General features: G+C 71.5%; 85 protein-coding genes, 1 tRNA gene, 19 pseudogenes and 1 riboswitch (2 of these 106 cut by a window edge). Of the genes and pseudogenes, 41 read left to right on the plus strand and 64 right to left on the minus strand.

Annotation, left to right across the window (positions count from 1 at the left end; all coding sequences use genetic code 11):
* Nucleotides 1-384, minus strand: the 5' portion of a protein-coding gene (locus tag LNW71_RS00260; protein WP_250966357.1) for a xanthine dehydrogenase family protein subunit M. The gene continues 441 nt to the left of window position 1, outside the view; 384 of the gene's 825 nt are visible here — the first part of the coding sequence; the start codon lies at nt 382-384; the stop codon falls past the left edge of the window.
* Nucleotides 385-617: 233 nt separating this feature from the next.
* Here LNW71_RS00260 and LNW71_RS00265 point away from each other — a divergent pair, with 233 nt between their 5' ends.
* Complete coding sequence (locus LNW71_RS00265; RefSeq protein ID WP_250966358.1) at nt 618-2135, plus strand: PucR family transcriptional regulator; 1518 nt, start codon at nt 618-620, stop codon at nt 2133-2135.
* A gap of 100 nt (nt 2136-2235) precedes the next feature.
* Nucleotides 2236-2643, plus strand: coding sequence for a TOBE domain-containing protein (locus tag LNW71_RS00270; protein ID WP_250966359.1), 408 nt, complete (start codon nt 2236-2238; stop codon nt 2641-2643).
* A 105-nt stretch (nt 2644-2748) separates the two neighbouring features.
* On the opposite strand, the pseudogene LNW71_RS00275 reads toward LNW71_RS00270, so the two are convergent.
* Nucleotides 2749-3167 (minus strand): annotated as a pseudogene (locus LNW71_RS00275) (molybdopterin-binding protein).
* 283 nt (nt 3168-3450) lie between these two features.
* Here LNW71_RS00275 and LNW71_RS00280 point away from each other — a divergent pair.
* The 4 genes from LNW71_RS00280 to LNW71_RS00295 all read left to right on the plus strand — a co-directional run bounded on the left by LNW71_RS00280 (nt 3451) and on the right by LNW71_RS00295 (nt 7758).
* Nucleotides 3451-3846 carry a helix-turn-helix transcriptional regulator gene (locus tag LNW71_RS00280; RefSeq protein ID WP_250966360.1) on the plus strand — a complete coding sequence of 132 codons (396 nt, stop codon included), beginning with the start codon at nt 3451-3453 and terminating at the stop codon, nt 3844-3846.
* Nucleotides 3847-4006: 160 nt separating this feature from the next.
* Entirely contained in the window at nt 4007-4819 is an 813-nt protein-coding gene (gene modA / locus LNW71_RS00285) for a molybdate ABC transporter substrate-binding protein (RefSeq protein WP_250966361.1), read from the plus strand.
* A 79-nt stretch (nt 4820-4898) separates the two neighbouring features.
* Complete coding sequence (locus LNW71_RS00290) at nt 4899-6839, plus strand: ABC transporter permease (protein ID WP_250966362.1); 1941 nt, start codon at nt 4899-4901, stop codon at nt 6837-6839.
* Nucleotides 6840-7182: 343 nt separating this feature from the next.
* The gene (locus LNW71_RS00295) at nt 7183-7758 is read left to right on the plus strand and encodes a M23 family metallopeptidase (RefSeq protein ID WP_250966363.1); all 576 of its coding nucleotides are present in this window, start codon (nt 7183-7185) and stop codon (nt 7756-7758) included.
* Nucleotides 7759-7864: 106 nt separating this feature from the next.
* Here LNW71_RS00295 and LNW71_RS36340 read toward each other — a convergent pair whose 3' ends face one another.
* Both LNW71_RS36340 and LNW71_RS00305 read right to left on the minus strand, forming a co-directional pair.
* Complete coding sequence (locus tag LNW71_RS36340) at nt 7865-9355, minus strand: tetratricopeptide repeat protein (RefSeq protein WP_250966364.1); 1491 nt, start codon at nt 9353-9355, stop codon at nt 7865-7867.
* Nucleotides 9352-10755: an AfsR/SARP family transcriptional regulator gene (locus tag LNW71_RS00305; RefSeq protein WP_250966365.1), complete on the minus strand. Its 1404-nt coding sequence runs from the start codon at nt 10753-10755 to the stop codon at nt 9352-9354. Before LNW71_RS00305 ends, LNW71_RS36340 begins: the two co-directional genes overlap by 4 nt.
* Nucleotides 10756-11117: 362 nt before the next feature.
* Between LNW71_RS00305 and LNW71_RS00310 the strand changes: the two genes are divergently transcribed.
* Entirely contained in the window at nt 11118-11513 is a 396-nt protein-coding gene (locus tag LNW71_RS00310; RefSeq protein ID WP_250966366.1) for an N-terminal phage integrase SAM-like domain-containing protein, read from the plus strand.
* Between the two features lie 415 nt (nt 11514-11928).
* Here the strand turns inward: LNW71_RS00310 and LNW71_RS00315 are convergent.
* Nucleotides 11929-12005, minus strand: a tRNA-Pro gene (locus LNW71_RS00315).
* 128 nt (nt 12006-12133) lie between these two features.
* On the opposite strand from LNW71_RS00315, the gene LNW71_RS00320 reads away from it, so the two are divergent.
* The 3 genes and pseudogenes from LNW71_RS00320 to LNW71_RS36730 all read left to right on the plus strand — a co-directional run.
* Nucleotides 12134-12835, plus strand: coding sequence for a transketolase (locus LNW71_RS00320; RefSeq protein ID WP_250966367.1), 702 nt, complete (start codon nt 12134-12136; stop codon nt 12833-12835).
* 51 nt (nt 12836-12886) lie between these two features.
* Nucleotides 12887-13789, plus strand: a complete 903-nt coding sequence (locus LNW71_RS00325) for a transketolase (RefSeq protein WP_250966368.1) — start codon at nt 12887-12889, stop codon at nt 13787-13789.
* A 129-nt stretch (nt 13790-13918) separates the two neighbouring features.
* A pseudogene (locus LNW71_RS36730) lies at nt 13919-15274 on the plus strand (PKD domain-containing protein); the annotation flags it as partial.
* 144 nt (nt 15275-15418) lie between these two features.
* Here LNW71_RS36730 and LNW71_RS00335 read toward each other — a convergent pair.
* Entirely contained in the window at nt 15419-16366 is a 948-nt protein-coding gene (locus LNW71_RS00335; protein WP_250966370.1) for an NAD-dependent epimerase/dehydratase family protein, read from the minus strand.
* Between the two features lie 261 nt (nt 16367-16627).
* Between LNW71_RS00335 and LNW71_RS00340 the strand changes: the two are divergent.
* Nucleotides 16628-17352, plus strand: a pseudogene (locus tag LNW71_RS00340) (TetR/AcrR family transcriptional regulator).
* 90 nt (nt 17353-17442) lie between these two features.
* Here LNW71_RS00340 and LNW71_RS00345 read toward each other — a convergent pair.
* From LNW71_RS00345 to LNW71_RS00370, 6 genes are all read right to left on the minus strand, one after another.
* A complete protein-coding gene (locus LNW71_RS00345; protein ID WP_374119500.1) occupies nt 17443-19206 on the minus strand; it encodes a right-handed parallel beta-helix repeat-containing protein in 1764 nt (587 codons plus the stop codon).
* Complete coding sequence (locus LNW71_RS00350; protein ID WP_250966372.1) at nt 19146-19655, minus strand: hypothetical protein; 510 nt, start codon at nt 19653-19655, stop codon at nt 19146-19148. Before LNW71_RS00350 ends, LNW71_RS00345 begins: the two co-directional genes overlap by 61 nt.
* Nucleotides 19652-21127: a M1 family metallopeptidase gene (locus tag LNW71_RS00355; protein WP_250966373.1), complete on the minus strand. Its 1476-nt coding sequence runs from the start codon at nt 21125-21127 to the stop codon at nt 19652-19654. Before LNW71_RS00355 ends, LNW71_RS00350 begins: the two co-directional genes overlap by 4 nt.
* The gene (locus tag LNW71_RS00360) at nt 21127-22800 is read right to left on the minus strand and encodes an extracellular solute-binding protein (protein ID WP_250966374.1); all 1674 of its coding nucleotides are present in this window, start codon (nt 22798-22800) and stop codon (nt 21127-21129) included. The genes LNW71_RS00355 and LNW71_RS00360 overlap by 1 nt, the downstream gene beginning before the upstream one ends.
* Nucleotides 22801-22851: 51 nt before the next feature.
* Complete coding sequence (locus LNW71_RS00365) at nt 22852-23712, minus strand: carbohydrate ABC transporter permease (protein ID WP_250966375.1); 861 nt, start codon at nt 23710-23712, stop codon at nt 22852-22854.
* Nucleotides 23713-23794: 82 nt separating this feature from the next.
* Nucleotides 23795-24808 carry an ABC transporter permease subunit gene (locus LNW71_RS00370; RefSeq protein WP_250966376.1) on the minus strand — a complete coding sequence of 338 codons (1014 nt, stop codon included), beginning with the start codon at nt 24806-24808 and terminating at the stop codon, nt 23795-23797.
* A 339-nt stretch (nt 24809-25147) separates the two neighbouring features.
* Between LNW71_RS00370 and LNW71_RS00375 the strand changes: the two genes are divergently transcribed.
* The 5 genes and pseudogenes from LNW71_RS00375 (at nt 25148) to LNW71_RS00395 (ending at nt 33248) form a co-directional block, all read left to right on the plus strand.
* Entirely contained in the window at nt 25148-26134 is a 987-nt protein-coding gene (locus LNW71_RS00375; RefSeq protein ID WP_250966377.1) for a hydroxyacid dehydrogenase, read from the plus strand.
* Nucleotides 26135-26196: 62 nt separating this feature from the next.
* Nucleotides 26197-27291 carry a LacI family DNA-binding transcriptional regulator gene (locus LNW71_RS00380; RefSeq protein ID WP_250966378.1) on the plus strand — a complete coding sequence of 365 codons (1095 nt, stop codon included), beginning with the start codon at nt 26197-26199 and terminating at the stop codon, nt 27289-27291.
* A gap of 158 nt (nt 27292-27449) precedes the next feature.
* Nucleotides 27450-28813, plus strand: a pseudogene (locus tag LNW71_RS00385) (M60 family metallopeptidase).
* 58 nt (nt 28814-28871) lie between these two features.
* Nucleotides 28872-31272, plus strand: a pseudogene (locus tag LNW71_RS00390) (polysaccharide lyase 8 family protein).
* A gap of 38 nt (nt 31273-31310) precedes the next feature.
* A complete protein-coding gene (locus tag LNW71_RS00395) occupies nt 31311-33248 on the plus strand; it encodes a DUF2264 domain-containing protein (protein WP_250966379.1) in 1938 nt (645 codons plus the stop codon).
* 41 nt (nt 33249-33289) lie between these two features.
* Here LNW71_RS00395 and LNW71_RS00400 read toward each other — a convergent pair whose 3' ends face one another.
* The 9 genes and pseudogenes from LNW71_RS00400 to LNW71_RS00440 all read right to left on the minus strand — a co-directional run bounded on the left by LNW71_RS00400 (nt 33290) and on the right by LNW71_RS00440 (nt 41943).
* Nucleotides 33290-33853 (minus strand): GAF domain-containing protein, encoded by a 564-nt coding sequence (locus LNW71_RS00400; RefSeq protein ID WP_285337903.1) that lies wholly within the window; start codon nt 33851-33853, stop codon nt 33290-33292.
* A gap of 20 nt (nt 33854-33873) precedes the next feature.
* On the minus strand, nt 33874-34497 hold the full coding sequence (locus LNW71_RS00405; RefSeq protein WP_250971845.1) for an ATP/GTP-binding protein: 624 nt from the start codon (nt 34495-34497) through the stop codon (nt 33874-33876).
* A gap of 157 nt (nt 34498-34654) precedes the next feature.
* The gene (locus tag LNW71_RS00410; protein WP_250966381.1) at nt 34655-35026 is read right to left on the minus strand and encodes a DUF742 domain-containing protein; all 372 of its coding nucleotides are present in this window, start codon (nt 35024-35026) and stop codon (nt 34655-34657) included.
* Between the two features lie 2 nt (nt 35027-35028).
* Nucleotides 35029-35463 carry a roadblock/LC7 domain-containing protein gene (locus LNW71_RS00415; protein WP_250971846.1) on the minus strand — a complete coding sequence of 145 codons (435 nt, stop codon included), beginning with the start codon at nt 35461-35463 and terminating at the stop codon, nt 35029-35031.
* A gap of 580 nt (nt 35464-36043) precedes the next feature.
* Nucleotides 36044-37246 carry an ATP-binding protein gene (locus LNW71_RS00420; RefSeq protein ID WP_250966382.1) on the minus strand — a complete coding sequence of 401 codons (1203 nt, stop codon included), beginning with the start codon at nt 37244-37246 and terminating at the stop codon, nt 36044-36046.
* 437 nt (nt 37247-37683) lie between these two features.
* Nucleotides 37684-38673: an esterase family protein gene (locus LNW71_RS00425; RefSeq protein ID WP_250966383.1), complete on the minus strand. Its 990-nt coding sequence runs from the start codon at nt 38671-38673 to the stop codon at nt 37684-37686.
* Between the two features lie 28 nt (nt 38674-38701).
* Nucleotides 38702-39415 (minus strand): C39 family peptidase, encoded by a 714-nt coding sequence (locus LNW71_RS00430; RefSeq protein WP_250966384.1) that lies wholly within the window; start codon nt 39413-39415, stop codon nt 38702-38704.
* 356 nt (nt 39416-39771) lie between these two features.
* Nucleotides 39772-40763, minus strand: a pseudogene (locus LNW71_RS00435) (ArsR/SmtB family transcription factor).
* Nucleotides 40764-40908: 145 nt separating this feature from the next.
* Entirely contained in the window at nt 40909-41943 is a 1035-nt protein-coding gene (locus LNW71_RS00440) for a class I SAM-dependent methyltransferase (protein WP_250966385.1), read from the minus strand.
* A 47-nt stretch (nt 41944-41990) separates the two neighbouring features.
* Between LNW71_RS00440 and LNW71_RS00445 the strand changes: the two are divergent.
* Nucleotides 41991-42568: pseudogene (locus LNW71_RS00445) on the plus strand (helix-turn-helix domain-containing protein).
* Between the two features lie 79 nt (nt 42569-42647).
* Here LNW71_RS00445 and LNW71_RS00450 read toward each other — a convergent pair.
* Together LNW71_RS00450 and LNW71_RS00455 are read right to left on the minus strand one after the other, a co-directional pair.
* Nucleotides 42648-43919, minus strand: a complete 1272-nt coding sequence (locus LNW71_RS00450; RefSeq protein WP_250966386.1) for an MBL fold metallo-hydrolase — start codon at nt 43917-43919, stop codon at nt 42648-42650.
* A gap of 99 nt (nt 43920-44018) precedes the next feature.
* Nucleotides 44019-44458: pseudogene (locus LNW71_RS00455) on the minus strand (PPOX class F420-dependent oxidoreductase).
* A gap of 284 nt (nt 44459-44742) precedes the next feature.
* Between LNW71_RS00455 and LNW71_RS00460 the strand changes: the two are divergent.
* Nucleotides 44743-45981 carry a glutamate dehydrogenase gene (locus tag LNW71_RS00460; RefSeq protein WP_250966387.1) on the plus strand — a complete coding sequence of 413 codons (1239 nt, stop codon included), beginning with the start codon at nt 44743-44745 and terminating at the stop codon, nt 45979-45981.
* Between the two features lie 136 nt (nt 45982-46117).
* On the plus strand, nt 46118-46708 hold the full coding sequence (locus LNW71_RS00465) for a TetR/AcrR family transcriptional regulator (protein ID WP_250971847.1): 591 nt from the start codon (nt 46118-46120) through the stop codon (nt 46706-46708).
* 47 nt (nt 46709-46755) lie between these two features.
* Here the strand turns inward: LNW71_RS00465 and LNW71_RS00470 are convergent, their stop codons facing one another.
* Together LNW71_RS00470 and LNW71_RS00475 are read right to left on the minus strand one after the other, a co-directional pair.
* Nucleotides 46756-47757, minus strand: a complete 1002-nt coding sequence (locus LNW71_RS00470; protein WP_250966388.1) for a DUF6745 domain-containing protein — start codon at nt 47755-47757, stop codon at nt 46756-46758.
* A gap of 64 nt (nt 47758-47821) precedes the next feature.
* Complete coding sequence (locus LNW71_RS00475) at nt 47822-48148, minus strand: hypothetical protein (RefSeq protein WP_250966389.1); 327 nt, start codon at nt 48146-48148, stop codon at nt 47822-47824.
* A gap of 175 nt (nt 48149-48323) precedes the next feature.
* On the opposite strand from LNW71_RS00475, the gene LNW71_RS00480 reads away from it, so the two are divergent.
* The 5 genes and pseudogenes from LNW71_RS00480 to LNW71_RS00500 all read left to right on the plus strand — a co-directional run bounded on the left by LNW71_RS00480 (nt 48324) and on the right by LNW71_RS00500 (nt 53530).
* Nucleotides 48324-49277 (plus strand): STM4015 family protein, encoded by a 954-nt coding sequence (locus LNW71_RS00480; protein WP_250966390.1) that lies wholly within the window; start codon nt 48324-48326, stop codon nt 49275-49277.
* Between the two features lie 7 nt (nt 49278-49284).
* Nucleotides 49285-50418, plus strand: a complete 1134-nt coding sequence (locus tag LNW71_RS00485; protein WP_250966391.1) for an STM4014 family protein — start codon at nt 49285-49287, stop codon at nt 50416-50418.
* A 52-nt stretch (nt 50419-50470) separates the two neighbouring features.
* Nucleotides 50471-51285 (plus strand): annotated as a pseudogene (locus tag LNW71_RS00490) (STM4013/SEN3800 family hydrolase).
* Nucleotides 51282-52642 (plus strand): annotated as a pseudogene (locus LNW71_RS00495) (STM4012 family radical SAM protein). The pseudogenes LNW71_RS00490 and LNW71_RS00495 overlap by 4 nt, the downstream one beginning before the upstream one ends.
* A gap of 7 nt (nt 52643-52649) precedes the next feature.
* A pseudogene (locus LNW71_RS00500) lies at nt 52650-53530 on the plus strand (STM4011 family radical SAM protein).
* A 132-nt stretch (nt 53531-53662) separates the two neighbouring features.
* Here the strand turns inward: LNW71_RS00500 and LNW71_RS00505 are convergent.
* Nucleotides 53663-54487, minus strand: a complete 825-nt coding sequence (locus LNW71_RS00505) for an SGNH/GDSL hydrolase family protein (RefSeq protein ID WP_250966392.1) — start codon at nt 54485-54487, stop codon at nt 53663-53665.
* 181 nt (nt 54488-54668) lie between these two features.
* Nucleotides 54669-55591, minus strand: a pseudogene (locus LNW71_RS00510) (peptidoglycan DD-metalloendopeptidase family protein).
* 5 nt (nt 55592-55596) lie between these two features.
* Nucleotides 55597-55786, minus strand: a riboswitch (cyclic di-AMP (ydaO/yuaA leader).
* Between the two features lie 457 nt (nt 55787-56243).
* Here LNW71_RS00510 and LNW71_RS00515 point away from each other — a divergent pair.
* A pseudogene (locus LNW71_RS00515) lies at nt 56244-57054 on the plus strand (tyrosine-protein phosphatase).
* Between the two features lie 21 nt (nt 57055-57075).
* On the opposite strand, the gene LNW71_RS00520 reads toward LNW71_RS00515, so the two are convergent.
* The 20 genes and pseudogenes from LNW71_RS00520 to LNW71_RS00610 all read right to left on the minus strand — a co-directional run bounded on the left by LNW71_RS00520 (nt 57076) and on the right by LNW71_RS00610 (nt 77106).
* Nucleotides 57076-57252, minus strand: a complete 177-nt coding sequence (locus LNW71_RS00520; protein WP_250966393.1) for a DUF6126 family protein — start codon at nt 57250-57252, stop codon at nt 57076-57078.
* A gap of 47 nt (nt 57253-57299) precedes the next feature.
* Nucleotides 57300-57908: an XRE family transcriptional regulator gene (locus LNW71_RS00525; protein WP_250966394.1), complete on the minus strand. Its 609-nt coding sequence runs from the start codon at nt 57906-57908 to the stop codon at nt 57300-57302.
* Between the two features lie 68 nt (nt 57909-57976).
* Nucleotides 57977-59371, minus strand: coding sequence for an aspartate aminotransferase family protein (locus tag LNW71_RS00530; protein ID WP_250966395.1), 1395 nt, complete (start codon nt 59369-59371; stop codon nt 57977-57979).
* A pseudogene (gene dxs, locus LNW71_RS00535) lies at nt 59368-61304 on the minus strand (1-deoxy-D-xylulose-5-phosphate synthase). The gene LNW71_RS00530 and the pseudogene dxs overlap by 4 nt, the downstream one beginning before the upstream one ends.
* Before the next feature lie 46 nt (nt 61305-61350).
* Nucleotides 61351-61506: pseudogene (locus LNW71_RS00540) on the minus strand (4-hydroxy-3-methylbut-2-en-1-yl diphosphate synthase); the annotation flags it as partial.
* A gap of 4 nt (nt 61507-61510) precedes the next feature.
* A complete protein-coding gene (hpnH, locus tag LNW71_RS00545) occupies nt 61511-62530 on the minus strand; it encodes an adenosyl-hopene transferase HpnH (protein ID WP_250966396.1) in 1020 nt (339 codons plus the stop codon).
* 5 nt (nt 62531-62535) lie between these two features.
* On the minus strand, nt 62536-63195 hold the full coding sequence (locus LNW71_RS00550) for a 1-hydroxy-2-methyl-2-butenyl 4-diphosphate reductase (RefSeq protein WP_250966397.1): 660 nt from the start codon (nt 63193-63195) through the stop codon (nt 62536-62538).
* Nucleotides 63195-65198 (minus strand): squalene--hopene cyclase, encoded by a 2004-nt coding sequence (gene shc / locus LNW71_RS00555; RefSeq protein ID WP_250966398.1) that lies wholly within the window; start codon nt 65196-65198, stop codon nt 63195-63197. Before shc ends, LNW71_RS00550 begins: the two co-directional genes overlap by 1 nt.
* A 107-nt stretch (nt 65199-65305) precedes the next feature.
* Nucleotides 65306-66409, minus strand: coding sequence for a polyprenyl synthetase family protein (locus LNW71_RS00560; protein WP_250966399.1), 1104 nt, complete (start codon nt 66407-66409; stop codon nt 65306-65308).
* Nucleotides 66406-67596, minus strand: coding sequence for a hydroxysqualene dehydroxylase HpnE (gene hpnE, locus LNW71_RS00565; protein WP_374119501.1), 1191 nt, complete (start codon nt 67594-67596; stop codon nt 66406-66408). Before hpnE ends, LNW71_RS00560 begins: the two co-directional genes overlap by 4 nt.
* A 17-nt stretch (nt 67597-67613) precedes the next feature.
* Nucleotides 67614-67793: pseudogene (locus LNW71_RS36735) on the minus strand (FAD-dependent oxidoreductase); the annotation flags it as partial.
* Nucleotides 67794-67912: 119 nt separating this feature from the next.
* Nucleotides 67913-68833, minus strand: a complete 921-nt coding sequence (gene hpnD, locus LNW71_RS00570) for a presqualene diphosphate synthase HpnD (RefSeq protein WP_250966400.1) — start codon at nt 68831-68833, stop codon at nt 67913-67915.
* Between the two features lie 29 nt (nt 68834-68862).
* Nucleotides 68863-69782 (minus strand): annotated as a pseudogene (hpnC, locus tag LNW71_RS00575) (squalene synthase HpnC).
* Between the two features lie 444 nt (nt 69783-70226).
* The gene (locus LNW71_RS00580) at nt 70227-71012 is read right to left on the minus strand and encodes an ABC transporter ATP-binding protein (protein ID WP_250966401.1); all 786 of its coding nucleotides are present in this window, start codon (nt 71010-71012) and stop codon (nt 70227-70229) included.
* Nucleotides 71005-71932: pseudogene (locus LNW71_RS00585) on the minus strand (ABC transporter permease). Before LNW71_RS00585 ends, LNW71_RS00580 begins: the two are co-directional and overlap by 8 nt.
* 106 nt (nt 71933-72038) lie before the next feature.
* The gene (locus LNW71_RS00590) at nt 72039-72911 is read right to left on the minus strand and encodes a glycosyltransferase (protein ID WP_250971848.1); all 873 of its coding nucleotides are present in this window, start codon (nt 72909-72911) and stop codon (nt 72039-72041) included.
* 8 nt (nt 72912-72919) lie between these two features.
* Complete coding sequence (locus tag LNW71_RS00595) at nt 72920-73699, minus strand: CDP-alcohol phosphatidyltransferase family protein (protein ID WP_123466356.1); 780 nt, start codon at nt 73697-73699, stop codon at nt 72920-72922.
* A complete protein-coding gene (locus LNW71_RS00600; protein WP_250966402.1) occupies nt 73677-74738 on the minus strand; it encodes an iron-containing alcohol dehydrogenase family protein in 1062 nt (353 codons plus the stop codon). The genes LNW71_RS00595 and LNW71_RS00600 overlap by 23 nt, the downstream gene beginning before the upstream one ends.
* Nucleotides 74726-75463: a phosphocholine cytidylyltransferase family protein gene (locus LNW71_RS00605; protein ID WP_250966403.1), complete on the minus strand. Its 738-nt coding sequence runs from the start codon at nt 75461-75463 to the stop codon at nt 74726-74728. Before LNW71_RS00605 ends, LNW71_RS00600 begins: the two co-directional genes overlap by 13 nt.
* The gene (locus LNW71_RS00610) at nt 75460-77106 is read right to left on the minus strand and encodes a DUF5941 domain-containing protein (RefSeq protein ID WP_250971849.1); all 1647 of its coding nucleotides are present in this window, start codon (nt 77104-77106) and stop codon (nt 75460-75462) included. The genes LNW71_RS00605 and LNW71_RS00610 overlap by 4 nt, the downstream gene beginning before the upstream one ends.
* A gap of 414 nt (nt 77107-77520) precedes the next feature.
* Here LNW71_RS00610 and galE point away from each other — a divergent pair, with 414 nt between their 5' ends.
* From galE to idi, 4 genes are all read left to right on the plus strand, one after another.
* Nucleotides 77521-78504 (plus strand): UDP-glucose 4-epimerase GalE, encoded by a 984-nt coding sequence (gene galE / locus LNW71_RS00615; protein WP_250966404.1) that lies wholly within the window; start codon nt 77521-77523, stop codon nt 78502-78504.
* Nucleotides 78505-78671: 167 nt separating this feature from the next.
* Complete coding sequence (locus tag LNW71_RS00620; RefSeq protein ID WP_250966405.1) at nt 78672-79613, plus strand: cation diffusion facilitator family transporter; 942 nt, start codon at nt 78672-78674, stop codon at nt 79611-79613.
* Between the two features lie 247 nt (nt 79614-79860).
* A complete protein-coding gene (locus LNW71_RS00625; protein ID WP_250966406.1) occupies nt 79861-80430 on the plus strand; it encodes a GNAT family N-acetyltransferase in 570 nt (189 codons plus the stop codon).
* A gap of 148 nt (nt 80431-80578) precedes the next feature.
* Nucleotides 80579-81172, plus strand: coding sequence for an isopentenyl-diphosphate Delta-isomerase (gene idi, locus LNW71_RS00630; RefSeq protein ID WP_250966407.1), 594 nt, complete (start codon nt 80579-80581; stop codon nt 81170-81172).
* 22 nt (nt 81173-81194) lie between these two features.
* On the opposite strand, the gene LNW71_RS00635 is transcribed toward idi, so the two are convergent.
* The gene (locus LNW71_RS00635) at nt 81195-81650 is read right to left on the minus strand and encodes an ATP-binding protein (protein WP_250966408.1); all 456 of its coding nucleotides are present in this window, start codon (nt 81648-81650) and stop codon (nt 81195-81197) included.
* 134 nt (nt 81651-81784) lie between these two features.
* A complete protein-coding gene (locus LNW71_RS00640) occupies nt 81785-82408 on the minus strand; it encodes an HdeD family acid-resistance protein (RefSeq protein WP_250966409.1) in 624 nt (207 codons plus the stop codon).
* Nucleotides 82409-82488: 80 nt separating this feature from the next.
* Between LNW71_RS00640 and LNW71_RS00645 the strand changes: the two genes are divergently transcribed.
* Entirely contained in the window at nt 82489-83247 is a 759-nt protein-coding gene (locus LNW71_RS00645; protein WP_250966410.1) for an enoyl-CoA hydratase/isomerase family protein, read from the plus strand.
* A gap of 10 nt (nt 83248-83257) precedes the next feature.
* Here LNW71_RS00645 and LNW71_RS00650 read toward each other — a convergent pair whose 3' ends face one another.
* Nucleotides 83258-83893, minus strand: coding sequence for a DJ-1/PfpI family protein (locus LNW71_RS00650; RefSeq protein WP_250966411.1), 636 nt, complete (start codon nt 83891-83893; stop codon nt 83258-83260).
* 21 nt (nt 83894-83914) lie between these two features.
* Complete coding sequence (locus tag LNW71_RS00655; RefSeq protein WP_250966412.1) at nt 83915-84931, minus strand: GlxA family transcriptional regulator; 1017 nt, start codon at nt 84929-84931, stop codon at nt 83915-83917.
* A gap of 134 nt (nt 84932-85065) precedes the next feature.
* Here LNW71_RS00655 and LNW71_RS00660 point away from each other — a divergent pair, with 134 nt between their 5' ends.
* The 7 genes and pseudogenes from LNW71_RS00660 (at nt 85066) to LNW71_RS00690 (ending at nt 94607) form a co-directional block, all read left to right on the plus strand.
* Nucleotides 85066-85923: a hypothetical protein gene (locus LNW71_RS00660; RefSeq protein WP_250966413.1), complete on the plus strand. Its 858-nt coding sequence runs from the start codon at nt 85066-85068 to the stop codon at nt 85921-85923.
* Nucleotides 85924-86141: 218 nt separating this feature from the next.
* The gene (locus LNW71_RS00665; protein ID WP_250966414.1) at nt 86142-88601 is read left to right on the plus strand and encodes a Tex family protein; all 2460 of its coding nucleotides are present in this window, start codon (nt 86142-86144) and stop codon (nt 88599-88601) included.
* 392 nt (nt 88602-88993) lie between these two features.
* Entirely contained in the window at nt 88994-90604 is a 1611-nt protein-coding gene (locus tag LNW71_RS00670; protein WP_250966415.1) for an ABC transporter substrate-binding protein, read from the plus strand.
* A complete protein-coding gene (locus LNW71_RS00675; RefSeq protein ID WP_250966416.1) occupies nt 90601-91575 on the plus strand; it encodes an ABC transporter permease in 975 nt (324 codons plus the stop codon). Before LNW71_RS00670 ends, LNW71_RS00675 begins: the two co-directional genes overlap by 4 nt.
* Nucleotides 91572-92485 (plus strand): annotated as a pseudogene (locus LNW71_RS00680) (ABC transporter permease). Before LNW71_RS00675 ends, LNW71_RS00680 begins: the two are co-directional and overlap by 4 nt.
* The gene (locus tag LNW71_RS00685) at nt 92482-93558 is read left to right on the plus strand and encodes an ABC transporter ATP-binding protein (protein WP_250966417.1); all 1077 of its coding nucleotides are present in this window, start codon (nt 92482-92484) and stop codon (nt 93556-93558) included. Before LNW71_RS00680 ends, LNW71_RS00685 begins: the two are co-directional and overlap by 4 nt.
* Nucleotides 93555-94607: an ABC transporter ATP-binding protein gene (locus LNW71_RS00690; RefSeq protein ID WP_250966418.1), complete on the plus strand. Its 1053-nt coding sequence runs from the start codon at nt 93555-93557 to the stop codon at nt 94605-94607. The genes LNW71_RS00685 and LNW71_RS00690 overlap by 4 nt, the downstream gene beginning before the upstream one ends.
* Before the next feature lie 102 nt (nt 94608-94709).
* On the opposite strand, the gene LNW71_RS00695 is transcribed toward LNW71_RS00690, so the two are convergent.
* The 6 genes from LNW71_RS00695 to LNW71_RS00720 form a co-directional block, all read right to left on the minus strand.
* Nucleotides 94710-95831, minus strand: coding sequence for a hypothetical protein (locus LNW71_RS00695; RefSeq protein WP_250966419.1), 1122 nt, complete (start codon nt 95829-95831; stop codon nt 94710-94712).
* Nucleotides 95828-97063, minus strand: coding sequence for an ATP-binding protein (locus tag LNW71_RS00700; RefSeq protein WP_250966420.1), 1236 nt, complete (start codon nt 97061-97063; stop codon nt 95828-95830). The genes LNW71_RS00695 and LNW71_RS00700 overlap by 4 nt, the downstream gene beginning before the upstream one ends.
* Before the next feature lie 156 nt (nt 97064-97219).
* Entirely contained in the window at nt 97220-98431 is a 1212-nt protein-coding gene (locus tag LNW71_RS00705; protein WP_250966421.1) for an amidohydrolase, read from the minus strand.
* 65 nt (nt 98432-98496) lie between these two features.
* A complete protein-coding gene (locus LNW71_RS00710; RefSeq protein WP_250966422.1) occupies nt 98497-99180 on the minus strand; it encodes a GntR family transcriptional regulator in 684 nt (227 codons plus the stop codon).
* A complete protein-coding gene (locus tag LNW71_RS00715; RefSeq protein ID WP_250966423.1) occupies nt 99180-100652 on the minus strand; it encodes a chlorohydrolase family protein in 1473 nt (490 codons plus the stop codon). Before LNW71_RS00715 ends, LNW71_RS00710 begins: the two co-directional genes overlap by 1 nt.
* A gap of 207 nt (nt 100653-100859) precedes the next feature.
* A complete protein-coding gene (locus tag LNW71_RS00720; protein ID WP_250966424.1) occupies nt 100860-102497 on the minus strand; it encodes an ABC-F family ATP-binding cassette domain-containing protein in 1638 nt (545 codons plus the stop codon).
* A gap of 376 nt (nt 102498-102873) precedes the next feature.
* On the opposite strand from LNW71_RS00720, the gene LNW71_RS00725 reads away from it, so the two are divergent.
* Entirely contained in the window at nt 102874-103797 is a 924-nt protein-coding gene (locus tag LNW71_RS00725; RefSeq protein ID WP_250966425.1) for an FAD-dependent oxidoreductase, read from the plus strand.
* Between the two features lie 23 nt (nt 103798-103820).
* Here LNW71_RS00725 and LNW71_RS00730 read toward each other — a convergent pair whose 3' ends face one another.
* Both LNW71_RS00730 and LNW71_RS00735 read right to left on the minus strand, forming a co-directional pair.
* Nucleotides 103821-105566 carry a BCCT family transporter gene (locus LNW71_RS00730; protein WP_250966426.1) on the minus strand — a complete coding sequence of 582 codons (1746 nt, stop codon included), beginning with the start codon at nt 105564-105566 and terminating at the stop codon, nt 103821-103823.
* Nucleotides 105567-105640: 74 nt separating this feature from the next.
* On the minus strand, nt 105641-106948 hold the full coding sequence (locus LNW71_RS00735) for a M14 family metallocarboxypeptidase (protein ID WP_250971850.1): 1308 nt from the start codon (nt 106946-106948) through the stop codon (nt 105641-105643).
* A gap of 336 nt (nt 106949-107284) precedes the next feature.
* Here LNW71_RS00735 and LNW71_RS00740 point away from each other — a divergent pair, with 336 nt between their 5' ends.
* The gene (locus LNW71_RS00740; RefSeq protein ID WP_250966427.1) at nt 107285-108328 is read left to right on the plus strand and encodes a LacI family DNA-binding transcriptional regulator; all 1044 of its coding nucleotides are present in this window, start codon (nt 107285-107287) and stop codon (nt 108326-108328) included.
* Between the two features lie 15 nt (nt 108329-108343).
* On the opposite strand, the gene LNW71_RS00745 is transcribed toward LNW71_RS00740, so the two are convergent.
* Nucleotides 108344-109234, minus strand: coding sequence for an oxygenase MpaB family protein (locus LNW71_RS00745; RefSeq protein ID WP_250966428.1), 891 nt, complete (start codon nt 109232-109234; stop codon nt 108344-108346).
* A gap of 270 nt (nt 109235-109504) precedes the next feature.
* Between LNW71_RS00745 and LNW71_RS00750 the strand changes: the two genes are divergently transcribed.
* Nucleotides 109505-110479: an oxygenase MpaB family protein gene (locus LNW71_RS00750; RefSeq protein WP_250966429.1), complete on the plus strand. Its 975-nt coding sequence runs from the start codon at nt 109505-109507 to the stop codon at nt 110477-110479.
* On the opposite strand, the gene LNW71_RS00755 is transcribed toward LNW71_RS00750, so the two are convergent.
* The 3 genes from LNW71_RS00755 to LNW71_RS00765 form a co-directional block, all read right to left on the minus strand.
* Entirely contained in the window at nt 110397-111029 is a 633-nt protein-coding gene (locus LNW71_RS00755; protein WP_250966430.1) for a TetR/AcrR family transcriptional regulator, read from the minus strand. The two genes, LNW71_RS00750 and LNW71_RS00755, sit on opposite strands and share 83 nt — an antisense overlap.
* A gap of 128 nt (nt 111030-111157) precedes the next feature.
* Nucleotides 111158-111634, minus strand: a complete 477-nt coding sequence (locus LNW71_RS00760) for a macro domain-containing protein (RefSeq protein WP_250966431.1) — start codon at nt 111632-111634, stop codon at nt 111158-111160.
* A 37-nt stretch (nt 111635-111671) separates the two neighbouring features.
* The gene (locus tag LNW71_RS00765; RefSeq protein WP_250966432.1) at nt 111672-113501 is read right to left on the minus strand and encodes an AMP-dependent synthetase/ligase; all 1830 of its coding nucleotides are present in this window, start codon (nt 113499-113501) and stop codon (nt 111672-111674) included.
* A 169-nt stretch (nt 113502-113670) separates the two neighbouring features.
* Between LNW71_RS00765 and LNW71_RS00770 the strand changes: the two genes are divergently transcribed.
* Nucleotides 113671-114402: a MerR family transcriptional regulator gene (locus tag LNW71_RS00770; protein WP_250966433.1), complete on the plus strand. Its 732-nt coding sequence runs from the start codon at nt 113671-113673 to the stop codon at nt 114400-114402.
* 60 nt (nt 114403-114462) lie between these two features.
* Here LNW71_RS00770 and LNW71_RS00775 read toward each other — a convergent pair whose 3' ends face one another.
* A protein-coding gene (locus LNW71_RS00775; protein WP_250966434.1) for a 3-hydroxyacyl-CoA dehydrogenase NAD-binding domain-containing protein crosses the window boundary here: on the minus strand, nt 114463-115343 show its final stretch. The gene runs 1327 nt beyond the window's last position; 881 of the gene's 2208 nt are visible here — the last part of the coding sequence; the start codon falls outside the window, past its right edge — the gene reads right to left on this strand; it ends in the stop codon at nt 114463-114465.

Here is a 115343-nt window from a genome sequence, read left to right on the forward strand (position 1 = left end):
GCCGTCGAGGGCCGCGGTCAGCGAGATCATCGGGCCGGCCGGCAGGGCGTTGCAGAGGTTCCCGCCGACGGTCGCCATGTTCCAGATCTTGAACGAGGCGAGGAAGGCGCGGCAGCACTGCTCGAACAGCGGGGCGGCCGCCGCGTCGAGCGTCCGTCCGAACCGGGAGAGCTGCGCGACCGTGCAGGTGGCCGCGATCTCCACCGACCCCTCCGGCAGGGTGCGGATCGGCTCCCAGCCCATCCGGCTCAGATCCACCAGCCGCCGCAGATGCGGCTGCGGTTCGGAGAACAGGTACGTCCCGCCGCCGAGCCAGGCGTCGCCCGGACGCCAGGGCTCGTGACGGCGTGCGTCACGCACGTCGAGAACCGTGTTCAGATCCATGTCTGCCACCCACTTCAGCCGCTGCTTCCCTTGCCAGTGAAGCCGGGCAGGAGGCCGAAAACGACTGGTGCGCAGCACGGAAAACCTCCGACCGGACAGAGCATCTCCTGGTGAATCATCCAAGAGGGATACTGCCCCTGTTCCCTTGCATTTACGATGATGCGACTCGCACTCACCTTGTGGATGTGAGAAGCCGGGACAACGGGTCCGGTGGCCGCACGAGGAGTCAGCGCATGCATGTCGGAGACCTTCTCCAGAGCGAGGGGCTCGATCTCACCCTCATCTGGGGTGACGAGAATCTGCTCAGCCAGGAAATCAGCGGAGTGACCGCCACCGACCTGGAGGACCCCGCCCGCTTCCTCCAGTCCGGCGAGATCGTGCTCAGCGGCCTCGTGTGGTGGAACGAGACGGACTGCCGGGCCAGGACCGAGCGCTTCGTCCGCGCGCTGGCGGAGTCCGGGGCCACGGCGCTCCTGGCCGGGGAGGAGACCCACGGCACCGTCCCCGCCGACGTCTCCGACTCCTGCCGCGAACACCGCATCGCGCTGCTGGCCGTACCGGCGCACACCAGCTTCCGGACGATCACCGAAGCCGTGTACCGGCGCCAGTGGGGCGACTTCAGCCGCCGCCCTACGGACCACTTCGCCCTGCCCGAGAACGTGCGCATCGACCTCGGCCGCCTCATCGACCAGGGCGCCGATGCCGGCGCACTCCTGGCGCGGGCGCTCGCCCCGTTCGGTACGCCGCCCGGTTACGTGCTCACCAGCAGCGGGCGCACCATCGCCCGCACCCCGGCGGCCCCCGGGCTGCGCCCCGTGCAGGCCGCCGAGCACCTGCGCGGCCTCACCGGAGAGACGCTGCGGGTCCAGGGCGATACGACACCGTACGACGCCTGGTACCTCCATGTGCCGAAGCCCGGCGGGGCGCCTCCCCGGGCCCTGCACGAGATAGCCGAGGCCATCGGCCAGTACCGCCACCATCTCGACGTCAGGCAGGCGGCCCGGAGCCGTAACGGGCAGAACCTGATCACCCTCGTCGACCGGGGCAACGCCGACACCGGAGCCCTGACGAACGCCCTCGAGTCCTGCGGGCCGCTCGCCGAAGGGCCCTGGCAGGTCGTGGTCGCGACCGCCGGTGGACAGCTTCCGGCCGGCGCGGCCAGGGACGCGCTCAAAGAGGCCCTGCGACACCTCCCGTCCACGGTCTTCGCGGCCGGCACAACCCCTGACACGGAAGCCGTCGCCGTCGTACGCAGCGCCGCCGGCGACCTCTCCCCGCTCCGCGAGGTCTGGTCCCTGCTGGACGGCTGCCGGCCCGGCACGCCGCTGCACGCCGGCATGAGTGCGCTCACCTCGGAGCCCACCGGACTCCACGCCGCCCTCGCCCAGGCCCGCTACGCCCTCACGGCGGCGCGGCACAGCTCCCCGACGACCGGCCACGTGACCGTGGTCGAGGAACTCTCGTCACTGGAGTCACTCCTGGCCGGTGTCCCCGCCGACGTCCGGACAATCTTCAGCGCCACCACACTCGGCCCGCTCGCCCACGGCGAACCGGCCTCGCACCACAGGCTCCTGGAGACCCTGGAGACGTTTCTCGCCCACAACTGCTCCTGGGCCCGCACGGCCGAGGCCCTGCATCTGCACGTCAACACGGTCCATTACCGCATCGAGCGCGTTCAGGTCCTCACCGGACGGGATCTCTCCCGGCTCGACCACAAACTCGACCTGCGCGCCGCACTTCTGTGCCGCTGAGACGCCAGGTGCGGCGGCACCGGCCGGCCGGGGAGACGCCGACGTCCTCGGCGCGGAGGCGGTGGCCGGGTCGCCGCCGGCGTTGGCCTAGAGTGCCGGGGTGCCTTCGTACAGCATTGGCCAGGCCGCGGAGCTGCTGGCAGTAAGCCCGGAAACCGTGCGCCGTTGGGCGGACGGTGGTCATCTCGCGATGAACCGGGGCGGGTCCGGGAACCGGGTGATCGACGGCGTCAGCCTGGCGGCCTTCGCCACGGAGCGGGCGCAGGGCCTGCATCCGGTCCCCGGGGAGATCCTGACGTCGGTGCGGAACTCCTTCGCGGGGATCGTCACCGCCGTGAATGTCGACGAGATCGTGGCCCAGGTCGAGATCCAGTCGGGGTCGCACCGGCTGGTGTCACTGATCAGCCGCGAGTCGGTGGAGGAACTCGGCCTGGAGGTAGGGGTCCTGGCAACGGCACGGGTCAAGTCGACGAACGTGCACATCGACCGCCCAGGATCCCACGGCTGAGAGAGGGCCGCACAGCCCCTTCGCGAGTTCACCGATCACGGGGGGCGGTGCGATGCCGGTGGCGGGACGGCCCCGGCGGCGGGGCGGGCAGCAGCCGCTCGGGGGTCAGACCGCTGCCAGGGAGATCTCGGTCGACTTGATCAGGGCGACGACGGACTTCCCGGCGGCGAGGTCCAGGTCGGTCACCGCGTCCCTGGTGATCGCGGCCGTCAGCTCGCCGCCCTCGACGGACACCTTGACGCTCGCCATGGCGCCGCCGGTCGCGACGTCGGTGATGGTGCCGGGGATCTGGTTGCGGATGCTGAGCCCCTCGACGGGGCCCGTGGCCAGGGACACCTCGGTGGACTTGACCAGCGTGCGGACCGATGCCCCTTCGGCGAGGCCGAGTTCCTTGACGGCTTCGAGCGTGATCGCGGCCGTGATGTCCTGACCCCCGTCAGCCGGACCTTCACGGTGGCCATGACCTCGCCTGCGGTGACAGCGGTGACGGTGCCGGGAATCTGGTTACGGATGCTCAGGCTCATGACGTGGCGCCTCAAATGAGTAGCGAAATGCCAGGTATTTCCTGGTCTGCACTTGCACAGTAGCCACTCCCGGAACCGCCGTGCGGCCGTCCGTCGCAGGCGCGAGGGTGATTTGGTGCCCCACCTGGCAGAGCGGAGGCTGCGGCTGCCGGGCGGCCAACACCTCCCTCCGCGGCCTCCTGGCCCCGCGGATTCGGCACATCCTCCAATTGAACGCGCATTTGCCATAGAGCTTCGTATTACACATTGGAAATGCAAGCCGAATAGGCCTATGGTGGCGCACATGCAGTCCTACACCATCGGGCAGGCCGCTCGTCTGCTCGGCGTCAGTCCCGACACCGCGCGCCGCTGGGCGGACGCCGGGCGGGTCACGACCCACCGCGAGGAGAGCGGTCGCCGCCTCATCGACGGCGGGGACCTGGCCGCCTTCTCCGTCGAGGTGGCCCAGGGCGGCACGGGTGAGGACGGCACGGCATACACCTCCGCCCGCAACGCGTTCCCGGGCATCGTCACCGCGGTCAAGCTGGGTGACGTCGCGGCCCAGGTCGAGATCCAGGCCGGTCCGCACCGCCTCGTCTCGCTCCTGACCAGGGAAGCGGTCGAGGAACTCGGGCTGGAGGTCGGCATGCAGGCCACCGCCCGCGTCAAGTCGACCAGTGTGCACATCGACCGCACCTGACGAACGTTTCGACTGCTCAGCTCTCAACAGCGCCATCCGGCGGCGTCGCCCTTCCCCGAGCTCTCGAACACACGCGAGCGGGGGAGGCCCCATTCGGCGCGGCTCACCACATCCGCTCGGGCGGCACCAGCCGACCGCGTCCCCAAGGAGTCACACCCTCATGTCCTTCACCCTCACCAGACGACGCGCCGCGGCCGCCGTCATCATCGCCGGCCTGCTCGTCCCTCTCTCCGCGTGCGGCAGCGACGACGACACGAAGGACTCGGCGACCGAGCCCAGTGCCTCGGCGTCCACGACCGGCGCGCCGAAGGCCGACCTGACGGTGCTCGCCGCCGCCTCGCTGACCGACGTCTTCAAGACGGCCGGCGCCGCGTACGAGAAGGAGAACCCCGGCACGAAGCTCAAGTTCTCCTTCGCCGGCTCGCAGCAGCTCGCGGCCCAGGTCAAGCAGGGCGCCCCCGCCGACGCCCTGGTCACGGCGGACACCAAGACGATGGACGGCCTGCAGTCGGACACCGGATCGCCGACCGTCATCGCGAAGAACCGCCTGGTGATCGCCACGGGCAAGGGCAACCCGGAGAAGGTCGAGAACCTCAAGGACCTCTCCGACCCCAAGCTGAAGGTGGTGCTCGCCGCCCCCGAGGTGCCGGTGGGCCGTTACAGCAAGCAGATCCTGGACGCCCAGAAGATCGACGTGAAGCCGGTCTCCCAGGAACTCGACGTCCGCTCCGTCCTCAGCAAGGTCGAACTCGGTGAGGCCGACGCAGGTCTCGTCTACAAGACCGATGTCGCCACGGCCACCGACAAGGTGGACGCCGTCGACATCTCGGACGCGCAGAACGCCGTCGCCTCCTACCCGGCAGCGACTCTGAAGACCTCGAAGCACAGCGCGGCCGCGGCCGCGTTCGTAAAGTGGCTGTCCACCCCCGAGGCGCAGAAGATCCTCGCCGACGCGGGCTTCCAGCAGCCGTAACGGGCAACAGCCCCGTGCGGGCGGCCCGGTTCGGGGGACCGGGCCGTCCGCACGGCACTTCCAGCATCAGGGACCCTCGATGAGACGCCTTCGCCGCCGCGCCACCGGCCCCCGCGCACCGATCGCCCTGGCGATCCCCGCGCTGCTGGCCATCGCCTTCCTGCTGCTCCCGCTGCTCGGGATCCTCGCCCGCACCACATGGGGTGAACTGGGCGCGCATCTCACCAGCCCGGGGACGACCGAAGCGCTGAAGCTCTCGCTGGTCGTCTCCGCCTGGGCGCTGGGACTCTCGCTCGTCCTCGGCGTCCCGCTGGCCTGGCTGCTGGCCCGCGTCGACTTCCCGGGCAAGGCGTTCGTCCGCTCTCTCGTACTTCTGCCGATGGTGCTGCCGCCCACCGTCGGCGGTGTCGCCCTCCTGCTGGCCTTCGGCCGCCGTGGCCTGCTCGGCCCCTGGCTGGAGGACACGCTGGGCATCACCCTGCCCTTCCACACCTCCGGTGCCGTCGTCGCCGCGACCTTCGTCGCGATGCCGTTCCTCGTCATCAGCCTCGAGGGCGCGCTGGGCGGTCTGCGGCCCCGTTACGAGGAGACCGCCGCCTCCCTCGGGGCCTCGCCGCTGCGGGTGTTCTTCACCGTCACGATGCCCATGGTCGCCCCGGGCCTCATCGCGGGAGCCGCCCTCACCTGGGCCAGGGCTCTGGGCGAGTTCGGCGCCACCATCACCTTCGCCGGCAACCTCCCCGGCACCACCCAGACGCTGCCGCTCCAGGTGTATCTGCTGCTCCAGGACGAGCCGGAGGCGGCGACATCGGTCTCGCTGCTGCTGCTCGCCATCGCGATGGCCGTGCTGATCGTGCTGCGCGGCCGCTGGACGGGTACGCCCGCCGGCCGCTCGTCCGAATCAGGGCGCCGGATGGACGACGGCGAACCGGGGGCGATCCCGGCTCCCGCTCCCACGGACACCCGGCAGCCCGCAGCGCCGGAGAGCTGGTCCCTGCACGCCGACGTCACCGGCTTCAACCAGCTCACCCTGGACGCCCCACCCGGTACCACCATCGCCGTCGTCGGCCCCAACGGCGCCGGCAAGACCACACTGCTGCGCGCGCTCCTCGGCCTGACACCACGCGCCCATGCCGAACTCCGGCTCGGCGCCACCGATGTCACCGCGCTGCCACCCCACCGCAGGGGCGTGGCCTGGGTCCCGCAGGACGGTGCGCTCTTCCCGCACATGAACGCCCTCGCCAACACCGCGTACGGGCTTCGCTCCCACGGCGTGCCGCGCGCCGAGGCGCGGCGCAGCGCCCAGGAGTGGCTGGACCGGCTCGGCGTCGGCCACCTCGCCCGTCGCAGACCGGCTCAGGTCTCCGGCGGCCAGGCCCAACGGGTCGCGCTCGCCCGGGCGCTGGCCGCCCGGCCCCGGCTGCTGCTGCTCGACGAACCGCTCGCCGCCCTCGACCAGACCACCCGCGCCCAGGTCCGGCACACCCTGCGCCGTCACCTCGACGGCTTCGGCGGTGTGTGCCTCATCGTCACCCACGACCCCGTCGAGGCGGTCGCGCTCGCCGACCGGGTCCTCGTCCTTGACGAGGGCCGCACCCTCCAGGACGCCCCGCCCACCGACGTCACCCGCCACCCCCGCTCCCCCTGGGTGGCCCGCATGCTCGGCCGCAACGCCTGGCCCGGCACCGCCACCCCCGACGGCCTCCAACTCCCCGACGGAGGGCGCCTCGTGGTCGCCGACCCGCTGCCCGAAGGCACGCCGTGCCTCGCGGTCATCGCCCCGGAGGCCGTGTCCGTACACCGCGACAGGCCGACCGGCAGCCCCCGTAACGTCTGGTCCGGCACGGTCCGGGAGATCACCTCCAGCGGGAGCCGGCTGCGGATCCTGATCACGTCCGACCAGGTACCCGACCTGGTGGCCGAGATCACCCCGCAGGCAGCCGCGGAACTCGGCCTCACCGACGGCGTCCCGGTCTGGACCGGCATCAAGGCGACCGAGATCAACGTCGTGGGTCTCTGACCGGCTCGGGCCTGCACCGGTCCCCAGAAATGACCAAGGGCGGTTTCGGATACCTCCGAAACCGCCCTTACCTGCGACTGCCTCCAGTCGGGACGACAGGAGGTGAACCTGCGACCCCTTGACCCCCAGATCTCGAATGTCCGTCAAAGCGGATCAAGCCCACCTGCACCCTCGCTCCGGGACGCGGACGCCTGTGACGTGGAGGGATTCCGCCACAGCCCTGCGCACCTCTGGGCCGGCGAGGGAGCAGGTGTGCGGGGTCGGCTGCCGGAATGTATCCGCTGTGTATGCCCGCCTCCTTGAATCGCCGTGTCACCCGACGCAAGACGACAAGGGGAGCACCATGCACAAGAATTTCCGCCGGGCGCTGATCACCATGAGCGCGGTCGCGGCCACCGTGTTCACCGTTCCCACCGCTGTCGCGGCGCCGGTCGCGAACTCGCCGGAAGCCGCCATTGCCGCACGGCCCGCGTTCAAGATGCCCTTCGAGTGCAACCAGACCTGGCTCGGAAGCAACTGGTCGGGGCACAGTCCCGCGCACGCGATCGACTGGAACCACTACGACGCGAACGGCACCCCGGACGACGAGGGCCGCCGCGTGTTCGCCAGTGCCGGTGGCACGGTCGCGGAGTCGTACTACTCGACGGGCGCCGGGTACGGGAACACCATAGTCATCAGTCACGGGGGCGGCTGGCAGACACGGTACGCCCACCTGAAGACGCGTTCGGTGGCCGCGGGCGCCACGGTGAACGTCGGCCAGCAGATCGGCGAGGTCGGAAACACGTCCGCCCTCTACGACCTCACCCCGCACCTCCACTACGAGCAGAAGCTCAACGGCGCGGTCGTCGTCGCGGTCGTCCAGGGTGTCACGTGGAGCGACTACCTCAAGCGCAACCAGGTCAGCAACAACAGATGCTGACGCACCGTCGGGTGCCGGCGGGAGGACTGACCAGCACCCGATGACCCCCTGTACCAGGTGCGGGTGCGACGGCGGTCGCACCCGCACCTGTTTCCGTCGGCGCCGCTCAGCGCATCGAGCGGAGTCTGGCGTCCATCCGTCCGGCCTCGTCGGGCAGGCCCAGGCGGCGCCAGGTCGCGAGGGAGCGGTGGAAGTAGTGCCGCGCGGTCTGCTTACGGCCGGTCGCGTCGTGCAGCTCGCCCAGCAGGCCCGCAACCCGGGCCTCGGCGCGGCGGTCCCCCAGCTGCTGCTGCACAGCGAGTGCCCCGACCAACAGCGCCGACGCCTCACCGGCGTCGCCCTGCCGCAGACACAGTTCCGCGATGCTCTGCTGCACGTACGCGGCGCAGTGCAGGTCGGCCAGCTCGTCGAAGATACCGAGGGCGTGCTCCAGCTCGCCGCGCGCCGACTGCGGTTCGCCACGCAGTTCGTGGAGCACGGCGACTCTGCGGCGCACCTGTGCCTCGCGGTGCCGGTCCCCGTCGGCACGGGACAGCTCCAGAGCCCCGCGCAGCCAGCCGGCCGCGGTCTCCGGGTCCTTGCGTTCCAGCCAGACGGACGCGATCGCGTTGCGTGCCACGGCCTCGCCGTGCCGGTCGCCCGCCGCGGCGAACTCCTGGAGCGCGGCGGTGAACGTCGTGAGCGCGGTGCTGAGATCACCCACGATCCGGTGGACCGAGCCGGCCCCCACCGCGGCGACCGCCGCTCCCGTCGGGTGACCGAGCTCCGAGAAGAGCGCCCTGGCCCGGTCGAAGGAGGCGAGCGCGTCCGGGTACCGGTCCTGGTAGAGATGGACCTGGCCGAGGTTGCGCAGCAGGGCCGCTGCCCTGACGTCGTCGTGCTGCGGCATGGCGTCCAGCACGAGCCGGTGGGTCCGCAGCCAGTCCCCGTAGGCGCCGCGCATGTCGAAGAAGCCCGCCAGTTCGATCGCGAGGTCGGCGGCCCGGTCGGTGCGCCCGAGCCGGACGGCGGCGTCGACGGCGCCGACGAGGTTGCGGTGCTCGCTCTCGAACCAGTCGACGGGCCGGGCGCGCACCGTGGGGGCGACGGCGCGCGCCGGTCCCTCCGGCAGACCCCGCTCGCCGGGCTCGCCCAGCACACCGAGGAAACGGGTGGGCATGGCGGCGTTGGCGGAGCGGGCGAAGGCGGTGAGCGCGTCGATGACCCGGAGGCGCCGCCGCAGCCGGACCTCCTGATTGTCCGTCAGGGCGAGTTCCCGGGCGTAGGACCTCAGGAGGTCGTGCATGCGGTAACGGTTCAGGCCGAGATGGTCCCTGCCCACGACTTCGACGAGGTGTTCGTCGAGCAGGGTCTCCAGGCCCCCCGCCGTCTCCCTGTCGCACCCCGTCGCGACGGCGACGAGCCAGCCCGGGACGGCGTCGTCGGGCAGGTCGCCGAACGTGCGGAAGGCGTGGGCGGCGGGTTCGGGCAGATGGCGGTAGCTGAGTTCGGCCCCGGCCCGCACCTCCAGTTCGCCGGAGCGGACCACCCCGAGGCGGCCCCGCTCGTCGCGCAGCGAGTCGGCCAGCGTGCCGACGCTCCAGCCGGGCCGGTTCACGAGCCGGGCTGCCGCGATCCGTACCGCCAGCGGCAGTGACCCGCACTCGGCGAGGACACGGTCGGCATCGGCCCCTCCCGGCGCAGCCGGTCCGCGCCGACGATGGCCCCGAACAGGGCGCGGGCGTCGTCGTGCCGCATCAGCCCGAGCGGGCAGGCGTGCGCCGGCAGACCGGGCATCCGGCGCCGCGAGCTGACCAGCACCGCCGAGCCGCCCGTGCCCGGGAGCAGGGGGCTCACCTGTGCGCCGCCCAGGGCGTCGTCGAGCACGATGAGGAAGCGCCGCTGGGCCAGACGGGAACGGAACATCGCGGCGCGTTCGCCCGGTTCACCGGGTATCGCGCTGTCGATGACGCCCAGGCCACGCAGCATCTCGGCCAGGACGTCCACCGGCTCACGGGGGCACTCGCTCGTCCCCGCCAGGTCGACGAAGAGCTGCCCGTCGGGGAACGCGTCACGCACCCGGTGGGCGACATGCACGGCCAGCGTGGACTTCCCGGCACCCGGCGGCCCCGACACCGCCGCGACCACGGGCTGCCGACCGGCGGTGGACAGGAGCTCCTCCAGGTCGGCTACCTCGACGGCGCGACCGGTGAAGTCGGGAATGTCCATCGGCAACTGGCAGACGGGGACGGGTGTTGCCGCGCGGTGGCGGCCGGCGTAGCCGTTGACCTCGGCGCCGATGGCCCGCAGCGGTTCGCTCGGCTCGATCCCCAGCTCGGCGGCGATCACCCGCTCCGCCTCGGCGTACGCGAACTGCGCCTCGGCGCTGCGGCCCGCGTCGTTCAGCGCGTACACGAGCATCCGCCACAGATCCTCCCGCAGAGGGCTCTCGGTCAGCCGGGACCGCAGGCCGGAGACCAGATGGGCGTAGTCCCCGAGCCGGAGCCGCAACTCCAGGCACTCGTCGACCGCGACCGACCGCAGCCCTTCCATGCGCGTGATGGTCGGGTCCCACACCACGCTGGAGGGCACGTCCTGGAGCACCCCGCCGCGCCACAGGCCCAGGGCTGCTTCGTAGGCACGCAGTGCGGCGGCGTCCTCACCACGGTCGCGGGCGGCGCGGGCCGCCGTGAGCTGCTGCTCGAAGAGCAGCATGTCCACTTCTCCGGGCGCGATCTCCAGCGAGTAGCCGGAGGGCTCGGTACGCAGTCCGGCGACCGCCGCGGGGGGCAGCCGCAGCCGCAGCGCTCGTACGTATGTGCGTACGTTGGCGACCGCGGACCGAGGTGCGCCACCGGGCCAGAGGACCTCGGTCAGCAGGTCCAGCGAGACGAAGCCGCTCGGCTGGAGCAGCAAAGTGGCCAGTACGGCCCGGGGCTTGGCCCCGCCGATCCGTACCGGGACACCGTGCGCCCTCACCTGGAGCGGCCCCAGGACTCCGAAGGTCGGCTCCCTCACCGCAGTCCTCCGTGGTTTCGGCAACTTCGGTGCAGCGTAACGATGTTCGAAGTCTCTCCAGACAAAATCCGGGTGACGACTCCCACTCGATCCGCTCAGCGCTCGCCGCCGATCCGGACGCGTGGGTCAGGCTGCCCGTCCGGCACCGCGCCCGCCTGGGGTACGGCCCCCTGGCGGAATGCTCCTGAGGACGTTCCTTCAGGCCCGATGGTCCATGGCTTGACCACCGTGAATGCTGCTCCGTGGGGCCGCCACTGACGGCCGGGCGCGCGGCTCACCGCACGCGGGCGGACGCCCGGCTGCGGCTCTCCTCGTCCTCACTGGCCTCGCCCTAGTCCGGAACGTGGACGTCGAAGACGTCGATGTTGATCTCGACGGCTTCCAGACCGGTCACCGACGTCGATGTCACCGCTCCGGACCACCGGCGGAAGACAGTGCGCCGGAGTGGTTCGGCCAGCCAGGATTCGACAGAACGGGCACTGCGCCGGTTCATCGAGGGTGGGGCCGACGGGTTCAGCGCCGACCCGAACCAGACAGTCGCCGCCTGCCTCGACGCGCGGCTGACGCCGAAGTCGCTCGTGCTGAAGCCGACCACCATGGCCCGCTACCGCGAATACGTCCGCAACGACCTCGTCCCCGCGTTCGGCACCCTCAAGCTCGACCGGCTCGCCCACCGGCACATCTCAGCTTTCGTCACCAGCCGGCTCACCGCCGGCCGCGGCCGCACCACCCCCACCGGTGCCCAGCGCGCGCAATGACGCCGTCCGCCGGCACCGCCTCCCCCACGATCCAGCCTCTCCCCCGGTACTGCGCCGGCCGCCGTCGCCGGAACGACGGATCTGGACAGCGGGCGAAGACCCGGTCGAGCAGAGGATGGGTCGCCATCTCACCGCGAAACAGGCCGCACAGCAGGCCGTCGGCACCGTCGACCAAACCCTCACCACGGCCGCACGAGCCGCTGACCGCCTGCCCGGACCGGCGTGGCCGCGACCACATCCACCGTCTCCGCGAAGCCCTCCACAAGCTCCGCTCCCCCGCACCGCCCGCGACCAGCACCCCGGCGAACCTGCCCCGGGACGGTCGTGCGACCACACTGCGACCACCACGCCCCGGGACGCACGAAAGGCCGCCCTCTCATAGTTGAGAGAACGACCTCCGACCTGCGTTTCCGCATGGTCGGGACGACAGGATTTGAACCTGCGACCCCTTGACCCCCAGTCAAGTGCGCTACCAAGCTGCGCCACGTCCCGATACCCGTCTGACCTGGGGTTTCCCCGTGGCCGAACGCGCATGAGAACAATACCGCACTTCAACGGGTGGTCACGAACACCTTTGGGCGCTTGACCTCAACCATGCTTGATGTTGAACGCTGTGCCGCATGACGAAAACGACTGCCGCACCGGCGCCCGGATACCGCGATCTTGACCGGCTGATGAGCCTGATGACCGGTGACGAGAAGCACGGCCCCGCCGCCACCTCGACGCTCGACGCCCTGTGGGTGCTGTACGACCGGGTGCTGCGGGTGACACCCGAAAGCGCCGACGCCCCCGACCGCGACCGCTTCCTGCTGTCGAAGGGACACGGGCCGATGGCGTACTACGCCGTCCTCGCCGCGCACGGATTCTTCGACGAGGACCTGCTGGCCGGCTTCGGTTCGTACGACTCACCGCTCGGCCACCACCCCGACCGGCTGCTGGTGCCGGGCGCCGAGATCGGCAGCGGCTCGCTGGGGCACGGGCTGCCGCTGGCGGTGGGCACGGCCCTGGGGCTGCGAGCCCAGGGGCTGACCGGTCCCCGCGTGTGGGTGCTGACCGGCGACGCCGAGCTGGACGAGGGCAGCAACCACGAGGCGATCGCCTACGCGGGACCGGCAGGACTCGATCAGCTGCACACCGTGGTGATCGACAACGCCTCGGCGTCGTACGGCCGCCCCGGCGGCATCGCCGCCCGGTTCGCGACCGCGGGCTGGTCGGTCGCCTCCGTCGACGGGCGGGACCACGAGGCCCTGTTCGCCGCGTTCACCGCGCCCCACCCCGGGCAGCCGCGGGCCGTGGTCGCCCGCGTCGCCCCCAAGCGCTGAACCGGCGCGCCAGAAGACCACCGGAACCACGAACGGAAGAGGAACACCCCCATGGACACGATGCGCGACCGATTCATCGCGACCACCTCGCGCCTGCTCGACGAGGACCCCCGGCTGGCACTCGTCCTGGCCGAGATCAGCCGCGACGGCTTCGACCGGGCCGAGCGGGCCCATCCGGACCGGGTCGTCAACGTCGGCATCCGGGAGCAGCTGCTGATCGGTGCCGGGGCCGGGATGGCGCTCACCGGGCTGCGGCCGATCGTGCACACCTTCGCCAGTTTCCTGGTGGAGCGCCCCTTCGAGCAGGTGAAGCTGGACTTCGGCCATCAAGGCGTGGGCGGGGTACTGGTGAGCGCCGGTGCCTCCTACGACTGGCCGGCCGGCGGCTTCACCCACATGTCGCCCGGGGACGTCGCCCTGCTGGACACCCTGGACGGCTGGACCGTGCACGTACCGGGTCATCCCGACGAGGCCGAGACGCTGCTGCGGGAAGCCGCCGCCGGGAACGACCGCGTGTATGTGCGGCTGTCGCTGCAGTCCAACGACCGGGCGCGCCCGGTCGGCGGGGCCGGTGGGTTCAGCACCGTGCGCGAGGGGGCGGGCGGCGTGGTGATCGCCGTCGGGCCGATGCTCGACAACGTCCTCGCCGCGACGGAAGGGCTCGACGCCACCGTGCTGTACGCGACAACCGTGCGGCCGTTCGACGGCGACGCGCTGCGCCGGGCGGTCGGCGACCGGGCCGCCGCCGATGTCGTGATCGTCGAGCCCTATCTGGCGGGCACGTCGACAGGCGCGGCCAACGACGCACTCGCCGACCTCCCCCACCGGATCCTGGGACTCGGCGTGGCAAGCGAGGAACTGCGCCGGTACGGGCAGATGGACGAGCACCTCACCGCTCACGGCCTGGACCCGCACGGCCTGCGGCAGCGGATCGACGCGTTCCTCGGCCGGTGAGCGGACGACCGGGCGCGCGGGCGGCACCGGCCCATTGACCGCACGGAAGACGTGAACCTAATCTGAACGGCGTCCTCCAGAAAGCGCTTTCTAACCCCCACGTCGGCAACTACCGCACAGGGAGCGCCCATGAGTCGCCGCCGCACGTTCAGCAACGCCTTACCGCATCCGCGCCCCACGCGCGGGAAGCTGCTGTTCACCGCCCTCACCTTCGCCCTTGCCCTGCTCCTCGGCCTCCTGATCGCCTCACCACCCGGGGCGCACGCGGCCGCACACCGGCCGCCGGCGCGGATCACGGCGTCGCCGGTCCGGCCGGGGACCGTTCTCGCAGCGTCCCCACCCAGCGCGGCCGGCGCGCAGGACGTGACCGAGGGGTGCTCGCACGACAGCGGGCAGGCGGCTCCCGGCCCCGGTCCCGGGAAAGACCTCCGCGCCCCGAGCCCGGGGAAGGACTCCCGCAGGCGATTCCTCGGTGAGGTCGGGCCGAAGGCCGGGGCAGGTACGGAAGCGGGGCCGGCCGACTGCGTCGAGCCGGGCGGCGCCTCGGTGCCGCGGCCGCCCGAGGTGCGTGTCGCGACGAGCCGGGACAGCGGCCCGGGGCCGCTCACCGTCACCTTCTCCGGCACCGGCACTGCCGCGCTCGCCGGCCGACACCCCTCGTACGCATGGGACTTCGACGGCGACGGCGACACCGACTCGACGGCGGCGAAGCCCTCGCACACGTACCGCAACAACGGCGCGTACTCCGCGCGGCTGACCGTCACCGCACCCGGCGGGGCCACGCACCGGGCAGTGCGGAGGATCACGGTCGGAAACACCCGGCCCGTGGTGACGTTCGAACAGCCCCTGGCTCACGCCGTGTTCGAGCCAGGGGGCACCCTTTCGCTCACCGTGGGCGTGGCGGACCCGGAGGACGCCAGGAGTGCGGGCGGCGTCGACTGTGCGCGGCTGGTCGTGAAGTCACCGCTGGGCCGCGTCTTCGCCCTGCGGCCACTCGGTGGCCACCCCGCCTGCACGGGCGCGCTGGTGACCGGCCGCGAAACGGCGCGCGATGTCGGGTTCGAGGTCAGCGCGCGGTACGAGGACGGCGGCGCACCCGGCGCGCCCGCCCTCACCGGCTCCGCTTCGATGACGCTCCGCGCCGCCTTCTGCGAGGCGGAGTGGTTCACAGCGACCGGTGGTGCGCACGGCGGGGCGTCGGCGGGAAGCCGTTCCGGCGACTCCGGCGGACGACGGGCCATGGAGATCGAGGACGGTGACTGGATCGGTCTGGGCACGGTGTCCCTGAAGAACATCGGCTCGATGACGGTCCGTGCGGCTTCCGGCGGACTCGGCGGCACGATCGAACTGCGGTCCGGGTCGCCGGCCGGTCCGCTCCTCGCGGCGGTCGCCATCCCGTTCACCGGCGGCTGGGACCGGCCCGTGTCGCCGACCTTCGCGCTGGCCGGTCCGGGGCGCATCGTGCGGCTCTTCGCCGTGTTCACCAATCCGGCGTGGCGTGCGGGCACGGCGGATCTCCTCGCGCTGGACTGGCTCCGCTTCAACGGTTCGGACCTCGGGCCGGCTCCCGCAGAACTGGATGACCCCAGGGGCGCCGCACACGGACGCCGACCGGCGCGGGCAGTGCGCTCAGTGCGCGGCCAGCAGTTCCCCGTACCACGCGAGCGTGGCGTCGAGGGTGGCCGGGAGCGGGTTCGGGACGAGTCCGAACGCCTTCTCGATGGCGGTGGAGTCGACGATCTGCGCCTCGGTGTGCTGGTAGAACATCTCGGCGTACTCCGTCATGAACACCTCGTCGAACGGTCCGAACGGCCGGGGTTCCGCGACAACGGTGAGGGTCAGCGGGCGGCCGACGCGCTCCTCCACCATCGCCAGGATCTCGCGGGTGGTGAGCGCCGGGGCGGTGGGCAGGTGCCAGACCCGGCCGTCCCCGTCCGGATTCTCGCCCAGCGTCGCCAGGCCGGCCGCGACATCACCGATGTACGTGTAGCTGTGCGGCAGGTCTATGTCCCCGAAGGCCGGGACCTCTCCCCCGGTCAGCGCGGCCGGGAACACCGCCCCGCCGAGTGTGGAGTTGAGGACGCCGGGCCCCACGAAGTCGGCCGACCGGCCCAGCACGACGCGCAGCCTGCCCTCGGCGTGGGCGGCGAGGTAGCGGGCGTCGAGCTCCGCACGCATCCGGCCCTTGCGGGTGGTCGCGTTCCACGGGGTGTCCTCGGTCATCACCACGCCGTGCGTCTCGCCGTACGGGTACAGCGTGTCGAGGGCGACGAGGCGGGCACCCGCGGCTTCGGCGGCCGCCATCACCGCCTGCTGGATCCGTGGCATTACCTCGACCTGGAGGTGGTAGCCCACGTTCACGCAGTGGTAGACGACGGCTGCGCCGTCCACTGCCGCACGGGCGCCCTCATCGGTGGCGACGTCTGCGGCGAACCGCTCGACGCCTTCGGACACGACTCCGCCGCCTGTCCGGTCGACGAGCCGGACCGGGTGACCCCGGCGTGCGAGCTCGACGGCGAGAGCGGTGCCGGCGGGGCCGGCGCCGAGAACTACCTGAAGATCACGCACTGCGGTCATGGGGGTGCTCCCTGAGGTATGGACGCTGACGCGGACGGCTTCATCCGCTTTCGACAGCGAGCGGTTTCGGTGAGGAGCGGTTTCGGTGGTGAGCGTTTTTCGGTGAGCCGCCGACCCAGTCGCTACAACCTCTCGCTCCTGTTAGAGACCATAACTCTCGCGATGCGCCATCGCAACCCTGACCGTTAGACTCCGTAACTGGAGTGAGTTTGCATAGCGGAGCTCGCCCAGCAGAGTTCCCAGCGAATGAAAGGTGCGGAGATGGCCGAGGCGCAGCAGGGGCCACGGGCCCGTTACCGGGAGCAGACCCGGACGGAGATCAAGGAGGTGGCTCTGCGGCAGCTCGCCGACGGCGGGGTGGCGGCGCTCGCGCTCACCCGTATCGCGAAGGACATGGGCCTGTCCGGGCCCGCCCTCTACCGCTACTTCGCCAGCCGGGACGACCTGCTCCATGCCCTGATCAGGGACGCGTACGACGACGCCGCCACGGCCATGGAGGCGGTGGCCGGACGGTCGGCGGCAGCTTCGCAGAGCCCGCGCGAGCGGCTGCACGCCCTTGCGGCGGCCTACCGGGCCTGGGCGGTCGGCGCACCGCACCGCTATCTGCTGATCCAGGGCGCGCCGGTGCCCGGCTATGTCGCGCCCGCCGACACGCTGGACCGGGCCCGGGCGGTGCTCGGGCCCTTCCTCCCGGTTTTCGCGGACGGGACTCCCGCGTCAGGGGTGACCCCGGTGGTGACGCAGATGGCGGCCTGGCTGGGTGCGGACGCGGGCGTCGGCGACTGGGTGGCCGGGTACGCGGCGGACGCCGCCGACGACACCGACGCCGCGGCACGGGCGCTGGCCGGCGCACTGCTCGCCTGGGCGCAGCTGCACGGGCGGTGGCCCTGGAGGCGGCGGGGCAGTTCGCCGGGATGGGGCACAGCGCGGGCACCCTGCTCGATGCGCAGATCGGCATGCTGGCGGACGCGTTCGGGCTGGAGTGAGCGCGCCCGCGGACGACGCGGAGCGCCGGCCCGGCCCTCGGCCGGTCCGGCGCTCCGCGTCGCGTGGTGTGCGCGTGCCTGGTGGTGCTGTCAGGGGTGGACGAGGACCTGGGCGAGTGCCACCCGTCCCGTACCGGAAGCGAAGATCCGCACCGTGCGGGTCCGGCTGTCCAGGTTCACCAGCGTGGGACGCAGTGCCTTCCCGCTGATGTGCACCGTCCCGTCGTCCGTGACGACGTCGAAGTCGGCGGTGGTGGAAGAGGCGTCGTTCCAGATCTCGACCTGCCGGATGTGCCGGACGGCGCCGAGGTCCACCTGCCACCAGGCACCCGCCCCGGAGAGCGTGCGGGAGTCCGTGCTGGTGTCGGCGTCCAGGGCCAGCGCCGCTGTCGCCGTTGTCTCGGTCGAGGACTGGGTGGCGGTGCCGGTACGGGCCAGGTCGGTGCGCAGCTGCTCGACCGGGCCGCCGCGGGCGCCCGCCCGCGCGGCGACGGCGAGTGCTTCTGCGGGCAGCCGGTCCAGGCCGGTGACGTTGTCCGTCATCACGGAGCCGGCGCCGCCGAGAGCGGGGGCGGCGGTGTCCGTCCAGTTGGCGCGGGCGGTGTTCTGTATGCCGTAGTCCGCCCAGTTGGACACCCACTTGTAGCCGATGCGGGTGATGACGTTGTGCTCGACGGTGATGTGCGAGGACTGCTCGTCGAGGTAGATGCCGTTGCCGTCGCGCTCGGTGTTGTTGTACGCGGAACGGTTGATGTAGTTCCCGCTCAGGACCGTGCCGGGCTGGGCGCCCTGGGTGTAGATCGCGCCGCCGTCGTGCTGCTGCTGTGCGACCTCCATGACGTCGGTGATGCGGTTGGCCGTCACCCTGTTGTCGCGCAGCACGGACTTCTGGGCCTCGGGCTGGTTCCAGCCCCAGCCGACGGAGATCGCGGAGTAGGGAAGGTGGTCCAGGCTGTTGTGGTCCACGGTCAGCCCGGCCTCGTAACCGGCCCAGATCCCCACCGAGTCGGTGTACTCGACGCCGGAGCGGGTGATGGTGTTGTACGCGACGGTGTTCCGCTCCCCCGCGAGCGACTTCTCCGGCATCGGTTCGGTGTCGCCGACGAGCACGGCTCCGGACGACAGGTCGGTGAAGGCCGAGTGGGTCAGCGCGCTGTCCTTGGTGCCGGCTTCCAGGATCGCGCCGGCGCCGCCGAGGTGACTGAACCGGCTGCTGTCGATGTTCACGTGCTGTGCGCCGCGGACGGTGACCGCGGCGGACGGCTTGGTGTAGTAGCGGCCCGCGTGGTCGACGGGGCCGGTGGCTCCGGTCAGGGTGAGACCGGCCTGCATGCCCGCATAGCCCTCGTCGGTGCCGGGCTGTCGGTACGCCGCGTACGCGAAGCCGATCCCGCTGACGGTGACGTCGTGGGCGCCGTCGACGACGAGCAGCTGTTCGGTGTGCGGGGTGACCGTCTGCGCGCGGCGCATGTTCTCACCTTCGCGCGGCAGGTAGGTGACGGTGCGGCCCTTCGAGTCCCAGACGAACTCGCCCGGCTGATCGAGGAGTTCGGGGGCGTTCTCGAAGAAGGCGACGCCGCTGTAGCGGGTGGAGTCGACCGCGGTGGAGTCCCAGGCGGGTCCGGTGCGGTCGGTGCCGCTCGCCGAGTTGGTCCAGCAGGGCTGGACGAAGGTCATGGTGTCGCCGCTGACGCCGGCGATCCGGCAGTGGTAGTTGCGCCAGCGGACCCGGATGACGGCTTCGGCGTCGGTGGGGCGCTGCCACCGGTCGATTCCGGTCGCGGTGGCGCCGGTCATGCCGGTGGAGGTGGCGTCGCAGGTGCTCGCCGCGCAGGCCTCGCCGCGGGCCCGGATCGCGCGCCTGCCGTCGACGAAGAGCTGACGCGGGGTGACGCCGGCGGGGACGCCGGCGCTCCAGCTGCCGTCGGTGTTCCGCCGCCAGCCGGTGATGTCCTGGCCGCCGGAGAGCAGGGGTGTGCGCCGAGGGCCGCGGTCCAGGTGACGGTGCGGCCGTCTTTGCCGGAGTCGGCGGCGCCGAGCCTCAGTGGCTCGTCGCGCTTGTACGTACCGTCCTTCAGGAGTACGCGGACCTCACGCCGGGTCTCGGTCCTGGCCAGGTCGCGGGCGCCTTCCGGGGTGCAGGGCCGGGCGGCCGTGCAGGCCGAGCCGCGGCCGTCCGGGGACGCGTACAACGTGCGGGTGCCGGGTGCGGCCTGGGCGCCCGGGGCGGCGAGGAGCGCGGCGAGAAACGCGGCGGTGGCGGCAGCGGCTGTTCCTCGTACGACGTGCACGGTGCGGTTCACGCGGTCGCCTTCCAGTCGGGGTGGCCGGGCATGGGCGGGTTGACGGTCCCGAAGAGCCAGTCGCGCAGGAACGGGTCCAGGGACGTGTCGCCGGTGACGTCGACGGTGTGCCGGATGAAGGCCTCGGTGGTGTACGTGGAGTCCTTGAACCGCTTCACCCACTCGCGCATGACGTGGTCGAACTTCCGCCGGCCGGCCCGGAGGCTCAGGGCGTACAGCACGAGTGCGCCGCCGTCGTAGATGTTGGTGCCGCCGAGCGCCTTGGGAAGTCCGGGCGGGCCGTCGGCGGCGCGGACCGCGTCGAGCTTCTCGTACGTCGCCTTCATCTTGTCCTGGAGGACCGACCAGCCGCGCTCCTCGCCGTACAGGCCGGCGTAGTACACGGCGGGGCCCTCGTTGAGCCAGGCCTGCTGCCAGTCGTTCGGGGTGACGGAGTCGCCGAACCACTGGTGGACGAGCTCGTGGACCATGGTGGTCTCGTAGCCCGGCTGCCCTTCGGCGTTGAGCTTGAACCAGTTGGTGGAGAACAGGGAGAGGGTCTGATTCTCCAGTGCGTCGGTGTAGCCGTCGTAGATGTGGAGCCCGTAGACGGAGAACGGGTAGCGGCCGAACCTCGCCTCCAGCCAGGCCAGATGGTCGCCGGTACGGGCCACGATCGGGCCGTACTTCTCCTCCTGGCCCTGGGGCACGATGTGCCGCAGCGGCAGGCCGCGGTGGCTGGTGCCGTACAGGTAGGTGCCCTTGACGACGGCGATACCGATGAGCTCCGTCGCCATGCGCTCGCGCAGGGCGAAGTGCCAGACGGTGGAGCCGTCGGAGCGGGGTGTCCGGTGGGTCAGCTCGCCGTTGGCGGTGGCGACGAAGCCTTCGGGGGCGCTGATGTGGAAGGTCCAGGTCGCCTTGTCGGACGGGGTGTCGTTGCACGGCAGGAAGGTGTCGGCGCGCGAGGACTGGGCGGCCGACGCGAAGCCGCCGTCCGTACCGAACCGCCAGCCGGTGAGGCCGAGCCGGGGTGCCTTGCCGTTGCCCCGGTAGCGGACCTCGACGGTGAACGCCTGCCCGTCGTGCAGCGGGCGGGCGGGGGTGAGGGTGAACTCCTGGCCGCTCAGGCCGGGTGTGAGCTGCCAGGTGGCGGGGCGGCCTGCGACGGTGACCGCGTCGATGGTGTGGCCGTCGGTGTCCAGGTTGAACGCGGAGAGGTCCTGGGTGGCCCTGGCGTTGATCTTCACGGTTGCGGTGAAGTCGTAGGTCACCGGGGTGAAGTCGAAGGTCAGGTCGTAGTGCAGGACCTGGTAGCCGCCGTTGCCGAGCGTCGGGAAGAGCGGGTCGCCGACTCCGTTCGAGCCGGGCCGCGGGTCGAATCGGTGCGCCCGTGCGGTGGCGGGCGAGCCGAGGGCGGGGACGGCGACGGCTGCGGCGACCGCTGCCCCGCCGAGTCTCAGGACCGTGCGCCTGCTGGTGGGAGCGGCCATCACTTCTTGCCCTTCTGGAAGGCTTCCTCGAACTCCCCGCGGGCCTGCTCGCCGCCCTTGGCCAGGTAGTCCTTGACCAGCTGGTCGTAGGCGGACATGGGCTTGCGGCCCGAGATGATGTCCTTGAGCGCGTCCCCCTTCAGCGTGTTGAGGCTGCCGGTGCCCTTGGAGTCCCAGGTGGGTGAGGAGTACTGAAGGGTCGGGTCCGCCACCATCATCGGGATCATCTTGCTGAAGGTCTCGTGGACGTGCCGGACGCCCTGCTCCGAGTCGGCGCTGAAGACGGCGGGCACGGCGGACGCCATGAACTTCCAGGGCACGGTGACGTCCTGCGTCCCCTGCTTGGTGAGCGCCGGGTTGCCCTTGGCGTCACGGGTGAAGTCCCTGCCCTCGACGCCGTAGTTGAGGAGCGTGTACTCCTGGCTGCCGAAGGGGGACGCGGCGAAGTCGGCGAGCGCCAGGATCTCTTCGACCCGGTCCCCGGACGCCTGCTTGATGTGGGTGTTCTGGAGCTCGATGTTGTCCATCCAGGCGACGGCGTCCTTGCCCACCGGCACGAACGGCCTCGGATCGAACTTCTTGTCGACCGCGTTCATGGCGGCGACATAGCCGACCCCGGGTGCCAGATAGGTGGGCATGCCGTCGTAGACGTACGCGCCCTTGCCGTTCTTGAACATGTCCGTGTACTGGGCCTTCTGCGCCCCGGACATCTGAAGGGTGCCCGGGTAGTAGCAGCCGGCCTTGTACAGCAGCCGCGCGGTCTCGACCGCCTTGCGGTACTCGGGGGTCTCCAGGTCGGCGGTGAACCTGCCGGTCTTCTCGTCCAGCCGCCAGAAGTTGGGGGCGCCCGCGGACATGGCGAGCATGGATGTGGCGCCCGCGATGATCGCGTACTGGTCCTTGTCGGGCCGGGTCAGTTCCTTGCACAGCTCGACGAACCGGTCGAGGTCGGTGATCTGGTCGAGGCTCGTGACGCCGGCCTCCTCGAACAGGTCGTGGCGGTAGACACCGGCGCCGCCGGTGCCGGTCCGCGCGATCGGGATGCCGTAGAGCTTCCCGCCGAAGACGGCGGACTGCCAGGCGCCCTTCGGGATCGCGGCCAGGTTCGGGTAGTCCTTGACCTTGTCGCCCGCGAGGAAGGGGGTCAGATCGGCGCACTTGGCCTGGAGGAAGGCGGCCTTGTTGTCGACGCCGCCGCTCTCCGGGTACATGAAGAGGTCGGGCAGGCTGTCGCTGGCGACCATGGTGGAGAACTTGGTGCCGTAGTCGTCGGCGGGGACGGCGGTGATGTTCACCTTGCCGCCGAGCAGTTTCTCGATCTCCTGCCAGGCGGCGTTGCTGCCGCGCGAGGGAGGCGGCGGCGAGAAGGTCTCCATCGTCGCGCTGATCGGCTCGGCGCCCTCGAGCGGCGTGCCCTTCGTGGCCCGCAGCGGCTTGGACGGGTAGCTGAAGAAGCCCTGCGGGACACCGGCCGCGGTGCCGGCCAGATCGGGCTCGAGACCGATGTTGCGGACCGTGGTGTCCGGGAGCAGCGAGGCGCTCTTGGCCTCGGCCTTGGCGGTCGTGCCGCCGTCGCCGCAGGCGGCGAGCAAGGGGGCGGCGGCCAGTCCCAGACCGACGCCCGCACCCATGCGGAACAGTGCTCTGCGGTTGATGGGGGTTGAGCTCGGCACCTGAATCTCCTTGGAAGAGGGGAAGGAAGGAGTGGGGGGCGGTGGCTGCGCTCAGCCCTTGACGGCGCCGGTGAGCACGCCCTTGGTGAAGTAGCGCTGCAGGAACGGGTAGACGCACAGGATCGGTACGACGGCGATGACCAGGACCGCCATCTGCACGGCCTGCTGCGGGGCGAGCACCTCGCCGGCGGAGGCGGAGTTGAGGCTCTGGCCCTGCAGGACGTAGGTCCGCAGCACCATGGGCAGCGGCCATTTGTCGGAGTCGTTGAGGTACAGGAGCGAGTTGAAGAAGGCGTTCCAGTACGTCACCGCGTAGAAGAGGCTGATCACGGCGAGGACCGCCTTGGACAGCGGCAGGACGATCCGCACCAGGATGCGGAGGTCGCCGGCGCCGTCGACCTTCGCCGCGTCGTACAGCTCCTGGGGCAGGTTCATGAAGAAGGACCGCAGGACGACCAGGTTGAAGGCGCTGACCAGGGTCGGCATCACCAGCGCCGCGTAGGTGTCGTACAGCCCGAGTCCCTTGACCAGCAGGAAGTTCGGGATGATGCCCGCGTTGAACAGCATCGTGAACAGGGCCGTCATCAGGATGATGCGGGAGCCGGTGACCTCGCGGCGGGAGAGTCCGTACGCCATGCCGACGGTGACGAGCAGGCTGGCGAGGGTGCCGATGACGGTGATGCCGACGGAGACGATCAGCGCCCGGGTGACGACGCCGCCGGTGAAGATCGTGCGGTAGGCGTCCAGGTTGGGGTGGTCGGGCCACAGGACGAGGCCGGAGGCCTTGATGATGTCGGTCTGCGAGGCGACGCTCGTGCCGATGACGCCGATCAGCGGGTAGGCCACCGCGAGGACGACCACGACGACGGCCACCGCCTTGGCGGCCTGCCCCGTGCGCGTCGGTCGCTCCATCCACGGGGGTCTGCCGTCGGGCCTGCGCCGGCGGGCCGGCGGGGGCGGCGGTGCGGTGGCTTCGGATATCGCGCGCGTCTGCTCAGCGGTCAGCACCGCGGTACACCCCTTCGTGGCCGAGTCGGTGGGCGAGCTTGTTCGCGCCCAGCACGAGTACGGTGCCGATGACGGCCTTGACGAGTCCGACGGCGGCGGCGACGCCCCAGTCGTTGTCCTTGATGCCGTGGTAGTAGACGTAGGTGTCGAGGACCTCACCGGCGCCCGGGCCGACCGCGTCGCGCTGCAGCAGGATCTGCTCGAAGCCGACGGAGAGGATCTGCCCGAGGTTGAGGATCAGCAGCAGGATGAGCACGGGGGCGATGCCCGGCAGCGTCACGTGCCAGAGGCGGCGCCGGGGCCCGGCCCCGTCGATCGCGGCGGCCTCGTACTGCTGCCGGTCGATGTTCAGCAGTGCGGCCAGGATGATGATCGTGCCCCAGCCGGCGTCCTTCCAGGCCACCTGGAGGGTCAGCAGCCAGGGGAAGGCGTCGGGGTCACTCATCATGTCGTAGCGCGGCAGGCCCAGACCTCCCAGGACATCCGGCAGCAGTCCGGCGCCGCCCAGGATCTGCTGGAAGATCGAGACGATGATGACCCAGCCGATGAAGTGCGGCAGGTAGACGACGCTCTGCACGAAGCGCCGGATGCGGTCGCTGGCGATGCTGTTGAGCAGCAGGGCGAGGGCGACCGGGACCGGGAAGAAGAACACCAGCTGGACGAGTGCGATCTCCAGGGTGTTGAACGTCGCGCTCCAGAAGGCCGGTTCACCGAACGCCGAGGAGAAGTTGGCGAAGCCCACCCAGACGCTGTGCATGTATCCGAGGTAGGGCTGGTAGTCCTGGAACGCCACCACGTACCCCAGCAGCGGCACGTAGTGGAAGACGACGAAGTAGAGCAGGCCGGGCAGGGTGAGCAGCAGCATCACCCGGTCGCGCTTGATCCGCTGCCCGAGCGTCAGCCGGTGCGGCGGAGCTGCGGGCCGGGCCTCGGGCGGGGCGGGTTCCTCGCCCCGCCGCCGCCGCTTTTCCCGCGGCAGCGGGGGTGCTGTGTCAGCCATGGTGCGTCCTGTTCGGCCGGGTGGCGCGTGGTGAGCCTTCTGCGGCCGCAAGTTAGTAAGCGGTTAACCCAAGCGTCAAGAGATCCGAGCGAACGTCTTTGTTACGCAACGCTCCCGTAAGGCAATCCCTGCCGGAAAAACGTCAGATAGCGGCTGCAATCGGGCAGTTATCCATGGAGAGAGCTTGACGGTCGGCCGTCGCGCTCCCTAGCGTGCCGGTCATTCCATAGAACGCGATTACTGTCCGGAGGCAGGGTGCGAACCACCGAAGAGGCACCGGCTCCATCCGGGACCGACGCTGCGACCCCGCCCGCGAGGCGGCCGCGCACGGTCCTGGTGATGAGCCCCGGACTGCTGGACGAGGTCTTCCCGCCTCCCGTCCGAGCCCGGCTGGAGGAGACAGCGGACCTCCTCGACCCGTCCGTGATCAGCGAGTTCGACTCCCCGGACGCCGCGGCGGCGCTGTCCGTCGCGGAGGTCCTGCTCACCGGCTGGGGCTGCCCGCCCGTGGACTGCGCCCTGCTGGAGCGGGCGCCGGGGCTGCGGGCCGTGATCCATGCGGCGGGCACGGTGAAGACGTTTCTGTCGCCGGCCGCGTTCGACCGCGGAATCGTCGTCTCCTCGGCCGCGTCGGCCAACGCCGTGCCGGTCGCGGAGTTCACGCTGGCCGCGGTCATCATGGGGGCGAAACGGGTGTTCCCGCTGGCCGGGCTGTACCGCGCCCGCCGCACCCACCGCACCGGCGCCGACCTCGACCGGCAGCACTGGATCGGCACGAACGGGCTGACCGTCGGGATCGTGGGCGCTTCCCGGATCGGCCGTCGCGTCATCGAGCTGCTGCGGGTCCTGGACGCGCAGGTGCTGCTGTACGACCCGTACGTGGGCGCCGCCGAGGCGGAACTCCTCGGCGTCACCCCGGTCGATCTGGACACCCTCGTGGCGACCAGTGACGTGGTGAGCGTGCACGCCCCCGACACACCCGAGACCCGGGGGATCATCGACGCCCGCCGGATCGGTCTGATGCGGCCGGGCACCCTGGTCATCAACACGGCGCGCGGCCCGCTGGTCGACACCGAGGCGCTGACCGGGCACCTGGTCAGCGGGCGGCTCGACGCGGTCCTGGACGTGACCTCACCCGAGCCGCTGCCGGCCGGCCACCCGCTGTGGGACCTGCCCAACGTCTTCCTGACCCCGCATCTCGCCGGCGCCCAGGGCAACGAGGTGGGCCGGCTCGGGGCGCTCGCCGTCGACGAGCTGGCGAGGTACGCGCAGGGCGAGCCCTTCGGCCACCCGGTGCACCGGGCCGAACTGGGGAGGATCGCATGAACCCCGTCCCGCCACAGGCTCTAGGCTCGGCGTCACACAACAGCCACCAGGGGGTGAGCCGGATGCGCCGGCAGAGCACGGCCGGGGACGGACAGCGGCGGGCGACGGTCACCGATGTCGCGCGGCGCGCGAGCGTCTCGACGGCCACCGTCTCCCGCGTACTGAACCGCAACTACCCCGTCGCGGAGGCGACCCGGGAGCGGGTCGAGGCCGCCATGCGCGAGCTCGGCTACGTGGTCAACGCGCACGCCCGCGCCCTGGCCGGGGTCTCCAACCGCACCGTCGGCATCATCGTCAACGAGGTCATCGACCCGTTTTACGCCTATATCGCCAGGGGTGTGGAGCGCGAGGCCGCGCTCGGCGGGCGGCTCTGCCTGGTCTGCTGCACCCAGGGCGACCCGCAGCGCGAGCTGGCCTTCATCGACCTCATGCACGAGCGCAGGGCGGACGCGGTGGTGGTCGTCGGCGGCTCCATCGCCGACCGCGGCTACACCTCCGAGCTGGCCCGCCGGGCGCGCGAGCTGGACGCGGGCGGTTCCAAGCTGGTGCTGTGCGGCAGGCCCCCGCTTGGCGAGGCCGCACCCACCGCGGCGGTCGAGTACGACAACGAGGGCGGCGCCTTCGCCATCACCGACCACCTGCTCATGCAGGGCCACGAGCGGATCCTCTACCTCGGCGGTCCGCCCAAGCTCTCCACCACGCGCGACCGGCTGGCCGGGCACCGCCGGGCCCTGGAGCTGCGCGGTCTGGCGGCCGACCCCGAGCTGGTCCAGCCGGGCGCCTTCAGCCGTAACTTCGGCTACCGCAGGATGTCCGAACTCCTGCGGGACGGGCCGGAGTTCACGGCCGTCTTCGCGGCCAACGACGTGGTCGCCGCCGGCGCCGCCCAGGCGCTGGAGGAGGCCGGCCTGCGGGTTCCGAAGGACATCTCGCTGGTGGGCTACGACGACATCCCGGTCGCCCAGGAGCTGCGCCCCCGGCTGACCACCGTCCATGTGCCGCTGGAGGAGATGGGGCGGCAGGCGGTACGGCTGGCCGTCTCGGGCGGGGACGAGGACGACTGGCGCGAGCCGACGACGGGTGCGCTGCGGCTGGGCACCCACATCGTGGTACGCGATTCCGTCGGCCCCCGGGCGGACCGGCCCACCCGCATGTGACCGGTTACTTCCGCCGTGTCCACAGTTGGCCATAGAAAATCACAGTAACTTCGCGACTCCCCTTGCGGCTCGATAGCAACCGCTTACATGCTGACGGCAGGTCCCACCCCGTTCCGCACGCTTCCGCCCCTCATTCGTTTCTGCAGGGAGAGTTCCGCATGCGTAAGCCCAGCCCTTCGGTCTCGCTTTCCACCCCGGTCGGCCGCCGCTCCGTCCTCGCCGCAGCGGCCGGCGCCGGGGCGGCGGCCGCACTCGGCGCCACCGCCTCGTCCGCCCTCGCCGCGCCGGGCCGCCCCGGTGTCCGCCCGGTCGCGCTGACCGTCACCGCCCGCCCCGCCGCCGAGGCCGAGCGGCTCCGGCTCGCGCAGGCCCTGCGCGGCTCCGAGTTCCAGCCGACGGGCCTGTACGTGCCCGCCGCCACCCCGCTCTCGCTGACCGTCCGGCCGCACGACGGTCTGCTGCCCACGCTCTGGATCGGCGCCTGGGACTACTACGGCGAGATCACCGAACCACGGAGCTATCAGCTGTCGGCGGGGACCAACAGCCTGACCGACCCGCACGGCGGCCCCGTCTACCTGACCCTCACCGGGCACGGCGAGCGGGCCGACGTGCTGATCCGCTCCGGCGCCGTCCCCATGCCGGTCTTCACCCTCGGCCACACCACCGAGGCGGACTACCAGCGGCAGCTCGACACGCTGACCACATCGCCCTGGGCCGAACTCCACGGCCCGCACACGATCATGACGCTGACCCGCGACGGCGCGCTGCAGTACCGCGGCGAGGACCACGCGGCACTGCTCAGGCTGGTCGAGACGGTCATCGACTCGCACGCCCGGATCAGCGGGCTCGACGGTTCGGGGCCGCTGCACCGGAGGAAGGCCGGGCCGTACCACTTCACCGAGGTCAGCAAGGTGCCCACCGGTGTCGGCGCATACGCCACACACGGCTACAACGGCTTCCCGCGCGCCTATCTCGACCGGGCCACGACCGTCGAGGGCCTGCGGACGCGCGGCTGGGGCTCTACCACGAACTAGGCCACCTGCATCAGCAGATGGCCTACAAGCCGGGCGGGCTGACCGAGGTCACGGTGAACATCTACTCGCTGGCCGCCCAGCGCACCCTGCGGCAGCCGTCCAACCTGCTCACGGTCGACCCGGCGACAGGGCTCACCGCCTTCCAGACCTCACGGGCCAAGTTCGGCACCGCCGGGCTGAGTTACGAGACCTCGTTCGGCGCGTACGAGAAGCTCGTGCCGCTGCGTCAGCTGGAGCTCGCCTTCGGGGAGGACTTCTGGCCGCGGCTGCACCGGCTGGTGCGCGAGGAGAACCCGCAGTCGGACTACACGGAGAACGACAAGCGCTACCGGGCGCTGGCCACCTACTCCAGCCGCGTCGCCGGTCACGACCTCACGGACTTCTTCGTCAACACCTGGGCGTTTCCGGTCGACGCCGTCGGCAGGGCGGAAATAGCGGCCCTGCACCTGCCGCAGCCGCCGGTGGACCCGAGCACGCTCACCGACTGAACACGGGGACCACGGCGAACCGCGGAAACGAAGAGAACGCAGAGGAAAGGGAGTCACCATGCAGCTGAGCAGAAGGGCCCTGCTCGCCGCGAGCGGCGCCGCGGCGGTCACCGCGGCCGGCGGGGTGCTCGTCCCCGCGGCAGCTGCGGCGCAGCCGGCGGACGACGACTTCGACACCCTGCTCGGGCGGGCCGAAACCCTGCTCACCGGTGGCGAGTTCGACGCCTCCGACCCGGACTTCGCCGCCGCCGTCGCGACCCTGGACAGCACGGCGAAAGAACTGTGGGCCACCCTGGACCGCGGCGCCGGCCGCAGCGCGCTGTGGGCCGACCTCTCCCCCGTCACCGATCCGGGCAACTTCGGGCAGAGTTACACGCGGCTGCGTACCCTCGCGACCGCGTGGGCCACTCCCGGCACCTCCCTGGCGGGTGACGCGGAGACCGCCGAAGCACTCCTCGGCGCGCTGCGCTTCACCTACGACACCGCCTACCACCCGGGCGCGCGCGAGAGCGGCAACTGGTGGTTCTGGGAGATCGGCGCACCACGTGCGCTGATGGACTGCAGCGTGCTGCTCCGCGGACAGCTGTCCGCCGGCGATCTCGCCGACTATCTGGGCGTCGTCGACCGGTTCTGCCCGGACGCGGACCGGCGCACCAACTCCCCCACGCTGCCCGAGACGGGGGCCAACCGCACCGACAAGGCCGTGATCGTCGCCCTGCGCGGACTGCTGGGCGCGGACCCGGCCAAGCTGGTGTCCGCCCGTGACGCGCTCTCCGACGTGCGCGACGCGGGCCGCAACAGCCTCTTCCGGTACGTGGGTTCGGGCGACGGGTTCTACGAGGACGGCTCGTTCGTCCAGCACGACGTGGTCGCCTACACCGGCTCGTACGGCACGGTACTGCTGGGCGGTGCGGCCTGGCTGCTCTCGCTCCTCGCCGACTCGCCGTGGGCGGTCACCGACCCGGCGGTCTCGGTGATGTACGAGGCCGTGGAGCTCAGTTTCGCGCCGGTGGTCTTCGACGGGCTGATGATGGACACGGTGCGCGGACGGGCCGTGTCACGGGAGCGCGCGGGTGACCACCGGGACGGCGCGGCCGCCGTCGCGGCGATCCTGCTCCTGGCCTCCGGGGCGCCGGCCGCCCATGCGGCACGGTGGCGGACGCTGGCCAAGGGCTGGCTGACCCGTAACCGCACCACTCCGTTCGCGTCTCTCGCCACACTCCCCCAACTCGCCCTGGCCAAGGCCGTGCTCGACGACCGCGGCATCCACGCCGGGGCCCGCACGACGGGCAGCTTCGTCCTCGCCGACATGGACCGCGTGGTGCACCGCCGCCCCGGCTGGGCCCTGGCACTGTCGCTGTCGTCGAAGCGGATCTCCGCGTACGAGGCCGGCAACGGCGAGAACCTGCACGGCTGGTACACCGGCGACGGCATGACGTACCTGTACGACGGCGACGACCTGGGGCAGTTCAACGACGGCTTCTGGCCGACCGTCGATCCGTACCGGCTTCCCGGCACCACGGTCGACACGCGCCGGCGAGACGACCTCGGTGCCGGCGCCGGCACGTCCACCTACTGTCCGGCGAACACGGTGGCGGGCGGAGCCGTGCTGGCCGGCCGGTACGGGGCCGCAGCGATGGAGGTGACCGGCGCCGAAGGCAGCACCCTGCGGGCCAGGAAGTCGTGGTTCCTGCTCGACAACGCGGTGGTCGCACTCGGCGCGGGCATCACGGCGGCCGACGGCCGGACGGTCGAGACGATCATCGAGAACCGCAACCTCGGGGCGCAGGGCCGTAACCGGCTGCTGGTCGACGGTGTCCCGCGTTCCCTCGCGGAGGGCCGGGACACCACGTCCGACCGGGCCCGGTGGGCGCACCTGGAGGGAGTCGGCGGCTATGTCCTCGCCGAGGGCGCCGCGCTGCACTCCTTGCGCGAGCGTCGCACCGGCACCTGGCGGGCCATCGACACGGGGCGGACACCGCCGGCAGCACCGATCCCGTAACCCGCCGCTACCTCACTCTCTGGGTGGACCACGGCACCTCCCCACCGACGCCGGCTACGCCTATGTGCTGCTGCCGGGCGCGTCGGCGGCGGCCACCGCGGTCTGGTCCCGCTCCCGGCCGGTCCGGATCCTCGCCAACGACGCCACCGCACAGGCCGTGGAGGACCGAAGGGCCGGGCTGACCGCGGTGCACTTCTGGGGAGCCGGCTCCGCGGCGGGGATCACGGCGTCCGGTCCGGCGTCGGTGCTGGTGCGGCGACGGGGCGCACACGTGTCGGCCGCGGTCGCCGACCCGGGGCGCACACAGACCACGCTCTCGGTCGAACTCCCCTTCCACGTACGGTCCGTGGCCGAGACCGATGACACCGTGACCGTCACACCCGGGCGCAGGCCGGTCCTCACCGTCGCCGTCGGCGGCTCCCGCGGCCACACCCACCGCGCCGAACTCGTCCAGTGAGCCGTCCCCGCGCATCGACCCCGAGGAGCAGCACCACCATGTCCGTCGCACCGCATCTGCAACTGCCGCCCACCGACCGGATCCTGTCGTCACGCACCGGCTGGACCCGGGCGCACTGGGAGGCGGCCGCCGACCGGATGCTGGACGCGCTGACGCCGTACGCCACACCCGGTTTCGCGCAGTACCGGCTGCCCGGCCGGGGCAGCTGGTCGGGGGTCGTCTCGGACGGCCTCGAAGGCTTCGCCCGGTCGTTCCTGCTCGCCGCCTGCCGGATCGCGGGCGCGGGCGGGGCGGTGGACCCAGCGCTGACCGAGCGGTACGCGGCCGGTCTCGCGGCCGGCACGGATCCCGGCAGCGGGGAGGCGTGGCCGCGGCTGACGGACTGCTCCCAGCAGATGGTGGAGGCGGCGTCGGTCGCGGTCGCGCTGCACGAGACCCGGCCGTGGATCTGGGACCGGCTGGGCGCCCGGGTGCAGGAGCGGGTGGTCGACTGGTTCTCCGGGTTCGTCGGCGGCCGGACCTGGGACAACAACTGGCGGCTCTTCCAGGTGGTGTCCGAGCAGTTCCTCGCCTCGGTGGGCGCGCCGTACAGCCGCTCCGACATCGAGGACGGGCTGGACCGGATAGAGGACTGGTACGTCGGTGACGGCTGGTACACCGACGGGGACGGCCGCAATTTCGACTACTACGTCGGCTGGGCCATGCACCTGTACCCGCTGCTGTGGGCGCGGATCGCCGGACCGGACGCCGACGGCGGCCGGGCGGCGGTCTACCGGCAGCGGCTCAGCCGGTTCCTGGAGGACTACCAGCACTTCTTCGGGGCCGACGGTGCCCCCGTCCACCAGGGCCGTTCGCTCACCTACCGGTTCGCCGCGCTGGCTCCGGTGTGGATGGGGGCGCTGGCCGACTGCACCCCGCTGGAGCCCGGACTGACACGCCGGCTCGCCTCGGGCACACTGCGGCACTTCGCCGAGCGCGGCGTGCCGGACGAACGAGGGCTGTTGACGCTCGGCTGGTACGACACCTTCCTGCCGTCCACCCAGCCGTACTCCGGTCCGGCCTCGCCGTACTGGGCGAGCAAGGGCTTCCTCGGGCTGCTGCTTCCGGCCGACCACGCGGTGTGGACCGCGCGGGAACTCCCGCTGCCCGTCGAGGAGTCCGACACCTTCACGGCTCTTCCGGTGCCCGGCTGGCTGTTGCACGGCACCCGGCACGACGGCATCGTCCGGCTGGTCAACCACGGCAGCGACCACAACCCGCCCGCCCCCGCTCCGGCCGCCGACGCCGTCGGCACCGACCCGGACCTGGCGGCGGGCGAGGACGATCCGCACTACGCGAAGCTGGCGTACTCGACGGCGACCGCGCCCCAAACCGCGCCGCACGCCCTGGCCCGCAACATCGACGGCCATCTGGCGCTGCTCGCCCCGGACGGTACCCCGTCCCGGCGGCGCCGGATCCACCCGCTGCGCTGCGAGGACCGCACGGCGGCGTCCTGGTCGGCGGCCCGGCTGCCCGGTGACGACCGCGCGTACCGGATCGAGACGACGAGCGTGCTGCACGGGCCCTGGGAGATCCGGGTGCACCGGGTCGAGGCGCCCGCGGGCGCGGTGGTCCGGGAGGGCGGTCACGCGGTCGCGCACCCGACGAGTCCGTTCGCCTCGTCGGGGCCCGACTGGGCACTCGCCCGCACGGCCGAGGGGCTGAGCAGCGCGGTGGTCGCGCTGTACGGGTGGGACGGCGGCGCCGACGGGGCCGCCGTGGCACGTGACGTCGAGTCCAACGCCTACGGGCCGCACTCGGCGATCCCGTATCTGCGCAGCGCCCCCCGTCCGGGCGGCCGGAGCATTCATGTGTCGCTCGTCGTCCTCACCCGCGACAGCGTCCATCCGGAGGCGCTCCGTACGGCGGCGCGCGTTCGGGTCGACGGTGACGTGGTGGTGCTGACCTTCCTGGACGGGAGCAGCGTCGAGGTCTGACCGGCGCCGGGCGGGCCCGCGACCCGCCCGGTGGCCCGGGCTCAGAGTCCGATGCTGTTGTCCTCCCGGCGGTGGATGTGCCCGACGAGCTCCTGCGCGAGGGACTTGATCGTGTCGAGCCCGGCCCGCCCCCAGGGGCGGGGCACGGTGTCCACGGCGCAGACGGCACCCAGCGCGATCCCCGTGCGGTCGATGAGCGGCGCCCCGAGGTAGGAGCGAATGCCTATGTCGTCGACGACCGGATTGCCGGCGAACCGCGGATAGTCGCAGACGTCCTCCAGGACCAGCGCCCTGCGCCGTACGACGACGTGCGGGCAGTAGCCGTGGTCGAGGGCCACATAGCGGCCGCTGCGGCCGCTGCCCGCAGCCGTGGCTCCCAGGTCGGCGCCCTTGCGGGTGCCCGCCGGGGTGTGCAGCCCGGCGTAGAACTGCCGGTTCCCGTCGATGAAGTTGACTATCGAGAAGGGCACTTCGGTCACTTCGGCCACCCGGTCGGCGAAGGCGTCGAAGTTGTGAAACGAGGCGTCGGCCCGTTCCCCCAGGCCGAGGCTGCGCAGCCGTTGGGTGCGGACGCGGGCATCGCTGTCGACGGGCGTCAGCAGCATGCGTCCGATGGCGTGCGGAATCACGAATGGACTCCGAAACTTCCATGGCCGGAGAGCGGGGCCGGTTCGGCGGTCGCGTTGATCAGGTGCTGGACCAGGGTGACCAGCGCGCCGGTGCCCGAACTGGCGATGCGGGCGTCGCAGAGGACGACCGGCACCTCGGGCGTCAGGTCGAGTGCGGCCCGCACCTCCTCGGGTCCGTAGCGGAAGGCGCCGTCGAACTCGTTGACGGCGACGATGAATCCGATCCCGCGCCGCTCGAAGAAGTCGACGGCGGCGAAGCACTCCTCCAGTCTGCGGGTGTCGGCGATGACCACCGCTCCGAGCGCGCCCTGGGACAGCTCGTCCCACATGAACCAGAAGCGTTCCTGGCCCGGTGTGCCGAACAGATAGAGCACGTGCTGTTCGTCCAGCGTGATGCGGCCGAAGTCCATGGCCACTGTGGTGGAGGTCTTGGACTCGATGCCTTCGAGGCTGTCGGTGGCCGCGCTGACCTGGGTCAGCAGTTCTTCCGTACTCAGCGGTGCGATCTCGCTGACCGCGCCGACGAATGTCGTCTTGCCGACCCCGAACCCGCCCGCCACCAGTACCTTGAGCGCGACGGGAAAGCCGCCGGGACTGCTGGGGGCTGCCGCGTAGCCGATGGTTCCGGAGGCGTCCGCGTACCCGCCGTTCGCCGGACTGGCCGGGTAACCGACGTCCCGCTGGTGCTGCGCGTACCCGGAGCTCCCGGGGCCGTCCGAATAGCCGACGTTTCCGGGGCTTGCGGCCCCCGCGTACGGGGCGGAGCTGTCGAAGCCGTCAGAGCTGTCGTCGTAAGCCATCGAGCACTGCCTCCAGCAGGGATCGGTCAGTGGGCATGTCGTGGAAGGCGGGCGGGTGCGCGGTGACCGCGCCGCAGTCGACCAGGTCGGAGAGGAGCACCTTGGTGACGACCGCGGGCAGCCGCAGGTGGGCGGCGATCTCGGCCACCGACGTGGGTCCGCCGCAGAGTCCCAGCGCCACCGAGTGCTCGGGGCCGAGGTGCGTCTGCGGAACGGTCCCGGTGGCCATGACCAGGGACAGCAGGTCGAGCACGGTCGTGGGACGGGTGCGGCCGTTGCTCACGGTGTACGGGCGGATGAGGCGGCCTGCCGCATCGTCGAGCAACGGCCCGTCCTGCGTGGCCGACACGCTCACAGCCCCGTGGCGCCCGGCACCCCGGCCGCCTGTCTTGCCGGCGTCAGCAGATAGGGCCGGACACTCTTCACCAGCATGGTCATCTCGTAGCCGAGTACGGCGGCGTCGGCGTTCCGCCCGGCGAGCACGGCCAGACAGGTGCCGGAACCGGCGGTGGCGACGAACAGGAGCGTCGAGTCGAGCTCCACCACCACCTGCCGGACCTCCCCGTTGTCGCCGAACCGCGCCCCCGCGCTGCGGCCCAGCGAGTACAGGCCGGCGGCCAGCGCCGCCATGTGGTCGGCGCTGTCGGCGTCCATGCCATGGACTGATTTCACCAGTCCGTCGGCGGAGAGCAGGACCGCGCTGCGCGTGTAGGGCACGCGCTGTACCAGCCCGCTCAGCAGCCAGTCGAGGTCCGAGACCTGACCGGACGGCATATCGGTCGCCATGGTGCATCTACTCCTTGGAGGTGTTCGCTTCGAGTGGGTCTTGATCACTGTGGAAATGGCCTGCGCCGAGGAGTTCCACGGGTGCGGTGGCGCCGCGGACCGGGAGCGGATCCAGTGGCGCCCGGACGGGTGCGGCTGCCGCGATGCCCGGATCCGTCCCGAACCCGGTGCCCGCCCGAGGTCCGGCTCGGCCTCCGATTCGGCACGCGCCTCGGCGAGGTCGATGCCGCGCCGGAAGGCCGCCACCAGGCCCGGGTCGTGCAGGGCGGGTTCGTCCTCGGTGCGCGGGACGGGTGCCTCCCTGAGCTGCGGGACCAGGTGTTCCTGGTTGGCGCGGCGGGGAAGCTGCGGCCGGCCCATGGTGCCGCGTACGACTCCGGTCTCCGGGGGGAGCGCCGCGACCGCTTCGTCCGCCGGGCGGGCCCCGGGGGCGTGGGCCGGTCGAGGCGCTCGGCGCGCAGCGGGAGCGGCGGGCCCTCGCTCTGCCGGCGCGTCTGCTGCGGTGGCTGGTGCAGCCTGAGCTGTTGGTTCGGCACGTACGGCCGGCGCTCCGGCTCCGGGGCGGGTGCCGGGCCCGGGTTCAGGTCCCGGGGCGCCGCGGTGTCGTCCAGGGGTGGTGGGCGGTGCACGGGGCCGGGGGCGGGGCCGGCGTGCTGCCCGCCTCGGCGGGTGCGTCGTCCTCGGCACCGAGCAGGGACTGCGGAAGCACGAGCACGGCCTGCGTGCCCCCGTAGATGTTGCTCTGCAGCCGTACGGCGATGCCGTGCCTGCGGGCCAGCGAGGCCACCACGAACAGTCCGATCCGGCCGTCCTGGAGCAGCCGGGCCACGTTGACCTGGTCGGGGTCGGCGAGCAGGGCGTTCATGCGCTTCTGTTCGTTGCCCGGCATGCCGAGCCCCCGGTCCTCCACCTCCAGTGCGAGACCGGCGGTGACGTGCTGGGCGCGCAGCAGCACCTGGGTGTGCGGGGCGGAGAACACCGTGGCGTTCTCGACCAGTTCGGCCAGGAGGTGGATCACATCGGCGACCGCGTGCCCGCGCAGGGTGCCGTCGATCGGGGGTACGAGCTTGACGCGCGGGTACTGCTCGACCTCGGCGATCGCCGAGCGCAGCACCTCGGTCATGGTGACCGGGTTGCTCCACTGCCGCCGGGAGACGGCGCCGCCGAGGACGGCGAGGTTCTCGGCGTGGCGGCGGATGCGGGTGGCCAGGTGATCGACGTGGAAGAGGCCCTTGAGCAGGTCGGGGTCCTCGACCTCGTGCTCCAGCTCGTCGAGCAGCTGGATCTCGCGGTGCACCAGCGACTGCAGCCGGCGGGCGAGATTGACGAAGACCTCGACCTTCTGGTCCTCGCCGGTGTGCTCGGAGAGCCGGGACGCCTGTACGACGGCTGCCACGGCTCCTTCCTGTTGACGGCCGAGCTCCTGCGCCAGCAGTTCGAAGGCGTCGCTGCCGGGGGCCACGGGCTGCGGGGGCCGACGCGCGGGCACGGGTTCGCCGTTGCGGAGCTGTTCCACCACCTGTTGCAGCTCGGTCTGCCAGAGCGTGCTGGCGCGGCGCAGGGCGAGGCAGCGGCCGAGGACGGTGGTGGCGGCGCGGTTCGCGGCCAGGAAGGCGGCCAGAATCGCGGCAGCGGCCAGCGCACCGGCGATGCCGAGCGCGGTCCAGAGTTCCGTGGACGGCCGGGTACCGCTGGAGCGGGCGGTGTAGATGACGGCCGCGGCGCCGGTCAGCAGGACGGCGACGGCCGGCAGCACCGCGGTGCGCAGGAGTTGGGGGCGCATGCGCGCCTCGGGGGACGGCTGGGCAGCGCGCGGCCTGGCCGCGGCCGAGTGGGAACGGGCACCCGGTCGGCCGTGCCGCCCGCCCTCTCGTCGTTCCGGTCGCGCGTCGGGTGCGCGAAGTTGAGACATCAGCGTCCTCGGTACGTGGGGCACCAGGCATCGTGGTTCATGTGGTGGCACCTACGGTGGTCGGTCATTCTCGGATCATCGGCCGGGCAGGCCCTGAGAATATGAGCCCACCGTTGATCACCGGACACACACGGTAGTCGCCCACGGTGAGGGCGCGACGGGCCTTGTGGAACTTGCCCGCCATCCGTCCCGCTCTGGTATGACCTCTCGCACGGGCGACCGATTACGCCGACCCCTGTCGGACGGTCGGTACGCGGCAGGCCCCCTCGACGGACGTCGAGGGGCCTGCCGTGGTGCGAGGGGCTGCGCTACGCCTTACGGAGCCGGGCGATGATGCCGTCGAGGTCGCGCCGGACCATGTGCTCGCGGATGATGTGCCCGCCGGGCTCCTCGTACCACTCGTGTGCGATGCCCGCGTCGCCGAGGCGGGCGCGGAACTCCCGCTGGCCGGCCAGCACCTGGTTCTCGTTGACCGTGTCGAACCAGTTGACCGGGTCGGGGCTGGTGCCGGCCACCAGGAAGACCCGCTTGTTGCGGTAGCTCTCGACGCGCTCGACGGGGTTGTCGGCGCTGACCCTGGCCTCGTCCCACAACGGCACGCCGTAGACCGTGCCGCCCGCGAGGTCCAAGGCCGCCGAGGACGCGTTGGCCCAGTGGGTGACGAGCCCGGAGTCACGCCGCAGGCTGGCCGGGCCGGAGTGGGCGCTCACCGAGGCGAAGTGACCGTAGTACTTGGCTGCGTACTTCAGCGCGCCGAAGCCGCCCATCGAGAACCCGGCGACGGCACGCCCGTCGTACTCGGCGAAGGTACGGAAGTTGGCGTCGATCCAGGGAAGCAGCTGGGCGATGTGGAAGGTCTCCCAGTTCCGGGCGCCGCTGTTGGTGCTGACCGGGTTGGAGTACCAGCCCGCGTGCCCGCCGTCGGGCATCACGACGATGACCGGCTTCCCGGCCGTCCACGCCCGGATGCCCGCCCGGTCGAAGGTGATGAAGTCCTGGTCCGTGCCGCCTCCGTGGAACAGGTAGAGGACCGGATAGCGGCGTGCGCCGGTGTGGTAGTCGTCGGGGAGCAGGACGTTGACGCCGGGGTTCCAGCCGATCGCGTCGGTCGCGAACCGGTAGTACCACATACGCGGGTCGCTCTCGTTGCGGTCCACGATGCGCAGCCCGAAGCCGTCGCCCGCCGCCGCGGCCGGCGACGCCGTCGCGAGGATGCCGCCGGTACCGAGCGCCATCACGGCGGATACACCGCCGACGGCCCTGATGACACTTCTGCGGGTGGGACGGTGGTCGCTCAACTCAGCCTCCCGGTGCGCGGCTTACACGTCATGCCGAGTAGCCCTTCGGCGGGATCAGGGTGGCCAGCTGATCGAAGGAGATCCAGTAGATCTGGTTGCCGCTGAACGAGGCGGGGTCGGCTATCAGGACGGTGCGGTCCACGTCGTCGTAGCCGAAGACGGTGAAGTAGTGATAGATCGTCTGGTCCGACGGGTAGCCGGGCGGCTGGTTGCCGGGCGGGGCGACGATGTTGGCCACCAGCGGATAGTTGCGGTCGATGTCGAAGACGATGTCGTTCCACAGCAGGTCCCGCTGGCCCTGGGTGGGCGGATCGTTCGGCATCTCCTTGGTCTCGTACCAGCCCCCGCCGAGGTTCGCGTTGAGTACGCCGGTCACCTGACCGATGTGGTCCGTTCCGGCCTCGGTCGTGCCGAGCTGCCCGGCCAGGGCGCCCTGGCTGGGCGGAGCGATGCGGGCGGAGAGCGCGATACGGGTGGCGGCGGGACCGCACCAGTAGCCGGTCTCCTGCACCTGGTAGTCGATCTGCAGCCAGTGTCCGCTGCTGGTGCTTCCGGCCTCGACCTTCAGCCGCGTTCCGGGCTGGTTGTGCCCGCTGACGACGGCCGTGCCGGCCTTCGAACCGTGGGCGAGCACGGACACGGCGGGGACGTGCGGTGCGGGCGAGGCCTGGGCGATGCCGGGGTGGAGGAGCGCCCCGACGGCGGTGACGGCGATCGCGGTGGACACAAGTCTCTTGCGCATAAAGGCTCCTGAGGTTGAGGGGGGTGGGCCTCGCGGGAAGAAACGCATTCAGGGAGACACGCGGCTGTGCACAGCGGCTCTGCGGGCGGCGGCTTGCGGTGCGGCTGTTCCGGGTGTGGCTGTTCTGGGGTGCGGCTGTTCTCGGGCCGTCCGTTCTCGGGGCGGCTGTTCTTGGGTCGGCGCTTTCCGTCCGGCGCTTTCGTTTCCGGTGCTTTCATCTCTGGTGCTTGCGTCTCCGGCGCTTGCGTGACGCCTTCTGTGCGGCAGCAGAGATCAGGGTGGTTCCTGGCCCGCGACGCACGCAAGGGACGAAAGTTGTGGCTTACCACCGGAGTTGGGGTGGCCCAGCAGCGCGGCTACTGCCGCGCCCGCTCCTCGGCGGCCAACAGGGCACGCCCTTCCGCCGTCGCGACATGGAAGGACCGCCCGGCCTTGCGCACGGTGGTGACCAGACCCGCGGCGCGCAGCACGTTCAGGTGCTGGCTGACGGCGGGGTGGGTCACGTCCAGGAGGCGGGCGGCCTCGACCGTGGAGCACCCGGTGCGGCTCGCGCGCAGGATGCCGGCGCGGGTGTGACCGAGCAGCGGGCCGAGGGGCCGGGCGCCGCCGCGGGGCGGGCGGGGGCAGGGGCCGCCCAGTCCGGGGCGTGGTGGATCGGATAGACGAGAACGGGCGGCAGGTCCCCGTCGGCCAGGGTGATCGGTGTGGGCCAGCAGAAGAACGACGGCTGCAGCACCAGGCCCCGGCCGCGCAGCCGCAATTCCTGCTCGACGGGGTAGGTCACTTCCAGCACGGGCGGACGCCAGCGGAACTGCGGCCCGAGGCCGGCCAGCAGTCCCTCGGTGCCACCGTCGAGGAGACTGCGCAGGCGTACGGCGCGGTCGGCGTCGATGTGGGCGTGGACGCGCTGCCAGTAAGGCGCGAGCGCCTCCAGTTGGTAGCTGCGGAGGGCGCCGCCCAGCTGCCGCAGGGTATCGGTGTCCCCGCCGGCCAAGGACCTTACCCAGCTAGGCAGTTGCAGCGAGGTGGCCAGTTGCGTCAGATCGGTCCGCAGCCGCGGGCGTGGGGTGCTCATCAAGGTGTCGACGGCTGCCTGCAGGGTGGCCCGGTCACCGGATGTCGGGGTGAGGAAGTCGGGCGAGTACCCGCGCGGGGGCAGCAGGCAGGACAGCAGCCGGGGGCTCGCGGAGAGCCGCGGCCGCACCCAGCGGCGCCACGCGCCGAACACCCTTTCGCCGTCGCGTCGTTGCAGGGTCTGCACGCTGTTGCTTATCTCCCAGAGGAAGTCCGGACCGGGGGCCACCCGAACCCGCGCCAGGTCCTCGGACGTGAAGTACACCCGCAGCATGGTCGCTCCCTCGGGGATGGAGGTGTACTGATGCCGACCATGGCCATGCCCATCGGATCAGCGAGCCGGTGGAAGGGGGTTGCGCCGGGAAGCCGCCGCGCCGCACCGGATTCCTCGGGGCAGCGTACCGCCGTTCGACGGGTGTTCAGCTGCCGCACGGCGTTGACGGACGTCGATGCGGAGAGGCATCGGCCGCCGCCGCTCCGCCGGTCGCCTGTCGCGGGCGCGCGGCACGCCCGCCGCATCGAAGTCGGCACGGCGCGCCGCCCGGGACGCCCCGGTCAGAAGGCGCGGCGGACCACCCACGCCGTCCGGGTGGTGCGGACAGTGAGGTCCTCGCGTCGCAGGACGCTGTCGGGCCCTCGCCCTCGATCACGGTGTCGAGTGCGGCCAGGTCGTCGGCGGACAGCTGCCCGTCGAGGTGGGAGCGCAGCTTCCGCAGACACACCTGGGCGTAGCGGGCGGCGGCGGCCGGCAACGGGGCGGGCAGATCGATGACGAAGATGCGCTCCGCTTCCGGCGCGAAGCCCGCGCGGGCCAGGTGAGCGGTCCAGACGGCGGCGGGACGCCTGTTCAGCGCTGCGTGCAACCGGGCCTCCAGGCCGGGGCGGCCCACGCCGATGTCGTCGGGCAGGAAACGGGGGAAGAAGTCCATCTCGGTGACGGCCAGGAGACCGCCGGGCCGCAGCGCGTCGAACGCGTCGGCAAGCACCCGGTCGGGGTCGGCCATGTGGTGCAGGGACGCGGCCGCCCAGACCAGGTCACTGGTGTCGGGCACCGGCCAGCCGTCGTCCAGATCCGCCCGGACACCGCGGACCCGGTCGGCGAGTCCGAGTGCGAGCACCTTCTCCGACAGCCGGTGGAGCATCTGCGGGGAGACGTCCACGGCGGTCACCGCGGCCTGCGGGAAGCGCTGCGCCAGGGCGATGGCGCCGGTGCCCGTCCCGCTGCCCAGGTCGACGATGTGGGCGGGTTCCCGGTCGGCCAGTTCACCCAGCCAGTCGGTCAGCTCCGACAGGTGGCTCCGCAGAACCTCGGCGTCCAGTTCCAGGAGCTCGGCCATCGCGACAGTGCCGACGTCGGCCCCGGAGTGGTCACGGTGCGGGTGAGAGGTGTGCGGGTGCGAGGTGTGCAGGTCGGAGGTGTGCGGCCGGGAGGGGTGCGGGTCGGTGGTGTCCATATGCCGACGATATCCGCGCCTTGCGCGTGACGCGTACACTCTTGCGTATGACGCAAGAAAGCGATTTGGACAGCACCGTCCGCATGCGCATCAGGAGCCTGCGGCAGGCGCGCGGCTGGTCGCTCGACAGCCTCGCCGAGCGTGCGTTCCTGAGCCCCTCCACCCTGAGCCGCATCGAGACCGGCCACCGGCGCATCAGCCTGGACCAGCTCACGGCGCTGGCGCGGGCGCTGGGGACCTCACTCGACCAGCTGGTGGAGACCGTCGACGACGACGACGTCGTCATCAGGCCGCAGCGAGACGAAGCCCGTGGGCTGACCACCTGGCTGCTGAACCGTGGCTCGGGGCCGGCCGGCGTCACCGTCGCCAAGATGCGCATCACCGCCGAGGTGCGGGGCCCGGGCGCCGACCAGCTGGGGTACACCCCGGCAAGGACTGGTTCACCGTCCTGTCGGGAACCATCGCGCTGATCCTCGGCGAACGCGTCGTCCGGGTCGAGACGGGCCAGGCAGCCGAGTTCTCCACCATGGTCCCGCACGCCATCAAGGCGCTCGGCGGACCGGCCGAGATCCTGTGCATCCTGGATCAGGACGGGCGGCGCAGCCACCTGCACCCGCCCGCGTGAAATCGGCCGGCCCAGGCGCCCCCGCTCCCCGGGTCCGCCGCACGCGATCTTCCGGTGACCGCCGGGCCCGTCTGGCCCGTCAGGCCTGAGCGGCCCGGTCGCGGTCCCGGTCCGGGGCCGGTGCGGAAGCGGTCCTGGCGCCACCGGGAAGCTGCACGTGGACCGGGGGCCAGTTGCCCCAGCCCGGTGCCGGCTCCGCGGCCACGGCACGCCACCACGGCTCGACCACCGGCGGGTCGGCTGGCTCGAACGGCTGGCCCGGCCGCGGCGCCGCCATCGTCACCCCGACGAACTGGGTCGCGCGCATGGACCACTCGGCAGGTTCGGCCCACGGATGCAGTGCCAGGTTGAACGTCCCCCAGTGGATCGGCAGCATGACGCCCGCCGACGTGTCGTTGCCCTGCAGGTCGAGATGGGCCTGGACCCCCTCGTCGGGGCTCATGTGGATGTCCGGCCACGCACCGGGCTCCGGCCTGCTGTCCGTCTGCTCCTTGGGCCAGTACTGGCTGTAGGCGCCGATCTGGATCATGGTGGCGTCGAACGGCCCGTGCTCGGCGCCAATGTCCTTGAAGCCGGGGAAATAGCCGGTGTCGCCGCTGTGGTAGATCCGGTGCTCGGGCCCGGCGACCACCCAGGAGGCCCAGAGGGTGTGCTGCTGGTTGCGCAGGCCACGGCCGCAGAAGTGCCGGGCCGGGGTGGCGGTCAGGCTGATCCCGGCGACCGTCGTGGTCTCGTTCCAGTCGAGCTCACGGATCCGGTCCAGGGGCACACCCCAGTGCTCCAGATGCGCCCCGACCCCGAGCGGCACCGCGAAGACCGCGTCCGTACCCGCCAGGGCCCGGATGGTCGGAAGGTCGAGGTGGTCGTAGTGGTCGTGCGAGATCACCACCACATCGACCGGGCCGAGCACGCCGAGCGGCAGCGGCGCAGGGTGCAGGCGCTTGGGTCCGGCGAACGCGAAGGGGGAACAGCGCTCGCCCCAGACCGGGTCGAAGAGCACCCGCCGGCCGTCGATCTCGGCGAGCACGCTGGAATGCCCCATCCAGGTGAGCCGCAGCCCGGAGGCAGGAGGCTCGGCGAGGTCGGCCAGGGTGGTGGCGTGCACGGGCACGTCGCCGGTCGGCGATCTGAGCGCCCGCTCCTCCTTGCGGAAGTACGTCTTCGCGAACTCCAGCGCGGAGCCGGACGGCCTGGTCCGTGCCCCCACCGGGTTCTGGAAGACCCCGTCGGCGAAGTTCGGGGAACTGCGGATGCGCTCCATGCGGGCGCCGCCCGCGTCGGCCCCGAAGGGGGCGGTACGCAGCGCACGCAGCCGGGTGCGGAGCGGAAGCTTGGAGTCAGCGCCGGTCACAAGATCTCCTGAGGGAGTCGGTGTCGTCTCATTATGGACGGGGGGTACGACAGTGCGAGAGCAGAACACCCAACGGGATGGCGGACCGCGAGGGCGGCCTCAGCCACGCGACTGCCCGTACACGTGCTCGACGTGCAGCCGCAGGACGACCCGCCGGTCCCTGACCATGGCCCTGCGGTAGTCGTCCCAGTCGGGGTGCTCGCCCTGCACGTCCCGGTAGAGCCTGATCAGCTCCGCCACCGTGTCGTCGTCGGGATCGGCGGCCACCGGGGTGAGATCGGCGGTGCCGTCCGCCACCGTCCAGGCCCAGCGGTCCTCGCTGGTGACGTGGTAGCTCGCCCGCGGGTCCCGGCGCAGATTCCGGGTCTTCGCACGGTCCTCGGTGACCGACACCCGGATGATGTGCTCGTCCGGGTAGTAGAAGTGGTTGACATTGGACAGCTGGGCCTGCCGTCCCGCTTCAGTGTGACCAGTACGCCGCTGTTTCCTTCGGCGAGCAGCCGAAGCAGCGCCTCCTGCTGTGCATCGAATCCCGTCATGACGAATCCAACGTCCGGACCCGGCGGAGGATTCCGCACCGGGCGCACCGCCCGTCACGCCCGCTCCCGGATCGGGCCACCTGGCGTTCCGCCCCGCCCGTACTCAGGCCACCGGACGGTGATTCGCCGCAGGCCGCGTTGACAGCGCAGCACCCGCCTCCCGATACTGAATGGTGATTCAGTAATTGACCACCGGCCGGCCCGCGGGGCGCCGGTGCCGCGACACCGCACTCCGCGGCACCGCCCCGGCCACGCCCGGCCGCAGCGACCGAGGAGAACTCCCGATGACGACGCCTCCGGTGTCAACGCCGGCCCCACTGATCTCGCTGACCTGGACGGACCACGTCACCGGCTGCCAGGGACATCTGGTCGTGGACCGGCTGGTACGCGGGGTGTCCAGCGGCGGCCTGCGGATGCGGGCGGGCTGCACGCTCGACGAGGTGGCCGGGCTGGCCCGCGGCATGACGATGAAGGAAGCCCTCCACTTCGACGCGGAGCGCACCGGAACCCGCTACGTACCGCTCGGCGGCGCCAAGGGCGGCATCGACTGCGATCCGCGGGACCCGGCCGCCTACGGCATCCTGGTGCGCTATCTGCGCGCCGTGCGTCCGTACGTCGAGAACATCTGGACGACCGGTGAGGACCTCGGGCTGAGCCAGGACCTGGTCGACCGGGCTGCCGAGGAGGCCGGGCTCGTCTCCTCGGTCCAGGCCGTCTACCCCCTGCTCGACGACGAGAAGAGCGCCCGGCAGCGGCTGGCCGACGCCTTCGCCGTCGAGGTGGACGGCATCGGCCTCGACGAGCTGGTCGGCGGCTGCGGCGTCGCCGAGTCGGTCCTCGCCGCGCTGGACCGGGCCGGGATCGACTACGACGGGGCGCGGGTCGCCGTCCAGGGTCTCGGCACCATGGGTGGTGCGACGGCCAGGTTCCTGTCGCGGGCCGGACTGCGGGTGGTCGCCGTCGCCGACGTCAAGGGCACGATCGCCAATCCGGCCGGACTCGACATCGAGGCCCTGCTGGCCGCCCGGGACGGCTACGGCACGGTGGACCGTGGCGCGCTTCGCGACGCGGACCGGGAGCTGCCGGCCGGGGCCTGGCTGGCCCAGGACGTGGAGGTGCTCGTACCGGCGGCCGTCTCCTACGCCGTCGATGCCACGAACCAGGCTCACATCACCGCCCGTTGGGTGATCGAGGCGGCCAACATGCCGGTGCTCCCGGAGGCCGAGGCCCTGCTCGCCGAGCGCGGGATCACCGTGCTGCCCGACGTGGTCGTCAACTCCGGCACCAACGCCTGGTGGTGGTGGACCCTGTTCGGCGACATCGGAGCCGACGCGGACGAGGCCTTCGCGCACACCCGGCGCTCGATGCGCGCCCTCATCGAGCTCGTGCTGGCCCGGGCCGCGGTGGACGGCTGCACCCCGCGGGCCGCGGCCCATGCCGTCGTCGCCGACCGGCTGCCGGTGATGGCGGAGCGCTTCGGCTGGTACCGGGACTCCCTGACCGCTGCCCATAACTGCGCCTGAGCCGGCATCAGGTACCGGCCTCACCGGGTACCTCCGGCTGAGCAGGGCACGGCAGGGTCCGGTTCCGCTCCCGCCCCCGGCCTGCTCCGCCACGGGCATTGGTTAGGGTGACGGCGTGGCAAGAGTGCGGTTGGGTGTGGCGGAGCGACGCGAGGAGCTGCTGCGCGCTGCCGTCGAGCAGATCGAGGTACGGGGTGTCGCGGCGGTGCGGATCGCCGATGTGGCGTCCGTGCTCGGCGTGAGCAACGCCCTGGTGCTGTACCACTTCTCCACCAAGGAGAAGCTGGTCGCGGCCGCCTTCGCGCACGCGGCCGAGGCAGACCTCGCCCACCTGCGCAAACTGCTGAGCCGCCGGACCACCGCCGTACGCAGGCTGCGCGCCGCGGTCCGCTGGTACGCCCCCACGGGCCAGGCCAAGGGCTGGCGGCTGTGGATCGAGGGCTGGACAGCCTCCCTCCGCGACCCCACGCTGCGCAATGTGGCGGGCGATCTCGACCAGCAGTGGAAGGCGGAGCTGGCCGAGGTCATCGAGGAGGGCGCGGCCGCGGGCGAGTTCCACTGCGACGACCCGATGTCCGTGGCCTGGCGGCTCACCGCGCTGCTGGACGGTCTCGCCGTGCAGATGACGTCGTACGCGGGTCCGTTGTCCCGGGCCACGATGCTGGAGTGGACCGAAGAGGCCCTCGCCCGTGAACTGGGCATCGACCACGAGACGCTTACGGCCTGACCGTCCGCACGCACCGGTCTGCCCCTCCCCTCTCTCCTGCGTGCCTGTCAGGTCTGGCGCAGAGGTGCGTAGGACTCACCTCCGAGCCCGAAGGTCCATGCGACGCCCTCCTTCGCGGTCCGGGTGCCGGGTGGTACCCGCAGCCAGTAGGTGCGATGCGTCCCGTCCGGCTCCGGGGTGGAGTTGACCACTTCGACCATGACCACGTCCTCGTCGCCGTCGAGCGCGATCCGCCAGAGGATGCCCGTCTCGTCCCGGTGGACCGGTTCGGCGCCCGACTCGGTGAGGTAGCGGTCGTACCCGTAGAACTCCAGCATCACGCGCCGCAGTTCCGCGTTCTCCTCGGCCCGGATCCGTTCCGGGGTCAGTGAGGTCAGTTCCGACAGGAAGGCGGCGGGCACGGGCATGCCGCGCCAGGCGTACAGCCCGAACCCGTCACGGTAGGAGAGCGCCGGCCCGTCGCCGCGGTCGAGGCGGCCCGCCTCGTCACGGTGCAGTGCCTCGGGGCGTTCGCTGATCACTACGGTGCGCTCGTACGGCCACCACCAGCCCGCGCTCCTCGCCACCGCCGCCAGTCCGTCCAGCCGGTCGCCCCGGCCGTCGAAGGCGGCGAGCCACGCGGCGTCGTGCTGGCCGAGGACCGCGTCGAGCAGCACCAGCCGGACATCCGTCTCGTCCTCGGGCCGCTCGGCGAGTTCGGCGACGACACCGGCCCGTATCCGGTCGGCGAGCGCCGCCGTCGCCTCCCACAGCTGGGCGCCGGTGGCGGACCACAGCGCGGACCAGCCGGCCGGGCCCAACTCGTCGTACACCCGGCGCCGTTCCTTCGCCCAGGGCCGGGTGCGAACCTCCTCGCGGACCGAACGGCCCGCATCGGTCAGCTTCTCCACGAGCTCGACGGCGGCCCTGGGCGAGTCGGCCCAGACGAACTCCTCCGGTTCCGCCAGTCCCGCGCTGCGGTAGGCGAGCCGCACACCGTCCTCGGCCGCCGCCCGGTCCGCCGCGCCGGTCGCCGCCGCCACGGCCCGCCATGAGTCCACGTACTGCATCGGTTTCCCCGTCCCCTGTTCCCTGTGTTCTCAGATCGCTCTTCACCGCAGCCCGGCGGGCCGCTCAGTCCGCGACGACGCGGATCGCTCCCGGCGCGTACTCCCGCTGGCGCACCACACGGAACCAGCCCTTCGGCAGCGGGATCACCGCATGCTCCTCGTGCACCACCCGGCCGCCGTCGGGGAGATGGAGCAGCATCGGGCCGAACACCCCGCCCTCCTTGATCAGCCGTCCCGGACCCGGCACCGCGTGCGCGTGCCCGGTGACCTCACCGAGCGCGAGCACCAGCCGGCCCCGCCCGTCGCGCAGTTCGCCCGGCGCGTCCACGAGGTTCGACGGCACCGCCGACTCCTCCAGCGCCATGATCAGTACATCGCCCTGCCGGTACACAGACGTCCCCCGTCCCGGCCGGCACCCGCTGTGCCGGCCATGGGTAAAACGCTACGACGGGGGTCTGACAGCCGGCCGCGCGGCGCCGCAGCCCGGGCCCGGCCGCGCCGTTGTCAGTGGGCCTTGATAGACCTTGCGGACATCAAACCGTCGCCGTCATCAGGAGCTCAGGGCCATGTCCGATGTGGACCACCTGCACGAGTTGCTCGGCCTTCCGGCCGTGGATTTCCGGCACGACCCGGGTGACGGGCCCCGGCCGGCAGCCGGTGCGGCCGCCTGGCGCATCTCGGTCGACCCGTACGAGGACGAGGACCACACCTGGGAGCAGGAGTTCGCCTCGTTCCTGGAGGCCGTCGATCCGGCCGGGGTCCGGGCGCTGATCATCGGCCAGTGGGGCGAGTCGTACGAGGAGAAGTCGTCGTACCCGATCGGTCTCGTGACGGCCGCCGCCGACCGGCTCACCTCGTTGGAAGCGGTGTTCGTCGGCGATCTGACGATGGAGGAGGCGGAGATCTCCTGGATCGAGCAGAGCGATGTCACCGCTCTGCTCACCACCTTCCCGGCGCTGGTCGAGCTCGGGGTGCGCGGCGGAAGCCATCTGGCCTTCCCGCCCACCAGGCACGAGCGCCTGCGTTCGCTCACCATCCAGACGGGCGGGCTGCCGGTCGCGGTGGTCCGCGGGGTGCTGGACAGCGAGCTGCCCGCGCTGGAGCGGCTGGACCTGTGGCTGGGTGTCTCGGCCTACGAAGGCGACGCCGACGTGGCCGATCTCGCGCCGCTCCTGTCCGGCACGCGCTTCCCGGCCCTGCACCATCTGGGTCTGCGCAACAGTGAGCTGCAGAACGAGATCGCGGCGGCCATCGCCTCGGCCCCGCTCGTGGCCCGGCTGCGCACCCTCGACCTGTCGTGCGGCACGCTCGGCGACGAGGGCGCGGCGGCGCTGCTGGAAGGTCAGCCCCTGACCCATCTCGAAGTGCTCGATCTGCACCACCACTTCCTCACCGAGCCGGTGGAGCGCAGGATCGCCGAGTCCCTGGAGCCGCACGGGGTGCGGGTCGACCTGTCGGACCGCTGCGAGCCGTGGGGCGGCCGCGGGGCCGAAGGGCGCTACACCTCGGTCTCGGAGTGAGGGGGCGGTGAACAGCGCGCCGCCGCGGTTCGCGGTCGTCGGCAATCCCGGCAGCCGCCGGGTCGCTCTCTTCCGGGACGCCGTGCGCACCGCCGGGCTGCCGCAGGTGCGCACCGTGTCCTGGCTGGAGGTGCTGAGGGGCGAGGCGGCCTTCCTGCCCGGGGAGACCGTGCGCATCGACTCCCCCGGCGAGGACCCCTGGGTCGAGCGGCTGCTGCGTGGCGTCGACGACCCGACCAGGGTGGAGGGTTCGGCCCGCTGGTACACACGGTTCGTCGCCGCGGTCGGGGACGTGGCCCGGGCGGCGACCGCCGTCGGTGCGGTGCTGCTCGACGACCCCGGCGACCTCGCGGTGCTGTTCGACAAGCGGCTGTGCCACGGGATGCTGGCCGCGGCGGGGGTACCCGTGCCGCCCTCGCCGACATCCGGCCCCGTCGCGCCCCCCGTGCGCGGCTGGGCGGATGTGCGTGAGCTGATGGCGGACCACCGCATGCCGAGGGTCTTCGTGAAGCTCGCGCACGGGTCGTCGGCCTCCGGGGTGCTGGCTGTCGAGACGGCCGGGCCGGGCCGGCTGCGGGCGACCACCTCGGTCGAGCGGGAGCGGGACGGACGGCTCCACAACTCGCTGCGGGTGCGCAGCCTCACGACGGAGCGGGAGGTGGCGGCGGTCGTCGACGCGCTCGCGCCGGACGGGCTGCACATCGAGCGCTGGCTGCCGAAGGCCTCGCAGCGTGGCCGGGCCGCGGATCTGCGGGTCGTGGTGGTGGACGGCCGCGCGACCCATGCCGTCGTCCGCACCAGCCGCTCCCCCATGACCAATCTGCACCTCGGCGGTGCGCGCGGCGATCTGGACGAGGTGCGCAGCGCCGTCGAGGCGGCGGGCGGCAGCTGGGGCGAGGCCCTCGCGGTGTGCGAGCGGGCGGCCGCGGCCTTCCCGGACACCCTGAGCGTGGGCGTCGATCTGCTGCCCTCGACCGGCTGGCGGCGCTTCGCCGTCGGTGAGGTCAACGCCTTCGGTGATCTGCTGCCGCGGCTGACCGGTCTGCCGGGCAGCGGCGCCGAGGGCCTGGACACCTATGCGGCGCAGGTAGCCGCCGTACGGAACCGAGCAAGGAATCACCGTGTCATCGCTTCATCCTGAGTCCCCTTCCGGCGAGTTCCCTCCGGGCGTCGCCGATGCCGTGAACCCCGACATGAGCGAGGTCGTGGGCAGCCACGACCTGCTGCTCGTCACCCTGGACACCCTGCGGTACGACGTGGCGGCGGAGCTCGCCGCCGCCGGGTGCATCCCGAATCTGGCCCGGCATCTGCCGGGCGGTGTCTGGGAGAAGCGGCACGCCCCGGGGAGCTTCACCTACGCGTCGCACCAGGCGATCTTCGCGGGGTTCCTGCCCACCCCGGCCGCGCCGGGGCCGCATCCCCGGCTCTTCGCCGCCCGGTTCGCCGGCAGCGAGACCACTGCCGCGCGCACCTTCGTCTTCGACACCCCCGATCTCCTGTCGGGCCTCGCCGCGGCCGGGTACCGCACGGTCTGCATCGGCGGCGTCGGGTTCTTCAACCGGCAGGCCCCGCTCGGCTCGGTGCTGCCGGGATGTTCCAGGAGGCGCACTGGGAGCCGGAGTTCGGCGTCGCGTCGCGGACCTCCTTCGAGTCGCAGGTGAGCCGCGCGGAACGCGTGGTCGCGGACCTCCCGCCCGACCAGCGGCTGTTCCTCTTCGTCAACGTCTCCGCGCTGCACCAGCCGAACTGGTTCCACCGCTCGGGCGCGACCCGCGACGCAGGTGACAGCCGCGACACCCACGCCGCCGCGCTGGAGTACGTCGACGCCCACATCAGCCGCCTCTTCGCCGCCGCGAGCAGCCGCCGCCGCGCCTTCGCCATCGTCTGCTCCGACCACGGCACGGCGTACGGCGACGACGGATACACCGGTCACCGGCTGGGCCACGAGTCCGTCTGGACCGTTCCGTACGCCCACTTCTTCCTGGACCGAGGGGCCACCGCACGATGACCAGCCCGCACCCCGTACGCCCCTACCAGAGCTACGTCTACGCCTATCCGCACAAGACGGCCTACGGCAGGCTGTCCGAGCACCCCGCCGGGCGGCCCGCGCTGCGTGAGCTGTGGGCAGTGGAACGCAAGGACGCGCTCTCGCTCTATCTCCACATACCGTTCTGCGAGATCCGGTGCGGCTTCTGCAACCTCTTCACCCGCATAGGCGCCCCCGACGCGCTCACCACCCGTTACCTCGACGCGCTGGACCGGCAGGCGACCGCCGTGCGGGAGGCGCTCGGTGACGACGAGCCGGTGCGCTTCGCCGCGGCGGCCTTCGGCGGCGGGACCCCCACCTTCCTGACCGCGGGCGAGCTGGAGCGGCTGTGCGACATCGCGGAGAAGCGCATGGGCGCCGATCTGCGGGCCGTGCCCCTGTCGGTGGAGACCTCGCCGCCGACCGCGACCGCCGACCGGCTCGCCGTCCTCGCCGACCGGGGACGACCAGGATCAGCATCGGTGTGCAGAGCTTCGTCGAGGCCGAGGCTCGGGCGGCGGTCCGCCCGCAGCGCCGTGCCGAGGTGGAGGCGGCCCTCGGCCTGATCCGGGACGCCCGCATCCCGGTGCTCAACATCGATCTGATCTACGGCATCGACGGGCAGACCGAGGAGAGCTGGCGCACCTCGCTCGACGCGGCGTTGCAGTGGCGGCCGGAGGAGCTGTACCTCTACCCGCTGTACGTCCGGCCGCTGACCGGCCTGGGCCGGTCCGGCGGCTCGGCCACGGACGCGGACTCCGCCTGGGACGAGCAGCGCCTGCGGCTGTACCGGGCGGGTCGTGATCATCTCCTGTCCCACGGCTACGAGCAGGTGTCGATGCGGATGTTCCGCCGGGCCGGCGCGCCGCTGACGGACGGGCCCGACGACTACGCCTGCCAGACCGACGGCATGATCGGTCTGGGCTGCGGCGCGCGCTCGTACACCTCGCGGCTGCACTACTCCTTCGACTACGCGGTGGAAATGCGGGAAGTCCGGGCGATCATCGACGGGTACACGGCCACCGAGGACTTCTCGCACGCCGAGGTGGGGCGGTTCACCGACGGTGGCGAGGCGCGTCGCCGGCACCTGCTCCAGTCCGTGCTGCAGGCCGCGGGGATGCCGGTGGCGGAGTACCGCGAGCGGTTCGGCACCTCCCCGCAGGAGGACTTCCGCGAAGAACTCGCCCTGTTCGAAGCCCGGGGCTGGCTGGACCCGGACGCGGCGGCCGCCGGGGTCCTGCGCCTGACGCCCGAGGGGCTCGCGCACTCCGACGCCCTGGGCCCCGACCTCTTCTCCCCCGCTGTACGGGCCGCGATGGCCGCGTACGAGCTGAAGTGAGCCCGGCATGGACCTGACGATTCTCTACCGCGGTCCGCTCGCGTCGTGCGATTACGACTGCCCCTACTGCCCGTTCGCCAAGCGACGCGACAGCCCGGCGCAGTTGCGGGCCGACCGCGCGGCGCTGGAGCGGTTCACCGCGTGGGCGGCGGCGCAGACCGGTGACCGGATCTCCGTGCTGTTCACCCCGTGGGGCGAGGGCCTGGTCCGCTCCTGGTACCGCCGGGCACTGGTCGAGCTGGCCCGGCTGCCGCACATCCGCCGGGTGGCGATCCAGACGAACCTCAGCGGCCGCACGCAGTGGCTGGCCTCGGCGGGTGCCACCGGCCGGGACAGGATCGCGCTCTGGTGCACCTACCACCCGGGCAGACACCTTTTGAGCGCTTCCTCGCCCGGTGCGGGGAGCTGACGTCCCTGGGGATTCGCCACAGCGTCGGGGTGGTCGGTCTGAGCGGTCATCTCGACGAGGCGCGGCGGCTGCGGGCGGCGCTCCCGCCCGAGGTCTATCTCTGGGTCAACGCCGCGGAGGGTCACACGTATACGGACGAGGAGGCAGACCGGTGGACGGCGATCGACCCGTTGTTTCCCTACAGCCGCCATCCGCACCGTTCGGCCGGGCTGCCCTGCCGGACCGGTGAGTCGGTCATCTCGGTCGACGGGGACGGGACCGTGCGCCGCTGCCACTTCGTCCGGGCCGAGCTGGGCAATCTCTACGACGGCAGCTATCGCCGGGCACTGGGCCCGCGGGGCTGCCCGCTCGCCGTCTGCGACTGCCACATCGGTTATGTGCATCTGGAGACGCTGCCGCTGTACGACGTCTTCGCGGGCGGCGTGCTGGAGCGGATACCTGCGCAGCCGCTGCCCCGGACAGGTCGGGGCAGCCCGTAGCCATGTACACGGCATGCCCGGGGCGCCGCGTGACCCGGTGCTCCTGGGTGCGCCCGCTGCCGCGGAGTTCGCCGGGCGGGAACCGTTCGGCGAACTCCAACCGGGTTTCAGGAGCCGGTGCGGCCCGGTCCCTCAGAGCGGCAGCAGATCCGGCCGCTTGGCCGCGACATGGTCTCCCGAGGACTCTCCGCGCAGCCGGCGTCCGATCCACGGAACCAGGTACTCGCGTGCCCAGTGGATGTCGTCGCGCCGCACCTCGAACGTGCCGCGGTGCATCTGCGGCGGCCACTCCCGGTCCGGGTCGGTCGGCACATCGAGGCCGAGGACCTGGGCGGCGCGCAGCGCGACCCGGGTGTGCCCCTCGGGCGACAGATGCAGCCGGTCGCCGTCCCATGCGCGCCGGTCCTGCACGGAGCGCAGCGACCACAGGTCGAGCACGGGGCAGTCGTAGCGGTCCGCGATGGACCGTACGTGGGCGGTGTAGGTGGCGATCTTGCCGCGCAGGTGACGCAGCACGGGGACGTCGCGGGTGTCGAAGCCGGTGGTGACCATGACCGTGCCGACCGACTCGGTCAGCTCCGCGACCGCGCGTTCGAAACGCTCGGCCACGTCGTCGGGGTCGGTGCCCGGCCGGATGATGTCGTTGCCGCCGGCGCAGAAACTCACCAGGTCCGGGGCGAGTTCCCTGGCCCGCGGTACCTGCTCCTCGACTATCTGGTCGAGGAGACGTCCTCGTACGGCGAGATTGGCGTATCCGAAATTGCTGCGCGCCGCTTCGGGGCCGGGGAGCTGGCCCGCGAGGAGCACCGCGAGCCGGTCCGCCCACCCGACGAAGGTGCCGTCCGGACCGGGGTCACCGACGCCCTCGGTGAAGCTGTCGCCAATAGCCGCGTACGACCCGATGGCGCGATGTCTGTTGATGACGCCCTGTTGGTTGATGTTCGAATCGTCTGCCACAAGGGCCAATCCTGCACCGTCGAATGTGACCTACGCGACCGTAATAAGGGGTTGACGGGTAGTGACATAGACCACCCGGTCAGATTTTGGTAAAGGGGAATAAGCAGAGGGACGGTGCGCCGCCGCACACCGTCCCTCTATGTATTGCTCAGGTCCGGGTCACCGGACCGGTGTTGCTGGATCAGACGTTGATCCCGTGCGACGCCAGGTAGGCGATCGGGTCGATGTCCGAGCCGTACGCCGGACCCGTGCGGATCTCGAAGTGCAGGTGCGGGCCGGTGGCGTTGCCGGTGGCGCCGGAGAGGCCGACCTGCTGGCCCGCGGTCACGGTCTGGCCCGCCGAGACGGAGAGCGAGGACATGTGGCCGTACTGCGAGTAGTGGCCGTCGGCGTGCTTGATGACGACCTCGTTGCCGTACGCGCCGCCCCAGCCGGCGGTGACGACGGTGCCGGAGGTGATCGCCTTCACGCTGGTGCCGGTGGAGACGGGGAAGTCGATGCCGGTGTGGCTGCCGCTGGACCAGTTGGCGCCGGAGGCACGGTAGGCGGTGGTGTGGTTGCCGGGGACCGGGTGGACGTAGCCGGAGCTGTCACCCTGGTCGGCCGAGGTGTCGTCGGACACCGAGGCGTTGGAGGCCACGGGGGCCTTCGTCTCGGTCTTGGCCGGAGCCTTCGACGGAGCCTTCGACGGGGTGGATGTGTGCGAGGCGGTGGTCGAGGCGTGGCCCCAGGCCTTGCCGCCGAGCGTCAGCTTCATGCCCGGGAAGATCAGGCTCGGGTCGTCGCCGACAACCTTGCGGTTGTCCTGGTACAGCTTCTCCCAGCCGCCCTTGAGCTTGTGCTCGGCAGCGATCTTCGACAGGTAGTCGCCGGAGACCACGGAGTACGTCTTGGTGCCGGCCTGCTTGTCCGCGACCGGCTTGGCCGGGTGGAGTGCGTGGCGGCGGCCGACTTCGAGGTGGCGGGAGCGGCCTGCTCCGCGGCGTTGGCACCGGTGGCGCCGAGCAGCGGAAGCGCGATGACGGCTCCGCCGGCGCTCGCGACGACGACGCCACGGGCGATGGTGCTGGACTTCGGACGGCGGTGCTTACCCGATATGGGCATGAAGGATTTCCTCTCCGGCGCCTGCGAGGTGAGCTGTCGGGTTCGGGCTGGAGATGCCCGGTCGCGCCTGGCGCGACTTCACCCCGAGCCGGCCGGATCTCTCCGGTCGGCGGCTTACCTGGTTCCCCCGCTCCTGCCACACGGTGAGTGGGTGCGTGAATTCCGGACGGCGGCAGGATTAGGCGTTCCATCCGGATTGACATGGAACGTAAGCGAGCCGGGACAGCGGAAACAAGCCGCAGGTTCCGGAGCGGATTCCGCGCCGGAAATTCGGCGCGGAATTACGGTCACACTCCGTGGATTAAGGATCTTGGCTTTCCGCACGGCGCACGGAATACCCAACCGGACCGCCGCCACACACCGTCACGGATATGATCCCGCTCACGAACGGGTGACCATCTCCCGCATAAGCAGGGCATGTTCGACTAAATGCCCCAATCCGGACATGTCATGCCCGGCTCTCGCGCCGGCGTCGCAGCCGTCCGGCACCGGAGCCACCCCGCCGCGTGTCCCGGGGCAGCCCCCGACCGGGCCGGTCCGGGACCCGCAGAGGGCGGCGGACAAGATGATTGGCTGAGGAATCAATGTCGTATCGTCACGAGAGTGGACCCGTCGGCGACACGCGCCGGCGGCAGAGCCTCCAGGAGTGACCGTGACGCAGCAGCTGCCGCAGACCCCGTCGACGGAACCCGAGCTGGCGGGGTGCGCAACTTCCGCGACGTGGGCGGGCTGCCCGCCTCGGACGGTCGGCGGGTGCGGTACGGACGGCTCTACCGCAGCGGCCACCTCGCGCACGCCACGGCTGAGGACACCGCGTTTCTCGGCACCCTCGGACTGCACACGGTCTTCGATTTCCGCAACGCCGCGGACCACAAGCTGGACGGCCCGGACGTGGAGCTGCCCGGCGTGCGCAACGTGAACATCCCGCTCACCGACCCGGCGGACGGCAGCGAGTTCTGGCGGATGGTGCGCGACGGCAACATGGCCGAGCTGCGCTCGATCCTCGCCGACGGCAAGGGTTCGGCCCGCATGTCCGCCTCGTACCGCACGATCATCCTGGACCGCACCGCCGAGCACAGCCGGGTGCTGCACGCCCTGGCGAAGGACAGCGTTCCCGCCCTGATGCACTGCGCGGCCGGCAAGGACCGCGCGGGGCTCTCGATCGCGATCTCCCTGCTCGCGGTCGGCGTGGGCCGCGAGGACATCGAGGCCGACTACCTCAAGTCCAACGACGCCCACCGCCGCTACAAGATCCGTCGCAGCGACACCTCGGCGGCCGGGATGTCCCCCGAGGTGATGGAGCTCCTCAGCCCGCTCTTCGGCGCGCACAGCGACTACCTCGCCGCCGCCTTCGCCACGATCGACGAGACCTGGGCAGCACCGACCGCTACCTCACGGAGGGACTCAAGGTCACTCCCGAGACGCGGGAGCGGCTGCGCGAGCGCCTTCTCGAAGAGGCGTGAGCAGCCGGGAGGCGTCCGCGGCTACTGGTTGTGCATCCCCACCGCGAACAGCAGGTAGAGGAAGCCCGCGACGACGTGCCCGGCGACCAGGTAGGCAAACAGCCGGATGACCAGCCCGCGCGGCATCTTCCGCTCCTGCGAGTCGGAGTCCTTGCGCCTGGCCGGGGTGAGCGGGTCGTAGTTCTCGGAATCGGACATGACAGTCCTCTCTGACGACCGGACATGCCGGTGGCGGGGCCGGCGCCTCAGCGACGGTGGATCCCGCTGCCGAGACACAGCTCGGCGGCGGGGCTCTGGAGCAGGGTGTGAACGAAGAGCAGCTCGGCGCCCGCCCGCTCGGGCGCCGCGATGCGGTGCGGGGTGAGCGAGTCGAAGTGCGCGCTGTCGCCGGGAGCGAGGTCGTGCACCGTCTCCCCGAGGGTCACCCTGAGGTGACCGGCGAGGACGTACAGCCATTCCTCGCCGGGATGGACGCGCACCAGGTCGCTCTGGACGCCGTACGGGACCCGGACGCGCAGCGCCTGCATCGCCCGGCCGGAGCCGCCGGCCTGCTGGTACGTCCAGCCGTCGGCCTCGGCGCCCTCGAACCTCCGGCCGCGCACGATCGCGTCCCGTTCCGGCGGCATCTCGCCGAGCAGCTCGGAGACCGTCGTACCGTAGATCCTGGCGAGACCGAGCAGCATGGGCAGCGAGGGCTGGCGCCGGCCCGTTTCGAGCCGGGACAGATGGGCGGGCGAGAGCCCGGCCCGCTGGGCCGCGGTCTCCAGGGTGAGACCACGGCTGAGGCGCAGATCGCGCAGGCGTGGCGCGACACCGGGCAGCTCGTCGGCCGCCCCTCCGTCCGGAGGATTCATGTCCTCATTGGGCCAGGATCCTGCCTCGGAGGCAAATTTTTTGCCTCCGAGGCAAAATCCGCCGCGGATCAGCGGTTGGCGACGGCCTGCTTCACCAGGGTCCGGCCGAAGTCCCACATCAGCCCGCCGTTGTGCGCGTCGTCCATCACCGCGGTGAACGCGGTCACGAACCGGTCCACGTCCGGCTCGTCGATGACCAGCGGCGGGATCAGCTTGATCACTTCGAGGTGGTCGCCGGAGACCTGCGTGAGGATCCGGTGCTTCTGCAGCAACGGCACGACCACCATCTGCGCGAAGAGCCCCTTGCGGGCCGCCTGCAGCATGGTCCAGCGGCTGCGCAGCTTCAGCGAGGACGGCCGGCCGAACTCGATGCCGATCATCAGCCCGCGCCCCCGCACCTCGTGCAGCAGCTCGTAGCGGCCGACCAGTGCGGCCAGCCTCTCGCGCAGCAGATCACCGGTGCGGCGCGCGTTCGCCACCGTCTCCTCGTCCTCCATCACGGCGAGGACCGCGAGCCCTGCGGCCATCGCCTGGGCGTTGGAGCCGAAACTGGCCGAGTGGACCAGGACCCGGTCCATCGACGAGTAGACGCGTCTGAAGATCCAGTCCTTGCCGAGGGTCGCCCCGACCGGCACGTAGCCGCCGGAGAGCGCCTTGGCCACGCAGACCAGATCGGGTTCGACACCCTCCTCGTGCTGGTACGCGTAGAAGTCCCCGGTCCGGCCGAGTCCGGTCTGCACCTCGTCGGCGATGAGCAGGGCCTTGTGCTTGTGCAGCAGCTCCTGGGAGGCGCGCAGGAAGCCGGGCGGCGAGGCGTGCACGCCCTTGCCCTGGATCGGCTCGACGACCAGTGCGGCCACGTCGCCGCGCTTGAGCTCGCGCCGCAGGGCTTCGAGGTCACCGAGCCCGATCGCGGTGTCGGGCAGCAGCGGGGCGAAGCCGTCCCGGAACCCGGCCTCTCCGTTGACCGAGAGCGAGCCGGTGGTCAGGCCGTGGAAGGCGTGCGTGCAGTACAGGATCCTCGGCTTCCCGGTGGCGTACCGGGCGAACTTGAGCGCCGTCTCGACGGCCTCCGTGCCGCTGTTGCCGAAGAACACCCGGTCCAGGTGCGGGCTGTGCGTGAGCAGCTTCTCGGCCAGCAGGCCGGGCAGCGGCTGGCAGTCGAAGCGGGTGAGGTCGGCGAGCGAGGCGTCCAGTACGTCGTGCAGCGCCTTGCGCACGACGGGGTGGTGCCGGCCGAGCCCCATCACACCGAAACCGGCGAGCATGTCCAGGTAGTCGTTGCCCTGCTCGTCCCAGAAGTGCGCGCCCTCGGCCCGTTCGTAGACCTTGTCGAAGCCGATGGTGTGCAGCATGCGCGGCAGCTGGTGGTTGAGGTACTTCGTGTGCAGTTCGTAGCGTTCGGCGCCGCGCTCCGCGAGGAGCTGCGCCAGATCGAAGCCCTTGGGCCCTTCGTCCTTCATGCCCCGCTCTCCTTGTGCCCGTTGCCCAGGGCGTTGCGCTCGTCGTACCCGCCGTCGGCGGGTGTCTCCCCTGCGGCCAGCGTGGTGCTGATCCGCCCCGCGATCTCGACCGGTGTGAGCCCGATGTCGGCCAGCACCTCGGCGCGCTTCCCGTGCGCGAGGAACTGCTCGGGAATGCCGAACGTCCGCAGCGGTACGTCGACCCCTGCGTCCCGCAGCGCCTGACCGACCGCCGAGCCGACGCCGCCCGCCCGGCTGTTGTCCTCGACGACGGCGACGAGGCGGTGCTGTGCGGCGAGCGGGGCGAGCTGCTCGTCGACCGGCTTGACCCAGCGTGGGTCGACCACGGTGCAGCGGAGCCCGGAGCCGGTGAGCAGCTCGGCGGCCCGCAGACAGACGGGGCCATGACACCGACCGCGACCAGCAGGACATCGGCGTCCTCGACGCGGTGCAGGACGTCCATGCCGCCGATCCGTCCGACGGCGGGGATTGACTCCCCCACCGCCTCTTTGGGGAACCGGATCACGGTCGGTGCGTCGTCCACGTCGACGGCCTCGCGCAGCTCGGCCCGCAGCTGGTCGGCGTCGCGCGGTGCCGCGATACGGAGCCCCGGCACGACCTGGAGCAAGGACATGTCCCACATGCCGTTGTGGGACGCCCCGTCCGGCCCGGTGACGCCGGCCCGGTCCAGGACGAACGTCACTCCGCACTTGTGCAGCGCGACATCCATCAGCAGCTGGTCGAAGGCCCGGTTGAGGAAGGTGGCGTAGACGGCGACGACCGGATGCAGCCCGCCGGTCGCCAGTCCGGCCGCCGAGACCGCCGCGTGCTGCTCGGCGATCCCGACGTCCCAGACCCGGTCGGGGAACGCCTCGGCGAACCTCGTCAGACCCACGGGGTGGAGCATCGCGGCCGTGAGGGCGACGACGTCCGGCCGCCGCGCTCCGATCGCCGCGATCTCGTCCCCGAACACCGAGGTCCAGGAGGGGCCGGCCGACGCGACGAGCGGGGCACAGGTCAGCGGGTCCATCGCACCGACGGTGTGGAAGCGGTCGGCCTCGTCCCGGAGGGCCGGCTGGTAGCCGCGCCCCTTCTCGGTGATGCAGTGCACGAGCACCGGACCGTGGAAGCGCTTCGCGCGGTGCAGCGCGGACTCGACGGCGGCGGTGTCGTGCCCGTCGACCGGGCCGACGTACTTCAGGCCGAGGTCCTCGAACATGCCCTGCGGGGCGAAGGTGTCCTTGAAGCCCTTCTTGGCGCCGTGCAGCGACTCGTACAGCGGCTGCCCGATGACCGGCGTCTGCTGCAGGACGCCCTTGCCCCACGAGAGGAAGCGTTCGTAGCCGTCGGTCGTCCGGAGGGTGGCGAGGTGGTTGGCCAGGCCGCCGATCGTCGGGGCGTAGGAGCGCTCGTTGTCGTTGACGACGATGATCAGTGGCCGGTCCCTGGCGGCTGCGATGTTGTTCAGCGCCTCCCAGGCCATCCCGCCGGTCAGCGCGCCGTCACCGATGACCGCGACGACGTGGTCGGGGCGGCCGAGCACCTCGTTGGCCTTGGCCAGGCCGTCGGCCCAGCCGAGCACCGTGGAGGCGTGCGAGTTCTCGATGACGTCGTGCTCGGACTCCTCGCGGGAGGGGTAGCCGGAGAGGCCGCCCTTGCCCCGCAGCTTGGAGAAGTCCTGCCGCCCGGTGAGGAGCTTGTGTACGTAGCTCTGGTGGCCGGTGTCCCACAGGATGCGGTCCACGGGCGAGTCGAAGGCCCGGTGCAGGGCGATGGAGAGCTCCACCACGCCCAGGTTGGGCCCCAGATGACCGCCGGTCCTGGCCACGGCGTCGACCAGGAACTTCCTGATGTCGTCGGCGAGTTCGCCCAGTTGTGGTTCGTTGAGCTTCTTGAGATCGTGCGGCCCCCGGATGCTCTGCAGAAGTGTCATGCCCGGGCCCCCTCTCTGGTCCTGTTCCAGCTCACGGTGACGGCGGGGACCCCCGACGGCGTCCCTGCGTCTGCGCCGAAACCGGCGCACCCCCGCCGACCGCCACCGGCCCGGCCTGGATGCGCCGCGTGTGGCGGCGCATCGCGAGCGGCCGGGCCGGCAGCGTGGGGAGACCCGGTGCGACCGGGTCTCCAGCGGTCATCACGTCACCGGTTCCCGCCGATGGTCTCCCGTGCGGCACGCAGGGATTCCTTCAGCGACCCCATGGTGGCGAGGACGGCGGTGGGCTCGTAGCCGCAGTGCGCCATGCAGTTGGCGCAGCGCGGGTCCTTGCCGCGGCCGTACTTGTCCCAGTCGGTCTCCTCGACGAGTTCCCGGTACGTCGGCACGTACCCGTCGCTCATCAGGTAGCAGGGCCGCTGCCAGCCGAAGAGCGAGTAGTTGGGAATGGCCCACGCCGTGCACGGGAAGTCGGCCTTGCCCTCCAGGAAGTCCAGGAAGAGCGGCGAGTGGTTCAGGCGCCACTTGGCCCGGTTGCCGCCCGCGAAGGACTTCTTGAAGAGCTCGCGGGTCTGCTCGACCCCCAGGAAGTGCTCCTGGTCGGGTGCCTTCTCGTACGCGTAGGCGGGCGAGATCATCATCTCGTCGACCTTCAGATCGTCATTGAGGTAGTTGAGGACCTCGATGACGGTCTGCGGGGTGTCGGTGTTGAAGAAGGTGGAGTTCGTGGTGACCCGGAAACCGCGGCGCTTGGCCTCCTTCATCGCGGCCACCGCTTCGTCGAAAACCCCTTCCTTGGCGACCGATTCGTCGTGCCGCTCGCGCAGCCCGTCGATGTGCACGGCGAAGGCGAAGTACGGCGAAGGCGTGAACTTCTCGATCTTCTTCCGCAGCAGCATCGCATTGGTGCAGAGAAAGACGTACTTCCTCTTTGCCACCAGCTGACGGACGATTTCGTCGATCTGCGGGTGCATCAGAGGCTCGCCCCCCGCGATGGAAACCATCGGGGCGCCCGATTCGAGCACCGCGCCGACGGCCTGGGCCACCGGCATGCGCTGCTTGAGAACTCCGGCCGGATGCTGGATCTTCCCGCAGCCCTCGCAGGCGAGATTGCACGCGAACAAGGGCTCCAGCTCGACAATCAGCGGGAACTTCTCCCGCTTGCGGAGCTTCTGTTCAATGAGGTACGTCGCAACCTTGATGGACTGACGGAGCGGCATGGCCATCTAGCTCACCTCCTGGGGAGCAGCAAAGATCGGTGCCATTCATAGAAAGCCGGTAGGACGGCACGAAGAACGCGGAATGCCGATATTCCACCGCGGACCGTGCCGATGCGGACGAGCTCATGCTCTGGAGCGTCCACGACCACCCGTACGGCCGCAACCGGGCGGGGCCCGGACCGCAGAGCGGTGCGCAGGGTCGCGGCGGACTCCATGTCCACCGCGATCGCCCCCGTGGCCCGCAGCTCGGCCCGCTCATGCCCGCGTACGACATGGTCGGAGCCGGTCAGCGGGCCGGTGTGGACGGTGCGTCCCGGTACGGCCCTGGCCAGCGCGTCGGCGAGCAGGCCGGTGCCGGTACAGGCGGCCGCCTCCCCCGCCATCCGGGTCTCGTCGGCCACCACCAGGTCCCCGGGGTGCATGCCGGGCGTCAGTCCGGCACAGAACCCCGAGGCGATCACCGCGGCGCCGAGGGCCCGGCCCTCGCCGAGCGCCCGGGCCACCGCTGTTTCGGCCGCCTTGGGCCCCATGCCCGTACGGAGTACGGTCACCGGGCCCGAGGCGCTGTCCGTCCTGCTCCTGCCGGTGCGCAGGGCAAGCTGTTCGATGCCCAGCGCGCAGGCGATGAGCAGCGGGGCGGCGGGGCCGGCCGGCCCCGCGGGTTCGCCCATCAGACCCCCTCACGGATGTCGGTGCGGCCGGCGAACGGGTCGCCGTGCACGTACCGCCCGAGTGCCGTCAGGGGGAAGACCTGCCGGTAGAGGTGGTAGTTGATGGAGAAGTCCCAGGGGAAGCCGGTGCCGGTGAAGTACGGCTCGTCCCAGGAGCCGTCGGCCTGCTGGGTCTCGGCGAGCCAGGCGACACCGCGCGTGACGGCCACGGTGTCGCGTCTGCCCGCGGCAAGGAGTGCGAGCAGCGCCCAGGCGGTCTGGGACGCGGTCGAGGCTCCGTGGCCGATCCACTTCACCTCGCTGTACGAGCGCAGGTCCTCGCCCCAGCCTCCGTCGTCGTTCTGGACGGATTCCAGCCAGCCGACCGCGCGCCGGATGGAGGGATGCGCGGTGGGAAGTCCGGCGGCCACCAGAGCGGGGACCACCGACCCGGTGCCGTAGACGTAGTTGACGCCCCAGCGGCCGAACCAGCCTCCGGCGGCGTCCTGTTCGGCGAGCAGCCACTCGATTCCGCGCCGGGTGGCGGGGTTCCTGGAATGGCCTTCGATGGCGAGCATCTCCACCACGTGCCCGGTGACGTCGGCGGAGGGTGGGTCGATGACCTCGCCGAAGTCGCAGAAGGGCAGCCGGTTGGGGAACGCGCTGGTGTTGTCGGCGTCGAAGGCCCCCCAGGCGCCGTTGCGGGACTGCATGCCGACGTTCCAGCGCACCCCGCGCTCGATGGCGGCCTCGATCCGTGCCGGATCCGGGTGCCGGACCCGGCGCAGCGCGAGGACCACCTCGGCGGTGTCGTCGATATCGGGGTAGTTGTCGTTATGGAATTCGAACGCCCAGCCTCCCGGGGCGAGTTGGGGCCTGCGTACCGACCAGTCGCCCGGCCGCACGATCTCCTCGCCGAGCATCCAGTCCGCCGCCTTCACCAGCGCCGGGTGGTCGGGGCTCAGCCCGGCGTCGGCGAGCGCGATGGTGGCGAGGCAGGTGTCCCAGACCGGGGACTGACAGGCCTCGATCATGCGGGCGCCGTCCTCGCGCCAGACCGTGAAGCGGTCCAGCGAGGCGAGTCCGGCCCGCATCACCGGGTGGTCGAGGTCGTAGCCGAGCAGATGCAGGGCGATGACGGAGTACACGGCGGGTGGCTGGATTCCGCCCCAGCAGCCGTCGTTCTCCTGGCGCTCGATGATCCAGCGGGCGGCGGCGTTCATTGCGAGCCGGCGCACTCTGCGCGGGGCGATCCGGTGATAGAGGTGCAGTGCCTTGTCGAGGCGCTGGAAGAGACCGTCCCAACTGGCCGCCGGGGCAATGCGCCTGGGCGGGTTCGGCTGGTCCGGGTCGGTGTGCAGCTCGTCCAGCGCGAAGGGGGCCGGCCGGACCGGCCGCTTCGCGGAGACGACCGTGAGCGGCACGATGGTCTGGCGGGCCCAGCAGCCGAAGTCGTAGATGTTGAGCGGGACCCATTTGGGGAAGAACATCAGTTCGGGCGGGAGCTCCGGGAGGTCGTCCCACTTCCACCAGCCGAAGAGGGCCAGCCAGATCCGGGTGAACACCCGGCTCGCCGCGATCCCGCCCTGCTCTCTGACCCAGCTCGCCGCGCGGGCCATGTGCGGCTCCTCCGGCCGGTCACCGGCCAGCCGCAGTGCCACGTACGCCTCGACGGTGGCGGAGAGGTCGCCCGGCCCGCCGTGGAAGGTGGCCCAGGTTCCGTCGCCCAGCTGCTCGCCGCGGATGAAGAGGCCGGCCGCCCGGACCGTGGCGGGGTCCTGGATTCCGAGGAACTGTCGGAGTAAGAGGTCCTCCGCGTCCATGGTGACGTTGGTGGCGAGGTCGCCCTTCCACCAGCCCTGCTCGTCCTGCCTGCCGAGGAGATGCTCCACCGAGCGTTCCGCGGCCCGCCGCGCGGCGGCCAGTACGTCGTCCGCGGCGATGGTTGATTCGGTTGTCGGTCTACTGGCCGAGGCTGCGCGGGGATCCACAGCCCCGGTGCTTCCGTCGGTCGTCGCTGTCATGGCTTCCCCTTCGTGCAGTTGGTCCTCTGCTGTGCTGGGGTCTCCGTCGGCCGGCGCCCATGGCGGGCACCGGCCGGCGACTGCGAGTCATATGGACCAGATGGTGATCATCTCTTTCGTACGACGACGAAGTCCGCGAGCGCCGTGAGCTGCGCCCGCACGGTTTCGGGCATGTCGACACCGTGCAGCGCCTCGATGGCGACCGCATGCTGACGACGGGCCTCCTGGGCGGTCCATTCGCGACCGCCCGCCTCCTCGATGAGTGCCGCACGGGCGGCGAACTCCTCTTCGGAGAAGCTGTCGAAGTCGCTGCTCTTCGCGTCGGCGGCGAGCAGCTCGCCAAGACGCTCGGAGGCCGGTCCGCCCGCGGCGAGCGCGGCGACGACCGGCAGGGACTTCTTGCGCTGGCGCAGATCGCTCCAGGTCTGCTTGCCGGTGGACTCCGGGTCGCCCCAGATCCCGAGCAGGTCGTCGACCGCCTGGAAGGCGAGGCCGAGGTGGTAGCCGTACGCCTCCAGGACGTCGGCGGTGCGGTCGTCGGCGCCGCCGAGCACCGCGCCGATGGAGCAGGCGCAGGCGAGCAGGGCGCCCGTCTTGTTGCCCTCCATCTCCAGGCACTCCTCGACGGTGACCCGCTCGCGGTGCTCGTAGGAGATGTCCTGGGCCTGCCCGTCGATGAGCTTGCGGGTGGCCGAGGTCAGCCGCCGGGCCGCGCGGCCCGCCTCGACCGTCCCGAGCTCCAGCAGGATCTCGTTGGCCAGCGCGAAGAGCGCGTCGCCGACCAGGATCGCCTGGGCGGGGCCGTGCACCTTCCACACGGTGTCGCGGTGGCGACGCTGCTCGTCGCCGTCCATCAGGTCGTCGTGCAGCAGCGAGAAGTTGTGCACGAGTTCGACGGCCACGGCGCCGGGGATGCCGGCCTGCGCGGCGGCGCCCGCCGCCTCGGCGGACAGCAGGGCGAGCGCCGGGCGCACGGCCTTTCCGCCGTCGCCGTCGGAGGGCCTGCCCTGGGCGTCGATCCAGCCGAAGTGGTAGGCGGCCACGGTGTCCATGGGCGGTGCGAGCCGGTCAACGGCGGCCCGGAGCACCGGCGCGGAAAGGGCCCGTCCGCGCTCCAGGAGCGCGGTGACGTCCGTGGTGTCCGCCATGGTGTCGGAAGCCGGATTCGCCGGGGTCACTGACTCTCCTCTTGTTCCGGTGATACTGCTCATGCCGCCTCCTGCAGCGGATGTTCATGGGAGCGGCCGAGCGCCAGGAGTGCGGCGTCCGCTGCGCCGGCACCGCTGCGGACGGCGCCCTCCATCGTGGCGGGCCAGCCGGTGGCGGTCCATGCGCCGGCCAGGAAGAGGCCGGGTGCGCGGGTGCGCGTCCCGGGCCGCAGCCTGCCGACGCCGGGGGCGGGGGCGAAAGTCGCCGTGCGCTCCCGGGTGACGAAGAAGTCCCTGATCCCGGCCCCGCGGGCGGCCGGGAGGAGCCGCTCCAGCTCGGGCAGGTAGCGCGCTCGCAGCTCGGCGACGGGGAGGTCGATCTCCTCGTCGGCGGCGGACTGGGAGAGCGCGAGGTACTGGCCGGGGCCGGTGAGCCCCGAGGCCTCGGTGCGGTCGAAGACCCACTGGACCGGCGAGCCGAGCGCGGCGAAGAACGGCCGCCGCAGCACCTTGCGGTCGTAGACCACGTGCACGTTGAGGATCGGTGAGTTGCCGATCTCCAGCAGCCGCTCCGGTGCGTCGAGCGCGCCCTCGGGCAGCAGGTCGTGCGTCTCGCGCTGCGGCACGGCCAGCACGACGGTGTCCGCCTCGATCTGTTCGGCGCCGGTGTCCACGCTCCAGCGTCCGCCGTCGGTACGGGTGATCGCTCCGGCCTTCGTGCGCAGTTGCGTGCGGACGCCCGCCGCGTCCAGAGCCTTGCGGCCGAGCGTGTCGTGCACGTCTCCGAGCGGCACGGCCGCCCAGCCGATGTCGGCGGCGCCGGGCTCGGACAGCAGGCCGGTCTTGAAGACCTTCGCGGCGAGCGCGAGCGAGGAGTTCGGTGCGGTGGCGTTGAGCGTGGCGACGCCGACCAGGTCCCAGAGTGCCTCGATGGTGCGCGGCGACTGGCCGTGCCGGGCGAGCCAGCTGCCGAAGTCGATGGCGTCCAGTGCCGGGTCGTCCGGGTCGAGCCTGCCGAGGGCCAGCGCGGCGCGCCCCACGCCCGCGCGCTCGGCGAGCGAGAGGTGGGGTAGCCGGCGAGCCCGGCGGCGAGATGGAACGGGACCGGCAGCGCGTTGCGGCGCAGCCGTCCGAGCCGGGGGCCGGCCGGCCGCCCGACGTCCAGGACGGGCACGTCCAAGCGGTTCTGCAGGGGGGCCAGACGGGTGCCGTCGACCCGGTCGAGGAACCAGCGGTAGGCGGTGCAGCAGCGCAGATAGACGTGCTGGCCGTTGTCGACCGTCAGCTCACCGCGCCGGAAGGAGAAGGCGAGGCCGCCGAGCCGGGGCCGTCCTTCGAGCAGGGTCACGTCAAGCCCGGCATCGGCGAGCCGCAGGGCCGACGTGATGCCGGCGAGCCCGCCGCCGATCACGACCGCCCGCGAGGGACGCGGGGCGTCGTCCGTCATGCGTCCCCCTCTCTCCAGGTCTTTCCAGTCAGGGACGCAGCGGTGCGGCCGGGGGTTGCCCGAAGCCCGCGCTGATCATCCATGCTGCTCATGGTGCGCGAGATGTCCGTCAGACGCATTCAGACACGCCCCCTGGCCGTCCGGCGCGAAATGTAGCGGGCGTCGAGACCTGACAGGCCGCGGACCGCCACATACGCCTTCTCGTGGCCCGGCAGCGAGACCCGGCCGCGCAGCACCGCCTCGGGATCGCGCTCGATCCGGTCCAGGAGCCTGCGGTAGATGCCGGCCATCGCCGCCACGCACGCACCGCTGCGCCGGTCCAGCATCGGCAGCAGCCGGTAGCCCTCGGCGAACAGGGCGCGGGCGCGCCTGACCTCGAAGTGGACCAGGCCCGCGAAGTCCGAGCCGGGCGGCGGGGTGGCCCGGTGGAAGCCCTCGGAGCAGCCGAACTTGGCGAGGTCGTCGGCGGGCAGGTAGGTCCGCCCGTTGGCCGCGTCCTCGCGGACGTCGCGCAGGATGTTGGTCAGCTGGAGCGCGAGGCCGAGCGTGTCGGCGTACTCCGAGGCGCGTTCGGCACCGGGCGCGCCGGGTTCCGTACCGAAGACGCCCAGGCTGAGCCGGCCGATGGCGCCGGCGACGCACCGGCAGTAGGTCTTGAGGTCGTCCCACGTCTCGTAGGTCGCACCGCGCACGTCCATCAGCACGCCGTCGATGAGCTCGTCGAGCCCGCCGAGCGGCAGCGGGAACCTGCGGGCGGCGTCGGCGAGTGCCACGGCCACCGGATCGGTGTCGTCCTCGTCGACCGCGCCGGCCCGGACCCGGTCCAGGAGCGTGCGGGTGCTCTCCAGCCGGACCCGCTTGGTCTCCGGCTCCAGCTCGCCGTCACCGATGTCGTCGACACGACGGGAGAAGGCGTACAGCGCCGACATGGCCTGTCGCTTCTCGGCCGGCAGCAGCCTGATGCCGTACGCGAAGTTCCGCGCCTGCTGTCCGGTGACGGCCTCGCAGTAACTGTATGCGGCCTGTACCGGTGCCGACATGTACGTCGTCTGTCCCTCCACGGTCCGGCTCACCCCTCTCTACGCGCTCTTCGCAAGACAACTCCCACCTCGCGCAGCAGGCTGGGCGTGGTGGGCTTGGGCGGTCCGGGCAGTACGTCGAACCCGGCGGCCGCGATCGCGGAGAGGGCGGCGCGCCCTCCTCCGACAAATCCGGCGAGAAGCAGCTTGAGCCTGCCGTGGACGCTACCCACCAGAGGGGTGCCTTCATTCAGCAGTTCCCCGGCGCGTTCCGCCTCGTACGCGATCAGCGCCCGCACCGACGCGCTCCCGGAGGGGGCCGCCAGGTCGGATTCGGCCACATGGAACCTTGCCATGTCGTCGGCCGGCAGGTAGATGCGGTCGCGGCCGAGGTCCTCGGTGACGTCCTGGAGGTGCTCGGCGATCTGCAGCGCGGTGCAGACGGCGTCGGAGCGGCGGATGCGTTCGGGGCTCGCGGTTCCGGTGAGCTGCAGGACCAGGCGGCCGACGGGGTTGGCGGACAGCTCGCAGTAGGCGAGCAGCTCCTCGTACGTCCCGTAGCGGCGGATCTTCTGGTCCTGCCGGTTGGCCTCGATGAGGCCGAGGAAGGGTTCGGGGGTGAGCGAGCAGCGCCGCACGGTGGGGCGCAGGGCCTGCAGGAGGGGGTGGTGCGGGGTCTCACCGGTGGTGGCGAAGATCCGGCGCAGGTCGGTCTCCAGTGCGTCGAGCATCGCGAGCCGGTCCTCGCCCTGTGCGGGGTCGAGACCGAGGTGCCGGGCGTCGGCGCCACCGGGTGCGAGGTCGCCGTCGCCGATGTCGTCGACGAGCCGGGCGTATCCGTAGACGGCCATCAGGTCGTCGCGCCAGGCGCGCGGCAGGAAGAAGGGGCCACCGGAAAATTCTCGTCGGCAGCCTTGTCAAGGGTTCCGGGTACGGCGGAATCAAGCCGCGTCTTCCGGGCACGGCTCACTGCGGGCCGCCCTGCACGGGGACGGCGTGAGCACCTCGGAGCTGGAGATCATCCGTCATAGCCGTCACATCTCCCGTTCTACACTGCTGACCCAAAACAACCCATTCCGGACACGCCGCCCGCTCTCCCCAGTGCGGAGGACCCCTACGGGCCGTCCTTCCAGGCGGTATCGCCCCACTTGCAACGAATCAGCACCGGTACAGCTTACGTTGTACAACGCTCATCGATACGCCGGGGTGCGGGGCGCACAGCAAGTGCGCGCCGCGCCGTGTCAACTGTCCCCGCGCGCCGGTGAATTGACGTCATCCGGCGGGAGGAGATCTTGCCGGGGCGGATACGACGAGCCGTGGACGTCCGGGGCCGGGTCCACGATCCGGACAAGCAGAGCGGCCCCTGCCGGTGTGGACCGGCAGGGGCCGCTGCGGTGTGTGCGCCGGGGAAGCCCTACTTACCGGTCTCCCGCTCGTACGCCTTGAGGACCTCGTCGGTCGGGCCGTCCATCAGCAGCTCGCCCTTCTCCAGCCACAGCACCCGGTCGCAGGTGTCCCTGATCGACTTGTTGCTGTGACTGACCAGGAAGACGGTGCCTGCCTCCTTGCGGAGCTCCCTGATGCGCGCCTCGGAACGGATCTGGAACTTGCGGTCACCGGTGGCCAGCGCCTCGTCGATCATGAGGACGTCGTGGTTCTTGGCGGCGGCGATCGAGAACCGGAGCCGGGCGGCCATACCGGAGGAGTATGTCCGCATCGGCAGGGTGATGAAGTCACCCTTCTCGTTGATGCCCGAGAAATCGACGATGTCCTGGTACCGCTCGCGGATCTCCTCGCGGCTCATCCCCATGGCGAGCCCGCCGAGGACGACGTTGCGCTCGCCGGTCAGATCGCTCATCAGCGCCGCGTTCACCCCGAGCAGCGAAGGCTGGCCGTCGGTGAACACCCTGCCGTGCTCGGTCGGGAGCAGACCGGCGATGGCCCGCAGCAGGGTGGACTTGCCGGAACCGTTCGTCCCGATGAGACCGATCGCCTCGCCCCGGTAGGAGGTGAAGGTGACGCCGCGCACGGCGTGCACCTTGCGCACCCCGCGCTCCTCGCCCTTGCCGCGGCGCAGTATCCGGCTCAGTGCCGCGGTGGCGCCGCCCTTGCCACCGCCGCCGCCGTTGACGCGGTACACGACGTGCACATCGTCGGCGATCACGGTGGGGATGCGCCCCCCGGTGTTGTCCTCAGCCACGGCCGTACCGTTCCTCTGCCTTCCAGAAGTACACGAAGCCCGCGATGCCCACCAGGAGCGCCCAGGCCAGCCCGACCGCCCAGACGTGCGAGGGCAGGTTCTCCGAGCCGTAACCGTCGATCATCGCGTACCGCACCAGGTCCATGTAGATGGCCGCCGGGTTGTACTGCAGCACGTCGGCGATCCAGGCCGGCTTGTCCGCGAGCATCACCGGGATGGAGAACATGACGCCCGAGGCGTACATCCAGGTCCGCATGATGAACGGCATCAGCTGCGCCAGGTCGGGGTCTTGGCGCCGAGCCTGGCCATGATCAGCGCCAGGCCGGTGTTGAAGAAGAACTGCATGACCAGGGCGGGGATGACCAGCAGCCACGACAGGCGGGGTAGCTGCCGAATCCGACGGTCACGGCGACCAGCACGATCATCGAGTACAGCAGCTGCTGGAGCTGCTGCAGCGAGAAGGAGATGGGCAGCGAGGCACGGGGGAAGTGCAGCGCGCGCACCAGACCGAGGTTGCCGGCGATGGCCCGGACGCCCGCCATCACCGAGCTCTGGGTGAAGGTGAAGACGAACACCCCGGTCACCAGGAACGGGATGAAGACCTCCTGCGGGATCCCCTTCTTGGTGCCGAGGATCAGGCCGAAGATGATGAAGTACACCGCGGCGTTCAGGAGCGGGGTGGCCACCTGCCACAGCTGGCCCAGCTTGGCCTGGCTGTACTGGGCGGTCAGCTTCGCCCGGGAGAACGCCATGATGAAGTGGCGTCGCCCCTGGAGCTGGCGCACGTACTCGAGGAGCCCCGGCCTGGCTCCGCTCACCGTCAGGCCGTACTTCGCGGCCAGCTCGGCGGAGCTCAGGCCGTCGTCGGCCGATGGCGGGGTGCTCAGCGCAACCGCAGCATCATGGGTTGTGTCACTCACCAGATGAAACTCTCGTATTCAAAATGCGCAGCCAGTCGCGGGCGCGGCTCAGTGCGGACAGGTCCCGACAAGAAAAATACGCCTCATGCTCCCAGAGGCGAGCCTCTCAGATGACCGGAGGCCGGCCGAGTCTGGTCAGCCGCCACACCGTACGCCACTTCATCGGACGGCGCGGTCCGCAGGGTGTCGACCAGCCTTCCCGGAAGCCGGCGAACCATGCCTTCAGCGCCGGCCCCGAGGGCTTGCGGAGCAGGGTCAGCAGCAGCCACACGCCGAGGTACACCGGGACCAGGGGCGCGGGCAGGTTGCGACGCGCCAGCCAGACCCGGTTGCGGGCCACCATGCGGTGGTAGACCGCGTGCCGGGACGGGGCAGTGGTCGGGTGGTTGAGGACCATGTCCGCGCGGTAGTCGATCAGCCAGCCGGCGTCCAGCGCCCGCCAGGCCAGATCGGTCTCCTCGTGGGCGTAGAAGAAGTCGCCCGGCAGCGGGCCGACCTCGGCGATGACCCTGGTGCGCACGGCGTTGGCGCCGCCGAGGAACGTCGTCACCCGCGACGAACGCAGCGGGTCGGCGGCGCGCAGCCGCGGCACGTGGCGGCGCTGGGTGACGCCGGTGTCCGGGTCGGCGATCCGGAAGCTGATGATGCCGAGCTTGGGATCGGCCTCGAACGCCTGCCGGCACAGCTCGGCGGTGTCGGTGAGCGGCAGCAGGCCGTCGTCGTCCAGGAAGAGCAGGGCGTCCACGTCGGCGCCGGACGGCCCGAAGGCCTCGATACCGACGTTGCGGCCGCCGGGGATGCCCAGGTTCTCGGGCAGTTCGACGGTCCGTACGCCTGCCGGGACGTCCGGTACGGGAGAGCCGTTGCCGACGACGACCACCTCGATCCGGTCGCCGTCCTGCTTGGCGACCGAGTCGAGGAGGGCGCGCAGCTCGGCCGGGCGGTTGCCCATCGTGATGATGACCGCGCCGATTTTCATGGGGGTGCTCACTTCAGCCTGCTCGATGCCAGGACCGACACGAGGTGGAGGAGGGTCTGCAGCAGTGCGATGCCGGCCAGGACCGCGACCGCGAGGCGGCTGAAGAAGAGGTCGTCCCTGACCGAGTCCAGGACGGCCGCGACCAGGATCACCAGGGACGCCTCGACGCACAGGATCAGCCGGTGGAACTTGAGCGCACCGGCGGCCCGGCGGGCGAACGCCATGCCGGACGAGCGCGGCTCGGACGCCGCCTCCTTGACCGGCGGCAGCCCGCCCTGGTGGCGTGCGACCCCGACGAGGTCCGTCTCGGCCTTGATCAGGATGGCGCCCAGGGCCGCGAGAGTGCCCAGGAAGGCCCACAGCCAGTCGATCCGCCCGTTGCCCCACAGGTCGGCGGCGCGCAGGCCGAAGCCGACCAGCACCGCCGCGTCGCAGAGGTAGGCGCCGACCCGGTCCAGGTAGACCCCGCCCAGCGAGAACTGCTTCTTCCAGCGGGCCAGCTCGCCGTCGACGCAGTCGAGCAGCAGGTAGAGCTGGACCATGAGGACGCCGAGCAGCGCGCCGGGAATGCCCGGAACGAGCAGGGCCGGAGCGGCGAGGACGCCCGCGACGGTCATCAGGTAGGTCAGCTGGTTGGGCGTGACCTTGGTGTTGACCAGGTACCGGTCCACACGCAGCGAGACCTCGCGCATGTAGATCCGGCCCGCCCAGTGTTCGCCGCTGCGCCGGTCCTTGACGCCCGGGGGGTGAACGACCGGGCGAAGTTCAGCTACTGATGGTCTTGGCATAGTCGGCGTACGCGTCCCTGATCTGGTCGTTGGACAGGCTGAGGTGTTCCAGGACCGTGAAGCGTCCCGGGCGGGTCTGCGGGGCGTAGGCGACTGCCTCGACGAATTCGTCGATGCTGAAGCCGATCTCCTCGGGCCGGACCGGCAGGCCGTGCCGGCGCAGGACCTCGGCGAAGAGCCCGGACTCCTCGTGCGCTCCGCGCAGGTGCATGGCGAAGGCGGCGCCGAGGCCGACCTGCTCGCCGTGGCTCGCGGCCCGCTTGGGGAAGAGCAGGTCGAAGGCGTGGCTGATCTCGTGGCAGGCGCCGGACGAGGGGCGGGTGTCGCCGCTGATCGAGATGGCGATGCCGGAGAGCACCAGCGACTCGGCGAGGACGGTGAGGAACTCGTCGTCGGCGACGGTGCCGGGGTGGCGCAGTACCGCTTCGCCCGCGGTACGGGCCATGGCCGCGGCCAGTCCGTCGATCTGCTCGTTGTTGACCTGGTGCGAGAGCTCCCAGTCGGCGATGGCCGAGATGTTGGAGATCGCGTCGCCGATCCCGGAGCGCACGAAGCGGTCCGGGGCCGCCCGGATCACCGAGAGGTCGATGACCATGGCGATCGGCATCGGGACCCCGTAGGAGCCCCGGCCGTTGTCGTTGTCGAGCGTCGCGACGGGTGAGCACAGGCCGTCGTGGGCGAGGTTCGTGGCGACCGAGACCAGCGGCAGGCCGACCCGGGCCGCGGCGTACTTCGCCACGTCGATGATCTTGCCGCCGCCGAGGCCGACCACGGCGTCGTAGCGCTTGCCCTTGATGTCGTCGGCCAGCTGCACGGCGGCGTCGATGTTGCCGCCCGCCACGCAGTACCAGTCGGCGCCCGGCAGGGCGGGGGCGAGCTTCTCGCGCAGGGCCTGTCCCGAGCCCTCGCTGATCGCGATCGCGAGCTTGCCCGAGGCGGAGATCCGCTGGTCGGCGAGGAGACCGGCCAGGTCGTCCATGGCGCCCCGGCTGATGTCGACGAAGACCGGGGAGGGAATGAGCCGGGTCAGTACTGGCACGCGATCTCCCTGCCCTTCGCGAGGTCGTCGTGGTTGTCGATCTCGACCCAGGTCACCTCGCCGATGGGGGCCACGTCGACGGTGAAGCCGCGGTTGACGAGCTCCTGGTAGCCGTCCTCGTAGTAGAGGTCCGGGTCGCGCTCGAAGGTCGCCTTGAGTGCGTCGGCGAGCTCCTCGGCGGCCTCGGCCTCGATGAGGGTGACACCGATGTACTCGCCGGTGGCGGTGGCCGGGTCCATCAGCTTCGTGATCCGCTGAACGCCCTTGTCACCTTCGGTGATGACCTTCATCTCCTCGTCGGCGAGGTTCTTCACCGTGTCGAGGGCGAGGATGATCTTCTGGCCCTTGCCGCGGGCGTCCAGCAGGGTCCGCTCGACGGAGACCGGGTGCACGGTGTCGCCGTTGGCGAGGATCACGCCGCGCTTGAGGACCTCACGGGCGCACCACAGGGAGTAGGCGTTGTTCCACTCCTCGGCCTTGTCGTTGTCGACGAGGGTGAGCTTCAGGCCGTACTTGGCCTCCAGCTCGGCCTTGCGGTCGTAGACCGCTTCCTTGCGGTAGCCGACGACGATCGCGACCTCGGTGAGCCCGATCTCCGCGAAGTTGGCCAGCGTGAGATCCAGGACGGTCTTCTCGCCGTCCACCGGCACGAGCGCCTTGGGGAGCGTGTCGGTGTAGGGGCGCAGACGCCTTCCTGCGCCGGCTGCCAGTACGAGGCCGATCATGCGGGTTCTCCTTCGTCGTGAACGGCGGGTGCCCCGGAGGACACCCAGAAGCGGATGGACTCCACCAGCACGACCAGTGCCACGGCCACTGCGAGAGCGGTGAGTGCCACGGTGAAGCCCGACGCTCCGGTGAGTACGGCGGCGAGCACGGCCACCACCAGGGTCCGGCCCTCGTGCCCGCCGATCGTGCGCACCAGCCACTGGGGCGGCGCGCCGGTGCCGCCTCGAATGCGGTACACCGTGTCGTAGTGATGGTAGGCGACGGCCGACACGAGTCCGAAGGCCGCGGGAAGCGCGCCGTCGATGTCGCTGCGGGCGGCCAGGGCGAGGACCGTGCAGTATTCGGCCGCCCGGAAGACCGGGGGTACGAGCCAGTCGAGCGCGCCCTTGAGGGGGCGGGCCACGGCTATGCCGGAGCACACCACGTAGAAGACCGCGGCGATGATCATCTGGCGGCTGCCGAACGGCTGCAGCAGTGCGGCGGCGACCAGCGCGCCGGCGCCGACGACGGCCACCACCGGCGCGGTCCAGGCGCCCGGGATCCGGGGACCGCGGGCCGCCACGAGCTGGGCGAGCGGTCCGGAGTCGGCGAGGTCCGCCAGTGCCTGGGCGGCCCGGTCGGTGCGGCTCGCCTTGCGTGTCAGGGAGCGCAGCAGCCGGCCGGCGGTGGTGTAGCAGGCCGCGAAACTGCAGCCGACGAGCAGGGCGTAGAAGACGATCCGCGGGGTGGTCACCGCGGTCAGTACGGCGATCATCGCCCAGCGCTCGCCGATCGGGAGCACGATCATCCGGCGCAGCCAGACCGTCCAGCCGACGCTGTCGAGCTTGTCGGAGAGCGCGGCCGTGGGGCTCGAGTTCGCCACCGCGTCGTGGTTCGCCTCGTTGAACGAGAAGTCGATGACGTGACGGCAGGACTGCAGCACCATCGCGCCGAGCGCCAGGGCCCAGACGTCGTCGCCACCACGGGCGGCGCCGAGTGCCAGGCCGGCGTAGTAGGCGTACTCCTTGGCGCGGTCGAAGGTGGCGTCCAGCCAGGCGCCCATCGTCGAGTACTGCAGCGAGTAACGGGCGAGCTGCCCGTCCGTGCAGTCCAGGACGAAGGAGAAGAGCAGCAGCAGGCCCGCTGCGACGTACCCGCCCCGGGTGCCGGTGGCCGCGCAGCCGGCCGCGATCAGCGCGGTCAGCAGGGAGGCGGTCGTGACCTGGTTCGGGGTGAACCCGCGGCGCGCGCACCAGCGGGCGAGGTAGCGCGAGTAGGGGCTGATGCAGTAGGTGGTGAAGAAGCCGTCGCGGGCCTTCACGGCGCTGCGCAGCCGGACCGCCTCGTCGTCGACGGCGGCGACACCGGAGAGAGCGATGGTGCGTGCGGCCTCGTCCACCGGCACTGCCGCGACGAGCGAGCCGAGCTCCGGGCGCTGCACGGGGGTGCCCTCGGCGTCCATCGTGGCGGCGAGCCGGCCGGGCACGGTGCGGTCCTCGACCGCGACGGTGCTGCCGGGCGGTCCGGTGGGGACGCCGGCGCCGACCGCCTCGGTGGTGCTGCGCAGTGCGCGGACCAGCGCGGGTCGTGCCTCGGGCTGCGCGGTGAGCGCGCCGGGAACGGCGGCGGCGGGGAAGCGGGGGTCGGTCAGTCCGAGCCGCAGGGCGTGGACATGGCCGACGAAGCGGGGGTCGACGAGTGCGACCCGGCTGTCGGTGGGGACGGCGGACAGCAGCCGGGCAGCTTCGCTGACATCGGCGGCGGCCTGTACGTCGAAGCCCAGTGATCGCAGATCGTCCTCGATGGACGATCCGGGTACCGGAGCACCTGTGAGAATGGCGGTCGACAGACGAACTCACTCCTTGGTGCTGACACGGGTCGGCGCGCGACAGTGCGGCCCCGATGCGGGCCGGCGGCATGTCGGCAGAGGCTATCGGATGAACGGAAGCGGGAGTTCACTGCCCGTTTATGCTCCGTTCCGGGCGGACCGGGATCATGCGGCGCCGTCCGCGATCATCATCGTCGATGGCCGCCTCGCCTGACAAAACGCGGTGGGACAGCCCTTAGGCTGGCCCGCATGACATGGCTGATCACAGGCGGGGCCGGATATATCGGGGCACACGTGGTGCGGGCCATGAAGGAGGCCGGCGAGCGGGTGGTCGTGGTCGATGACCTCTCCTCCGGCAATCCGGACCGGCTGCCGGACGACGTCCCGCTGGTCCGGGGCTCGGCGGCCGACCGCGCACTGCTGGACCGGGTGCTGGCGGAGCACGCGGTGACGGGTGTGGTCCATCTCGCAGCGAAGAAGCAGGTCGGCGAGTCCGTCGAGAAGCCGCTCCTGTACTACCGGGAGAACGTCGGCGGGCTGACCGTCCTGCTGGAGGCCGTCGTGGCCGCCGGCGTGCGGCGCTTCCTGTTCTCCTCCTCGGCCGCGGTCTACGGCGTACCGGAGGCGGAGCTGATCACCGAGGAGGCTCCTTGCGTCCCGATCAATCCGTACGGTGAGACCAAGCTCGCCGGGGAGTGGCTGGTCCGGGCGGCCGGGAAGGCGCACGGGCTGTCGACCGGCTGTCTGCGCTACTTCAACGTGGCCGGCGCCGCCGGGCCGGAACTGTCGGACACCGGTGTCTTCAACGTGATTCCGATGTTCTTCGACCGGCTCACCCGCGGTGAGGCCCCGCGGATCTTCGGTGACGACTACGCCACCCCCGACGGCACCTGCATCCGCGACTACATCCACGTGGCCGACCTGGCCGACGCGCACCTGGCCGTCGCCCGGCAGCTGGCCGCGCAGGACGTCCCCGGCGACCTGACCGTGAACATCGGCCGCGGCGAGGGCGTCTCGGTGCGCGAGCTGGCGGATCTGGTGGCGGAGATCACCGGTATCGACCGGAAGCCCGAGGTCGAGCCGCGCCGGGCCGGGGACGCGTCGAAGGCCGTCGCGTCCTGCGAGCGGATCTCCGGGGAGCTGGGCTGGACGGCCCGGCGCGGGGTGCGCGAGATGGTCGGGTCGGCCTGGCAGGGCTGGCAGTTGCACCACCCCGGCACGACCGCTCCATGAGCTGCCCCGGCTGTCGGGCCACTGCGCTGACCTGCGGCCATTTCCGCAGGTCAGAGCAGTTGACAACGGTGTTCACTGCCGTGTTGCCCGATACCCCCCGCCCGTAGTTCACTGGCAGTACTCGGGCGAGCGCGCCCGATTCCGCGAGACGACCGGGAGGCGTCCCCATGGGGGCTGGGCACGATCACGGACATACGCACGGCGGGCCCGCACCCACGGGCACCGCGGCCGCCGCGTACAAGGGACGCCTGCGGATCGCGCTGTACATCACGCTCACCGTGACGGTCATGGAGATCGTCGGGGGGCTGCTGTCCGGCTCCCTCGCGCTGATCGCCGACGCGGCCCACATGGCGACCGACGCCCTGGGGCTCGGCATGGCCCTGCTCGCCATCCACTTCGCCAACAAGCCTGCCGGACCGAACCGCACCTTCGGCTACGCCCGTGCCGAGATCCTCGCCGCGCTGGCCAACTGTCTGCTGCTGCTCGGGGTGGGCGGCTACCTCCTCTTCGAGGCGGTGGAGCGCTTCATCACCCCGACCGGGACCAGGGGCGGCCTGACGATCGCCTTCGCCCTGGTCGGCCTGGTCGCGAACCTGGTGTCGCTGTCCCTGCTGACCCGCGGGCGCAAGGACAGCCTCAATGTGCGCGGCGCCTATCTGGAGGTGCTCGCGGACACCCTCGGTTCGGTCACCGTGCTGGTGTCGGCGGGCATCATCCTGGCCACCGGCTGGCAGGCGGCGGACCCGATCGCCTCGCTGGTCATCGGGCTCATGATCGTTCCACGTACGGTGAAGCTGCTCAGGGAGACGCTGAACGTCCTGCTGGAGTCGGCGCCCCAGGGCGTGGACATGAGCGAGGTACGCGACCACATCACGGCCCTGCCCGGAGTGCTGGACGTGCATGACCTGCACGCCTGGACGATCACCTCGGGCATGCCGGTGCTCTCCGCCCATGTGGTGGTGCATCAGGAGCTGCTCGACTCGATCGGGCACGAGAAGCTCCTGCACGAGCTGCAGGGCTGCCTCGGCGACCACTTCGACGTCGAGCACTGCACCTTCCAGCTGGAGCCGAGCGGGCACGCGGAGCACGAGGCGAAGCTCTGCCACTGACCGAGGGCGTCAGGACCGGCGGTGTAGGGTTTTCGCAGAGGTGTACGAGCCTGTGCCCGCGTGAGATCCGCGACCGAGAGGAGCTGGGGTTGATGACCGTCGCCACCGCGCCTGCCCGGCGCACCACCCGGTCCTGCTTCACTTCCAGGGTCCCCGGCTGACGGCTGTCCCGTAATCCCCGGTGGGTCAGCGCCAACGGAGCCCGCTCACCCAAGGATTTCCCACGTTGAGCGACAACGATCACTCCATGCACGACACAGCATCTCCCTCCCGGGGCCCCGGCCCGGTGCGGCCGGCTGCCGGTACCGGCGGCCTCTGGACGACCCGCCCGGAGACGGCGACGGACGTCCGCGCGGTGCACGCGGTCAACGCGGCCGCGTTCCCGACGCACGCCGAGGCCGATCTGGTGGACGCGCTCCGCGAGGACGCCGCCGCCTGGCTGCCGGGCCTCTCCTACGTCGCGGAGGCGGCCGACGGATCCGTGGCCGCCTTCGCCCTGCTCACCCGCTGCCTGGTCGGGGGCGCGCCGGCACTGGCGCTGGCCCCGGTGGCCACGGCCCCGGAACATCAACGCCGGGGCGCCGGGCAGGCCGTGGTGCACGCCGTGCTCGACGCGGCGCGGCGGCGAGGGGAGCCGCTGGTCCTGGTGCTCGGTCATCCGGAGTACTACCCGAGGTTCGGCTTCGAACGCGCGTCGGGGTACGGGATCCGGCCAGACTTCGAGGTGCCCGACGAGGCGATGATGGCCCTGGTCCTCGATGATTCCGTGCCTGTTCCCCCGGGCACGATTCAGTACCCGGCGGCGTTCGGGGTCTGACGCGCCGTCCGGCCCCGCCGCCCCCGGCCGGCGGGGCGGGGCCGGACATGCCAGCACCCGAAGTGCGGACAAGCCGCTTTTGTACGGCAGACTTGAGCAGACTCGACGGGACCGGCGCACGGGGCCGGGACCACAGCGAAGGATGGGTATGCCGACCACACCAGCCACCGCGGCGAACAGCTCGTCGAACGGCACAGCAGAAGCGATCATGCTCGAACTGGTCGACGAGAACGGCACCACCATCGGCACGGCGGAGAAGCTCGCCGCCCACCAGGCGCCCGGCCAACTGCACCGGGCGTTCTCCGTGTTCCTCTTCGACGAGCAGGGCCGGCTGCTGCTGCAGCAGCGCGCCCTGGGCAAGTACCACTCCCCCGGTGTCTGGTCCAACACCTGTTGCGGTCACCCGTATCCGGGCGAGGCGCCCTTCGCCGCCGCAGCCCGCCGGACGTACGAGGAGCTGGGCATCTCCCCCTCGCTGCTGGCCGAGGCGGGCACCGTCCGCTACAACCACCCTGACCCGGCCTCGGGTCTGGTGGAGCAGGAGTTCAACCACCTCTTCGTGGGCATGGCGCAGGAGCAGCTGCGGCCGGACCCGGAGGAGGTGGGCGAGACGGCTTTCGTGTCGGCCGCCGAACTGACCGAACGGCATGCCAGGGCGCCGTTCTCGGCCTGGTTCATGACGGTGCTGGATGCCGCAAGGCCCGCGGTCCGCGAGCTGACCGGCCCGTCCGCCGGCTGGTAGGGCGGCCGGCGGCGCGGAAGGGTCAGAGGTGGCTGCTGAGCGGCAGCGCCGCCCAGATGACCTTTCCGCCGCCCGCGGTGTGCTCCACGTCGCAGGTGCCGCCCGCCTCCCGGGTGATCTCCCGGACCAGCAGCAGCCCGCGCCCGCCCGTCTGCGCGTAGTCCGTCTCCAGCGCCGTCGGGCGGTACGGATGGTTGTCCTCGACGGACACCCTGATCCATTCGGCGCCCACGGCCACCTCCACCGCGAGCTCCGGGGAGAGCAGCGCCGCGTGCTTCACGGCGTTGGTGACCAGCTCGGAGACGATGAGCAGCAGCCCCTGGGCGATGTCGTCGTCCAGGGGCACGCCCTGGCGCTCCAGCAGGTCCCGTACGGCGTGCCGGGCCTGGGGTACGGAGACGTCCGTGGCCGGGGCGGTGAACCGCCAGACCCCTTCGTACGACACGGGCCGGGCAGGGACACTCCCGCGGCTCTCCATAGACCGGTACCCGCTCTCCACTCGATGGTGACTGCACGTCGAGTACAGGGTGCGGGGCGTAGTTGGTCCGGTCCGTACCACTGAACAGAAGTCGACTTCTATCGGCGCAACTTGACCGAATAGCTGCGAGCGTGTCAGTTGTCGGACCGCTTTTGGCCTTCTCCCGCAGCCTGGTCCGGCTCCTCCCCGGGTGCCATCTGATCCGACACCATCGAGACGATCCGGCGGCCGCCGACACCGATGGCGATGAGCCCTAGTCCGTCGAAGAGCAGGGCGAGCGAGAAGAAGCAGCCGAGCACGTAGAGGCTGCTGTGGGGCCAGTCGAAGAGGACCAGCAGGCCCAGCAGCAGGCCGAAGGCGCCCTGCAGGAGAGTCCAGCCGAACTGCGGCCCGCGCACCACGACACTGCCGACCAGGCGGAACACCCCACCGGTCAGGAAGAGCAGCGCGGCGAACATGGTCAGCGCCTCGGCTGTGCCGTGGGGGTGGCGGATGACGACTACTCCGGCGGCGATGTTCAGCGCGGCGACCACCACGCCCAGCCAGAAGTAGCTGGTCCCGCGCGACTGGACCGCGTGGAGCAGCCCGACCAGGCCGCCGATCAGCAGCAGCCAGCCGAAGAGGATCATCGAGGTGAGCGTCGCGACCCCGGTGTAGACGAGTCCGACCAGACCGGCGACGACGAGGACAATGCCGAGCAGGGCAAGGCCGCCGAAACTGCGGCTGAGCTTCCTGCCTTCTTTCGCGGGATCGGCCACCACAGGCTCCTCGGGGTGCGTGCGTGCTTCGCGGCCCCTCCCTGATCATAGGTTCGAACAGTGCCGATAGCATCCGGCGCATGGACCGTACGGAACCCCGGCTCGATCACACCGTCGCGGACGGCGTCGCCATAGTCGTCATCAACAACCCCGCCAAGCGCAACGCGATGACGGCGGCCATGTGGTTGTCACTGCCCGGGCTGCTGGAACAGCTCGCCGCCGACACCTCGGTGCGCGCGCTGGTGCTGACCGGCGCCGGGGACACCTTCTGCGCCGGGGCGGACATCTCCTCGCTCCGCGACCCCTCGGGCGCCCCGCAGGGACTCGCCGTGGCGGCCGAGGAGGCGCTGGCCACCTTCCCCCGGCCGACGCTCGCCGCGGTGCGCGGCTACTGCGTGGGCGGGGGCAGCCAGCTCGCGGCCGCCTGCGATCTGCGGTTCGCCGAGGAGGGTGCGTCGTTCGGCGTCACCCCCGCCAAACTCGGGATCGTCTACGCCGCGTCGTCGACCCGCCGGCTGGTCGCGCTGACCGGCCCCGCGACGGCGAAGCACCTGCTGTTCTCCGGTGAGCTGATCGGCACGGAACGGGCGCTGCGCACCGGTCTGATCGACGAGGTGCTGCCCGCCGGCGAGCTGGACAAGCGGGTCGAGGCGTACGTACGGACCCTGGTGTCCCGTTCACAGCTCACCCAGGCGGCTGCCAAGGAGTTCGCCACCGGGCGGACGGACCGCGACGCGCACTGGGCGGACCAGGCGCGGCGCAGCGGCGACACCGCGGAGGGCGTCGCCGCCTTCCTGGAGCGGCGCGCACCGCGCTTCACCTGGCCTTCCCTGCCGTGACCGCGCCCGGTTACCGCATGACGAAACGGCTCTTGTCGCGCCACTCCTGAACCAGTTCGGCCGGTGCCTTCTCGGGGGATCCGGCCTCGTAGGGCGGCTGCGGGTCGTACTCGGTGAGCAGTTGCACGGACTGGGCGTGCCGGTCGCCCGCGATCCGGCCGAGCAGGGTGAGGCCCATGTCGATGCCGGAGGAGACGCCCGCGGCGGTGACGTACTTGCCGTCGATGACCACGCGTTCGCCGGTCGGCTCGACGCCGTGCTCCCTCAGCCTGTCGAGGGCCAGCCAGTGCGAGGTGGCCCGCCGCCCCGTCAGGAGCCCGGCGGCCGCGAGCAGCAGGGAGCCGGTGCAGACGGAGGTCGTCCAGGTACTGGTGGCATCGGCCGTGCGCAGCCAGTCGAGCAGGGTCTCGTTCTCCATCTGGGCGCTCTGGCCGGGGCCGCCGGGAACGATCACCAGATCGGGCGCCGGGACGTCGTCGAGCGCCCGGTCGGCGACCAGTGCCAGGCTGCCGCTCTCGTTGCGCACCGGGCCGGTCCGCTCGGCGACGAAGACGGTCTCGGCGCCGGGCGCCCGGGACAGGATCTCGTAGGGTCCGACGGCGTCGAGGGCGGTGAAGCGGTCGAAGAGGAGGATGGCGATCTGCATGGGCGGCTGCCTGCCTTCGGGTCAGTGACTGACGGGTGCGGTGGCGAGAGGTGCGGTGGGAAGGGGCCGGGCGAGGGGTTCGCCGGCGGGCCGGGAGCTGAACCGTCTGCGGTATTCGGCCGGTGACGTGCCCAGGGCCTTGACGAACGCGCGGCGCATCGCCTCCGGCGTGCCGTAGCCGCACGTCCGTGAGATCCGGGCGACACCGTCGGTGGTGTCCTCCAGGAGCCGGCGCGCCTGTTCCAGACGGACCCGGTCGACGTACCGGCCAGGCGTCATGCCGGTCTCCGTGTGGAAGGCGCGGGCGAAGTGGCGCGGCGAGAGGCGGGCGCGGGCCGCGAGCGCCTCGACTGAGAGGTCCTCGCCCGGGTGCTCGGTGATCCAGTGCTGGACCTCGCGCAGCGGTTCGCGGCGGGCCGTCTGGGCGGTGAGCTGGGCGCTGAACTGCGCCTGGCTCCCGGGCCTGCGCAGAAAGACGACCAGGTGCCGGGCGACGGTGAGCGCCACGTGCCGGCCGTGGTCCTCCTCGACGAGTGCCAGCGCGAGGTCGATGCCCGCGGTGACTCCGGCGGAGGTGGCCAGTCTGCCGTCGCGTACGAAGATGGGCTCCGGATCGACCTCGACCTGCGGATAGGTGCGCGCCAGGTGGTCGCAGAGCATCCAGTGCGTGGTCACCCGGTGCCCGTCCAGCTGCCCGGCGGCGGCGAGCAGCAGGGCGCCGCTGCACACGGAGACGAGGCGTTCGGCGTGCGGGGCGTGCTCGCGCAGCCAGTCCACCAGGGCCGGGGCGGGGTCACGCGTGCCCTGGCCGCCGGGGACGAGCAGGGTGTGGGGCGGTTCGGCATCGGCGAGGCTGCCGTCGGGGACCAGGACGAGGCCGCTGGACGAGCGGACCGGGGCGCCGTCCAGCGAGGCGGTGCGCAGCTCGTACGAGGCCTCCGGGAGCCGGGAGGCGCCGGCGAAGACCTCCATCGGCCCGCTCACATCGAGGCTCTGGATGCCGTCGAAGAGGACGACGAGCACGGATCGCTGCTTCATGCCTGCCATCCTCGGCGGCCTCGCGGATGGCCGCAATGACGCAATCCCCACCTTTCCTGCCATGGCGGGGTGCGGTGCACCTCACCCGTGCCCCGGGGTTCCGACCCGTACCGACCAGTCGGTAACGTGCAGGCATGAGTACTCTGCCGCCCCGTGCCGGACGCCGCTGCCACAACGCCGTCAACCCTCTGCACTCCGCGCTCTACTTCTCCCCCGACCTCGGGAAGGAGCTCGGCGGGATCGGGATCGAGGATCCCTCTGCCGCGTACTTCGCCTCGCGCGGAGCCGCTTTCGGCGCTGTCGGCCCCGGTACGGTCACCGCGACCTTCTACAACTTCAACCATGAGCTCGTGGCCAGGCACCTGCCCGCCGTCTGGGACATCGCCTCGCCCGAGGCGGTCCTGGCGGCGCGGCTGCGGGCCGCCGACTCCACGCTGCGCCGGCTCCTCGGCGAGGAGATCATCGCCTCCCCCGAGCTGGCCGAGGCCGCCCGGCTGGCACTGCACGCCGCCGAGGCCTGCACGCGACACGCCCGGCCGTTGTACGCGGCACACGCCGATCTTCCGGTGCCGGAGCAGCCGCACCTCGCGTACTGGCATGCCGCGACCCTGCTGCGTGAGCACCGCGGTGACGCCCACCTCGTCGCCCTTCTCGCCGCCGAGCTCGACCCGGTCGAGGCCCTGGTCAGCCACTCGGCCACCAGTAAGGGCATGTCGCCGCGCTGGATCCTGTCCACCCGCGGCTGGCGCCGCAGCGACTGGGAGGACGCCTCCGCACGGCTGCGCGACCGCGGACTGCTCACCGCCGAAGGCGAGTTGACGGAGGCGGGCACTGCCCTGCGGGCCGGGCTCGAGGAGACCACGGACCGGCTGGACCTGGCCCCGTACGAGCATCTGGGCGGTGCGGGAGTGGCCCGGCTGACCGAGCTGGCGGGCGGGTTCCTCCGCACGGCGATGGCGGCGGGCGCGTTTCCGGCGGACCTGAAGGGCTAGGGACTCCCGTTCGGATCATGCCCGGGCTCGCGAGCCGGGCCTGATCCGGTAAGGGAGCCCCGGTCGCCGCCCGGTACCGGCGGCCGGTATGTGAGGTGGCCGGGCGACACGGCGCCCGGCCACCCGGCACAATGCAGGCGAGTGGCCCCGGGCCGGTCCCAGCGACGGTCCCCGGCCCGACCAGCACAGCCAGTACGGGAAGGCGAGTCGGTAAAATCGTGACGACGTCCATCGAAGGCAGGATCGCCGAGGAGCTCGGCGTACGCGAGCGACAGGTGAAGGCGGCCGTCGAGCTGCTCGACGGCGGATCGACCGTGCCGTTCATCGCGCGCTACCGCAAGGAAGCGACCGAGATGCTCGACGATGCGCAGCTGCGCACGCTCGAGGAGCGGTTGCGGTATCTGCGGGAGCTGGAGGACCGGCGTGCCGCGATCCTCGAATCCGTACGGGAGCAGGGCAAGCTCGACACCGCGCTGGAGGCGCAGATCCGGGCCGCCGACACGAAGGCGCGCCTTGAGGACATCTATCTGCCGTTCAAGCCGAAGCGGCGGACGAAGGCGCAGATCGCCCGGGAGGCCGGGCTCGAACCGCTCGCCTCGGGTCTGCTGGACGATCCGTCGGTGGATCCGCTGGTCGCGGCCACCGCCTTCGTCGACGCGGACAAGGGCGTGGCGGACCAGGCGGCGGCTCTGGAGGGGGCGCGGGCCATCCTCGCCGAGCGGTTCTCCGAGGACGCCGACCTGACCGGCGAGCTGCGTGAGCGCATGTGGTCGCGCGGCCGGCTGGTGGCCAGGGTGCGGGACGGCAAGGAGGAGGCGGGCGCCAAGTTCGCCGACTACTTCGACTTCACCGAGCCGTTCACCGCACTGCCCTCCCACCGGGTGCTCGCGATGCTCCGGGGTGAGAAGGAGGACGTCCTCGACCTCGTCCTGGAGCCGGAGGAGCCGTCCGGGACGCCCGGGCCGTCCTCGTACGAGAACATGGTCGCCCGGCGCTTCGGGGTGAACGACCGCGGGCGCCCCGGGGACAAGTGGCTCGGCGACACCGTGCGCTGGGCCTGGCGGACCCGGATCCTGGTGCACCTCGGCATCGACCTGCGGCTGCGGCTGCGCACGGCGGCGGAGGACGAGGCGGTACGCGTCTTCGCCTCGAACCTGCGCGATCTGCTGCTGGCGGCACCGGCCGGGACCCGGGCCACGCTGGGGCTCGACCCCGGGTTCCGTACCGGGGTGAAGGTCGCCGTCGTGGACGCGACCGGCAAGGTCGTCGCGACCGACGTCATCCACCCGCACGTGCCGGCCAACAAGTGGGACCAGTCGCTGGCGAAGCTGGAGCAGCTGGCGAGGGCGCACGACGTCGACCTGATCGCGATCGGCAACGGCACCGCCTCCCGCGAGACGGACAAGCTCGCCGGTGAACTGTGCGAAAAGCACCCGGAGTTGAAGCTCACCAAGGTGATGGTGTCGGAGGCGGGCGCCTCCGTGTACTCGGCCTCGGCCTTCGCCTCGCAGGAACTCCCGGACATGGACGTGTCGTTGCGCGGCGCGGTCTCGATCGCGCGCCGCCTCCAGGACCCGCTCGCGGAGCTGGTGAAGATCGATCCCAAGTCCATCGGGGTCGGGCAGTACCAGCACGACCTGTCCGAGGTGAAGCTCTCGCGGTCGCTGGACGCGGTCGTCGAGGACTGTGTGAACGGGGTCGGTGTCGACGTCAACACCGCTTCGGCGCCGCTGCTCTCACGGGTCTCCGGCATCGGCTCGGGGCTCGCGGAGAACATCGTCGCGCACCGCGACACCAACGGCCCGTTCCGTTCCCGCAAGGGACTGAAGGACGTGGCCAGGCTGGGCCCGAAGGCGTACGAGCAGTGCGCGGGCTTCCTGCGGATCCGGGGCGACGACCCGCTGGACGCGTCCAGTGTGCACCCGGAGGCGTACCCCGTGGTCCGGGCGATGGTGAAGCGGACCGGCGGTGACGTCGCCTCGCTGGTGGGCAACACCGGCGTGCTGCGGACGCTGCGGGCCGATGACTTCGTGGACGAGAAGTTCGGGCTGCCGACGGTCACCGACATCCTCAAGGAGCTGGAGAAGCCAGGGCGCGACCCACGCCCGGCCTTCAAGACGGCCACCTTCAAGGAGGGCGTCGAGAAGATCGGCGACCTGGCGTCCGGGATGGTGCTGGAGGGCGTCGTGACCAACGTCGCGGCGTTCGGCGCGTTCGTGGACATCGGCGTGCACCAGGACGGACTGGTGCACGTGTCGGCGATGTCCAGGACGTTCGTGAAGGATCCCCGCGATGTCGTGAAGCCGGGCGACATCGTCAAGGTCAAGGTCATGGAGGTCGACATCCCGCGGAAGCGGATCTCGTTGACCCTGCGGCTGGACGACGAGGCGGCGGCGAGCGCGGGTGCCGGGGCCGGCTCCGGTTCCGGCAACCCGGGCGGCGAGCGGGGCGGTCGCCCACCGCGGCAGCGGCAGGGCCAGGGCCAGGGTGGCGCGGGCTCGCGTGGCGGCCAGGGCGGCCAAGGGCGTGACCGGCGCGGTGGCGGCAGTGGTAGCGGCAACGGCGGTGGCGGCGGCGCCCGTCAGGCTCCGGCGGCCGCTCCGGCGAACGGGGCGATGGCCGACGCGCTCCGGCGGGCGGGGCTGCTGGATCCGAAGCAGGGCGGCAAGAAGCGGTAGCGGTTCGGCAGCGGTAACCCAGGCCCGGATCGGGGCGGGGTGGGGAGATGTTCGCCTGCGGCGGGCGTTCTCCCCACCCCGCCCTTTCGCGTAGCGGGGGCCGGTCCGCCCCCTCGCCGGAGGGGCCGAAAAGGGCGCAGTCGCTTGTAGGTCACCGACCTCGCACCCGCCCGGTATACCAAGTCGGTCTCAAGTCGCTTTCGCACCCATGACCGCTCGCACCATCCGCCCCTTTTTGTGCGGCCAAATACGCTGCAAAACCGGCAAACAAGGCCGTATAACCGGGCTCTGCCGCCAACCCTCTTGGTATACCGTTACGCCTCAACGCGTACCCAAGCCGGTACCCGTCATGCCGTCCCGCTGTCCTGCCGTCCTCAAGGAGGCTTGATCCCATGCGTCGAATTCCGGCCACTCTGTCGGTGGCCGCATTGCTGGCGATCACCACCGCATGCAGCTCACTCTCTCCGCCCGGCAAGGAGACCACCGCCCAGGCGCGGCTCACCGACCTGCGTCCCGTTCGCGACGGCGGCACGGTCACGGTCGGGCTGAAGTCCGATCCCGACAGGCTGGACCCGAGCCTGACGACGACACTCGTCGCCCGCACCGTCTTCACGTCCATGTGCGAGCAGCTCTACGACGTGGACCAGCAGAACAAGTTCGTGCCGCAGCTCGCCGCCTCGATGCCGAAGATCACCGACGGCGGCCGGACCTTCACCTTCGACGTCCGCAAGGACGCCAGGTTCAGTGACGGCGCGCGCCTGGACGCGGCGGCCGTGAAGACCTCGCTCGACCGGCACCTGCATCTGCGCGGCTCCGGACGTGCCTCCGAGATCGACTCCGTGCAGAAGGTCACGGCCGTCGGCCCGTACACCGTGCGGCTCTCGCTGAGCCATCCCGATGTCCCGCTGCTCGGACGGCTCGCCAACACCGCCGGGCTGATCATGTCGCCGAAGGCGCTCAAGACGTACGGAGCGGACTTCGCGACCCATCCGTCGTGCGTCGGTCCCTTCCGGTACGTCAAGCGCGTAGTCGGTGACCGGATCGAGCTGGAGAAGGACCCGCTGTACTACGACGCGGACAAGGTCCACCTCGGCCACGTCATCTACAAGACGATCACCGACGGCAGCATCCGGATGGCCAACATCCGTTCCGGTGACGTCCAGATCGGCGACCAGATGGGCCCGGTCGAGGTACGCAACTCGATGGGTGAGAAGGGACTCCAGCTCCTCAACACCCCTTCCCTCGGCTACATGGCGCTCACGCTCAACGTCGGCAACTCGCACGGGATCGACAAGAAGCCCAGCCCCGTCGACAGCCCCTTCGGACGCGACGTGCGCGTCCGGGAGGCCTTCGACCTCTCGCTGGACCGCGAGCTGATCAACAAGCTGGTCTTCCAGGGCATGTACGAGCCGGCCTGCAGTCCGGTTCCGCCGGGCACGCCGCTCAGCTCCCCGATCACCTGCCCGAAGCGCGACGTGGCCAAGGCCAGGCGGCTGCTGAAGGAAGCAGGCATGACGAAGCGGGTGCCACTGGAGCTGATGATCAACACGACTCCGGAGGACAGCCGTCTCGGCCAGGTCGTCCAGGCCATGGCGGCGGACGCCGGCTTCGACGTCCGGCTGCGGCCCACCGAGTTCGCCACCGGACTCACCCGCACCCTCGCCGGCGACTTCGAGGCACGGACGGGCGGCTGGGGCGGGCAGCCCGACCCGGCCGGCAACATCGACAGCCTCGTGGGCACCACCGGCAGCAACAACCAGGGCAAGCTCTCGGACCCCACCATCGACCGGCTGATCGTCGAGGGGCGCAGCACCTCGGACGTCGCCGAGCGCCGTGAGATCTACCGCAAGCTCACTGCCGCGATCAACAAGCAGCACGGCGTCATCTACCTCTACCGCAACATCAACTACGTCTCCGCCTCACAGGACGTGAGCGGTCTCAAGCTCTCCGGTGACGGCCTGATCAGGGTCAAGGAAGCCGGTTACACGAAGGGGAGCCGGTGAAGAACCTCCGCAGACTGCTCACGTCGTACGTGAGCCGCCGGATCGGCATGTCGCTGGTGACCATGGTGCTGGTCAGCATCACCGTGTTCTTCGGTGTGCGCGCGATGCCCGGTGACACCGCCCAGGCGCTGGCCGGCGAACAGACTTCCCCCCAGGTGCTGGCCGCGATCCGCTCCGAGTACGGACTCGACGACAACATCGCCGTCCAGTACTGGCGTTACGTGAGCAACGCGGCCACGGGCGACTTCGGCACCTCGGCCCGCACCGGGCTTCCGGTGCTCGACTCGATCACCCAGGCACTGCCCATCACCCTCGAACTGGCCGCGCTCTCCCTGCTGATGGCCGTGGTCGTCGGCATCGGGGCCGGTGTCATGGCCGCGGTGCGGCGCGGGAAGCCGGAGGAGTGGCTGGCCAACGGCATCGCGCTGCTGGGCATGTCGATCCCGGCCTTCTGGCTCGGCATCGTGCTGGTGCTGGTGTTCGCCATCGCCATGCCGGTGTTCGCCGCCTCCGGTTTCGTGCCGTTCAGCACCGACCCGCTGGAGAACCTGCGTCGCCTGGTGCTGCCCGCGGTCGTGCTGGGCTCCGGCCTCGCCGCGGTGGTGATGCGTCAGACCAGAGCGGCGATGATCGACGCCATGTCCTCGGACTACGTGCGCACCGCACGGGCCAAGGGACTGGCGCCGGCCGCCGTGATCGGCCGGCACGGGCTGCGCAACTCGCTCGTCACCGTGATCACCGTGCTGGGCCTCCAGCTCGGCCACCTGATCTCCGGCGCCGTCGTCACCGAGCAGGTCTTCGTCCTGCCGGGCTTCGGCAAGCTCACCATCGACGCGGTCTTCACCCGTGACTACGCGATGGTCCAGGGCGTGGTCCTGTTCACCTCGGCCGCCTACATCCTGATCAATCTGCTGGTCGACTTCCTGTACTCCGTGGTCGACCCGCGCATCCGGCTCGGAGGTTCCCGATGACCCTCGCCCCCTCCCCCGCGCCGCCCGCTGCCGCCGCCGCGGGCACCGCCTCGCGGCCGTCCGCCCGCGTCGTGCGGCTCACCACCTCGCTGCGCCGGCTCCGGCGTAACCGGCTGGCCCTGGTAGGCGCGGTGCTGTCCGCGGTGTTCGTGCTCGTCGCCCTGCTCGCGCCGCTGCTGGCCCCCTACGACCCGGCCCGGCCGGACTTCGAGGCGGCGCTCATGGAACCGAGCTGGTCGCACTGGCTCGGCACGGACGACCTGGGCCGTGACCAGCTCTCCCGGGTACTGGTGGGAGTCACCGCCTCCATGCAGGTCGGTGTGCTGGCCGTGCTCCTGGCCTTCGTGGTCGCCGTCCCGCTCGGGCTGGTGGCCGGCTACTACGGCCGGTTCGCCGACACGGCGGTCTCCCGGCTGACCGACACCATGCTTGCCTTCCCCTTCCTGGTCCTGGCCGTGGGCCTCGCCGCCGTGATGGGTCCCTCGCTGGAGAACGCGACGCTCGCGATCGGCATCTCGCAGATCCCGGGAATCGTCCGCGTCACCCGCGCCGAGACCCTGCGGCTCAAACACCTGGACTACGTCGGTGCCGCGGTGGCCAACGGCGGCGGCGACGGCGTCATCCTGTTCCGCCACATCCTGCCGAACGCGACATCGACGCTGATCGTGCAGGCCACCGTCGGCATCCCGTCCGCCATCATCGGCGAGGCGGTGCTCAGCTTCCTCGGTCTCGGGGTGCAGCCGCCCTCCCCCTCGCTCGGCGTGATGCTCTCCAGCGCCCAGCCCTTCATCGCGGACGCGCCCTGGATGGCGGTCTTCCCCGGCCTGGTCATCGTGCTCGCCACCCTGGCGTTCAACCTGCTCGGTGACGGCGTACGCGACATCCTCGACCCCGCGGAGGTTCCCGGTGACCGAAGTCGACACGTCCACCGTGACCCGGCCCGCCCCGGACGGCGGCACCTCGCCGGTGCTCCGGGTCCGCGACCTGACCGTCTCCTTCCACGGCGCGGAGCGCACCGTGCACGCGGTGGACGGGGTCTCCTACGACCTGGCGCCCGGCGAAGTACTGGCCGTGGTCGGCGAGTCCGGCTGCGGCAAGTCCGTCACGTCCATGGCGGTGATGGGGCTGCTGCCGCCGACCGCCCGGATCGGCGGATCCATCACCCTGGACGGGCAGGAGCTCGTCGGGGCCCCGGAGAAGCAGCTGCGGTCGCTGCGCGGCCGCCGCCTCTCGATGATCTTCCAGGAGCCGATGACCTCACTCAATCCGGTCCTCACCGTGGGACGGCAGATCACCGAAGTCCTCATCCGCCACCAGGGTCTGAGCCGGCGCGCGGCCAAGGAGCGGGCCGTCGAGCTGCTCGACGTCGTCGGTATCCCGGCGCCGCGCAAGCGGGTCGACGAATACCCGCACCAGCTGTCCGGCGGCATGCGGCAGCGGGTGATGATCGCGATCGCGGTGGCGTGCGACCCCGCGGTGCTGATCGCGGACGAACCGACGACGGCCCTCGACGTGACGGTGCAGGCCGGCATCCTCGACGTGCTCCGGTCCCTGCGGGACCGGCTCGGCACCGCAGTCGTGCTGATCACCCATGACCTCGGGGTCGTCGCGGACACCGCGGACCGGGTACTGGTGATGTACGCGGGCCGCCCGGTCGAACAGGCCTCGGTGGACGAGCTGTTCACCTCGCCGCAGCATCCGTACACCCGGGGTCTGCTCGGTGCCGTGCTGCGTCCGGGCAGCCGGGGCGCGGGCGGAAGGGCGCGGCTGAACGAGATACCCGGGCTGGTGCCCGACCTGCGCGAACAGCCGCGTGGGTGCAGCTTCGCGCCGCGCTGTGCCTCGGCCGACGACAGCTGTCTGACGAGCCGTCCGCCGCTGAACAGGTCCGCCGGCACCCACCTGATCGCCTGCTACCACCCGGCCGATGCGACCGGGCCCGACCAGTCCCGACCCGACGCGAGCAAGGGAACCGCCCGATGACCGCCAGCCTCACCCCACCCGCCGGCCCGGCGGGATCCGTCACCCCGGTGCTGGACGTCCAAGGCCTGAAGCGGCACTTCGACGGGGCGGGTGGCACCGTGAAGGCGGTGGACGGGGTGTCGTTGACGATACTGCCCGGCGAGGTCGTGGGCCTCGTCGGGGAGTCGGGCAGCGGCAAGTCCACGGTGGGGCGCTGCGTGGTCCGCCTCGACCGGCCGACCGACGGCAGCGTGGCGATCAACGGCACGGATGTCACGACGCTCCCGCCGCGCGCGCTCAGGCCGTTGCGCAAGGACTTCCACCTGGTGTTCCAGGACCCCTCGTCCTCGCTGAACCCGCGGATGACCATTCGGCAGATCATCGCGGAGCCGCTGCGGCTGCACGGCATGGCGACCCGCGCCGAGGCCGCTCGGCGGGTGGACGGGCTGCTCGCCCAGGTGGGCCTGCGGCCCGAACTGGCCGACCGCAACCCCCATGAGCTCTCCGGCGGCCAGCGCCAGCGTGTGTCCATCGCGCGTGCGCTGGCGGTCGATCCCGCGCTCCTGGTCGCCGACGAGCCGACCTCGGCACTCGACGTGTCCGTGCAGGCCTCCGTCCTCAACCTGCTCGCGGACCTGCAGCGGGAGCGTGGCTTCGGCTGTCTCTTCATCACCCACGACCTGGCGGCGGTGGAGTACCTGGCGGACCGCATCGCGGTGATGTATCTGGGCCGGATCGTCGAACAGGCCCCGGCCGCCGAGCTGTTCGCCGCCCCCAAGCATCCGTACACGCAGGCACTGCTGTCGGCGGCCCCGGTGCCCGACCCGGCCGAGCAGCGCGGCCGCCGCCGGATCGTGCTCGGCGGTGACCTGCCCAGCCCGCTGGACCCGCCGCCCGGCTGTCACTTCCACACGCGGTGCCCGCTGGCCACGGAGCGGTGCCGTACGGAGGCGCCGGTGCTGCGCACCCTGCCCGCCGAGGAGGGTGCCGATGCGGTCCCGCGGGAGGTGGCGTGCCACCTCGCCGCCGAGGACGGCAGTGTGCCGGACGCCGCGAAGGCGGTCGCGTAACACCGCCGTCGGAGCCGGGGCCCGTACCGCCAACCGGGCCCCGCGCGCACGGATGACCGCGTCGTGCGGGTACGGCGCGGTCCTCTCGCTGCCCGCGGTGACTCAGCCGGTCCTCCTCCGGTCGAACCACATCGTCCCGGCCACCGATACCAGTCCGGCCCAGAACAGCACGAGCGGGACCGTGCGTTGCGTCCAGGGGACCTGGGTGATCAGCAGCGCGCAGAGCATGGCGCACGCCGCCTGGCCCAGGACCACCCGCGCCCAGACGCGCCGCCGGACGAGCGAGTGCAGGTTGACCCGGACACCGGCGCGCAGTCGGCGCAGCCGCAGCAGTGCGCCCAGGACCCAGACGGCGGCCATCGGGACGAGGTCCCAGAGCCGCTGGCCGAGGACGAGCGGCAGCTCGCGCTGGGTCTCCCCGTCCGTCGCGAACAGATCGATGCCCGTGGCCGCGAGGGCGAGGCAGATCAGGGCCAGCCAGCGGACGCCGCGCAGCAGGCGGTAGGAAGCCTCGTCCAAGCCGCTCTGCATCGGCGCCGAGCCGGGAGCGGCGGCCAGTGCGTCGGCGTACAGGGTGGCAGCCTCCGTGGCGTTCACGCCGGGGGCGGTCGCCGCCTTCTTCGTCTGCCGGGCCAGGGCGTGCTCGTGCTGCGGGTCGAGCCGGAGTATGGCGAGATCCATCCGGTCGGCGACGCTCCGGTCGGCCGACATGTCGGCTATGAGCCATGCCACTTCGTAGGCGTACACCTCCTCGGGGCCCAGCCGGATGGCCTCCTGGGCGATCAGGTCGGACTCCCGCAGGGCGGCCACGAAGTCCTCGCGGCGGGTTTCGCCGCCGTTGGCCCGTCCGGAGCCGAGCACTCTGATGCGCCACAGCCAGTCGGCGAGCCGCGCATAGCCGAACCAGTACTCCGGCGCCAGGCGGATCACCTCACGGAGCACGCCCTCGGTCTCCGGGAAACGGCCGCCCACGCGCAGGGCGCGCGCGTGCATGAGGAGGGCCCCGATGTCCTCGGCATCCAGGAGCAGCGCCTGCTCGGTCGCTTCCAGTGCCTTGTCGCCGTTCTCGTCGCCGAGATGGCTCCGGGCGAGTTCGACCCAGGCCCGGACGTCCTCGGGGTCCTCCGTGAGCCGGCGGGCCAGCAGCTCCCTGGCCTCCTCGTAACGCGTGAGATCGATGAGCAGGTCGGCCCGCTCGACGGCGGGGTGCACGGACGCGGTCACAGCTTGCGCCTCTTCTTCAGGTAGGCCACCAGGTCGTCGTACATGCCGCCCTCGTTGGCGAACTTCGCCACGTTCCGCGCGGAGGCGAACCATGGTTCGGCGGAGGCCACCACATCCTTCGCGGCGGCGAGCAGGTCCGCCATGCCGATCATCCGCACGGTTCCGGAGCGGGCCGAGTCCAGCAGGGCGCGCTCGGCCGCCGACTCGCAGACATGGGCCAGATCCGCGCCGGACAGCCCGTCGGTGACCTTGACCAGCTTGCCCAGGTCGACGTTCTCGATGGGCCGGTCCCGCAGGTGGTAGCGGAGGATCGCCTCCCGGGCGGGTCCGTCGGGCGGGAGCACCAGGATCGTCCTGTCCAGCCGGCCGGGGCGGCGCAGCGCGTTGTCCACGTCCCAGGGCACGTTGGTGGCCGCGAGGACGAACACGCCCTCGTTCGCCGCCGAGTCGATGCCGTCCAGTTCGCCGAGCAGCTGGTTGACGACGTTGCGCATGCCACTGTGCCCGGTGCGGCTGCGCTTGGCGCCGAGGGCGTCCAGCTCGTCAAGGAAGACCACGCACGGCGCCTGTCGGCGAGCGGTCTCGAAGACCTCGTGCATGTTGCGCTCGGAGTTGCCCATCCACATGTCGAGCACGTCGTTCACGGACACCGACAGGAAGGCTGCGCCGAGTTCGCCGGCCACCGCCCGCGCGATGAACGTCTTGCCGCAACCGGGCGGCCCGTACAGCAGCAGGCCGCCGCGAAGGCTCTTGCCGTACAGCCTGCGCAGCTCGGGGTTACGGAGCGGGGCGAGAAAGGCCGCTTCCAGACGGTCCTTCACGTCCTGCATGCCACCGACGTCGGCCAGCCGCACGGCGCCCGGCCCCTCCACGTCCCACGCGTCGGCGTCCGAGGAGTCGTCCTGGCCGTCCGCGGGCACCGGCGTCTCGGCGAAGCGCGGCGGCACGGCGTCCCCGACCTGCTGCTCGGCGGCCTTCCAGTCGAACCCGGTTCGTGGGCGCGGGAGTTGTTCCGCAGCCGGGGCCGGTGCTCCCATCGCCCGGGTCATCAGTTCCCGGGCCTCGGTGTCGCCCGGCGCGTGCTGAAGGGCCACGGCCGCCTCGGCGACGGCCTCGTCGGACCGGTCCGCCTCCAGCAGGAGCCGGCCCAGGTGCAGCCGCAGGGGTACATCGGCGGGAGCGGCGGCGACCGCTGTCCGCAGGCTCTGTATGAGAGGGGAGTTGTCCGGCATGATCCACAGCCTAACGTCGCCGCGCAGGCCCCAGGAGACGCCGGGTGCCGGTCGTCCTGGATCACGCACAAGCGCGTCCGGCCGGGGCCGGACGCGCTTGTAGGGTGCCTGGTCCGGGCCGCCCGCGACTTCGCGGGCGGCGGCGGAGGACGCAGGTCAGCCGACCAGCTCCAGGCCGTCGGCGACGACCCGGCCGGCGTGCAGGACGGTTCGGTCGTCGCTGCGGTCCATGACGGCGGACGCCACCGTCTCGCCCTCGACCAGCAGCAGGTCGGCGCTGTCGCCCACGGCGAGGCCGGGCCGGTCGGAGACGGAGGTCAGCCGGGGCGGGCCGCCCTGGAGGATCGAGGCGCCGCCCCGGCTCGCGACGGCAACGCAGTGTTCGATCAGTTCGTCGGCGCGGTAGCGGTTGGTGAAGGCGAGCTGCCAGGTGCGGTCCAGCATGTCCCCGTTGCCGTACGGCGACCAGAAGTCGCGCTGTCCGTCCTCGCCGAGGCCGACCCGTACCCCGGCGGCGGTCAGTTCGGCCATCGGCAGGGCGTGCTGCTGCTGGGCCGGCGCGATGGTCGCCATGGCGATGTCCAGCTCGGCGAACTCCTCGATGAGCCGGCGGGTGGTCGCCTCGTCGACGGTGCCGAGTTCGTAGGCGTGCGAGAGCGTCACCTGACCGGCCATGCCGAGGGCGCGCACCCGCTCCAGGATGAGGTCGACGCTGAACACGCCGAGTGCGCCGGGCTCGTGGAGGTGGATGTCGATCGGGGCCTGGTGGCGCTCGGCGAGGCCGAAGACGACGTCGAGGTGGCGTACGGGGTCGCGGTCCAGGGTGCACGGGTCGATGCCGCCGACCACGGCGGCGCCGGCGGACAGGGCCTGGTCCATCAGTTCCGGAACGCCCTTCTCCTTGAACAGACCTGCCTGCGGGAAGGCCATGATCTCGACCTCGCACCGGCCGGCGTGCGCCTCCTTGGCTGCGAGAACACCCTCGAAACGCTCCAGACCGCAGTCCGCGTCGATCTGTGCGTAGCTGCGGACGCGGGTCGTGCCGCGTTCGATCATGCGGCCCAGGGTGTGCGTGGCCCGCTGCGCGACGCTCCACTCGTCCTCGCGCCAGTGCGCGCGGTCGTTCATGGTCATGCCCCAGACCCCGGGCTTGCCGGTGTGCGGGCGGAAGGGCAGACCGATGCGGGTCGAGTCGAGGTGGCAGTGGACGTCGGCGAACGACGGCAGCGCGAGCCGTCCCCGTCCGTCCACGGTCTCGCCCGTGACGGTGCGGGCGGGGTCGTGCGGGGTGAGCGCCGCTATCACGCCGTCCTTGATCTCGATGTCGCAGGGCTCGCCGCCCCAGGGACGGACGTCTCTGATCAGCATGTGGTGCATCTCCTCGGTTGGTTGCCGGTGTCGGACGGTGGGATCGGGGGCGCGGCCGGATCGGGTCACTCCGCCGGAAGAACCTCGGCGAGGGTCGCCAGGGAGGGGCCGCGTCCACGCTCGATGTGCGCGTAGGAGAGGGCGTCCGCCAGGTCGGGCTTGCCCGCGTGGATCGCGGCGCAGATGTCCTGGTGCTCGGTGCACTGGACGCTCGGGTCGAGGCCGCCGGTGAGGGTGAACAGCCACTGCACCAGGCCGAGCGAGGGCTGCAGGGCGTCCTGGAGCAGCCGGTTGCCGGTCATCGCGACGATCTCCGCGTGCAGGGCCGTGTTCGCGGCGGGGATCTCGTGGACATCGCCGCGCCGGGTGGCGTCCTCGGCCGCCTCCATGAGCTCCCGCAGCCGTTCGCCGCCACGGCCGCCCGCGCAGGCCTCCGCGGCCCGGCGGGCGGCGAACACCTCCAGGCTCAGCCGGAGGTCGAAGAGTTCGGCCACATCGCGCAGCGAGAGGTTGCGCACCGACGCGCCGCGCCGCGGCGAGATGACCACGAGGCCCTCCCCGGTCAGCCGGGTGAGCGCTTCGCGGACGGGGATGCGTGAGAAGCCCAGGGCCTCCGACAGTTCGCGCTCCCGCAGGCGCACGCCCGGCGGGTACGCACCGGACATGATGCGGGCGCGGATCGTCCGCTCGGCATGATCGACGTGGGACGCACCGGCGTGGCACGCACCGGCCTCGGGCGAACCGGTCATCAGGAGGTCTCCTCGAACGGCGGGAACGTCGGCGGGAACAGCTCGTCGGTGCCCCGGCGGTGCAGGTCGCGCTCGCTGTAGGCCGCGCGCATGACCTCGAACAGTGCCTGGGCCCTGCGCCGCAGGTCGGCCAGGTCGATGCCCGGGATCCGGCCGTCGGTCATGACGGGGCGCCCCGCCACGACGGAGTGGGTGGCCTGCCGGGCGGTGCCGTTGAGCAGGAAGGTGCGGACGGGGTCGTCCTGGACGCCGTCGCGGATGTCGTCCAGCCGGAACGCGACCAGGTCCGCCTGTGCGCCCGGCTCCAGTCGCCCGAGGTCGGCGCGCCCCAGTGCGCGGGCGCCGCCGAGTGTGGCCGCCTCGACGTAGTGCTCGGCGGGCGCGGCGTCCGCGCGCCCGTCGACGACCTTCGCGAGGTGGACGCCCACGTCCATACCCCGGATCAGGTCCGGCGGGAAGGAGTCGGTGCCCAGGCACAGGTTGATCCCGGCCCGCCGGTAGGCGCCGAAGGAGTGCAGGACCTGGCCGTAGCGCAGCGAGGTCTGCGGGCAGTGGACGACCGAGACGTCCGCCGCGGCGAGCGTGGCCAGGTCGCCGCGGTCCTCGCCGTGCACGCCCGGGTGGCGGTCGGTCACGATGCCGTGCGGCACGAGGAGCCGGGTGTCCAGCAGGCCCGTGCGGGCGAGCAGGCCCAGGGGCGTGGTGCCGTGCAGGTCCCTCACGTGGTCCCGTTCGAGGATGCCCTGCAGGCAGTGCAGCCGGACGAGGACGTCGCGCCGTCCGGCGACCTCGGCGGTCTCGCGCAACAGCTCTTCGGTGAGTGTCTCGATGCGGCACGGCAGCAGCACGCCGTTGACCAGCGGGTCGCCGAGGCCGGCCACGTGGTCGAGGAAGCGCTCCGCGTCCCGCAGCCCGGCGCGGCCGCGGTCCTCGTCGAAGGCGACCCCGCGGGCGCCGTCGGGCAGCGCCACGTTGACGCCGGACCGGTAGGCGGGCCCCAGATAGCCCCGCAGGCCGATCCGACGTGAGGTCTCCGCCGTCGTGACGAGCTCGTCGTACGGCTCGGCCCAGTCGCTGTGGACCTCCGAGGCGATGGGCATGTACGTGGTGATGCCGTGCAGGGCCAGCTGGACGAGTGCGTACTCGCGGACGGTGGCCCGCTGCGCCGGTGTGAAGACGGGCCGGCGGCGGTGGTCGAAGTACTCCTGGGACCAGGCGAGTCCCGCAGCACGTTCGCGGGGCGCCCAGGAGTCCAGGACGAGATGGTCGATGTCGGTGAGGGCGTCCAGATCGATGAGCCCTGGCATCACCAGCGCCTCACCGAGGTCCAGTTCCGCGTCCACCGGACCGTCGTACCCCGTGCCGACGTACGCGATCGTGTCGTCCTCCCACACGATCTCGCCGTCGCGCAGCAGCGCGTGCCGGCCGCCGCGGTGGGCGAGGACGTGGGTGGCGCGCCAGCGGGTTCGCACGGGGCCTCCTGCGGGTGCGGTGTCCGGACCGCTCCGGCCGCAGGGCAGTACCCGGCCGGAGCAAGGCGACACTAACACTTGGCATACCAAGCGCCCCTCACACTCAGGAGTTATGCGAAGTAAGTCGGGAATCACCCCTCGACGAAGTCATGCGGATGGCGAAGTAAGCGCCTCTGGCATACCAATGGGTGGAGCGGTCCGGGACCGTCAGATCTCCGTGAGCCGGCCCGCCGCCACCTCGACCCGACGGGTCGTGCGGACCGCCTCCAGCATCCGGCGGTCGTGGGTGACCAGCAGCAGCGTCCCCGTGTACGAGTCGAGCGCGGACTCCAGCTGCTCGATGGCCGGCAGGTCCAGATGGTTCGTGGGCTCGTCGAGCACGAGGAGGTTGACCCCGCGGCCCTGGAGCAGGGCGAGTGCCGCCCGGGTGCGTTCGCCCGGGGAGAGGGTGGTCGCGGGGCGCATCACATGGTCGGCGCGCAGCCCGAACTTGGCGAGCAGGGTGCGGACCTCGGCCGGTTCCGTTTCGGGGACCGCCGCGCAGAAGGCCTCCAGCAGGGACTCCGTTCCGTGGAACAGCTGCCGGGCCTGGTCCACCTCGCCGACGACCACTCCCGACCCCAGGCTCGCCTGCCCCGAGTCCAGCGGGAGGCGGCCGAGGAGTGCGGCGAGCAGGGTCGACTTCCCCGCGCCGTTGGCGCCGGTGATGGCGATCCGGTCCGCCCAGTCGATCTGCAGCGAGGCCGGGCCGAACGCGAAGTCGCCGAGGACGACCTCCGCCTCGCGCAGGGTCGCCACGACCGAACCGGAGCGGGGGGCGGAGGCGATCTCCATCCGCAGCTCCCATTCCTTGCGCGGCTCGTCCACGACGTCCAGGCGCTCGATCATGCGCTGGGTCTGGCGGGCCTTCGCGGCCTGCTTCTCGCTCGACTCGCTACGGAACTTGCGGGCCATCTTGTCCGAGTCGCCGGCCTTGCGGCGGGCGTTCCTGACGCCCTTGTCCATCCAGGAGCGCTGCATCATGGCGCGCCCTTCGAGCGCGGAGCGCTTGTCGGCGAACTCCTCGAACTCCTCGCGGGCGTGCCTGCGGGCCCGCTCGCGCTCCTCCAGGTATGCCGCGTAGCCGCCGCCGTACAGGTTGATCTGCTGCTGGGCCAGATCGAGTTCGAGGACCTTGGTGACGGTGCGCATCAGGAATTCGCGGTCGTGGCTGATGACGACCGTGCCGGCCCGCAGGCCGGAGACGTACCGCTCCAGCCGTTCCAGGCCGTCCAGGTCGAGGTCGTTGGTGGGCTCGTCGAGCAGGAAGATGTCGTAGCGGGAGAGCAGCAGCGAGGCGAGGCCCGCGCGAGCCGCCTGGCCGCCGGACAGGGCGGTCATCGGCAGGTCGAGGCCGACGGTCAGGCCCAGGTCGGCGGCGACCTCCTCGGCCCGCTCGTCCAGGTCGGCGCCGCCGAGCGCGAGCCAGCGCTCCAGCGACTCGGAGTACGCGTCGTCGGCCCCGGGCGCCCCGTCGACGAGGGCCTGTGTGGCGGTGTCCATCGTGGTCTGCGCCTCGGCGACCCCTGTCCGGCGGGCGAGGAACTCCCGCACGGTCTCGCCGGGAGTCCGCTCCGGCTCCTGCGGCAGGTGGCCGACGGTGGCGGTGGGCGGGGAGAGCCGCAGCTCACCCTCCTCCGGCTGGTCGAGCCCGGCGAGCAGCCGGAGAAGGGACGATTTTCCGGCGCCGTTGACTCCGACGAGACCGATCACGTCACCGGGCGCGACCACGAGGTCGAGCTCGGCGAAGAGAGTGCGGTCGCCGTGTCCGGCGGCGAGATCCTTGGCGACGAGAGTGGCAGTCATCAGGGTGTCGATCCTAATCGGCGGCCGGGGCTCCCCGCGCAGGTGCCGACGGGCCGCAGGCAAGGGGCGTCGCGGGTGTTCCGCGGCCGGGCACTCTGTGGATAGGGTCTTTCGTCCGGGTCAGGCCGGATCAGGGAGCGGGGTCCGGTGCTGTGCCTCGCAAGGCGGAGGAGGGAGTCGACGCGGAGCGTCGACGACCGACGACAACGCCGCGAGGTGCAGCACCGGGGCACGCGAGCCCGGCCTGACCCGGACGAGAGGCCCCAGGGTCTTTCGTCCGGGTCAGGGCTGCGAGCCCGGCATGATCCGAACGGAGGGCCCTGGCTTCGGCCATCGACGGAGTCCGGGCACGGAGCAGAGAGCAGCGGGGGCGGCAGTGTCGGAAGTGATCGTGGTGGGCGGTGGGGTCAGCGGCCTGACCACCGCGGTGGTGCTGGCCGGGCGTGGGCACCGGGTGCGGGTCTGGTCCGCGCGGCCGGCCGAGGCGACCACGTCGGCGGTGGCCGGCGCCCTGTGGTGGCCGTACCGGGTCGAGCCGCAGGACCGGGTCGGCGACTGGTCGCTGGTCTCGCTGCGGTGGTACGAGGAACTGGCCGCCCGGCCGCGGGAGACCGGGGTCCGGCTGGTCGACGGCGTGCACCGGGGCGAGCGGCTCGCGGGGCTCGGGCCGTGGGCCGGGGAGCTGACGGATGCGGTGGAGACCGCCGAAGGGCTGCGGTGCCGGCTGCCGCTGATCGACATGCCGGTCCATCTGGAGTGGCTGGAGGGACGGATCAGGGCGGCCGGGGGCTCGGTGGAGCGGCGCACGGTCACCTCGTTCGACGAGGCCGCCGCGGAGGCCACGACGGTGGTGAACTGCACGGGGCTCGGCTCCCGCGAACTGGTCCCCGACAGCGGGATGCGCCCGGTGCGCGGCCAGCTGGTCCTGGTGGAGAACCCGGGCATCGCGGAGTGGTTCACCGAGGCGGACCCCGCGTCGAGCGAGACGACGTACTTCTTCCCGCAGCCGGGCCGGCTCGTGCTCGGCGGCACGGCCGGGGCGGACGACTGGAGCACCGTGCCCGACCCCCGGGCGGCCGTGGAGATCGTGGCCCGGTGCGCCCGCATCCGGCCGGAGATCGGCCGGGCGCGGATCATCGGGCACCGGGTGGGGCTGCGGCCGGCCCGGGACGCGGGGGTACGGATAGAACTGGAACCGCTGCCCGGCGGCGGGCGCCTGGTCCACAACTACGGACACGGGGGCGCGGGCGTGACGGTGGCCCTGGGCTGCGCGCAGGCGGCGGCCCGGCTGGTGGGCTGAACCGCCGCGCCCGCGCAGGGCCCTCAGTCCTCCGCGGGGCTCGATCCGCCGGGCTTGTCGTGACGTTCGGTGGTGATCTGACTGCCGCCGGGGCCGATCCGGATCTCGAAGTCGCCGTCGTACTTCGCGTGGCCCTCGATGACCGCGGATTCGACGGCCTCGACCCCGAACTCGCGGCGCACGATGAGCGGGTCCTCGCGCAGGTCCCGCATCAGTGCCACGCACATGCCGACCATCACGATGGTGAAGGGCGCGGCCACCAGGATGGTCAGGTTCTGCAGTCCGGCCAGCGCATCGCCCTTCCCGTTGCCGATCAGCAGCATGATCGCCGCCACCGCTCCGGTGACGACGCCCCAGAAGATGACGACCCACTTGGCCGGTTCCAGGACGCCCTTCTGGGAGAGCGTGCCCATGACGATCGAGGCCGCGTCCGCGCCCGAGACGAAGAAGATGCCGACCAGGATCATCACCAGCAGACTCATCAGCGTGGCGAGCGGGAACTGCTGCAGCACACCGAACAGCTGGGCCTCCTGCGTGGTGGCGCCGTTCAGCTTCCCGGCCTCCTGGAGCTTGATCGCGGTGCCACCGAAGATCGCGAACCAGACCAGGCTGACCGTGCTGGGCACCAGGATGACCCCGCCGATGAACTGACGGATCGTCCGGCCGCGGCTGATCCTGGCGATGAACATGCCGACGAACGGCGTCCAGGAGATCCACCAGGCCCAGTAGAAGACGGTCCAGCTGGCGAGCCAGTCGGCCACCTTGCCCTCGCCGGTCGCCTCGGTGCGGCCGGCGAGCTGCGCGAGGTTGCCGAAGTAGGCGGCGATCGAAGTGGGCAGCAGGTCAAGCACGATGATGGTCGGGCCCGCGATGAACACGAACACGGCGAGGATGAACGCGAGCACCATGTTGATGTTGGACAGCCACTGGATGCCCTTCTCCACGCCGGAGATCGCCGAGGCGACGAAGGCCACGGTCAGCACGGCGATGATCAGGACGAGCAGCCCGGTGCCGGTCTTCTCCTTCCAGTTCAGCTCGTGGAAACCACTGCCGATCTGGAGAGCGCCCAGCCCCAGCGAGGCGGCCGAGCCGAAGAGCGTGGCGAAGATGGCGAGGATGTCGATCAGCCGGCCGACCCCGCCGTGGGCGTGCCGGGCGCCGATGAGCGGCTCGAAGACGGCGCTGATCGTCTGCCGCCTGCGACGCCGGAAGGTGCTGTAGGCGATGGCGAGGCCGACCACCGCGTAGATCGCCCAGGGGTGCAGCGTCCAGTGGAAGAGCGTGGTGGCCATCGCCGTCTGCATCGCCTCGGCGGCGTCGGCGGGGTGGGTGCCGGGCGGCGGGTTGATGAAGTGCGCCAGCGGCTCACTGACTCCGTAGAACATCAGCCCGATGCCCATACCGGCGCTGAACATCATCGCGACCCAGGAGACGGTCCGGAATTCGGGCTGCTCGCCCTCCTGGCCGAGGGTGATCTTTCCGTAACGGCTGATGGCGAGCCAGAGGGCGAAGACCACGAATCCGGAGGCGGCCAGCATGAAGGCCCAACCGCCGTTGTGCATGAGGCCGTCGAGCAGCGTGCTGGAGACGTCCTCCAGCGAGTCGGTGGCGGTGGCCCCCCAGACCACGAAGGCGAGGGTGAGCACAGCGGTGACGCCGAACACCACCCGGTCGGTCGTGGGGCGCCGGCTCTGGGTCGGGTCGCTGGGCAGATCCGCCGTTACCGACCGATCCCCCTTGCCGCCCGTTCTCTGATCGTCCTGCGACACGAATCGCACCTTTCACGGAAGCTGGAGTTTCGCTCTCCGTAGGCAGTACCACACGCAGCGCGCATCTTCCGGGATCAACAAGCGGTATCGGCTTGACCGTTTGTGAGGTGATATGCCGCCTTCGCGTCCAGGAGTATCGGGACCAGCTTTCTGGCGGACTGCGCCAGCGGCACGTACACACCGTCACCATCCGGGCGGGAGGTGACGCCGTGCAGAGCGAGTTCGTCCCCGATGCCGGCGAACTGGGCCGCCGTCAGGCGGTAGCCGCAGGGCGGGTGCGCGAGCACACCGCCGGACCCGGCCGGCTCGTTGTCGGCCCCGCCGAGGTAGACCGGGCCACCCTCGGTGAAACCTGCCGTCCGGGCGCGGACCGTGGCGGCGCCGATCTCCCCGCGCCGCTGCGCCACGTAAGCGAACACGGCCCTGAGCGCCACGATTTGGGAGCGGACCCGGCGGCGCGCGTTGAGTGCGGGGTCGGCCCTCTCCGCGTCGGTGAGCGGGTCCGCGCGGGACTCGACGAGCAGGCCGACCGCGTGCTTGATGCCCGCGGCGTTGCGCAGGATGCGCTCCTGCCCGTCGCCCGCGGTCTGCCTGACCGGGCTGCCGGTGACGGGGTCCGTCCAGACCCCGTAGAGCCCGCTGTCGTACCCGGCGTCCCGGGCGGCCGGACGCACATGGCGCTCCGCCAGAAGCTCCGATTCGTCGCGCACCCGTGCGTCGGCGTCGAGGCTGCGGGGCCACAGGACGGTGAGGTCCTTGTCGTAGTAGGGCGGGGTCGCGCCGTACTCGTGCAGGTCGTCGATCACCTCGGGGCGGTGGTCCCGGACGACTGCCGCGATCGCGCGCCCCTCGGCGGTCCGCAGCGCGAGGTGGTCGCGGTTGATGTCCGCGCCGTCGGAGTTGCCCCGGGTGTCCGCGGCGCGGCCGTCGGGGTTGGCCGTGGGGACGAAGAGGATCTCGGTGCGGGAGAGGAGTTCCCGGGTCTCGCGGTCCTCGGCGAACGCGAGGTCGCGGATCGTCGTCAGGCACGCCTCGCGACCGGCGGGTTCGTCGCCGTGCTGGCTGCAGACGAGGAGCACGGTGAGCGCGGCGGGGCGCCGGCTGCCGATCCGCACGAGCCGCAGCGGGCGCCCCTGCTTCGTCGTACCGATCCGCTCCACGGAGACCCGGTCGCCGTGCCGGTCGACGGCGGCGAGCAGCAACCGCTCCTCGGCGGGGCCGGTCCAGCGGGCCCCGCCGGAGGACTCGAAGCCGGTGCGTGGCGGGGTGTGCGCCGCCTCTGCGGACACGGTGACCGGCGCGGCGGCCAGCACGGCGGCGACCGCCGTCAGCGCGAGGACGCGGCCGTGGCGACGGCCGGCCCCGGCCGGCCCGGCGGGCATCATCGCCCGCCGCCGCGCGCGGCTCCCGCAGCGCCGGCGGGGGCCGGGACGGAAGGTCTGTACGTCGAGCGGGCACCCCGCACACGTATCGGCATGGGCGGGAAAGTACCCCGGCCGGCGCCCGCGCGACAGGAGCTCCGCACCGCCGCCGCGCAACCGGTACCCGATCGGCTCCCGCGCGACGGCCCGGCGCACGCACGGGTGCCGGTACCCTCCGCGCAGACACCGGGGCACCCCCGGTCACCGGCCTGCGGGGCGGTTAGGCTGACGGTGTCCGTGCTGTCCGGCCGCCCCCGGCCGTTTCCGGCCCCATTCCGCGCGTCCGAGGAGCGTCCCTTGCCCGGTCCGACCCCCGATGCCCCGCACGATGCGCGCCCCACGCTGGAGGCCGTGGCGGCCCTCGCCGGAGTCTCCCGGGCGACGGCCTCCCGGGTGGTCAACGGCAGCGCCGGGGTGCGTCAGCCGCTCGTGGACCAGGTGCGCAAGGCGGTCGAGGAACTGGGCTACATCCCGAACCACGCCGCCCGGACGCTGGTCACCCGGCGCAACGGGGCGGTCGCCGTGATCATCGACGAGCCGGAGATCCGGATCTTCTCCGACCCGTTCTTCTCCCAGCACATCCGTGGCATCAGCCGGGAACTCAACGCATACGACTCCCAGTTGGTACTGCTCCTGGTGGAGGGCAGCGGCGACTTCGACCGCGTCACCCGCTACCTGGCAGGCGGCCATGTGGACGGGGTGCTGGCCTTCTCGCTGCACACGGACGACGAACTGCCCGCGGTCATCCGCCGGTTCCGGGTCCCGACGGTCTACGGCGGGCGCCCCGGACGGCCGGGAGCCGCCTCCGAACTCGCGGTGCCCTACGTGGACTGCGACAACCGCGGCGGCGCCCGGGAGGCCGTGCGGCACCTGGTCTCGCTCGACCGCCGGCACATCGCACACATCGCGGGTCCGCGCGACCAGACCTCGGCGCTCGACCGGATCGACGGCTACTTCGACGTCCTGCCCGACGGTGATCCGGCCCTGGTGGCCGACGGAGACTTCACCGCCGAGGGCGGCGCCCGCGCCATGGCCGTACTGCTGGAGCGGCGGCCGGACCTGGACGCCGTGTTCGCCGCCAACGACCTGATGGCGTCGGGCGCGCTGCGGGTGCTGCGCGAGCACGGCCGGCGGGTGCCGCAGGACGTGGCGCTGGTCGGATTCGACGACATGGAGTCGGTGGCCGAGGCGACCGATCCGCCACTGACGACGGTCCGTCAGGACGTGGTGGGCATGGGCAGGTTGATGGTGCGGCTGCTGATGGACCGGCTCAACAACGGTGACACCGGAACGGATTCGGTGATCACGCCGACGGAACTCGTCCGCCGCGCGTCGGCCTGACACGGGCCGCCGACGTCAGCCGGACATCCCCGGCCCGCTCCTGCCCGCCGCCCGATGGGCGGCCCGTGCCCTGCGGGCCCGCGGCAGATACCGCATCCGCTCCGGCAGCGCGGGCACCACCATCCGCAGCAGGGCGCAGAACCGTCGCAGCCTGCGCTCCTGTCCGGCCGTCCACGGCAGACCGATCGCCTCCCGCGCGTCCGGCGGCATCAGCCCCACGGTCAGGAAGGTGCGCAACCGCCCCAGCGGCGGGAGCAGGACCGGCCACAGGACCCTGAGCAGCAACCGCAGCGGCAGGGGGCCCCGGTCCGGCGGGGGCACGACGGCGTCCGCGTCGACGAGCTCCCCGACGACGACCGTCTTCTCGATCTCCTCCGCGAGCATTTTGCGGTAGTAGGGCCAGAACTCCTCGATCGTCTGCGGCATGTCCCGGTCCTGGATCCCCAGCACCCGGCCCACCTGGAGCCACTCCCGGTACAGGGCGCGCTCCTGCGCCGGGGTGAGCGGGCGGATCAGATAGCGGGCGGCGTGCCGGTAGACCGGGAAGCCGGTGGCGTGCACCCATGCGTAGTTGACCGGTGACAGCGCGTGGTAGCGGCGGCCGCGGGTGTCGGTGCCCTGGATGGTGCGGTGCAGCCGGCGGAGCCTGCGCCCCTCCTCGGCGGCCTGCTCGCCGCCGTACACCCAGAGCTGCAGCGAGCTGAGGGAGCGCTCGCCGCGGCCCCACGGGTCGGTGCGGAAGACCGAGTGCTCGTCGACTCCCGCGCCGACCGCCGGGTGTGCGACCTGCAGGGTGAGGGCTGCGGGCAGCATCAGCAGGGCCCGGACGTCGCCCGACAGGCCCCAGAGCACTCCGCCCGGCGGGGGCGGTGCGGGGTCGGCGTCCCTGGCTGCTGCGCTGTTCATGCGGGTACTCCCGGCGGTCGGCGGGGCCGCTGCCCGGCACCCGGCCCGTTCTGTTCTCCAGTATGCGATCAGTGCCGGGCGGGCCGGGAGCGGGGCGGGTGCGCCGGGGTGCGGGCGCGATCCGTGCCGGTGGTGTTGACGAGGCTCGTGAAACAAGTCAATAGTATTTGTAACATTGACTCTCTTGTCCGGAGTGCCCGTCAGATGTGCTCCTGAACAAGGGAGTTGGACCGAAGAAGCTGCTTCGAACCAGCCCACAGGAGGCGCACCATGGGCCGCTACAGCCGCCTTCGCGAGATACGCCGCATGGATCCCGCTCGCGATTACGCCGAGATCCTCCGGCTCCTCTCGCAGTACGAGTTCCCCTGGGACTACCGGCAGGGTGTGAGCGTCGCGTTCCTCCGCGACTACGGGGTGCCACGGATCTCCGTGCTCCTGGACCGCACGCAGGAGTTCGAGCGGTCGGGACAGAAGCGCTACGACGACACGGTGCTGATCGGGTACGAGATGGCTGCCGACGGCTTCGACTCGGAACGCGGGCGTGCCGCCGCCCGTCACCTCAACCGGATCCACGGCAGGTACCGCATCCCCAACGAGGACTTCCTGTACGTCCTGGCGACCACGGTCGTCGGTCCGAAACGCTGGATCGACCGGTTCGGCTGGCGGCCCCTGTGCTCGGTGGAGATCGAGGCGCTGACGGAAGTGGGCCGGAAGATGGCCGCGATGATGGACATCGAGGGCGCACCGGACACCTACGAGGGGTTCGAACGGCTGCTGGACTCCTACGAGGAGCGGATGTTCGCTTACGACCCGGCGAACCGGCGGGTCGCCAACGCCACGTTCCGGATCATGGCGAGCTGGTATCCGCGTCCGCTGCGCCCGCTGATAGCGCGCTTCTCGCTCGCCCTGCTGGACGAGCCGCTGCTGCGCGCGCTGGGGTTCAGGGTGCAGCCCGGCTGGGTGCGGTCGGCCGCCGCGGGCGCGCTGCTGGCCCGTTCGCGCTGTGTGCGCCTGCTGCCGGCCAGGCCCCGGTGGCTGCCCTCACGGCCGCAGCCGCGCTCCTACCCGTTCGGCTGGCGGCTCGACGACCTCGGCCCGCACTGGGCGGGCAGCCGGCCGCTGGAACCGCTGCCCGACGAGACGGACCGCCCGGCCTGCGGTCCTACCCGGCAGCGAGCAGCGGCACCAGATACCGGCGGGCGAACTCCCGCACCTGGGTCTCGTCGTCGAGCTGGAAACAGCTGACCGGATTGAGGAGGAAGGAGACGGTGATCCGCACCATCAGTTCGGCGACCGGTGTCGGATCACTCGCCGGCCGGCCCTCCGCGCGCCGGGCGTCACGCAGCCGGTGGGCCAGGTAGTCGCGGATGGCGAGGAAGGCCGGTCCGCTCTCCAGGGTCAGGAACGGCAGCATGGTCTCGGGCTCCAGCCTCAGCAGACCGCCGATGAGCGGATGCTCGCGGATGTGCCGGAGCACCGCGGCGAAGCCCTCGACGAGCCGGTCCTGCGTCGTCGGCAGAGCGGCCACCGCGTCGTCCACCTCCACGACGAAGCGGCGGTACTCGCGCAGCAGACAGGCGGAGACGAGGCTGTCCTTGTTGCCGATCCGCCGGTACACGGTCACCCGCGAGACCCTGGCCCGCTTGGCGACGTCGTCGACGGTGGAGCGGCGCAGCCCGAAGGTCATGAACTGCTCGCGCGCGGCGTCCAGGATCTGCTCGCTCAGCGCATCGGAGGGCGGATTCCCGTGCAGAGCCTCGGCCAGCCCCGTCCCGTCGGTACTCCGTGCCGTCATGGCCCCTCCCCGTTCCGTCGGTTCCACCCCACCATAGAAGCCGACACAGAGTGACCCGCTCCGTATTCCTGTAACACCGCGCGGGCAGGGAGTCCGGCGCAGATCGGGATCCACGCGTCAGGGACCCGTCAGCCGTGGTCGTAGACCGTCACGCCGATCCCGCGGCTCAGCAGCCGCCGCTCCAGCAGCGGTTCGATCCTGGACCACTTGCCGCCGGCCAGACCACAGCCGATGCGCGGCATGTGGACCGAAGCCGCCAGCTCGGCCGCCCGGTCGGCCACCGCGCCCAGGGCGGTGTCGATCGCCTCGTAGCGCACCGGCACTCCCTTGCTGCCCCTGCGCATGCCCCGTTGGCCGACCATGTTCGCCACCCAGATGAACGGGCTCACCTGGACGAAGCGGACGGCACCGAGGCCGAAGTCGTTGGCCGCGCGCTCGCGGTGCCAGCGGCGGTACTCCGTCTCCGGTTCGGGCCACCGGCGCGAGACGGCGAGGACGAAGCCCTTGCCCCAGCCGCCCAGGTCGTTGCAGACGTGGGCGATCACCTTGACGCCCTTGCCCTGCGGGGCGGTGGCGTCCCCTCTCACGTACGTGATCTCCGTCATCGCACCAGCGTACGAGCGGGCACTGACACCGCGCCTGTCAGTTCTCCGCGTCGTACAGCGCGTCGATGGCGTCGCCGTACCTGTCCCTGATCGCCCGGCGGCGCAGCTTCAGAGAGGGGGTCAGCTCGCCGGTCTCCGGGCCCCATTCCTCCCTGAGCAGCCGGTAGCGCTTGATCTGCTCGGTCCGGTTGAGCCGGGCGTTGGCCGCCTCGACCGCCCGGGCCACCTCCGCCCGCACGGCGGGATGGTCGGCGAGGGCGTACGGGTCGGATTCGATGCCGCGGGCGGCGGCCCAGACCGGTGCCAGTTCGGGGTCGAGGACCAGCAGCGCGACCAGGTAGGAGCGGCCGTCGCCGTGGACCAGGGCCTGGCCGATCAGCGGGTGTTCCTTGAGGGTGTTCTCGACGAGTGCCGGGGAGACGTTCTTGCCGGTCGAGGTGACGATCATTTCCTTCTTGCGGTCGGTGAGCCATAGGTACCCGTCCTCGTCGATCCGGCCGATGTCCCCGGTCGGGAACCAGCCGTCGCCGTCCAGGACGTCCTGCACCGTGCCGTCGGCGCGCAGATAGCCGGAGAAGACCGTCTCGCCGCGGACCAGGATCTCCCCGTCGTCCGCGATCCGCAGCTCCACGCCCTCCAGGGGCCGTCCCACCGAGCCGAGACGGAAGCCGGAGGGGCTGTTCGCGGTGCAGACACCGATCGTCTCCGTCAGCCCCCAGGCATCCATGATCACAATCCCGAAGCCGGCCCAGAAGCGGACCACGTCGAGCGGCATCGGCGCGGACGCGCTCGCCGTCCACACCAGCCGGTCGAACCCGGCCAGGGCGAGCACCGGTTCCAGGACAGTCGCCCTGACCTCGCGGAACGCCGCGTCGAGCTCCGCCGGCGGCGCCTCGCCGCGTTCCCGGAAGGCGACGTGCGCGCGTGCCGTCTCCCCCGCCGCCTCGATCCCGTCGCGCTGCTCCTGCGGCAACGCGGCCAGGGCCGCCCGTAACGCCGCCGCGAACTTCTCCCAGACCCTGGGCACGCCGAAGAACTGCGCCGGGTGCAGGGAGCGTGCGGTGGCCGCGACGGCTGAGGGGTCGGGGCAGAGGTGGACGTGCGAGGCACGGAAGACCGAGAGGTAGATGCCGAGCATCCGCTCCGCGATGTGGGCGAGGGGCAGGTAGCAGATGTGCTCGACGTGAGCGGGGAGTTCGACGACCCGGTCGAGGGCCACGGCGTTGCGGACGACGGCCCGGTGGGTGATCGGGACGGCCTTCGGGTCGCCGGTGGTGCCGGAGGTGTAGACGACGGTGAGCGGGTCCTCGGCGCGCGATTCGCGCCAGCCCTTCTCGAAGGCGTCGGGGCGGTGCAGCCGGGTGCCGGTGGCGTGGAGCGAGCCGTAGGTGCGGTGCGGTCCGGCCTCGGCCGCCTCCACGACGACCAGCCGTTCCAGGCGAACTGTGGGGTCGTCGAGCAGCGGCTCCCAGCGGTCCCGTTCGCGGCCGCCTTCGAGCACGGCGAACCGGGCGCGGCTGTGCCCGGCGATGTGCGCGATCTGTCCGGGGGCCGCGGTGCCGTACACGGTGACGGGGACGGCACCGAGGTGGGTGAGGGCGAGGTCGGTGAGCCAGTGTTCGGGGCGGTTGCCCATCATCATGAGAACCTGTTCGCCGCGCTCGACGCCGAGCGCCGCGTAGCCGGCGGCCAGCACCGCGGCCTTGCGCCGGACCTCGCTCCAGGTGAGGGTCGTCCAGCGCTCCCCGTCGCCGTCCGCCCGCCAGGAGAGGGCCGGGCGTGTGCCGTGGTCCTCGGCGTTGCGCAGGAGCAGCGCGGGAAGGGTGAGCTGATCGGGGTCCGCGGGGAGTCGCAGGATCGTGGTCACGGCCGCCTCCTGTCGCCTTCGGCAGGACCACGCGGGCCCGTACCTGGGATGGACTGCGCTTCGATGCTGCCGGAGACTTTCACAACAGTGGTGAGACAGCAATACTGTTGAACCTGATTGGTGCACACGGCCAGCAGTTCACCCACAGGGTCGGACACGAGGAGCAGATATGGCGACCGGGACCGAGGAGCCGACGCTCACCGTCGACGAGCTGGCGGCGCGCGCCGGGGTGACCGTGCGCACGGTGCGCTTCTACAGCACCCGGGGGCTGCTGCCGCCGCCGGTGATCGGGCCGCGTCGGGTGGGGCACTACGGGCACGACCACCTCTCCCGGCTCGCACTGATCGAGGAGCTGCAGCACCAGGGCATGACGCTCGCCGCGATCGAGCGGTATCTGGAGCAGCTGCCGCCCGATCTGAGCGCGCACGACCTCGCGATCCACCGGGCGCTGGTGGCCACCTGGGCTCCGGACTCGGCGGAGGACGCCACCCGGGCGGAGCTGGAGCGCCGCGCGGGGCGGGCGCTGACCGAGCAGGACATCGACCGCCTGGCCGCGATGGGGGTGCTGGAGCGGGCCGATCCGGGCGACGGCTGCTACCGGGTGGACACGGGGCTGCTGCGGCTCGGTGTGGAGCTGCTCGACGTGCCGATCGCGCACGAGACGATCCTGGCCGCCCGGACGGTCCTGCTGGAGCACACCCGCTCGGCCGCGCACGAGCTGAGCCGGCTGTTCCGGGACGAGGTGTGGCACCCCTACCGGGAGCGCGAGTCGGACCCGGAACACATCAAGGCGATGAAGTCGCTGTCCGCCCACATGCAGCCGCTGGCGGTGCAGGCCCTGGTGACCGCCTTCCAGCGGTCGCTCAAGGAGGAGCTGCGGGCCGCGTTCACCGCCGAGTGAGCAGTGCCGCGGGCGCTGCCCACCGCCGGGCGGCGGTGGGCAGCGCCCGCGGCGGCGGCGTCAGTCGTGGAAGGTCTCGCCCTTCTCCGCCTTGGCCACCAGCAGCGCGGGCGGCAGGAAGCGGTCGCCGTAGCGCTCGGCGAGCTCCCGGGCGCGGGCCACGAAGCCGGGCAGGCCGCCCTCGTACCCGTTGATGTACTGCAGGACGCCGCCGGTCCACGGCGGGAAGCCGATGCCCATGATGGAGCCGATGTTGGCGTCGGCGACGGTGATCAGGACGTTCTCCTCCAGGCAGCGGACGCTGTCCAGGGCCTCGGAGAAGAGCATCCGCTCCTTCATGTCGGTGAAGGAGATGCCCGTGTCCGGCTCCGTGCCGTGCCCGCCCGGGGCACGACCGCCTGAATGCCCGAAGTGCTCGCGCAGGCCGGGCCAGAGGCGGGTGCGCTTGCCGTTCTCGTCGTAGTCGTAGAAGCCCGCGCCGCCGCTGCGTCCCGTGCGCCCGAACTCGTCGACCATGCGGTCGATGACCGAGTCCGACGGGTGGGCGGCCCAGGTGCCGCCCGCCTCCTCGACGGCCCGCCTGGTCTCGTTGCGGATCTTCCGGGGCAGGGTGAGCGTCAGCTCGTCCATCAGGGAGAGCACCTTGGCCGGGTAGCCGGCCTGGGCGGCGGCCTGCTCGACCGACGCGGGCTCGACGCCCTCGCCGACCATGGCGACGCCCTCGTTGATGAACTGGCCGATGACGCGCGAGGTGAAGAAGCCGCGCGAGTCGTTGACGACGATCGGCGTCTTCTTGATCCGGCGGACCAGGTCGAAGGCGCGGGCCAGGGCCTCGTCGCCGGTCTTCTCACCCTTGATGATCTCGACGAGCGGCATCTTGTCGACGGGCGAGAAGAAGTGCAGCCCGATGAAGTCGACGGGACGCGAGACCCCTTCGGCCA

It is taken from the genome of Streptomyces sp. RKAG290, from assembly GCF_023701695.1.
In the GTDB taxonomy this organism is placed as follows: Bacteria; Actinomycetota; Actinomycetes; order Streptomycetales; family Streptomycetaceae; genus Streptomyces.

Bases quoted from the DNA above. Each gene is read 5' to 3' on its own strand.
- LNW71_RS00265 (WP_250966358.1), top strand. From the start codon at position 618: ATGCATGTCGGAGACCTTCTCCAGAGCGAGGGGCTCGATCTCACCCTC.
- LNW71_RS00280 (WP_250966360.1), top strand. From the start codon at position 3,451: ATGCAGTCCTACACCATCGGGCAGGCCGCTCGTCTGCTCGGCGTCAGT.
- modA (WP_250966361.1), top strand. From the start codon at position 4,007: ATGTCCTTCACCCTCACCAGACGACGCGCCGCGGCCGCCGTCATCATC.
- LNW71_RS00290 (WP_250966362.1), top strand. From the start codon at position 4,899: ATGAGACGCCTTCGCCGCCGCGCCACCGGCCCCCGCGCACCGATCGCC.
- LNW71_RS00295 (WP_250966363.1), top strand. From the start codon at position 7,183: ATGCACAAGAATTTCCGCCGGGCGCTGATCACCATGAGCGCGGTCGCG.
- LNW71_RS00310 (WP_250966366.1), top strand. From the start codon at position 11,118: ATGTTGATCTCGACGGCTTCCAGACCGGTCACCGACGTCGATGTCACC.
- LNW71_RS00320 (WP_250966367.1), top strand. From the start codon at position 12,134: ATGACGAAAACGACTGCCGCACCGGCGCCCGGATACCGCGATCTTGAC.
- LNW71_RS00325 (WP_250966368.1), top strand. From the start codon at position 12,887: ATGGACACGATGCGCGACCGATTCATCGCGACCACCTCGCGCCTGCTC.
- LNW71_RS00335 (WP_250966370.1), bottom strand. From the start codon at position 16,366: ATGACCGCAGTGCGTGATCTTCAGGTAGTTCTCGGCGCCGGCCCCGCC.
- LNW71_RS00355 (WP_250966373.1), bottom strand. From the start codon at position 21,127: ATGGCCGCTCCCACCAGCAGGCGCACGGTCCTGAGACTCGGCGGGGCA.
- LNW71_RS00365 (WP_250966375.1), bottom strand. From the start codon at position 23,712: ATGGAGCGACCGACGCGCACGGGGCAGGCCGCCAAGGCGGTGGCCGTC.
- LNW71_RS00370 (WP_250966376.1), bottom strand. From the start codon at position 24,808: ATGGCTGACACAGCACCCCCGCTGCCGCGGGAAAAGCGGCGGCGGCGG.
- LNW71_RS00375 (WP_250966377.1), top strand. From the start codon at position 25,148: ATGAGCCCCGGACTGCTGGACGAGGTCTTCCCGCCTCCCGTCCGAGCC.
- LNW71_RS00380 (WP_250966378.1), top strand. From the start codon at position 26,197: ATGCGCCGGCAGAGCACGGCCGGGGACGGACAGCGGCGGGCGACGGTC.
- LNW71_RS00395 (WP_250966379.1), top strand. From the start codon at position 31,311: ATGTCCGTCGCACCGCATCTGCAACTGCCGCCCACCGACCGGATCCTG.
- LNW71_RS00400 (WP_285337903.1), bottom strand. From the start codon at position 33,853: ATGCTGCTGACGCCCGTCGACAGCGATGCCCGCGTCCGCACCCAACGG.
- LNW71_RS00415 (WP_250971846.1), bottom strand. From the start codon at position 35,463: ATGGCGACCGATATGCCGTCCGGTCAGGTCTCGGACCTCGACTGGCTG.
- LNW71_RS00420 (WP_250966382.1), bottom strand. From the start codon at position 37,246: ATGCGCCCCCAACTCCTGCGCACCGCGGTGCTGCCGGCCGTCGCCGTC.
- LNW71_RS00430 (WP_250966384.1), bottom strand. From the start codon at position 39,415: ATGCGCAAGAGACTTGTGTCCACCGCGATCGCCGTCACCGCCGTCGGG.
- LNW71_RS00440 (WP_250966385.1), bottom strand. From the start codon at position 41,943: ATGGACACCACCGACCCGCACCCCTCCCGGCCGCACACCTCCGACCTG.
- LNW71_RS00460 (WP_250966387.1), top strand. From the start codon at position 44,743: ATGACGACGCCTCCGGTGTCAACGCCGGCCCCACTGATCTCGCTGACC.
- LNW71_RS00470 (WP_250966388.1), bottom strand. From the start codon at position 47,757: ATGCAGTACGTGGACTCATGGCGGGCCGTGGCGGCGGCGACCGGCGCG.
- LNW71_RS00480 (WP_250966390.1), top strand. From the start codon at position 48,324: ATGTCCGATGTGGACCACCTGCACGAGTTGCTCGGCCTTCCGGCCGTG.
- LNW71_RS00520 (WP_250966393.1), bottom strand. From the start codon at position 57,252: ATGTCCGATTCCGAGAACTACGACCCGCTCACCCCGGCCAGGCGCAAG.
- LNW71_RS00525 (WP_250966394.1), bottom strand. From the start codon at position 57,908: ATGAATCCTCCGGACGGAGGGGCGGCCGACGAGCTGCCCGGTGTCGCG.
- LNW71_RS00530 (WP_250966395.1), bottom strand. From the start codon at position 59,371: ATGAAGGACGAAGGGCCCAAGGGCTTCGATCTGGCGCAGCTCCTCGCG.
- hpnH (WP_250966396.1), bottom strand. From the start codon at position 62,530: ATGGCCATGCCGCTCCGTCAGTCCATCAAGGTTGCGACGTACCTCATT.
- LNW71_RS00550 (WP_250966397.1), bottom strand. From the start codon at position 63,195: ATGGGCGAACCCGCGGGGCCGGCCGGCCCCGCCGCCCCGCTGCTCATC.
- shc (WP_250966398.1), bottom strand. From the start codon at position 65,198: ATGACAGCGACGACCGACGGAAGCACCGGGGCTGTGGATCCCCGCGCA.
- LNW71_RS00560 (WP_250966399.1), bottom strand. From the start codon at position 66,409: ATGAGCAGTATCACCGGAACAAGAGGAGAGTCAGTGACCCCGGCGAAT.
- hpnD (WP_250966400.1), bottom strand. From the start codon at position 68,833: ATGTCGGCACCGGTACAGGCCGCATACAGTTACTGCGAGGCCGTCACC.
- LNW71_RS00590 (WP_250971848.1), bottom strand. From the start codon at position 72,911: ATGAAAATCGGCGCGGTCATCATCACGATGGGCAACCGCCCGGCCGAG.
- LNW71_RS00595 (WP_123466356.1), bottom strand. From the start codon at position 73,699: ATGCCAAGACCATCAGTAGCTGAACTTCGCCCGGTCGTTCACCCCCCG.
- LNW71_RS00605 (WP_250966403.1), bottom strand. From the start codon at position 75,463: ATGATCGGCCTCGTACTGGCAGCCGGCGCAGGAAGGCGTCTGCGCCCC.
- galE (WP_250966404.1), top strand. From the start codon at position 77,521: ATGACATGGCTGATCACAGGCGGGGCCGGATATATCGGGGCACACGTG.
- LNW71_RS00620 (WP_250966405.1), top strand. From the start codon at position 78,672: ATGGGGGCTGGGCACGATCACGGACATACGCACGGCGGGCCCGCACCC.
- LNW71_RS00625 (WP_250966406.1), top strand. From the start codon at position 79,861: ATGCACGACACAGCATCTCCCTCCCGGGGCCCCGGCCCGGTGCGGCCG.
- idi (WP_250966407.1), top strand. From the start codon at position 80,579: ATGCCGACCACACCAGCCACCGCGGCGAACAGCTCGTCGAACGGCACA.
- LNW71_RS00635 (WP_250966408.1), bottom strand. From the start codon at position 81,650: ATGGAGAGCCGCGGGAGTGTCCCTGCCCGGCCCGTGTCGTACGAAGGG.
- LNW71_RS00645 (WP_250966410.1), top strand. From the start codon at position 82,489: ATGGACCGTACGGAACCCCGGCTCGATCACACCGTCGCGGACGGCGTC.
- LNW71_RS00650 (WP_250966411.1), bottom strand. From the start codon at position 83,893: ATGCAGATCGCCATCCTCCTCTTCGACCGCTTCACCGCCCTCGACGCC.
- LNW71_RS00655 (WP_250966412.1), bottom strand. From the start codon at position 84,931: ATGAAGCAGCGATCCGTGCTCGTCGTCCTCTTCGACGGCATCCAGAGC.
- LNW71_RS00660 (WP_250966413.1), top strand. From the start codon at position 85,066: ATGAGTACTCTGCCGCCCCGTGCCGGACGCCGCTGCCACAACGCCGTC.
- LNW71_RS00670 (WP_250966415.1), top strand. From the start codon at position 88,994: ATGCGTCGAATTCCGGCCACTCTGTCGGTGGCCGCATTGCTGGCGATC.
- LNW71_RS00690 (WP_250966418.1), top strand. From the start codon at position 93,555: ATGACCGCCAGCCTCACCCCACCCGCCGGCCCGGCGGGATCCGTCACC.
- LNW71_RS00700 (WP_250966420.1), bottom strand. From the start codon at position 97,063: ATGCCGGACAACTCCCCTCTCATACAGAGCCTGCGGACAGCGGTCGCC.
- LNW71_RS00705 (WP_250966421.1), bottom strand. From the start codon at position 98,431: ATGCTGATCAGAGACGTCCGTCCCTGGGGCGGCGAGCCCTGCGACATC.
- LNW71_RS00710 (WP_250966422.1), bottom strand. From the start codon at position 99,180: ATGACCGGTTCGCCCGAGGCCGGTGCGTGCCACGCCGGTGCGTCCCAC.
- LNW71_RS00720 (WP_250966424.1), bottom strand. From the start codon at position 102,497: ATGACTGCCACTCTCGTCGCCAAGGATCTCGCCGCCGGACACGGCGAC.
- LNW71_RS00735 (WP_250971850.1), bottom strand. From the start codon at position 106,948: ATGCCCGCCGGGCCGGCCGGGGCCGGCCGTCGCCACGGCCGCGTCCTC.
- LNW71_RS00745 (WP_250966428.1), bottom strand. From the start codon at position 109,234: ATGAACAGCGCAGCAGCCAGGGACGCCGACCCCGCACCGCCCCCGCCG.
- LNW71_RS00750 (WP_250966429.1), top strand. From the start codon at position 109,505: ATGGGCCGCTACAGCCGCCTTCGCGAGATACGCCGCATGGATCCCGCT.
- LNW71_RS00755 (WP_250966430.1), bottom strand. From the start codon at position 111,029: ATGACGGCACGGAGTACCGACGGGACGGGGCTGGCCGAGGCTCTGCAC.
- LNW71_RS00760 (WP_250966431.1), bottom strand. From the start codon at position 111,634: ATGACGGAGATCACGTACGTGAGAGGGGACGCCACCGCCCCGCAGGGC.
- LNW71_RS00770 (WP_250966433.1), top strand. From the start codon at position 113,671: ATGGCGACCGGGACCGAGGAGCCGACGCTCACCGTCGACGAGCTGGCG.